Source organism: Hymenobacter elongatus, assembly GCF_004745955.1.
In the GTDB taxonomy this organism is placed as follows: Bacteria; Bacteroidota; Bacteroidia; order Cytophagales; family Hymenobacteraceae; genus Hymenobacter; species Hymenobacter elongatus.
The window spans coordinates 57,672-168,718 of the sequence record NZ_SRLD01000005.1; the positions used below are offsets into that span (position 1 = coordinate 57,672).

The 111,047-nt window shown below is 57.5% G+C and carries 89 protein-coding genes and 1 tRNA gene; 48 read left to right on the plus strand and 42 right to left on the minus strand.

Annotated elements, in window-relative coordinates; genetic code table 11:
• The first annotated feature begins 102 nt into the window (after positions 1-102).
• The gene (locus E5J99_RS04015; RefSeq protein WP_135496429.1) at positions 103-528 is read left to right on the plus strand and encodes a hypothetical protein; all 426 of its coding nucleotides are present in this window, start codon (positions 103-105) and stop codon (positions 526-528) included.
• Positions 529-779: 251 nt separating this feature from the next.
• Here the strand turns inward: E5J99_RS04015 and E5J99_RS04020 are convergent, their stop codons facing one another.
• From E5J99_RS04020 to E5J99_RS04055, 7 genes are all read right to left on the minus strand, one after another.
• Positions 780-2,249 carry a serine hydrolase gene (locus E5J99_RS04020; RefSeq protein WP_135496430.1) on the minus strand — a complete coding sequence of 490 codons (1,470 nt, stop codon included), beginning with the start codon at positions 2,247-2,249 and terminating at the stop codon, positions 780-782.
• Between the two features lie 177 nt (positions 2,250-2,426).
• A complete protein-coding gene (locus E5J99_RS04030) occupies positions 2,427-2,846 on the minus strand; it encodes an FEKKY domain-containing protein (RefSeq protein WP_135496432.1) in 420 nt (139 codons plus the stop codon).
• 463 nt (positions 2,847-3,309) lie between these two features.
• Complete coding sequence (locus tag E5J99_RS04035) at positions 3,310-3,924, minus strand: hypothetical protein (RefSeq protein WP_135496433.1); 615 nt, start codon at positions 3,922-3,924, stop codon at positions 3,310-3,312.
• A 129-nt stretch (positions 3,925-4,053) separates the two neighbouring features.
• Positions 4,054-4,713 (minus strand): hypothetical protein, encoded by a 660-nt coding sequence (locus E5J99_RS21145; RefSeq protein WP_167851971.1) that lies wholly within the window; start codon positions 4,711-4,713, stop codon positions 4,054-4,056.
• Positions 4,714-4,907: 194 nt separating this feature from the next.
• On the minus strand, positions 4,908-5,801 hold the full coding sequence (locus E5J99_RS04045) for a restriction endonuclease (protein ID WP_245318700.1): 894 nt from the start codon (positions 5,799-5,801) through the stop codon (positions 4,908-4,910).
• Between the two features lie 198 nt (positions 5,802-5,999).
• Complete coding sequence (locus tag E5J99_RS04050; RefSeq protein ID WP_135496435.1) at positions 6,000-7,085, minus strand: tyrosine-type recombinase/integrase; 1,086 nt, start codon at positions 7,083-7,085, stop codon at positions 6,000-6,002.
• 43 nt (positions 7,086-7,128) lie between these two features.
• Positions 7,129-7,476: a single-stranded DNA-binding protein gene (locus E5J99_RS04055; RefSeq protein WP_135496436.1), complete on the minus strand. Its 348-nt coding sequence runs from the start codon at positions 7,474-7,476 to the stop codon at positions 7,129-7,131.
• 219 nt (positions 7,477-7,695) lie between these two features.
• On the opposite strand from E5J99_RS04055, the gene E5J99_RS04060 reads away from it, so the two are divergent.
• From E5J99_RS04060 to E5J99_RS04075, 4 genes are all read left to right on the plus strand, one after another.
• A complete protein-coding gene (locus E5J99_RS04060) occupies positions 7,696-8,247 on the plus strand; it encodes an RNA polymerase sigma factor (RefSeq protein WP_135496437.1) in 552 nt (183 codons plus the stop codon).
• A 30-nt stretch (positions 8,248-8,277) separates the two neighbouring features.
• Positions 8,278-8,733, plus strand: a complete 456-nt coding sequence (locus tag E5J99_RS04065) for a hypothetical protein (RefSeq protein WP_135496438.1) — start codon at positions 8,278-8,280, stop codon at positions 8,731-8,733.
• A gap of 35 nt (positions 8,734-8,768) precedes the next feature.
• Entirely contained in the window at positions 8,769-9,248 is a 480-nt protein-coding gene (locus E5J99_RS04070) for a periplasmic heavy metal sensor (RefSeq protein WP_135496439.1), read from the plus strand.
• 410 nt (positions 9,249-9,658) lie between these two features.
• Positions 9,659-10,852 (plus strand): aspartate aminotransferase family protein, encoded by a 1,194-nt coding sequence (locus E5J99_RS04075; protein ID WP_135496440.1) that lies wholly within the window; start codon positions 9,659-9,661, stop codon positions 10,850-10,852.
• A 73-nt stretch (positions 10,853-10,925) separates the two neighbouring features.
• Here the strand turns inward: E5J99_RS04075 and E5J99_RS04080 are convergent, their stop codons facing one another.
• Positions 10,926-11,384: a tellurite resistance TerB family protein gene (locus E5J99_RS04080; protein ID WP_135496441.1), complete on the minus strand. Its 459-nt coding sequence runs from the start codon at positions 11,382-11,384 to the stop codon at positions 10,926-10,928.
• Between the two features lie 239 nt (positions 11,385-11,623).
• Here E5J99_RS04080 and pfkA point away from each other — a divergent pair, with 239 nt between their 5' ends.
• The gene (gene pfkA / locus E5J99_RS04085) at positions 11,624-12,595 is read left to right on the plus strand and encodes a 6-phosphofructokinase (protein ID WP_135496442.1); all 972 of its coding nucleotides are present in this window, start codon (positions 11,624-11,626) and stop codon (positions 12,593-12,595) included.
• 289 nt (positions 12,596-12,884) lie between these two features.
• Here the strand turns inward: pfkA and miaA are convergent, their stop codons facing one another.
• Both miaA and E5J99_RS04095 read right to left on the minus strand, forming a co-directional pair.
• Positions 12,885-13,790: a tRNA (adenosine(37)-N6)-dimethylallyltransferase MiaA gene (miaA, locus tag E5J99_RS04090; RefSeq protein ID WP_135496443.1), complete on the minus strand. Its 906-nt coding sequence runs from the start codon at positions 13,788-13,790 to the stop codon at positions 12,885-12,887.
• Positions 13,787-14,932 carry a glycosyltransferase gene (locus E5J99_RS04095; protein ID WP_135496444.1) on the minus strand — a complete coding sequence of 382 codons (1,146 nt, stop codon included), beginning with the start codon at positions 14,930-14,932 and terminating at the stop codon, positions 13,787-13,789. Before E5J99_RS04095 ends, miaA begins: the two co-directional genes overlap by 4 nt.
• 126 nt (positions 14,933-15,058) lie before the next feature.
• Between E5J99_RS04095 and E5J99_RS04100 the strand changes: the two genes are divergently transcribed.
• From E5J99_RS04100 to E5J99_RS04110, 3 genes are all read left to right on the plus strand, one after another.
• Positions 15,059-19,180 carry a PAS domain S-box protein gene (locus E5J99_RS04100; RefSeq protein WP_135496445.1) on the plus strand — a complete coding sequence of 1,374 codons (4,122 nt, stop codon included), beginning with the start codon at positions 15,059-15,061 and terminating at the stop codon, positions 19,178-19,180.
• A gap of 60 nt (positions 19,181-19,240) precedes the next feature.
• Positions 19,241-19,618 (plus strand): response regulator, encoded by a 378-nt coding sequence (locus tag E5J99_RS04105; protein ID WP_135496446.1) that lies wholly within the window; start codon positions 19,241-19,243, stop codon positions 19,616-19,618.
• Positions 19,619-19,721: 103 nt separating this feature from the next.
• Positions 19,722-20,489 carry an MBL fold metallo-hydrolase gene (locus E5J99_RS04110; protein WP_135496447.1) on the plus strand — a complete coding sequence of 256 codons (768 nt, stop codon included), beginning with the start codon at positions 19,722-19,724 and terminating at the stop codon, positions 20,487-20,489.
• 48 nt (positions 20,490-20,537) lie between these two features.
• Here E5J99_RS04110 and E5J99_RS04115 read toward each other — a convergent pair whose 3' ends face one another.
• Positions 20,538-21,038, minus strand: a complete 501-nt coding sequence (locus tag E5J99_RS04115) for a hypothetical protein (RefSeq protein ID WP_135496448.1) — start codon at positions 21,036-21,038, stop codon at positions 20,538-20,540.
• Positions 21,039-21,208: 170 nt separating this feature from the next.
• Here E5J99_RS04115 and E5J99_RS04120 point away from each other — a divergent pair, with 170 nt between their 5' ends.
• Positions 21,209-22,759 (plus strand): NFACT RNA binding domain-containing protein, encoded by a 1,551-nt coding sequence (locus tag E5J99_RS04120; protein WP_167851972.1) that lies wholly within the window; start codon positions 21,209-21,211, stop codon positions 22,757-22,759.
• 245 nt (positions 22,760-23,004) lie between these two features.
• On the opposite strand, the gene E5J99_RS04125 is transcribed toward E5J99_RS04120, so the two are convergent.
• Together E5J99_RS04125 and E5J99_RS04130 are read right to left on the minus strand one after the other, a co-directional pair.
• A tRNA-Leu gene (locus E5J99_RS04125) sits at positions 23,005-23,086 on the minus strand.
• Positions 23,087-23,597: 511 nt separating this feature from the next.
• Positions 23,598-24,254, minus strand: a complete 657-nt coding sequence (locus E5J99_RS04130) for a Dps family protein (RefSeq protein ID WP_135496450.1) — start codon at positions 24,252-24,254, stop codon at positions 23,598-23,600.
• A gap of 175 nt (positions 24,255-24,429) precedes the next feature.
• On the opposite strand from E5J99_RS04130, the gene E5J99_RS04135 reads away from it, so the two are divergent.
• A complete protein-coding gene (locus E5J99_RS04135) occupies positions 24,430-25,134 on the plus strand; it encodes a VIT1/CCC1 transporter family protein (RefSeq protein ID WP_135496451.1) in 705 nt (234 codons plus the stop codon).
• A gap of 123 nt (positions 25,135-25,257) precedes the next feature.
• A complete protein-coding gene (locus E5J99_RS04140) occupies positions 25,258-25,782 on the plus strand; it encodes an MOSC domain-containing protein (protein WP_135496452.1) in 525 nt (174 codons plus the stop codon).
• 371 nt (positions 25,783-26,153) lie between these two features.
• On the opposite strand, the gene E5J99_RS04145 is transcribed toward E5J99_RS04140, so the two are convergent.
• From E5J99_RS04145 to E5J99_RS04155, 3 genes are all read right to left on the minus strand, one after another.
• Positions 26,154-27,017, minus strand: coding sequence for a sulfurtransferase (locus tag E5J99_RS04145; RefSeq protein WP_135496453.1), 864 nt, complete (start codon positions 27,015-27,017; stop codon positions 26,154-26,156).
• A 544-nt stretch (positions 27,018-27,561) separates the two neighbouring features.
• Positions 27,562-28,350: a DUF2490 domain-containing protein gene (locus E5J99_RS04150; RefSeq protein WP_135496454.1), complete on the minus strand. Its 789-nt coding sequence runs from the start codon at positions 28,348-28,350 to the stop codon at positions 27,562-27,564.
• Between the two features lie 279 nt (positions 28,351-28,629).
• Positions 28,630-29,700 carry an NHL repeat-containing protein gene (locus E5J99_RS04155; protein ID WP_135496455.1) on the minus strand — a complete coding sequence of 357 codons (1,071 nt, stop codon included), beginning with the start codon at positions 29,698-29,700 and terminating at the stop codon, positions 28,630-28,632.
• A 502-nt stretch (positions 29,701-30,202) separates the two neighbouring features.
• On the opposite strand from E5J99_RS04155, the gene E5J99_RS04160 reads away from it, so the two are divergent.
• The 12 genes from E5J99_RS04160 to E5J99_RS04210 all read left to right on the plus strand — a co-directional run bounded on the left by E5J99_RS04160 (position 30,203) and on the right by E5J99_RS04210 (position 42,863).
• Positions 30,203-33,724, plus strand: a complete 3,522-nt coding sequence (locus E5J99_RS04160; RefSeq protein ID WP_135496456.1) for a class I SAM-dependent DNA methyltransferase — start codon at positions 30,203-30,205, stop codon at positions 33,722-33,724.
• A 403-nt stretch (positions 33,725-34,127) separates the two neighbouring features.
• Positions 34,128-34,580 carry a hypothetical protein gene (locus E5J99_RS04165; protein WP_135496457.1) on the plus strand — a complete coding sequence of 151 codons (453 nt, stop codon included), beginning with the start codon at positions 34,128-34,130 and terminating at the stop codon, positions 34,578-34,580.
• 67 nt (positions 34,581-34,647) lie between these two features.
• Complete coding sequence (locus tag E5J99_RS04170) at positions 34,648-35,052, plus strand: hypothetical protein (RefSeq protein ID WP_135496458.1); 405 nt, start codon at positions 34,648-34,650, stop codon at positions 35,050-35,052.
• A 222-nt stretch (positions 35,053-35,274) separates the two neighbouring features.
• A complete protein-coding gene (locus E5J99_RS21150) occupies positions 35,275-35,445 on the plus strand; it encodes a hypothetical protein (protein WP_167851973.1) in 171 nt (56 codons plus the stop codon).
• Between the two features lie 168 nt (positions 35,446-35,613).
• Entirely contained in the window at positions 35,614-37,308 is a 1,695-nt protein-coding gene (locus E5J99_RS04175; protein WP_135496459.1) for a T9SS type A sorting domain-containing protein, read from the plus strand.
• Between the two features lie 390 nt (positions 37,309-37,698).
• Positions 37,699-38,004, plus strand: coding sequence for a hypothetical protein (locus tag E5J99_RS04180; protein WP_135496460.1), 306 nt, complete (start codon positions 37,699-37,701; stop codon positions 38,002-38,004).
• A complete protein-coding gene (locus E5J99_RS04185; protein ID WP_135496461.1) occupies positions 37,991-38,575 on the plus strand; it encodes a hypothetical protein in 585 nt (194 codons plus the stop codon). The genes E5J99_RS04180 and E5J99_RS04185 overlap by 14 nt, the downstream gene beginning before the upstream one ends.
• A gap of 3 nt (positions 38,576-38,578) precedes the next feature.
• On the plus strand, positions 38,579-39,052 hold the full coding sequence (locus E5J99_RS04190) for a hypothetical protein (RefSeq protein WP_135496462.1): 474 nt from the start codon (positions 38,579-38,581) through the stop codon (positions 39,050-39,052).
• A gap of 564 nt (positions 39,053-39,616) precedes the next feature.
• On the plus strand, positions 39,617-40,075 hold the full coding sequence (locus E5J99_RS04195; protein ID WP_135496463.1) for a hypothetical protein: 459 nt from the start codon (positions 39,617-39,619) through the stop codon (positions 40,073-40,075).
• Between the two features lie 445 nt (positions 40,076-40,520).
• Complete coding sequence (locus E5J99_RS04200) at positions 40,521-41,153, plus strand: helix-turn-helix transcriptional regulator (RefSeq protein WP_135496464.1); 633 nt, start codon at positions 40,521-40,523, stop codon at positions 41,151-41,153.
• 383 nt (positions 41,154-41,536) lie between these two features.
• Positions 41,537-41,950, plus strand: coding sequence for a hypothetical protein (locus E5J99_RS04205; protein ID WP_135496465.1), 414 nt, complete (start codon positions 41,537-41,539; stop codon positions 41,948-41,950).
• Positions 41,951-42,449: 499 nt separating this feature from the next.
• The gene (locus tag E5J99_RS04210; RefSeq protein ID WP_135496466.1) at positions 42,450-42,863 is read left to right on the plus strand and encodes an STAS/SEC14 domain-containing protein; all 414 of its coding nucleotides are present in this window, start codon (positions 42,450-42,452) and stop codon (positions 42,861-42,863) included.
• A gap of 331 nt (positions 42,864-43,194) precedes the next feature.
• Here the strand turns inward: E5J99_RS04210 and E5J99_RS04215 are convergent, their stop codons facing one another.
• The gene (locus E5J99_RS04215) at positions 43,195-43,674 is read right to left on the minus strand and encodes an META domain-containing protein (protein WP_210114403.1); all 480 of its coding nucleotides are present in this window, start codon (positions 43,672-43,674) and stop codon (positions 43,195-43,197) included.
• A 986-nt stretch (positions 43,675-44,660) separates the two neighbouring features.
• Here E5J99_RS04215 and E5J99_RS04220 point away from each other — a divergent pair.
• A complete protein-coding gene (locus tag E5J99_RS04220) occupies positions 44,661-49,175 on the plus strand; it encodes a DUF4394 domain-containing protein (protein WP_135496467.1) in 4,515 nt (1,504 codons plus the stop codon).
• 88 nt (positions 49,176-49,263) lie between these two features.
• Complete coding sequence (locus tag E5J99_RS04225) at positions 49,264-49,479, plus strand: PID-CTERM protein-sorting domain-containing protein (RefSeq protein WP_135496468.1); 216 nt, start codon at positions 49,264-49,266, stop codon at positions 49,477-49,479.
• A gap of 495 nt (positions 49,480-49,974) precedes the next feature.
• Here the strand turns inward: E5J99_RS04225 and E5J99_RS04230 are convergent, their stop codons facing one another.
• Positions 49,975-50,625 carry a zinc ribbon domain-containing protein gene (locus tag E5J99_RS04230; protein WP_135496469.1) on the minus strand — a complete coding sequence of 217 codons (651 nt, stop codon included), beginning with the start codon at positions 50,623-50,625 and terminating at the stop codon, positions 49,975-49,977.
• A 367-nt stretch (positions 50,626-50,992) separates the two neighbouring features.
• On the opposite strand from E5J99_RS04230, the gene E5J99_RS04235 reads away from it, so the two are divergent.
• The 3 genes from E5J99_RS04235 to E5J99_RS04245 all read left to right on the plus strand — a co-directional run bounded on the left by E5J99_RS04235 (position 50,993) and on the right by E5J99_RS04245 (position 53,747).
• Complete coding sequence (locus E5J99_RS04235; RefSeq protein ID WP_135496470.1) at positions 50,993-51,556, plus strand: Crp/Fnr family transcriptional regulator; 564 nt, start codon at positions 50,993-50,995, stop codon at positions 51,554-51,556.
• A gap of 111 nt (positions 51,557-51,667) precedes the next feature.
• A complete protein-coding gene (locus tag E5J99_RS04240) occupies positions 51,668-53,173 on the plus strand; it encodes a hypothetical protein (protein ID WP_135496471.1) in 1,506 nt (501 codons plus the stop codon).
• A gap of 43 nt (positions 53,174-53,216) precedes the next feature.
• The gene (locus E5J99_RS04245; protein ID WP_135496472.1) at positions 53,217-53,747 is read left to right on the plus strand and encodes a hypothetical protein; all 531 of its coding nucleotides are present in this window, start codon (positions 53,217-53,219) and stop codon (positions 53,745-53,747) included.
• A gap of 127 nt (positions 53,748-53,874) precedes the next feature.
• Here the strand turns inward: E5J99_RS04245 and E5J99_RS04250 are convergent, their stop codons facing one another.
• On the minus strand, positions 53,875-54,144 hold the full coding sequence (locus E5J99_RS04250) for an RtcB family protein (RefSeq protein ID WP_210114404.1): 270 nt from the start codon (positions 54,142-54,144) through the stop codon (positions 53,875-53,877).
• Between the two features lie 208 nt (positions 54,145-54,352).
• Here E5J99_RS04250 and E5J99_RS04255 point away from each other — a divergent pair, with 208 nt between their 5' ends.
• Entirely contained in the window at positions 54,353-55,255 is a 903-nt protein-coding gene (locus E5J99_RS04255; protein ID WP_135496474.1) for a histone deacetylase family protein, read from the plus strand.
• 39 nt (positions 55,256-55,294) lie between these two features.
• Positions 55,295-56,278, plus strand: a complete 984-nt coding sequence (locus tag E5J99_RS04260) for a J domain-containing protein (RefSeq protein ID WP_135496475.1) — start codon at positions 55,295-55,297, stop codon at positions 56,276-56,278.
• A gap of 250 nt (positions 56,279-56,528) precedes the next feature.
• On the opposite strand, the gene E5J99_RS04265 is transcribed toward E5J99_RS04260, so the two are convergent.
• A complete protein-coding gene (locus E5J99_RS04265; RefSeq protein ID WP_135496476.1) occupies positions 56,529-56,828 on the minus strand; it encodes a putative quinol monooxygenase in 300 nt (99 codons plus the stop codon).
• A gap of 127 nt (positions 56,829-56,955) precedes the next feature.
• On the minus strand, positions 56,956-57,834 hold the full coding sequence (locus E5J99_RS04270; protein ID WP_167851974.1) for an alpha/beta hydrolase: 879 nt from the start codon (positions 57,832-57,834) through the stop codon (positions 56,956-56,958).
• 496 nt (positions 57,835-58,330) lie between these two features.
• On the opposite strand from E5J99_RS04270, the gene E5J99_RS04275 reads away from it, so the two are divergent.
• Positions 58,331-58,984, plus strand: a complete 654-nt coding sequence (locus E5J99_RS04275) for a beta/alpha barrel domain-containing protein (RefSeq protein ID WP_135496478.1) — start codon at positions 58,331-58,333, stop codon at positions 58,982-58,984.
• A 245-nt stretch (positions 58,985-59,229) separates the two neighbouring features.
• On the opposite strand, the gene E5J99_RS04280 is transcribed toward E5J99_RS04275, so the two are convergent.
• Entirely contained in the window at positions 59,230-60,057 is an 828-nt protein-coding gene (locus E5J99_RS04280; protein WP_135496479.1) for a GNAT family N-acetyltransferase, read from the minus strand.
• Between the two features lie 304 nt (positions 60,058-60,361).
• Here E5J99_RS04280 and E5J99_RS04285 point away from each other — a divergent pair, with 304 nt between their 5' ends.
• On the plus strand, positions 60,362-60,862 hold the full coding sequence (locus E5J99_RS04285) for a hypothetical protein (RefSeq protein WP_135496480.1): 501 nt from the start codon (positions 60,362-60,364) through the stop codon (positions 60,860-60,862).
• Here E5J99_RS04285 and E5J99_RS21155 read toward each other — a convergent pair.
• Positions 60,859-61,005, minus strand: coding sequence for a hypothetical protein (locus E5J99_RS21155; RefSeq protein ID WP_167851975.1), 147 nt, complete (start codon positions 61,003-61,005; stop codon positions 60,859-60,861). The genes E5J99_RS04285 and E5J99_RS21155 overlap by 4 nt on opposite strands.
• 324 nt (positions 61,006-61,329) lie before the next feature.
• A complete protein-coding gene (locus E5J99_RS04290; protein WP_135496481.1) occupies positions 61,330-62,934 on the minus strand; it encodes a protein adenylyltransferase SelO in 1,605 nt (534 codons plus the stop codon).
• 248 nt (positions 62,935-63,182) lie between these two features.
• Between E5J99_RS04290 and E5J99_RS04295 the strand changes: the two genes are divergently transcribed.
• Positions 63,183-64,169 carry a helix-turn-helix transcriptional regulator gene (locus E5J99_RS04295; protein ID WP_167851976.1) on the plus strand — a complete coding sequence of 329 codons (987 nt, stop codon included), beginning with the start codon at positions 63,183-63,185 and terminating at the stop codon, positions 64,167-64,169.
• A 101-nt stretch (positions 64,170-64,270) separates the two neighbouring features.
• Complete coding sequence (locus tag E5J99_RS04300) at positions 64,271-64,792, plus strand: DinB family protein (protein ID WP_135496483.1); 522 nt, start codon at positions 64,271-64,273, stop codon at positions 64,790-64,792.
• Between the two features lie 153 nt (positions 64,793-64,945).
• Here E5J99_RS04300 and E5J99_RS04305 read toward each other — a convergent pair whose 3' ends face one another.
• The 4 genes from E5J99_RS04305 to E5J99_RS04325 all read right to left on the minus strand — a co-directional run bounded on the left by E5J99_RS04305 (position 64,946) and on the right by E5J99_RS04325 (position 67,290).
• Positions 64,946-65,344, minus strand: coding sequence for a cupin domain-containing protein (locus E5J99_RS04305; protein ID WP_135496484.1), 399 nt, complete (start codon positions 65,342-65,344; stop codon positions 64,946-64,948).
• 259 nt (positions 65,345-65,603) lie between these two features.
• Positions 65,604-66,020: an STAS/SEC14 domain-containing protein gene (locus E5J99_RS04310; RefSeq protein WP_135496485.1), complete on the minus strand. Its 417-nt coding sequence runs from the start codon at positions 66,018-66,020 to the stop codon at positions 65,604-65,606.
• Between the two features lie 124 nt (positions 66,021-66,144).
• Positions 66,145-66,732 (minus strand): hypothetical protein, encoded by a 588-nt coding sequence (locus E5J99_RS21160; protein WP_167851977.1) that lies wholly within the window; start codon positions 66,730-66,732, stop codon positions 66,145-66,147.
• Between the two features lie 297 nt (positions 66,733-67,029).
• Positions 67,030-67,290 (minus strand): hypothetical protein, encoded by a 261-nt coding sequence (locus E5J99_RS04325; RefSeq protein ID WP_135496488.1) that lies wholly within the window; start codon positions 67,288-67,290, stop codon positions 67,030-67,032.
• A 262-nt stretch (positions 67,291-67,552) separates the two neighbouring features.
• On the opposite strand from E5J99_RS04325, the gene E5J99_RS04330 reads away from it, so the two are divergent.
• Both E5J99_RS04330 and E5J99_RS04335 read left to right on the plus strand, forming a co-directional pair.
• On the plus strand, positions 67,553-70,783 hold the full coding sequence (locus E5J99_RS04330) for an AsmA-like C-terminal region-containing protein (RefSeq protein WP_135496489.1): 3,231 nt from the start codon (positions 67,553-67,555) through the stop codon (positions 70,781-70,783).
• A gap of 485 nt (positions 70,784-71,268) precedes the next feature.
• Positions 71,269-72,288 (plus strand): zinc dependent phospholipase C family protein, encoded by a 1,020-nt coding sequence (locus tag E5J99_RS04335; protein ID WP_135496490.1) that lies wholly within the window; start codon positions 71,269-71,271, stop codon positions 72,286-72,288.
• Positions 72,289-72,668: 380 nt separating this feature from the next.
• On the opposite strand, the gene asnA is transcribed toward E5J99_RS04335, so the two are convergent.
• The 3 genes from asnA to E5J99_RS04350 form a co-directional block, all read right to left on the minus strand.
• Positions 72,669-73,703, minus strand: a complete 1,035-nt coding sequence (asnA, locus tag E5J99_RS04340; protein WP_135496491.1) for an aspartate--ammonia ligase — start codon at positions 73,701-73,703, stop codon at positions 72,669-72,671.
• A 474-nt stretch (positions 73,704-74,177) separates the two neighbouring features.
• Positions 74,178-74,882 (minus strand): PD-(D/E)XK nuclease-like domain-containing protein, encoded by a 705-nt coding sequence (locus tag E5J99_RS04345; protein ID WP_135496492.1) that lies wholly within the window; start codon positions 74,880-74,882, stop codon positions 74,178-74,180.
• Between the two features lie 143 nt (positions 74,883-75,025).
• Complete coding sequence (locus E5J99_RS04350) at positions 75,026-77,626, minus strand: M1 family metallopeptidase (RefSeq protein WP_135496493.1); 2,601 nt, start codon at positions 77,624-77,626, stop codon at positions 75,026-75,028.
• A 51-nt stretch (positions 77,627-77,677) separates the two neighbouring features.
• On the opposite strand from E5J99_RS04350, the gene pxpB reads away from it, so the two are divergent.
• The 4 genes from pxpB to E5J99_RS04370 are packed head-to-tail and all read left to right on the plus strand — an operon-like array spanning position 77,678 to position 81,338.
• Positions 77,678-78,394: a 5-oxoprolinase subunit PxpB gene (gene pxpB, locus E5J99_RS04355; RefSeq protein ID WP_135496494.1), complete on the plus strand. Its 717-nt coding sequence runs from the start codon at positions 77,678-77,680 to the stop codon at positions 78,392-78,394.
• Entirely contained in the window at positions 78,384-79,376 is a 993-nt protein-coding gene (locus tag E5J99_RS04360) for a 5-oxoprolinase subunit C family protein (protein WP_135496495.1), read from the plus strand. Before pxpB ends, E5J99_RS04360 begins: the two co-directional genes overlap by 11 nt.
• Complete coding sequence (locus E5J99_RS04365) at positions 79,376-80,140, plus strand: LamB/YcsF family protein (protein ID WP_135496496.1); 765 nt, start codon at positions 79,376-79,378, stop codon at positions 80,138-80,140. The genes E5J99_RS04360 and E5J99_RS04365 overlap by 1 nt, the downstream gene beginning before the upstream one ends.
• A gap of 13 nt (positions 80,141-80,153) precedes the next feature.
• A complete protein-coding gene (locus E5J99_RS04370) occupies positions 80,154-81,338 on the plus strand; it encodes an NRAMP family divalent metal transporter (protein ID WP_135496497.1) in 1,185 nt (394 codons plus the stop codon).
• 90 nt (positions 81,339-81,428) lie between these two features.
• On the opposite strand, the gene E5J99_RS04375 is transcribed toward E5J99_RS04370, so the two are convergent.
• Entirely contained in the window at positions 81,429-84,662 is a 3,234-nt protein-coding gene (locus E5J99_RS04375) for a WD40/YVTN/BNR-like repeat-containing protein (protein ID WP_135496498.1), read from the minus strand.
• A 495-nt stretch (positions 84,663-85,157) separates the two neighbouring features.
• On the opposite strand from E5J99_RS04375, the gene E5J99_RS04380 reads away from it, so the two are divergent.
• The 4 genes from E5J99_RS04380 to E5J99_RS04395 all read left to right on the plus strand — a co-directional run bounded on the left by E5J99_RS04380 (position 85,158) and on the right by E5J99_RS04395 (position 88,545).
• Positions 85,158-87,203: a HelD family protein gene (locus E5J99_RS04380; protein WP_135496499.1), complete on the plus strand. Its 2,046-nt coding sequence runs from the start codon at positions 85,158-85,160 to the stop codon at positions 87,201-87,203.
• Positions 87,204-87,662: 459 nt separating this feature from the next.
• A complete protein-coding gene (locus E5J99_RS04385) occupies positions 87,663-87,980 on the plus strand; it encodes an efflux RND transporter permease subunit (RefSeq protein ID WP_135496500.1) in 318 nt (105 codons plus the stop codon).
• Positions 87,981-87,994: 14 nt separating this feature from the next.
• Entirely contained in the window at positions 87,995-88,300 is a 306-nt protein-coding gene (locus E5J99_RS04390; RefSeq protein WP_135496501.1) for an efflux RND transporter permease subunit, read from the plus strand.
• Positions 88,297-88,545, plus strand: coding sequence for a hypothetical protein (locus tag E5J99_RS04395; RefSeq protein ID WP_135496502.1), 249 nt, complete (start codon positions 88,297-88,299; stop codon positions 88,543-88,545). Before E5J99_RS04390 ends, E5J99_RS04395 begins: the two co-directional genes overlap by 4 nt.
• Before the next feature lie 418 nt (positions 88,546-88,963).
• Here E5J99_RS04395 and E5J99_RS04400 read toward each other — a convergent pair whose 3' ends face one another.
• Positions 88,964-89,353, minus strand: coding sequence for a hypothetical protein (locus tag E5J99_RS04400; RefSeq protein WP_135496503.1), 390 nt, complete (start codon positions 89,351-89,353; stop codon positions 88,964-88,966).
• 464 nt (positions 89,354-89,817) lie between these two features.
• Here E5J99_RS04400 and E5J99_RS04405 point away from each other — a divergent pair, with 464 nt between their 5' ends.
• Complete coding sequence (locus tag E5J99_RS04405) at positions 89,818-91,056, plus strand: site-specific integrase (protein WP_135496504.1); 1,239 nt, start codon at positions 89,818-89,820, stop codon at positions 91,054-91,056.
• Positions 91,057-91,381: 325 nt separating this feature from the next.
• The gene (locus E5J99_RS04410) at positions 91,382-91,975 is read left to right on the plus strand and encodes a tyrosine-type recombinase/integrase (RefSeq protein ID WP_245318709.1); all 594 of its coding nucleotides are present in this window, start codon (positions 91,382-91,384) and stop codon (positions 91,973-91,975) included.
• Between the two features lie 123 nt (positions 91,976-92,098).
• Here E5J99_RS04410 and E5J99_RS04415 read toward each other — a convergent pair whose 3' ends face one another.
• Positions 92,099-93,265, minus strand: a complete 1,167-nt coding sequence (locus tag E5J99_RS04415) for a hypothetical protein (protein ID WP_135496506.1) — start codon at positions 93,263-93,265, stop codon at positions 92,099-92,101.
• Positions 93,266-93,319: 54 nt separating this feature from the next.
• On the minus strand, positions 93,320-93,892 hold the full coding sequence (locus tag E5J99_RS04420; protein ID WP_245318705.1) for a recombinase family protein: 573 nt from the start codon (positions 93,890-93,892) through the stop codon (positions 93,320-93,322).
• Positions 93,893-94,061: 169 nt separating this feature from the next.
• Between E5J99_RS04420 and E5J99_RS04425 the strand changes: the two genes are divergently transcribed.
• Positions 94,062-95,570 carry an IS1182 family transposase gene (locus E5J99_RS04425; RefSeq protein ID WP_135496507.1) on the plus strand — a complete coding sequence of 503 codons (1,509 nt, stop codon included), beginning with the start codon at positions 94,062-94,064 and terminating at the stop codon, positions 95,568-95,570.
• A gap of 150 nt (positions 95,571-95,720) precedes the next feature.
• Here E5J99_RS04425 and E5J99_RS04430 read toward each other — a convergent pair whose 3' ends face one another.
• The 7 genes from E5J99_RS04430 to E5J99_RS04460 all read right to left on the minus strand — a co-directional run bounded on the left by E5J99_RS04430 (position 95,721) and on the right by E5J99_RS04460 (position 110,810).
• Positions 95,721-96,338, minus strand: a complete 618-nt coding sequence (locus tag E5J99_RS04430; protein WP_135496508.1) for a hypothetical protein — start codon at positions 96,336-96,338, stop codon at positions 95,721-95,723.
• A 413-nt stretch (positions 96,339-96,751) separates the two neighbouring features.
• Complete coding sequence (locus E5J99_RS04435; RefSeq protein ID WP_167851978.1) at positions 96,752-97,903, minus strand: YCF48-related protein; 1,152 nt, start codon at positions 97,901-97,903, stop codon at positions 96,752-96,754.
• A 121-nt stretch (positions 97,904-98,024) separates the two neighbouring features.
• Entirely contained in the window at positions 98,025-98,420 is a 396-nt protein-coding gene (locus tag E5J99_RS04440; protein ID WP_135496510.1) for a hypothetical protein, read from the minus strand.
• On the minus strand, positions 98,417-103,447 hold the full coding sequence (locus E5J99_RS04445; RefSeq protein ID WP_167851980.1) for an RHS repeat protein: 5,031 nt from the start codon (positions 103,445-103,447) through the stop codon (positions 98,417-98,419). The genes E5J99_RS04440 and E5J99_RS04445 overlap by 4 nt, the downstream gene beginning before the upstream one ends.
• A 533-nt stretch (positions 103,448-103,980) precedes the next feature.
• Complete coding sequence (locus E5J99_RS04450; RefSeq protein WP_167851981.1) at positions 103,981-109,707, minus strand: hypothetical protein; 5,727 nt, start codon at positions 109,705-109,707, stop codon at positions 103,981-103,983.
• A 33-nt stretch (positions 109,708-109,740) separates the two neighbouring features.
• The gene (locus E5J99_RS04455) at positions 109,741-110,340 is read right to left on the minus strand and encodes a hypothetical protein (protein ID WP_135496513.1); all 600 of its coding nucleotides are present in this window, start codon (positions 110,338-110,340) and stop codon (positions 109,741-109,743) included.
• Complete coding sequence (locus E5J99_RS04460; RefSeq protein WP_167851982.1) at positions 110,340-110,810, minus strand: OmpH family outer membrane protein; 471 nt, start codon at positions 110,808-110,810, stop codon at positions 110,340-110,342. Before E5J99_RS04460 ends, E5J99_RS04455 begins: the two co-directional genes overlap by 1 nt.
• Positions 110,811-111,047: the final 237 nt, after the last annotated feature.

Consider the following 111,047-nt stretch of genomic DNA (forward strand, 5'->3'; position numbering starts at 1 on the left):
AACCGGCTCCAGGCGAATAGGCAGCAATATCCTCGCCTGGACCTTCGTTCAGGAGGCAGCCGGCGGGTGCCGGCGCAGTGTTACTTCCTTTCCTTATTTTCTATGACCATTCCCACCTTTGATTTTTCGGCCCTGACTACCCGCGCCGCCTGCGACAAGGCCCTGGTGCCCACCCGCCGCCTCCAGAATCGCCTCGCAAAAGACGAGGTGGTCCTCGGCTTCAACGAGGAGGAAGGCGAGATTCGCGCCGGCATCGCCCAGCAGCAGTTTTCCCGCGCCGACCGCAACCTGCAAAACGTGAACGATGCGCTGAGCGGGCTGCCGGCCGGCCCCTCCACCGAGCGCGAAAAGCTCGAAGCGGAACAGGCCACACTCGTGGCCCGCAAAAAGAATCTGGCCCTGCAAGGGGCCTCCGGCGACCAAAGCTCGCTCCAGGACCTGGCCGAAGCCCGCAACGCCGCCGACCTGGAATTGGTGACCGGCTACCTCACCCAGCTCGAAGCCTACCGCCTCACCCTGCCCGCGTAGCCGGGGCTGGCGCGTATCCTCGTCGCGCAGTGGTGTGCGACGAGGATAACCAGTGCTTTTAACAGAAAACGCCCCGTAACGGATTCGTTGCGGGGCGTTTTCTGTTAAAAGTGACGACGACGATTGCGGCTTTGTGCAGGTATGGACTTTGAAATACAAAAGTTCAACTACCTACAACAACCGATTAAAGATAAAATGTTCAGGATTTATTCATCAGCCATACTTGCACAAACCGTTTGTTGTGCGAAGTTTTATCTTTTGTTCCAAAGTTCATTTCCGAGATACAAATTTTCTGTTAATAATTTTTCAAGTATTTTACCAGCATTATCTCCATTTAAAAAGATTAGATAGCCATTTTTACTTTTGGGAAATATTATTGCTAATGTATTTACACCAGGGTCTTTTCCTGTGTGCATTAAAGCATATTCATCATTACTAAATCCTGTTAGCTTTTCCCACCCAAGTCCAAAATAATCATTGTCTTTGAGTTGAACCTGATTTTTTTGCATTTCGTTAAATACTGATTCTGATAAATCTGCTCCATTTAAAATATAGGTGAGAAAATTTCCATAATCTTCTACAGTAGTCAAGAGATTTGCAGCAGCATTTGCTTCGAAGTATTTCACGGTTTCAAATGCTTTGCCGTTTTTATCATAATTTTTGACATATCTTTTTTCGTCCATTGATTTATCCCACCAAAAATGCGTGTCCTTCATTTTTGCAGGTTTAAAAACCAATGAATTGGCAAGGTCTTCCAAACTTTTATCAAACTTCATTTCCAAAGCTTTTCTCAAGTATTCAAATCCTTCGCCCGAATATTGAAATTTAGTTCCAGGTTCAAATTCAAAGGTCAATTTTTTACTTTGGGTTAAATAACGCCAATTAGGAAAACCAGATTGATGAGAAAGTATAATTCTTGGGGTAAGTTTTTGGGTTCGCTTGTCATTTTTTACATCAGGGTCTATCCAATATTTGCCCAGAGATTCATCCAATCCTAATTTCCCAGCACTAATTAATTTTAATGCAACCAACGTTGTGATAGGCTTTGTAAGGGACGCTACTTTGAAAATGGAATTATATGCAGCAGAAACATCTGTATCTATATTGCCAAAAACCTGAATTTGTTTCAACCTGCCGTTTTCAATAATACCTAAACCCAATGCAGGAACTTTTTCTCGTATCAGCAGTTGTTCTAATTTTTTTTCAAAGGCATTTTGCACCATGGTTTTTGCAGGGTCGTTATGGCCAAAACTCAGGACTTCTTTCAGCAACCAACTTCCGTTTTCCAATAGCCAAACATGTGTAAATTTCGCCCTGCTTGTATGTGTATCCTCCTTATTTGCCTCTCGAATATAAAAGTCGTGAATACCACTTTGAATAGCCCCGTATAATTTGCCATTATTGTAGAGTGGAAAAACTTCCAAACTTTTTTCATCTACCTTTCTGATTGGCTTTTGATTGGGGGTTGAGCAAATATATTTTTTCGTGTTTTCAAAGAATGATTTTCTGTCTTGGAAACCGCTTTGGTCGTGGTATAATTTAAAGTCATCGACTATGTGACTTCCCAAATAATCTAAATCGCATTGATTAAACCCACGTTCAAAGAAAATACTATCTTGATTTTTCAATGTCAAAAACAGTTCAGAATTTTTAGCTGCTTGTCCATTTACCAAACTCACTGAGTTTAGTATTATCAAAAGTGACAGAAATCGTTTTGTCATTTATGGTTTGTTTGGGTTAAAATTGCCTACAACGTTTTGCGGCTTGGCGAAGGTGGCGTTTTTCACCACAAATGTTGATGCGGAGAACCAATGTTTGATTAACCACAAATGTATCTGCGGAGCACAGAACCGCCACTTTTGCCAAACCGCTGTTATAGCGCGTTTTTATTGTTTTTTTCATTTCCATTGTCTTAAACCAATTGCATCTTTTCTAATTTCTCTTCTCCATTTTTTACCATACGTTTCTGATAAATAATTGAATATAACATAGTTGTATTCTTTCATTAATTCGTTGTTTGGACCGACACAACCTTGTTCATAGTAATAAACTTTAAATTTGCTTTCAAAAATACTATCGGTCGCATAAACAACTGGAGCAATCCCACTTTGAAGCAAAATAAATGGAGTTCCTTTCTCTATGTCATTCTTTGCTAATTCAATTGCTTCTGTCTTGGTTGTTACGAATGTTAATTTAATAGCCCCGCTTTTATTGTAGTCATCATCCGTTAGAACTTTTGCCTGTCCGAATACAAAAAGCGTTTGAATGATAAATAGTCCTATGAGTAATGCTCTTTTCATTTTCTTAATTTGTTCCAATTTGTCCGTGCAAAAATTGTCCGATTATAAGTAAAACAGTCAAGCCTAAAAACCAAAAAACATTGTTTCGTTGTCCCTTAATAATTATCCATATAGCAAGCAAAAGTGTCGTAAGGAAAAGTAGTCCCCAAACGAGACTTACTGTCGAATAAAGTTCGGCTGTCTTATAGTAATATGTTGTCGGACCTTCTCCGCCAAAGGGATAACCTTCTGTTTTGTTGAGTATGGTAATTAAGTAAAACTCACTCAAGTTCATAAGTGTTAATAGTCCGCCTAGAATTATTGTCAATATGGATATTGTCAAAAATGTCGGTCTGTTTATTTTCGTTTCTGTCGTCATTCTAAAATGCGCTATAACGTTAAAGTGTTTATGAAGTTGTGGCAATTGAAAAACGTCAGTTTCAATTAACTACAAGAGCAAAATAGCGATTTAAAGTTGAATGCTTAACTTCCAGCCACAATTTTATAAACACACTTGCTGTACGCTGCCCTCAATCAAATCTATAATTTTTTGTGATTTTCTTCGCAGTGAACCAAAGTCAAGAGGACGCCATTTAGCATCAAAAACATTTACATAGTAACCTTTCTCATCGAATAGGATTGAAACATAGTTGGATGATTTGAATAAGCTTCCGGAATCATGAAATCGGTAATAATTGGAAGATTTTCTATCTAAACTCCATTTAAAATCTCTACTTATTTGGGTTATTATTCTTTCTTTTTCACTATAGGGAAGGTGGGATTCCAAATAAGTAAATTTAAATTTCTGCCTTGTCAAATAAATTAAATAGCTGCCGAATAATATTAAAGCTATTGAAAAAGTCAGACCTAAAGAAGTATCCTTTTGGTTTTGATTGTTGCTAAAACATATGGAGTATAAAAGGAATAGTCCAGGTATTAAACTAAGAAGGGGTTTAAGGAAGAAAAAGATTTTGTCCAAAAGAAGAAGTGGAACTTTATTTTCAAGAATGTACTTTTTGTAATCTACCATAAGGGGTTGCGTACAACGGACAGGTATTGCTGCAGGTGTGGAATTCATTGTTCGTCCAGCCCGGAACTGCTGCCCAATTGAAAACATAAAGTTGAAGTTAATGACAAAAAGCCAAATTGAAACTCGTCTGCCGGAACAAAAGTACAGCGATGCAGACAGCCGAAGTTTCAACGTCCAGCCACACATGCAGCAATACCAATGTTGTGTGCTGTTCTTCTAAGTGTTCTGAATAAAATAGCAAGCTACTTTTGATGTCGGTTCAAAAAATACTTTCAAATCGCCATCGCACCAAAAGTTCAATTCTGTAAATAACTTTTCGTAGTAGTCGTCGTCACTTTTAAAGTTTTTTTCCTTTGCAGTTATGGGGCTATTACTCATAAGTTGACAAACAAATTTCATTTTCTTGTTTGATTTTGGCGAAGTCGGTACTTCGGAAGATTGTGTCCAATGAGGCTTGCCTGCAATTGCAATAACATCAAATTCATTATCGTCATTTACTCCTTCAAATGGGTATAAAGAAAAATTCGCCTTGTTATAGATTACGTATGAATTTTTTGTCAGTTCGTCATAAGCTGATGTGATTTCCGCTGTGTTTGTTGGATAAATCAGTTTGGGTTCATTTGGATTTTCGTAATCCAAAAAAACATAGTCAAAGTCAGTAAATATGGGGCAAATTAATTGCAAAGGAAATTGCAACCATTCAAAGTATTTGTCTTCATTATTGATAAACCCCAAATACTGAAATCCACCTAAGAATTCGTTTTCTGGAATTTTAAAGTCAGACGGAATGTCTCCGCCAAATTGATGTAGTCCTTTGTCATCCTGTACAAATTGCATTGGTGGGGTCGAATTAAAAAGGTTCTTTAGAAAGTTCATAAGTTTAGATAATGTTAGTTGTCTCACCGAATAGCACACAACGTTTTGGGGCTTGGCGAAGGTGGCGATTTTTACCACAAATGTTGATGCGGAGAATTAATGTTTGGTTAACCACAAATGTGTCTGCGGAGCACTAAACCGCCACTTTTGCCAAACCGCTGTTATGCGTTCGGCTTTCTTTTCTATCGTGTGTTTTACTCTTTTCCAAAATAGTCGCTGTCGATTTTTTTAAGTTCGTAAGTTTGGTGTGTCGTGCAACCAAGATTATAGTCTATCATTAGTTGAACCAGTTGTTCACCGTCAATGCGAACAATTTTAGTTTCGTTTTTCGGTGTATAGTCCAACGCTTCTTTTGTAAAATTTGATGTCGTAATGAAGATGCCTTTTTTAGCTCCTTGTCCAGCTAAAGCACCAACAAACTTGTGAAGTTCAGGTCGTCCAACTACATTCCCTGGTCTCCAACGCTTAGCTTGAATATAAATAATATCAAGTCCGAGTTTGTCTTCTTTTATCGTTCCATCAATTCCTTCGTCCCCGCTTTTTCCAATTGCTTTTCCTGCGTCTTTTATTGAACCACCATAACCCATTTTTACTAAAAGCTCAACTACAAGTCTTTCAAAAAATGTCGGTGAAAGGTCAACTACATTCTGAAGCAGTTCAGATGCTAATGATTTTCTAATTCGTTGATATGCTTTGTCAAGGTTTTCTTCAGGTGTCTGCTCACTAACTGCAATAACAGTTGTTTCTTCTTCTGTTTCGTTGTCGTTACGTGAAGCATTTTGAAACTCTAAAAAAGCAGGAAACTGTCTCAAATACTTTGCATCAACTCGGCCAGGATTTTTCTTTAAAGTGTCAAGTCCAATTTGAGTAATAACAAATGTCGCCCGTTTTGGAGAGTCGAGAAGTCCAGCCTTTTTTAAATACGTCTTTGCCCAACCAACTCTGTTGTCAAAAATTGCTTGATTGCCACTTGCCAAAAGTTCTTTGCGTTCTTCGTCTGTTATCTGAAATTCGGTCGCCAATTTTTCAATTAGGTCTCGGTATTTGTGTTCCTGCCTGTCCGAAACAAGTCGAAGAAGTGGGAGCATTAATGATTGGTAATCTGGTATCATATTTTATTTTTTTGTCAAGTTCGTTTTGGTGTTGCTGTGTCGTCTCTTAAGCTGACGCATAACATCTGTATTGCCGCAACTCGACGGCCCCGCAAGTTGCGGCAATACATCTTTAGTGCGCAAGTAAGTTGCGGGAAGCACGCCAAATGAGTATGCTTCCCGCAACTCGCCTGCTTATAGCCCGAGACTGTCGAGGGGAGAGGCCGGGCGGGTGCGGTGGGCAACATGGGTGTAAATTTCGGTGGTTTTGATACTGCTGTGGCCCAGCAAATCCTGAATAACGCGTAGGTCGGTGCCGGCTTCCAGCAGGTGAGTAGCATAGGAATGCCGCAACATGTGCAACGTGATGGGCCGCAGAATACCGGCCCTGCTGGCAGCTTGTTTAACAACCATTTGGAGGCTACGGTCGCTGTAAGGCTCGCCGGGGTGCTGGCCTTCGAAAAGGAAGGTGACGGGCCGAAACTGCCGGAACTGCTCGCGTAGCAACAGCAGCAAGGATTCGGGCAGCGGCAGGTCCCGGTCTTTTTTACCTTTGCCGCCGCGCACATACAACACCATACGGCGCGAGTCGATGTCGGCGGGCGTAAGGGCCAGTACCTCCCCCAGGCGCAAGCCCAAGCCGTAGGCCAGCATCAGCATGGCGCGGTGCTTGCGGTTATCGGTGCCTTGCAGCAGGGCTTTCACCTCACTTTGGGCCAGCAGCTTGGGGTTTTGGTGGGCGCGTTTGGGGCGTGGCACCTCATAATATTGCCGGGGCTGGCCCTCTACTTGCTCGTAGTAAAACTTGATGGCATTGATCAATAGGTTCTGGTAGGTTTCGGAAACGCCTGCTGCCACCCGCCCGGCCAGGTAGTCGAGTACGTCTTGCTTGGTTAGCTCCAGGGGCAGACGCGGGGCATGATGGGCGAGAAAGAGCTGAAAGACGCCCCGGTAGTTTTTTAGGGTAGCGGGGCTGTAGCGTTTCAGAGCAATGAACTGACAATAGCGGGCCAGCAGCGCCTGGTGCAGCGTAGGCGGTGGCAGCTCGGTGGCCAGGGCCGGTACTGCCGGTACCACTGCCTTCAGCCCGAGCTGGGCGCAGGCGGTTTGGAGTAGGGCTACGGCTTCGGGGGTGGCAGGCAGCAGGTAGCCCCGCGCGGCAGCATTGTAGTAGAGGCCCGCGGCCAGCAGGGCGGCACGCACGGCCGCGTCGGAATACGGAAAAAACGCCTGAAACTCGGTGCGCGAAGGGCGCAGGCGCAACGATACCGTGGCTTTCATACGGGCAGAGGATAGTGCGGACAGCCGCAAGGTAGGGCCGGCATCAGGAACTTTCGCCGGGCCTTTTATCCAGCAGCAACAGGTGCTCGCCCACTATTTCCGTCACGTAGTGCCGCGCCCCCGCCGCATCATCGTAGTGGCGGGTTTTGAGCTTGCCTTCCAGGTACACCAGACTGCCTTTGCGTAAGTATGCCTGGGCCAGCTCGGCCAGGCCACGCCACAGCACCACGGTGTGCCAGTCGGTGCTGGTGTGGGGCTGGCCACTTTTGTCGCGGTAGGTTTCGGAGGTAGCCACCGAGAATTTAGCCACCGGCACGTTGCCTTCCAGCACCTGCACCTCCGGGTCTTTGCCCAGGTTGCCAATCAGCGTTACTTTATTGAGACCCCGCATAGGCGCTATAGCTACCCGGCCCCGTAGGCAGCGCCGGTCGCCCAAGATATACCATTTCCCGACTGGCCCGCGCAGCAGGCAGCGGGTAGAAAGGCCGGCTCTGTCCCAGCCAAGCCAGCCGGGACTCCGTTTCCGACTTTTTTCCTCTTCGACTAAACCCTGGCGTATTTTCGCCCTCTAACCCGCCACAACCCCGCCGCTCCTAACCCGCTCCCCTGCTTGGAAGACCAGGAAATTCTCGCCAAGTTCGCTGACCCCGCTGCTCGCAATGTGGCCTTCAACCAGCTGGTACGCAAGTACCAGCAGAAGATCTATTGGCATGTGCGCAAGATGGTTATCGACCACGATGACGCCGACGACCTGACCCAGGACGTGTTCGTGAAAGTGTGGAATCACCTGGACAATTTTCGGAAGGATGCCTCGCTCTACACCTGGATTTACCGCATTGCCACCAACGAGTGCCTGAACTTCCTGTCGTCGAAGCGGCGCAAGTTTTTTCTACCCCTCAACGACGTGGGGGCCGAGCTGGCTCAAAAGGTGGAAGCCGACCCCGGCCTGGCCGGCGACGAAATAGAGCTGCGCCTGCAAAAAGCCATTCTGCGCCTGCCCGACAAGCAGCGCCTGGTATTCAATATGAAGTACTACGACGAAATCACCTACGAGCAGATGTCCGAAATAACGGGCACCAGCGTAGGGGCGCTCAAGGCTTCCTATCACCACGCCGTGAAGAAGGTGGAGCAGTACGTCAGCCAAGAAACTCACCACGATTAAACCTCACGGCCTGCGCCGTATCTAAGCCATATGCCTACTCCTTTCCGTCTGGATGACCACAAGCGCCGGCCTCAGCCCCTGGCCCCGCCCCCAGCCGACTACTTCGAGCGCCTGCCCCGCCAGATTATGGCGCGGGTGCAGCCGTCCGGCCGCGAAGCACAGGCTTTTGGCTGGCTGGCGGCGCTGTCGCTGCCGCTGCGCACAGCCCTGGCTTCGGTGGTAGTGCTGGGCGGGTTTGCCACCAGCTTCTTTCTGAGTCAGCCCGCCACTGGCCCCGCTGCCACGGCCTCCGTAGCGGCGCTCGAAGCGGTGCCCCAAACCGAGATGGTGCAGTACCTACTGGCCAGCGACTCCCGCGTGACGCTCAACGACCTGGCCGACCTGCCCGCCACCGACCGAACCCTGACCGACAGCTTCCTGCTCGCCTCCCCCGATGAGCTGCAGGACGCCCTCGATGCCCAACCTACCGAAGAAACCTATCTGTAACCCTATTTTTGCCCCTGCTTTTGCTCTCCTCTCCCATGAAATATCTTCTTCGTAACGTCTTGGTCGTGCTGCTGCTCGTGGCAGTGCACAGTGTGGGCCATGCCCAGGGTGGCCGCCGTCAGGGTCGCCTCAGCCAATTGGAAAACGCGAAAATCGCCTACCTCACCGATAAAATCGTCCTTACCCAGGACCAGGCCCAGCGCTTCTGGCCGGTCTACAACGAGTTTTCGGACAAGCGCCGCGACCTGGCCCGCCGCATGCGGCAGCTGCGCACCGAAAGTCCCGACGCGCTATCCGACCAGCAAATCAAGGAGAACCTCACCCAGGCCCTGACGCTGCGACAAAATGAGGTACATCTGGAGAAAGAGTACTTCGATAAATTTCAGAAAGTGCTGACCATCCGCCAGGTGGGCAAGCTCTTTATTGCCGAGCGGGAGTTCACGAAAGAGGTTCTGAAGCGTGTAGCCGACCGGCGCGGCGGCGCGGGCCAGCTGGCCGGCCCCCCGGAAGAATAACTTAGAGCGGTTACGGGGGCCATGGCTAGTAGCGCAAACTGTGTAGTTCGCGTCGCCGCCCCGTTCGCAGTCGTTCTATCGGCGCGGGGACGCGAACTACAAACTTCGCGCTACTGCTACCTCGTATACTGAATCCGAAACCACTCTAGCGCTACCGTTGACTACTAAAAAGGCTGCCTCGGCAGCCTTTTTTGCTGTGGGCCGGTTATAGCCTGAGCGTATGTGGACAGTATCCCGCTTCGGCCGGCGTCCGTCTGTCGAAGCAGGCTCCTGTTCAAGTTTCAACTACGCGCTGCCCCTGAACACGGCCAGACTACCAGCAGCCCGACCCGCCGAGCTCATCGTGCGCAGCGGCTTCGCGCTGCGGCCGGCCTGCGTACCTTTGCGCCCCCAATCTGATTTGCTTTTCTATGCTTACCCCGCGCCAGCTGTTTCTTCGTTATCAGGCCCAAACCTCCGACTTTCCGCTGCTGCTTGAAATAGAGCGGGCCGAAGGCGTGTACATGTATGCCCCCGACGGCCGCCGCTACCTCGACCTGATTGCCGGTATCGGGGTGAGCAACGTGGGGCACCGCCACCCGCGGGTGGTGCAGGCCATCAAAGACCAGGTCGATAAATACCTGCACCTGATGGTGTATGGCGAACTGGTGCAGGCCCCACCGGCCGAGCTGGCCCAAGCCCTGCACCACACCCTGCCGGCCCACCTCGACAGTGTGTACTTCACCAATTCCGGCACCGAAGCCATTGAGGGAGCCCTGAAGCTGGCCAAGCGCCACACGGGCCGCACCGAGCTGATTTCCTGCCACAACGCCTACCACGGCTCCACGCACGGGGCGCTGTCCATCACGGGTTCCGAGGGCTTCAAGCAAAGCTACCGCCCCCTGCTGCCCGACGTACGCCATATCCATTTCAACGAGCTGGCCGATCTGGCACTGATTACGGAGCGTACGGCCGCCGTCATCGTCGAGACGGTGCAGGGCGAGGCGGGCGTGCGGGTGCCCGCGCCGGGCTACCTGCCCGCGTTGCGGCAGCGCTGCCACCAGGTGGGCGCACTGCTGATTCTGGATGAGATTCAGTGCGGATTCGGGCGCACGGGCTCCTTTTGGGCCTTCGAGCAGTTTGGCCTCGTCCCCGATATTCTGGTGTGTGCCAAAGGAATGGGCGGCGGCATGCCCATTGGGGCTTTTATTTCTTCCCAGGAAATGATGGCGGGCTTCAAAACCAACCCGGTGCTGGGGCACTGCACTACGTTTGGCGGCCACCCCGTGTCGTGCGCGGCCTCGCTGGCCACCTTGCGCGTGATTCAGGAGGAAAACCTACTGGCTGGCGTACCCGAAAAAGCCGCCCTGTTTCGGCGGCTTCTGCGGCACTCGGCTATTCGCGGGGTGCGGGGTCAGGGCCTGCTGCTGGCCGTGGAGTTTGATTCGTACGCGGTGCTCAAACCCATCATTGACCACGCCCTGGAGCACGAAGGCGTTCTGACGGACTGGTTTCTGTTCTGCGACAACTCTCTGCGGATTGCGCCGCCACTCACCATCACCACCACCGAAATCGAGCAAGGCTGCGCGGCCTTGCTGCGAGCCATTGACGCAACAGTTTTCTAGTACCCGGCTGTTGCTTCGTCTTCAGGAACGGTGCTGCCAGCGGCTCCAAATTCGCGCAGAACCAGACGCTGTACTACAATCCGCTGCCGTTGGGGTGGGTGCCGTTGTAGTTAAGAAAGGATTCTGACTCGGTTTTGATTTGCTCCCGGGGCAGGCCGTCTTTCACGCCCACCGATATCTTGCGCACCAGCACGCCTACGATGGCCTTGCGGAAGCCCAGTTTTTCGGCCATGCCAATACAGAAGTCCATTTCGTGGTCGTCTACGATGCCGTCAGCCAGCATCATATCCACGAGGTCGAAAATCTGGTCGAACCGTTCGGAGTCGTTGTCGGGCAGCACCAGGTTAATGGTGCCCGAGTTGGCCACGATAGAACGCACGTCATCGGCCCGCATGCCGTTTTTCTTCCCCACTGCCACGATGAAGTTCATTTCCCGCTCATCAATGTGGCCGTCAGCTTTGGCCAGCGCCGCCAGGTTCATGAGGTGACTCTTCACTTTCTTGGTTTGCTCATTTTCAAAAAAGCCAAACATATACGGCGGTGCTTAAGTAACGGTGAAGGAAAGAACTGGGCCCGTAACTGACCAAAAGGCGACGGCGGGGCTGTTAAGATACTCCTCGGTAGGCGTTCTTGCAATACGGCATTCTAAAAAAAATAGCCGGCTAGCCGACGCGGTTTTTTGCCTTTCCTACTGGTGGAGGCTTAGTTTTCGATTTGGATTTATCACCTTTGCGCCGCCCGCGTTGGGCTGTTCTGACTACCTGAATTATGATGAAACGTATTGCAGTTTTCACCAGCGGCGGCGACTCGCCGGGTATGAACGCCTGCATCCGGGCCGTGGTGCGCACGGCCGTGTATCACGGCATTGAAGTATATGGCATCATGCGCGGCTACAGCGGCATGATTAAAGGCGAGTTCGTACGCCTCGATTCGGCTTCCGTAGCCAACACCATCCAGAAGGGCGGCACGATTCTCAAGTCGGCGCGCAGCCAGAAATTCATGACTAAAGAAGGTCGGCAGCAAGCCTTCGACCAGCTGGTAAATAATGGTATCGATGGCCTGGTAGCCATCGGCGGCAATGGGACGTTCACCGGCGCTACTCTTTTCGAGCAGGAGTTCGGCATCCCGACCGTGGGCGCGCCGGGCACCATCGACAACGACCTCTACGGTACCGATTATACCATCGGCTACGATACGGCCGTGAACACGGCCCTGGAGGCCATCGACAAGATTCGCGACACGGCCGACTCGCACGACCGCTGCTTTTTTATCGAAGTGATGGGCCGCGACTCGGGCTACATTGCCATTCCCTGCGCCATTGGCGGCGGGGCCGAAATCGTGATGATTCCGGAAACGCAGATGTCGACGGAAGCCGTGATTGAAACGCTGCAAAGCGGTTGGAAACGGTCCAAAACCTCGTTTATCGTCATCGTGGCCGAGGGCGACGAGGAGGGGAACGCCCAGGCCGTGGCCCAGCGCGTAAAGGAAGCTATTCCCGAGCTCGATACCCGCGTTACCATCATCGGGCACGTGCAGCGCGGCGGCTCCCCCACCGCCGCCGACCGTCTGCTGGGCTCCCAAATCGGCATTGCCGCCGTGGAAGGGCTGCTCAACGGCATGCGCAACGTGATGGCCGGCATCGTAGACCGCAAGCTGGTATACACGCCATTCAGCGACACGATTCACAAAAAGAAGCTTATCAACCAGACGTTTATGCGCATGGTGGAAATTCTGAACGTGTAGCGGCTAGCTTGGGAGATGGTGCGCTTGAAGTTGAAGCTGTTGAGGAAGTATAGCTGAACCTATCAGACCGTCCTGCTGCGCATTACGGTCCGGTTCTGTTGACTTCCTCAACAGCTTCGTTCATTTTTTTGTATCATCCCCCTCTGTCGGCCGCAAAAGAAAGACTTTTCTGACCGAAGATACTTCAACACGCAAAAGCCCTCTACCGTAGCCGGTAGGGGGCTTTTTGCGTGTTGGGAGAAGCTGTCGGGCTCTTTGCAAGGCGGAAGATGCAGGATGCAACGGAACGTCAGAGCGGAAAGCCCACTTCGTCCGGGTGCAGCCATTGATAGGCGGGGTCGCGGCGGAGCCACGTGAGCTGGCGCTTGGCGTAGTGACGCGTGTTGCGCTTGAGCAGGCGCACGGCTTCGGGCCAGTCGTAGAGGCCGTCGAGGTAGCCGAATAGTTCCTGGTAGCCCACGGTTTGCAGGGCGTTGTGGTGGCGGTAGGGCAGCAAGCTGGTTGCCTCATCCAGCAAGCCGGCTTCCAGCATCTGCTCCACCCGCTCATCAATGCGCTGGTAGAGCTCCTCCCGCTCGCGGGTGAGGGCAACTTTGATGACCTGGAAAGGACGTTCCTTAGCCGCTTTCGGCGTGTGGAAGCTTGAAAATGGCTGGCCAGTACTCCGGCTTACCTCCAGGGCGCGCACTACGCGCTGGTGGTTTTGCCGGTCAATACGGGCATGGGTTACCGGATCGAGGCGGGCCAGCTCGGCCACGAGCGGCTCCAGACCGCCCGCAGCCAGCTCCTGCTGCAAAGCGGCCCGCACGGCCAGGTCGGCCAGCGGCATGGCATCCAGCCCCTCGGTCACGGCCTGCAAATAGAGGCCCGAACCACCGGTTAGAATAACGAGCGGGTGGCGCTGAAAAAGCTGCTCCAGCAGGGCCAGGCAATCGACTTCGAAGCGGCCGGCGTTGTAGTCTTCGGTAATGCCGTGCGAATCGATGAAGTGGTGCGCCACACCCTGCATTTCGGCGGGTGTAGGCTTGGCCGTACCGATGGACAGCTCACGGAAAAACTGGCGCGAGTCGGCGGAAATAATATCGGTGGCGTAGTGCTGGGCCAGTCGCACGCACAGGGCCGTTTTGCCCACGGCCGTTGGCCCCGAGATGACGAGTAAGGTAGGCTGCGACGGAGCGCGGGGGAGCAGGTTCATGCAGGAATGGATTGGGGGGGCCACAAGGCGTCATAAAGCGCCACGAGGTGTTGCTCTTCGTGCTGCCAGCTCAACGTCTGCCGGGCGCGGCGGCAATTGGCGGCCAGCTCGTGGTAGCGGGCCGGGTTGTCGCGCAGCAGGCCGTTGAGAGCCGCCGCAATAGAGTCCGGGGTCAGCGTGACGACTTCCGCCACCTCGTATTGCTCATTGAGGCAACGGTATTCCGGAAAATCGACGATGAGCTGCGGAATACCGGCGTGGAGGTAGTCGAAAAACTTATTGGCCAGGGAATAATAGTAGCTCAGCCCCTGATTTTCGAGCAGCATGATACCAACGGCAGCCTCGTTGGTTATCGTGCGCAGGTCGTCGGGCAGCACGAATCCCCGAAATTCGACCTGCCCACTGGCCAGCAGCCCCAAGCGAGAAGCCTGCGCCCGCAACGCCGCCGACAAGTCGCCTTCCCCACAAATCACGAGTCGGCCGGCCACCTGCGGCATAGCATCCAGCAAAGCCTCCAGCCCCCGGCCCGCGTTTAGCGCGCCTTGGTACAGAATATAGCCGCCAGCCGGGGCCGCCATCGGGGCCGGCGGCAGCTCCGGCGGCAGCAGCAGGCTGATATTGCGCACTACGCCAAACGACTTGCCGTAGCGCTGTTGGAAGACCTGCGCCAGTGCCGGCCCTACGGTGTAGGCCAGGGCGGCCCGCGGCACAATAAACCGCTCTATAGCCAGCCACAGCCGCCGCACGGCCGGGCGGGCTACCACTTCGGGCACCTCCGTAAACAGCTCGTGGGCATCGTAGAGAAAGGGTTGCCCGGCCAGCCGGGCCCGCAGCCAGACGGGCAGAGCGGTATCCAGATCGATGGCGCACCAGGCGGAAGCCCGCTGCCCAAGCAGGTACATTAGCAAGCGCAGATTGAATTCCAGATAGAACAGCTTACCCGTATTCTGCCAGCAGCGCAGCCGGTGCTGGCGGTAGGGCTGGGCCATCAGGGGGCGGGAGGTGGGCCAGTGGCGGCCCACCAGCAGCACCTCGTACCCGTGCGCGGCCAGGCTGCGGCAAATCCGCTGCATGCGCTGGTCGTAGTTTAAGTCGGTGGTTACGGTGAAGATAAGGGTGCGCATACGAAAATTAGCGGCCATTTTCTGGGAGGAATCACCCGCAGAATCACGCTATCTGGGATATTTTTGACAAATTTAAGGAGTTAAACTCGTGTACTGGTCAGGAGTGGTGGGCGCAGCTCCACCGCGGGCCGCCTATCCTACCCGATGTCGATTCGTCCTGTATCACCAACTGCCCCCTCAGTACCGGGCGCTTCGCCGGCCCCGCCACCTGATTTTTACCGCGCCCTCTTCGAGGAGGCCTACGACGCTATGCTGCTCTTTGATGAGCAAGGCGTGCTGGTCGACTGTAATCAGACGGCCCTGCGGCTGCTGGGCACCACGCAGCCCGAGCTGCTGGCAGCGGGCCTGATGACCTTCGCGGTGCCCCCGACTGACGAGCGGGAGGACCACTGGCTTTCGGAGCAGATGCTGCAGGAAGCCGTGCTACACACGGCCCAAACCGGCGTGAAGTTCTCTAAGTGGTGGTATGGCCGCCGCACCGATGCGGCCCCGCTCGATGCCTGGGTTACGCTGCACCGGGTGGAAGTGCCGGACGGCGGGCGGCGGGTGCAGCTCACGATGCGCGACGTGACCCAGGGCCAGCGACGCCACGAGAACGTGACCCAGCAGCAGGTGCTGGAGCGCACCCAGCAGCAGCTGCGCGACCTGCTGAGCCGCACCAACCTCAGCTATGTGCTCGCCGACCGGGACGGCTCTATCTTGGACGTCAATGATTTTTTCCTGCTTTATACTGAATACGAGCGGGCCGAGGTGCTGGGCCAGCCTTACCACGAGTTATTCACCCTGCCCATCGAGCGGCACACTTCCCGGACAGCCTTCCTGAAGTGTATTGCTACTGAACAGCTGCAGGATTTCTACGAGCGCACTATCCTTACCAAGTCGGGACAGGAGCGCATGGTGTACTGGCACGCCGAATTTGCCCGCGACTTCGATGGCAATATTACGGGCATGTTTGTGGTGGGCCGCGACTACACCGACCGCCACGTGGCGGCCCGCGCCCTCACCGACAACCGCCACCGCCTCCAGGACTTTCTCGACAATGCCCACGACCTGATTCAGAACCTGAGCATCGATAACCGCTTTCTGTTCGTGAACAAGGCCTGGAAGGAAAAACTGGGCTTCAGCGACGAGGACCTGAGCCAGATGACGCTGGGCGATGTGGTACACCCTTACTACAAGGCCAAGCTGCTCTACCAGCTGCGCAACCTCTACAAGGGCGAAAAGGTCAACAAGCTCGAAACCGTTTTCCTGACCAAAACCGGCAAGCCGATCCACCTTATCGGCTCTATTTCCTGCTCCTGGCAAGACGATGAGCCCGTGAGCACCCGCGCCATTCTGCACGATATAACGGACCGCATCAAGGCGGAGCGGCTGCAGAAAGTGTACTACAGCATTGCCAACCTGGCCATCAGCTCCAAAGACTTGCAGTCGTTGTACGGCGCTATTCATCGGGAGCTGAGCAAGATTATCGAAACCAATAATTTCTACATTGCGCTCTGCGACGACGCGCGCACCCAGCTGCAGTTCTCGTACTTCGTCGATCAGAATATTCAGGGGGAGCAGGGGTTGGTATCGCGGCCGTTCTCGTCGGGGGTATCGGAGTACATTATTCGCACCGGACGGCCCCTGTTTTTGCTGCGGCCCGAGCTGCAGGGGCTCATTGCCAATGGCACCATCACGGCGTTCGGGCTCATGCCCGAAGTGATGCTCTGCTCGCCCCTGAGCATTGGGGAGCGAATCATCGGCGTCATTGCCGTGCAGGACTACCACAAAGCCGACGCCTACGCGGCAGCCGACATTGAGATTCTGCACTTTATTTCCAACCAAGTGGCCCTGGCCATTGAGCGCAAGCGCAATGAAGTGCAGATCAACAAGCAAAATGCCCGCCTGAACGCCATTTTTGAGAGCGGCTCCCACCTGATGTGGTCCGTGGACATGCACTCGCGCCTGACCTCGTTCAACCGCAACTACTCGGCCTATTTCCTGCGGCGCAACGGCGTGTATCCGTCCCTGAACGTGAACCTCTGGCAGGCCGATCTGGGCATGATGGAGGAGGATGCCCGCGAGCTGTTTATCGAAAATTACCGCCGCGCCTTCCAGGGCCAGCCCCAGCGCTTCGAAATGCGGCTGCGCGACTCGCGCGGCATGGATACCTGGCGCGAAATCTACCTCAACCCCATTTACCTCGACGACGGCACGTTCGAGGAGATTTCGGGCATGGCCCACGACATTACCGACAAAAAACGCTCGCAGCTGGAGCTGGCCGCGCAGGAAGAGAAGTTCCGGGCCATTTTCGAGTCGTTTCAGGACGTGTACTACCGCACCGATGGCAAAGGGGTGCTGACGCTGGTCAGCCCTTCGGTGCAGGATATGCTGGGCTACGCGCCGACCGAGGTCATCGGCCAGCCCATCATCGACTACTACCTGAACCCTGAGCAGCGCGACGATCTGCTGAACAATGTTCGACAGCACGGCGAGGCCCGCAACATCGAAATTGCCATGCGCCACAAGGAGGGCCACGCCGTGAGCGTGCTGGTGAACGCGCGGACAGTAAACGACGGCCCGGCCGGCACCGAAGGCATCGGGCGCGACATCACCGAGTTCAAGCAGATGCAGGACGACCTGCGCCGCGCCAAGGAGGAAGCCGAAACCGCGCTGGAGGCCAAAACCCAGTTTCTGGCCAACATGAGCCACGAGCTGCGCACGCCCATGAATGGCATCATCGGTATGATTGACCTGCTGCACCAAACCGTGGCCTCGGAGGAGCAGGAAGACTACGTGGACACGCTGCGCAAGTCGTCGGATGCGCTGCTGGCTATTCTGAACGATATTCTGGATCTGTCGAAGATTCAGGCCGGGAAACTCCAGCTCAACGAGTCGGGCATTGATCTGTACTACACGCTCGACAAGATTCACTCGCTGTTTGCCAACCGTGCCAATCAGAAGAACCTCAAATTCACCTACCACATCACCCCGCACACCCCACGCTTCATCGTCACCGACGAAACCCGCGTGCTGCAGATTCTGTCCAACCTCACATCCAATGCCATTAAGTTTACGGCATCGGGCACGGTCAGCATCATCGTTTCCTCGGTTTCGACCGACGGCATTGAGCACACCCTGCGCTTTGCGGTCCAGGATTCCGGTATCGGTATTTCGCCTTCCAACGCCAAGCTCCTCTTCACCAATTTCACCCAGCTCGATACCACGCCAACCAAGGCCTTCGGCGGCACGGGCCTGGGCCTGGCTATCAGCAAGCAGCTGGCCGAGCTGCTGAGTGGCGAAATCGGCATGATTTCCAACACCGGCGACGGCTCTACCTTCTGGTTTACGATGCGCTGCCGGGTGGCCTACAACGAAGAGGAAATCGTGCAGGAGCGCGTGGCCTCCCGCGACCGGAGCCACGAAATCATGCGCCTCGAAACGGCCCCGCGGGTACTGCTCGTCGATGACAACCCCATCAACCAGAAAGTAGCCGTGCGTTTGCTCGACAAGCTGGGCTGCCAGATCGACGTGGCCGGCGACGGGTTTGAGGCCATCAGCAAGGCAACTGCTCCTGGTGGCCTGTACGAGATGATTTTCATGGACATTCAGATGCCGGAAATGGACGGCATCACGGCCATGCACGAAATCCGGACGCGCCTGGGGCGGCAGTGCCCCCCCATCGTGGCCATGACGGCCTACTCGATGAGGGAAGACGCCGAACGGTTCGTGCAGCAGGGCATGGACGACTACATTTCCAAGCCCGTGAAGTCGCAGGACCTCTACACGGTGCTGCTGCGCTGGACCGGTGCCGCCGAGCGGCTGGCGGCCCTGCGCCTGGCGGCCGCCCCCGAAACGCCCCCGGTAGCCGCCCCCACCGCGCCAGACAGTGCAGAGAAACCCGCGCCGCCGGCCGCCGATGCGGCCGGCGCACTGGCCACTACCTTCATCGACCCGGAGGTAGTGGAGCAGCTGCGCCAGCTGGGCGGGGCCGAATTTGCCAGCCAGCTATACACTGATTTTGAGCATGAAGCCAGCGAATTGCTCACCGAAGCGCAACAATTGGTGACTCAGAAGCAGTACGAGCAGATTTTGCCACATTTGCACCAGCTGAAGGGTACCGGCTTCACGCTGGGCATAAATCAATTGGCAGAATGTGCTAAAAGCTTGGAATATGACCTAAAAAAGGGCCATCTTGACCACATAGAACAAGATTTTGATACCTTGATGCGCCACTTCACTGCCTTCATCCATACGTATCAGGCGGTTACCCAGAGCGAGTAGCTACCGTATTCCTTTTCACCCGGCCCTTCCCTATCCTTCCGACCCTAAACTTTCTTTCCCATGGCTGACACTAAAACAATCCTGATAGCAGAGGATAGCTCTGTGATTCTGAACCTGACCAAAAAGATTCTGGAGCTCCAGAAATACCGCATCGTGTCGGCTAAAAACGGCGGGGAAGTGCTCAAGCAAGTCGAATCGCAGCCCATCGACTGCGTGCTGATGGACATTAACATTCCGGTGAAAGACGGCATGGAATGCACCCGCGAAATCCGCCGCAATGCCGATCCGCGCATCGCCCAGATTCCGATTATCGCCATTACCGGCAACGCCAACAACTACTCCATGGAGCAGTTTCGCGAGGCTGGCGTGACGGACTACCTGCCCAAACCACTCGATTTTGACGCGCTGGTGCGCGTGGTGAAACAATACATAGGCTAGCTGGTAGGGTCTTGAAAGCGGAAACGTCGGAAGCCGGCCGGAGCGTACCTACTCTCCGGATCAAGCATCCGGGTGGCAAGCCTTCAAGACCCTAATACCTTACATGAAAGTTACTTTTCTCGGTACTGGTACATCGCAGGGAGTCCCCATGATTGGGTGCCATTGCCCGGTATGCAGCTCCGTGGACTACCGCGACAAGCGTCTGCGGGTATCGGTGCACGTCCAGACCCAGGGCAAAAGCCTCATCATCGATTCCGGACCCGATTTTCGCCAGCAAGTGCTGCGGGCCCGCATCGACCACCTGGACGCCCTGATTTTCACCCACGAGCACAAGGACCACACGGCCGGCATGGATGATATCCGGGCCTATAATTTCAAGCAGCAGCAAGACATGCCCGTGTACGCCGAAGCGCGCGTGCTGGAGCAGCTGCGCCGCGAGTACGCCTATATTTTTGCTGAGCACAAATACCCCGGCGTGCCCAAGGTGCAGACCATGCCGATTCTGAGCGATACGGACAGCTTTCTGGTGGAAGGCGTGGAAGTGCACCCTATTCGGGCCATGCACTATAAGCTGCCCGTACTGGGTTTCCGCATCGGCAACTTCACCTATATCACCGATGCCAACTACCTCTCCGATGAGTCGTTGGCGCGGGTGCGGGGCTCCGAAATCATCGTGCTCAATGCCTTGCGGCACGAACAGCACATTTCCCACTTCTCGCTGCAGGAAGCCGTCGATATTCTGGCCGATCTGGCTCCCCGCCAAGGGTACATCACGCACATTGGTCACCAGCTCGGCCGCCACCGCGACGTGGAAGCCACGCTCCCCGAGTTTGTGCGGCTGGCCTACGACGGACTACAGGTGGTGCTGTAACACAACGGCCAGTTCCGCTGGAACTGGCCGTTGCCGCCGGGGTCAACCTCATTTCGTGGTGGGCTTGCTCACTCGCAGCACCACCGAAAAATCGTACTTGGCGGGGTCACACCGGAGCATCTTCCATTTCACGTAGTAGAGTACGTAGCGCTGCCCGTTGGCCCGGATACTGGTAGTATCGCGCCAGGCGGGCGAGCCGGCGGCGGGACTATTGGCTGGCAGCCGCACCTGCTGCACTTGCCCCGTGGCATCGGTCACGGTCAGGTTGGGGGACACATCGGTGCCGACCACGCAACGCAGGCTGGGGTTGCTGGAGCAGCCGTCGGCGGGGCAGTAGGTGTATTGCAGATCGGCTAATTCTACGGTCAGCTCGGGCGTGGCAGTCGTTGGCAGCCGGGCCACTTGCTGGTAGTTGAGGTCATAGTCTTGGTTGAAAGTAGCCGTGATGGGCGCCGGAACCACGTAGTTTTTAACTTTTTCGTCGGCTTTTTCGCAGGCTACAAGCCCCAGCCCTAGCGCGGAGACGGAAAGAAGTAGATGCTTTTTCATTTAAATAAAGGTTGAGTAACTGGTATGAGCGGGGGTACTACCGGAAGGAGCAGCCAGCTGGGAAGATGGTTGCAAGCCGCAGCTATAATTCTGCCGGTCGTGCGGCTGTTTTACCTATACATTTCCAGCTTCTTCAGATACCATACCATCAGGCCGATTTCATCCTTTTCATGCATAATAACCACTATTTTCTGCGCTTGCTGGCACCCGCTCTTTCCCAGCTGCTGGCCGGTTTTCAGGTAGCTACCTGTTTCTCGCAGGAAAAGGATGAGCTGGTTATCGGACTCACCAACGGCGGGGCCGAGCTGTGGCTGAAGGCGCAGCTTGCGGCCGCTTTCCCAGTGCTGGCCCTGCCCGAAACTTTTCACCGCGCCCGTGCCAACTCGGTGGATCTGCTGCCCGGCCTGCTCGGCAAAATAGTAGCGGACGCCAGCGTATTTCCCCACGACCGGGTGCTACGGCTGCACTTCACCGACGGGGCTACACTGCTGTTTAAGCTCTACGGCCCCCGGCCCAACGCGGTATTCCGTCCGGCACCGGATGCGCCGGCCGAGCTGTTTCACCAGCGCTACACCGCCGACGCGGACCTGGCCCCGGCCGCAGAGCCTCTCCCCGACCCCACGAACCCGCTGCGGGCCTACCCGGCCCTGGGCGACGTGCCGCCGCGCTACCTGCGGGCCCACGGCTACGAAGCCGCTACCGAGGCTACCCGCTTACGCATGGTAGCAGAAACGGTGCAACTGCTCGAAAACCCGCCGCAGCTTTACCTGACAGCCGTGGAAGGAAAAACCCGCCTGACTCTGCTGCCCGTAGGGGAAACTGAGCAAACGCTGCCGCCCGACGCCGTGGCGGCGCTACGGCTGTTTGTGCCCCTCACGCTGGGCCGGCGCGCCTACGAAACCGAGCTGCGCCAAGTGCGGCAGGCCCTGGAAAAGCGGACCGAGGAAGCTACCATCAGCGCCAGCCACGCCCGCACGCGCCTTTATGCCCTGGAGCACATGGCTGGCTACCGCCAAACTGCCGACCTGATTATGGCCAACTTAAGCCAGATTCCGGCCGGGGCGGCGCAGGTCGAAGTCGTGGATTTCTACCAGGACAACCAGCCGCGCACCATCAAGCTCAAGGCCACCGAAACGCCGCAGCGCACGGCCCAGAACTTATATCGTAAAGCCAAAAACCAGAAGATAGAGACGGAGCAGCTGCAGGAGCGCATCGAGCGCCGGGAAACCGAGGCCTTCTGGTGCCTGGAGCGGCTGGAAGAGCTAGCCGCTATTGCGGAGCTGCGCCAGCTCCGCGCGTGGCGCAAGACGCACGACCTCCAGCCCGAAACCAAGGCCAAAGAAGCCGCTGAACTACCCTTCAAAGTATTTACGGACAGTGGCTACACCATTCTGGTGGGCCGCAATGCGCAGAACAACGACCTGCTCACCCAACGCTATGCCCATAAGGATGACCTCTGGCTGCACGCCAAGGACGTGACGGGCTCTCACGTGGTGGTGAAGCACAAGGCTGGCCAGCCGGTACCAGAGCCCGTGGTAGAGCGGGCCGCGCAGCTGGCGGCCTGGTACTCGCGGCGCAAAAACGACTCGCTGTGCCCCGTGACGGTAACGCCCAAAAAGTTTGTGCGCAAGCGCAAAGGAGCTGTGGCCGGGCAGGTAGTAGTGGAGCGGGAACGGGTGGTGCTGGTGGTGCCCGCCAATCCATTTGAGCGGGCCAGCTAGGCTGATGGGAATTAAAATTTCCACCCGCCTGCTCTGGGGTCCGCGCGGCCGAAGCAGTATTACCGCACCAGTATCTGATTACTACTGCGGTAGCGATGCTTCGACAGGCAGAAGCCAGAGCACACAGGACATAGAATCGGCTTTTTTGTAGCCCCCAAGCAGGCACCAATCATTCGCCTTGCAGCGGCCAACCTGAAAAACAGAAAACCCGCTTCAGCTAAGCTGAAGCGGGTTTTCTGTTGGAGTGCGCGCGGGGAGATTCGAACTCCCACACCCGAAGGCACCACCCCCTCAAGATGGCGTGTCTACCAGTTTCACCACGTGCGCGGATAAAGTAAGTGGTACTCACTACGGCAGCAAGGAAAGCTACCGGCTTCGCTGAGGCGGCGAAGTGGGGACAAAAGTAGCCGGTTGGAGTAAGCGTTGCAAGTAGAACAGCGTTTTTTCCGTGAAAAAGACTGTTAACCGGTATAACTGGCGACTTGAGGCGCTAAGAATCAGCAACAAAGCCAGCGAAGAAATTTTCAGCTTAGCGGTGCGAAACATGTCGTTCCAAGGTTAACGGTGGGCTGTGCCCGCCCAGGCTGCTGGTGTATGGCTACCCATGGGCAGCAGGCGGCGGAGAAGCGTCGAGGTTCAGCGGAATCTGAACAACCTCCCGGTAGAAGAACGACGAGGCGCAGCTATGCGTCTCTACAGGGTTTCAGTGGCTTAGTCTGTGTTTAGGGATGACACGTTCTTTCATCAGTCTTGCAATACGCTTCCACCACCTCCTGAACGTGCAAAAGCCCTGACTCAAGGGTGAGCCAGGGCTTTTGCACAGCTGGTTGGGCAAAGGCTACGAACGGACCAATGGAGTGTCCACAACGTGCTCCGACACGAACCACACCTGCATTTCGTTGGCGCGCAGCACTTCACTGATGAACAAGTCGTTGCTGCCGTCGTCGCCGCTTTCGTCGGCTTGTTCAGCAAAGTCGTGGCAGTTTTTGAGGATAATCTGGTGGGCTTCCAGCAGGCGCGAAACCTGGATGGGAGCCTCCTCCCGGTCGCGGGGCGGGCGCGGAATGCTGGCCAGCTCGGCTACGTCGTGAGCCATAGCCACGGCCACGCCGCCCAGGATCTGGATGCGCTCAGCAATGGTATCGACCAGCACGCTTTGCTCTTCGTAGTGCTTATCGTAGAGCAGGTGCAACTGGTAGAACGTAGGACCTACTACCTGCCAATGGTGCTTTTTGTAAAGGTCGCGCAGGGTGATGGTGTCGGCCAGCATCTGGTTGAGGTTGTTCACGCTCTGCTGACGGGTTTTCTCATTGAGGCCGATGGGTAGGCGCTGCGACACGGTTCCGTACTTCTGGAGCGGAGCCGGGGCGTTGAACTGCTGGTTGAGCACGGGCTGCACGCTGGGCGCCTGGCCGTTGGTGGTGGTGCTGGCCGTGGGAGAAGCTTTGGGGGCAGCCTTGGCAGCAGGTTTCTTGGTGGTGTCTTTGGTAGCCATTGGTAGAGAAGCGGAATTATGGAATGCGGCCCGGGCGGCCACTACAGGGCTTTACGAGTGCTGCGGCGCTAGGTTCGGCCAAGTGCGGAGGCCGGGCCAGGGTAGTGGCGCTAATTGCCCACGGCCAGGCGCTACCTTGGTAACCGAAATACCCTTGTTAGAGTTGGTAATACCTATGTCGGCCCACCACCCGCACCCCGAAGACCACCTGACCAGCTCGGCGATGCTGCAGGATATCGTTATTGGCCTTTCCGATGGCCTCACGGTGCCTTTTGCCTTGGCGGCCGGCCTGAGTGGGGCCGTGCAGTCGTCGGCATTGGTAATTACGGCGGGGCTGGCCGAAATCGTGGCCGGCTCCATTGCTATGGGCTTGGGCGGGTATCTGGCAGGCCGCACCGAAGTGGAGCACTACGAGGCCGAGTTGGCCCGCGAGCAGCGCGAAGTACGGGAAGTGCCCGAAGTAGAGCGGGCCGAAGTGCGCGACCTGCTGGCCGAAATCGGCTTGTCGGAAACCACCCGGGAGCTGGCCGTCCGGGAGCTTACCGCCGACCCCGAGCAGTGGGTGAAGTTTATGATGAAGTATGAGCTGGGCCTCGAAAAGCCCGACCCCAGGCAAGCGCCCAAAAGTGCGGCCACCATCAGCCTGGCCTACGCTGTGGGCGGCCTGATTCCGCTGAGCGCCTACTTCGTGACGGACACGCCCACGCAGGGCCTGCTGTGGTCGGCGGTGATTACGCTGGTGTGCCTGTTGCTGTTTGGCTACCTTAAAAGCCGGCTGACGGGACAGCCACCCATTGCGGGAGCCCTCAAAATGGCAAGCGTCGGGGCCTTGGCAGCCGGCGCTGCTTTCTTTGTGGCCCGGCAGATTAGCGGGGAATAAAGAACCGGGGCAACCCGCGGGCTACCGTACAGTAACTTATTACCCCGAGGTGGCAACGATGCCCGGGATGCGGACAGCAGCACGACAACGGCTTTTCTTTCGCAAACGACCACACATTCTTTTATGGCCTTCCCTTTTTTTGGCGACGACAAATCGAAAATCGCGCAGATGCTGGCTACGCTGCCCCAGCAGGGCCGCGTGGAGTGGATTGGTATCCGGCCGGTGCGGCGCGAGCCGCTGGTAGCGCTGGCCGAAGTAGAGGTGCTGACCGATGCCTGCCTGCGCGGCGACCACGCCCGCGTGAAAGCCGGGGGCAAGCGGCAGGTAACGCTGCTCCAGCACGAGCATTTGACGGCCGTAGCCGGCTTTCTGGGCCAGGCGGCCCCCATTAGCCCCGACCGCCTGCGCCGCAACCTCGTCGTGAGTGGCGTGAACCTGCTGGCGCTAAAGAACCGGCACATCAGGCTGGGCGAGGAAGTGGTACTGGAAATTACGGGCGAGTGCCACCCCTGCTCACGCATGGAGGAAGAGCTGGGGGCCGGGGGCTACAACGCCATGCGCGGCCACGGCGGCCTCACGGCTCGCATTGTGCAGGGCGGCCTGCTGCGCGTAGGCGACGTGGTGCGGATTTTGGAAAAAGCTGACTAAATCGTTGTTTGCGTTAGCAGTTAAAGCGCTCCGAACGATGTAGAGACGCCTGCTTGCGTCTTAATCGTTGCTGACGTTGCAACGGGTATCGTTCAACGATGAGACGCAAATAGGCATCTCTACATCGTTCGGACGACTCGGGAAACTACCTCAAACCGCTACTAGCGCGGTTTCGGGTCCCGTGTACGGAGCAGCAGTAGCGCGAACTTTGTAGTTCGCGTCGCCGCGCCGATAGAACGACTGCGAACGGCACGGGGACGCGAACTACACAGTTCGCGCTACTAGCCATTGACCTCGAAACCGCTCTAACGTAGCAGTAGTAATTCAACAACCGCAGCGAGCTGCTGCGTTGCTGACAGGACGTTTTCTCTCTATGTATGGTCCACACGCCCTGGTGCGTCGCCGGTAGCCAGCGGGAAAGCATTGCGCGACCATTCACTCCAGGAGCCCACGTACAGCTTGGGCACCGCCAGCCCGGCCCGCGCAAATGCCAGCAGCGTGTGGCAGGCCGTGACGCCGGAGCCGCAATGCACGATAGCCTGTTCTGGGGGCTGACCGGTTAGCAGCGCCTGGTATTTTTCGCGCAGAGCAGCGGGCGGCAGGAAGCGGCCTTCCGCGTCGAGGTTGGTGCTGAAGGGCACGTTTATGGCCCCCGGAATGTGCCCCGCCACCAGATCAATCGGCTCCGACTCTCCCCGGTAGCGGAAAGCTTCGCGCACGTCGATAATTAAGCTTTCCCCGCTTTCGGAGGCGTGGCGCACTTCTTCGGTAGAAGCCAAGGGCCGCTGCCAGCCGCTGCCCGGATATGGCGGCACGGCGGCCGGCTGCTCTACGGCGCTGCTTGTGGGCTCGCCTGCAGCCAGCGCCGCCGCCAGACCGCCATCCAGCACCCGCACGGCGGCGTGGCCGGCGCTGGCGAGCAGCCACCAGAAGCGCGCCGCCGCGTTGGCTCCATTCTTATCGTCGTACACGACCACCGATGTGCTGGGGCCAATGCCGAGCTGCCCGAGCAGCCGGGCGAAGTCGGCGAAGGGCGGCAGCGGGTGGCGGCCCCCGTGGGCGGCGTTGTCGGTGGGGCGGGCCAGGTCGGTTTCCAGATCTACGAACAGCGCCCCCGGCAGGTGCCCGGCCTGGTAGCGCGCACGAGCCTCGGGGCCGGCGCGGGCATCAATCAGGACTACAGGTTCGGCGGGCGGGAGTTGCCGCAATTCTTCGGCGGTTATAAGGGACTGCATAAGTGGGGCGGCTGCATGAGTGAAAGGCCAGGTCGCGGGAGTAAACGCGCTGCTCAAGATAAGCGAGTTTGGGCAGCCAGTGGACTGGGAAAGTGGGTTGGGGAAGTTAGCCAGCTGGCTTTGGCAGCTGCCTGCTGCCGCAATTCATCTGCTACTGCTGCTGCGGCAGGCATCATGGTGCATCTGGCGTCCACCTAAAAGAACCACCTTTACCACCAAACCAGAGCGGTTCTCGGGGGTCTATGGCTAGTAGCGCGAACTGTGTAGTTCGCGCTACTGCTGCTCCGTACACGGAATCCGAAACCGCTCTAAGTCTGGTTACCACTGCGGGGAGAGATGCTTCGACTGTGCGGACGCCAGATCAGGCAGGATACGTTCTTTTCCAACAACCTCAGCACGCGAGATGCCTCGGCTTCGCCCGGCATGACGTTCTTAAGTGGCGGGACGTTCTTTTTACATCAACAACGGCAGCAAGCGGGTCGCTTCGACCTGGCCGACTGCCAGCTCTACCCAAATCTGAACGGCTACGCCACCCGCCTGCTGGCTAGTCCTGCTGCGACGGCAGATGCTCGGAGGCGGGGGTGCCGGTGCGGTTGGGAAGACGGAATACCACGGCCAGCACCACGTTGTTTTTGGCGGCCGTGCGCTGCGGCACCAGCTGGCCTTTGGTGAGGGCGGCGGGCGAGTAATTGGCCTGATGGAGCCACCCCGCCTGCACCGTCAGGCGGCGGCTGAACTGGTAGCCGACGCCGGCGTACACGCGGTTGCGCTCCAGAACCGGGCCTTTCGGGTTGATGAATATCTCATCGTAGACGGACAGAAACACCGTGTTATCGGTAATAGTCTGCTTGTTCAGCGGCAGGAAGGCGTTGAGGCGGTAGCGCAGGCGGTTGCGGGTTTCGCTGCTGTCGGCGCGGTAGGCAAACCAGCGCTGCTCCACCCGGTAGCGGTGCTCCACTTTCAGGCGGCTCATATATTGGCTCAGCACCATTTGCAGCCACACGCGCTTTTCCACGCTCAGGGGGCCGGCGCGCAGGTCGCGGTAGTCGGATGTGGCATAGCGCCCGCCGGCCAGCATCAGGGTGAAGTTCTTGTCGAGGTCGTAGCTCAGGCCCGCTTTCAGCTCGTTGTAAAAATACTGGCGCGCGACCCCATTGTTGCGGGCCTGCACCTCGGCGTAGCCGCCCCATTTGCGCTCGGCGGTGCTCGGCAGCAGCACCGTCCCGATCAGCCAGCTGCCCCAGGAGCCGGGCGTCTGGGCCCGGGCGGCGGGGCTGCTGCCGGCAATGACCAGGGCGGTAGCCAGCGCCGAAAGGAGTACTTGTTTATGCATTGTAGAGCGGATGGGGCAGTGCGGCACGGCGGGAAAACGCCTTACGGCCTCGTAGGCGGCTTGGGTAGGCAAAGGCTGAAACTGCCACATGGGCATACTTCGCGAAGCTGAGTATGCCCATGTGGCTAGTGTAGGAAAAAAAGCGTCCCCGAACCGCGCCGACCCACACTATCCTGGGGTCGTTAGCCGCCGCTTAGGGCGGTTTCGAGGTCAATGTACAGGATGTGGAGACGCGACCCTTCGCGTCTCTACACCCTGTACATTGACCTCGAAACCGCCCTAGTTCTTCCTAATAACGCGGATATGACTTCCCACCCGCTGCGTGACGTAGAGCGTGCCCTCCGCAGTGCTGATGATACCACGGGGCCGAATAAAGTGCGCCGTGTTGGCCGGGCCGTCGGCGAAGCCATACTGACCGGTGCCGGCAAACCTGCTGACCACGCCCGTCGGGCTGATCTGGCGGATGTGGTTGTTCGCCTCATCAGCCACGTAGAGCGTGCCCTGGGCATCGACGGCTACCCCAGTCGGCTGGTCGAACTGGGCCGTGGCGGCCGGGCCCAGGGCAGAGCCAGGCTGGCCGCTACCCGCTACGGTAGTCACCACACCGGCCGGGCTGATTTTGCGGATCCGATGATTTTGCGGATCCGCGACAAATACGTTGTTCTGGGCATCAAGGCACAGACCGCTGATGAACAGAAACCGGGCGGAAGTGCCGGGGCCATCGGCGAAACCCGGGTGGTCGGCTGAGCCCGCCAGGATGCTGACTGCGCCCGTCGGGCTGATTTTATACACGCAGTAGTTGCCGGCATCGCCTACATACAGCGTGCCTTGCGCATCGACGACCAGGCTGGTCGGCAACTCAAACTGCGTGTTGGGGGCTACGGTCGTGACAATACCGGCCGGACTGATTTTGCGCACCCGGTAGTTGCCAAAATCGGCCACGTACACAGCGCCTTGGGCATCGACGGCCACCCCGGACGGCTGGCGAAACATGGCCTGGGCAACGGGACCATCGACGTAGCCGCCCTGGTCGCGACCCACCGGGCCGCTGCCGGCTAGGGTCGTCACGACGCCGGCCGGGCTGATTTTGCGAATGCGCTGGTTGTTGGTATCGGCCACGTACACATTGCCCTGGGCATCGACGGCTAGCCCGGCGGGAACATCAAAGGCGGCCGCTGCGCCTGTGCCATCGGCATACCCAAAGCCGGTAGTGCCCGCCAGGATAGTCACGTTATGAGTTGCGGCCAGCGGCATGGGCGCCGGTACCGGAAGCGGAGTGTTGTCTTTACAGCCGGCAACAACCAGCAGGGATAAAGCAATCAGCAAACGAGGAGCGGGAACAGATAGCATAGAGAGTAGTAAAAATGATGGGGACGAAGGTAAGCACGCGGTGGTAAGAACGGGCGTCTAATTTGCCGGGAGGTCAGTGTAGTAGCGCGGTACCTCCTGATGTGCCTCACCCCGGCCGCATCTGCCTCACCCCCGGCCCCTCCCCCGGGGAGAGGGGAGCCTGACGCCATTTTTGTGTGTAGCAGCGTCGGCTTGTGCCAACGCATCTGCTACCCAATTATTATATCTTACCAGGGCCTTGGAGTAGCCGCTGCGCGGGACTCAACCCAGAAGTTGCGCCCGGCACCGTTCGCGCCGCCTTTTCCGCTTATCTTCCCGCCCTGGACCACATCCGAAGTTCGTGTACAGGATGTAGAGACGTGCCCCTTCGCGTCTCCATGTTGAACGACAGGTTAGCGCAACAATGTCAGCAACGATTGAGACGCGAAGGGTCGCGTCTCTACACCCTGTACATTGACCTCGAAACCGCCCTAATTCTTACTTACCAATTCCTACTTATCCCGTGACCTATCCCGACTTCGCCGCCCGCTGGCGCAACTCCGGCGGTGCCGAGCGCGCCAACTACGGCCTCTTCCTGCAGGACCTCTGCGACTTACTTCAAGTCCCCAAACCCGACCCGACCACCGACACCGCCTCCCAGGACCAGTACGTGCTGGAGCGCGCCGTACAGTTCCAGGACGGCCCCAAAAAGAGCACCGGCCGCATCGACCTCTATAAGCGCGGCTGCTTTATCCTGGAAACCAAGCAGGGCACCGACTCGCCCGACGCCCAGCAAAAGGCCGAGAAGTCGGACCGCGCAGAGTTGGGCCTGACCGCCGAAAAGCGCCGCAAGGGCCACGCCCTGCGCGGCTCCGTGAAGTGGGAGCAGATGATGCAGGCCGCCCGCCAGCAGGCCCTGGGCTACGTGCGCGCCCTGCCGCCCGACGAGCCCCGGCCCCTGTTCGTGCTGGTGGTGGACGTGGGCTACTGCATTGATGTGTACTCGAACTTTGCCCAGGTCGGCGACGCTTTCGTGCCCTTCCCCGACCAGGGCAGCTTCCGCCTGCCGCTGGCCGCCCTGGCCGACGAGGCCACCCGCACGCTGCTGCGCCAGGTGTGGCAGGCGCCCCGCGAGCTGGACCCCAGCCGCCGCGCCGCCCGCGTCACGCGGGAGCTGGCCGGCTACCTGGCCGGCGTGTCGGCCCAGCTGGAACGGGCCGGGCACCCGGCCGAGGTGGTGGCCCAGTTCCTGATGCGCTGCCTGTTCACGATGTTCTCCGAGGACGTGGGCCTGATTCCCAAAGCCAGCTTCACGGGCATGCTGCGCACCTACGCCGCGCCCGAGCTGCGCGAGTTTCTGCCCGATGCCCTGCGCGGCCTCTGGGCCACCATGGACACCGGCGGCTTCTCCCCCGACCTGAAGGCCCGCCTGCGCCGCTTCAACGGCAAGCTCTTTCACGACGCCACCGCCCTGCCCCTCACCGCCGACCAGACGGCCCTGCTGCTCAAAGCCGCCGAGGCCGACTGGACCGCCGTGGAGCCCGCCATCTTCGGCACCCTGCTGGAACGGGCGCTGGACCCCAAGGAGCGCCACAGCCTGGGCGCCCACTACACCCCGCGCCGCTACGTGGAGCGCCTGGTGCTGCCCACCGTGCTGGAGCCCCTGCGCCGCGAGTGGACCGCCGCCCAGGCCGCCAGCGCCCGCCGCCTCGACGAAAACCAGCCCAAGGAGGCCCGCCAGGAGCTGGTGCGCTTCCTCACCCGCCTCACCTCGCTGCGCATCCTGGACCCCGCCTGCGGCTCCGGCAACTTCCTCTACGTGACCCTGGAGCACCTCAAGCGCCTCGAAGGCGAGGTGCTGGCCGCCATCAACAGCTTCGGGCAGACGGGCCTGCTCGATTTGGGCGGGGGCACCACCGTGAGCCCGCGGCAGCTGCTGGGCCTGGAGCTGAACCCGCGCGCGGCCGCCATTGCCGACGTGGTGCTGCGCATCGGCTACCTGCAATGGCACCTGCGCACCCACGGCATCACCCAGCTCGCGGAGCCCCTGCTGGATGAGTACCAGAACATCCGCCAGCAGGATGCCGCCCTGCGCCACGACGCGCCCACGCCCCGCCTCGATGCCCACGGCCAGCCCGTGACCCGCTGGGACGGCACCACCCGCCCGCACCCCGCGACAGGACAGCCCGTGCCCGACGAAACCGCCCGCACGCCCGTGCTCGACTACCCCAACCCCCGCCCCGCCGAGTGGCCCGAAGCCGATTTCATCGTGGGCAACCCGCCGTTTATTGGTGATAAAGCAATGCGTACAGCTTTGGGCGACGGATATGTAGAAGCACTCCGCAAAGCATACAAAGGGCAAGTCCCTGAGTCTGCTGATTTCGTTATGTATTGGTGGTATAATGCCGCTCGTGCTGTTCAAAGTGGCAAATCTGAGAGACTTGGTTTCATTACCACCAATTCAATCACGCAGAACTTTAACCGCCGCGTGATGCAGCAATTCTTAGATGCCACAGAATCTAAGTCTCAGCTTTCTCTGGCTATGGCTATTCCAGACCATCCTTGGGTTGAAAGCGGCAGTGGAGCAGCCGTGCGCATTGCAATGACTGTGGCAGAACCGGGAGATTCGACTGGCCAGTTGCTTGAAGTGGCAACCGAAACACCTGATGGCGAAGGCAGTGCTGTAGAATTCACTATTCACGAAGGACGCATCAATGCTGACCTAAGCGTAGGAGCTAATCTTGATGAAGCCCGTCCAATTGAAAGCAATGCGGGTCTTGCAAACGTTGGGGTAGGTCTTTATGGTGGAGGTTTTCTTGTAACGCATGAAGAAGCAACGGCACTTGGATTAGGTCGTTACGAAGGATTGGACAAACACATTCGCCCATATATAAGCGGCCGTGACCTTTCGCAAAAATCCCGCGACCTTTTTGTAATAGACCTGTTTGGTTTATCGCCTGATGAAGTTCTTAACAGATTCCCAGAAGTTTATCAACGTATTGTCGAGCGTGTTAAACCAGAGCGCGACCAAAACAACCGTGCGTCCTATCGCACCAAATGGTGGATTTTCGGAGAGCCTAGAGCCAACTTTCGGCCTGCTTTGGAAGGATTAAAAACATACATAGGAACCACATACACTTCTCGGCACCGCATCTTTTCAATCTTAGATGGAAATACAATTGCGGACAATACTATCGTCGCCTTTGCCTTAGATGACGCTTATTATTTAGGCGTAATGTCAAGCAGATTTCACACCGTTTGGGCTTTTGCGACAGGCAGTTGGCTAGGCGTTGGGAATGACTCTCGTTACAATGCAACTCGTTGTTTCCAACCGTTCCCCTTCCCCGCCGCCACGCCCGCGCAGCAGGCCCGCATCCGGGAGTTGGCCGAACAGCTCGACGCCCACCGCAAGCGCCAGCAGGCCCAGCACCCCGGCCTCACCCTCACCGACCTCTACAACGTGGTGGAGAAGCTGCGCGCCAGCCAGCCCCTCACCCCCAAAGACCTGACCGTGAACCAGCAGGGCCTGGCCTCCGTGGTCCTCAGCCTGCACCAGCAGCTCGACGCCGCCGTGGCCGAAGCCTACGCCTGGCCCCCCGCCCTGCCCGACGCCGAGATTCTGACGCGCCTCGTGCGCCTCAACCACGAGCGGGCCCGCGAAGAGCAGGCCGGGCAAGTGCGCTACCTGCGCCCCGCCTACCAGGCCCCCGAAACCGTGCAGACGACCATAGCCCTGCCCGACGCCGAAAGCCCAAAGGACGGCGGCAAGCGCCCCTCCTTCCTTCAAGGAGGGGTGGCCGAAGGCCGGGGTAGTCAATCGTTGAACAAGTCGTTGAACGAAGCCCCCCAGGCCTGGCCCACCGAGCTGGCTCCCCAAATGCAGGCCCTCCGCGACGCCGTGGCCCAGGCCGGCCAGCCCGTGACCGCTGCCCAGGTAGCCGCCCGCTTCAAGCGCCTCAAAGCCGACAAAGTGGAGCCGTTGCTGGCTACGCTGGCCGCCCTGAGCTTGCTGCGGCAGACGCTGGAAGGGACATACGTGGCGTAGCTTCCTTCATCGTTTTCTGATACCCTTTTCTACTCTCGTCTTTTTACGCCACGCTGCCCAAGCCCCACCGCTTGGGCAGCGTGGCTCTAGAGCGGCCCGAAACGGAGGCAGGAAAAATTGCATTTTAAATACTAACAAAGTAGACTTGTTCCTGAATAAAGCGAAACACAAAAAGGCCGTCATGCTGAGCTTGTCGAAGCATCTCTACCGCAGTGGTACTTAGCATTGCGGTAGAGATGCTTCGACAAGCGGACGCCAGATGAGCATGACAGCCGAATGTTAGCATCGGTTCCTAATTCAGGAACAAGTCTATTATATATATTCAATAAGAATTTGAGCGCCGTCAAGGTGGGAGCTGGTAAGTCCCACGGGGTCCGCGCCGCTACCCTAGCCGTTTCGTACCATGCGCCAGTTCCTGCTTTGCTTCCTGCTCGCCATGCCGACGCTAGCGGCTTTTGCCCAGCCCGGACCGCTTTCCCAAGGCGATATTCCCCCGAACAACTATCTCATCAAAAGCCACCGCCAAAAAGTGGCCGCCAACGCGCTGCTTATCGGCGGGAGCGTTGTCGTCCTTACGTCAGCTTACAAGATGATAAGCATCTTCAATGGAGAGCACAGCATCGTCACCGTCGCCTTAGACCCCAATGCTGATCGGCGGTTTACAGCCTGGAGCTATGTGTTTACGGCGGGTGGCGGGATGATGGTGGGAAGTGTGCCCCTGTATTTCGCGGCGAGACGCAATGCCCGTGCAGGTGCCCCCCACCTCAGTTTGCAGCTCCTTGCTCAGCCACTGCCACCCTTGGCCAACGGCCCACCTGCGGCTTACCCGGCCGTTGGGCTGAATCTGCGCCTCTAGCCCTTTTCTAAAGTCTTGCGCGAAGACTTGCTTTAACTTTCTTCTGATGCCGAGAGGCTGACGCTCCTTGTGCGCCTCCACGCACGAACGCGCCTGCGAGGAGCAGCAGGGCCACATCCGCTACCTGCGCCCCGCCTACCAGGCCCCCGAAACCGTGCAGGCCACTATGGTTCTACCAGAAGCAGCCAAAGGAACGAAGCTCCCCTCCTTCCTTCAAGGAGGGGTGGCCGAAGGCCGGGGTGGTCAATCGTTGAGCAAGTCGTTGAACGAAGCAACCCAGCCCTTCCCCACCGAGCTGGCCCAGCAGATGCACACCCTGCGCGACACCCTCCAGCAAGCCGCCCAGCCCCTCACCGCCGCCCAGGTAGCCGCCCGCTTCAAGCGCCTCGAGCCCGAGAAAGTGGAGCCCCTGCTGGCCACCTTAGCGGCCCTAAGTCTCATTCGCCACCCCGAGGAAGGCTACACGGTGTAGCGACGCGTATTCGCGTCTCGTCGTTGAACGATACCGCCGGCCCGCACCGTGCGGCCGATGTCGTTCAACGATTGAGACGCGTATTCGCGTCGCTACATCGGGCCAACCCACCGCCGAAGCCCGCGCGGCCTTTGCGCAAGATGGCAATAGCAGGGCCGTTAAGCGTACCTCTACTCCCGTCTGCCCTCCCTTTCCACCCGTAGCGCCTCATTTTACTCCCGCTTGCCCCGGCGCACCGGCGCGCTGTTACTGGCGCTGCTGCCCATCGCGGCCCAGGCCCAGAACACCGACACCCTCATAACGGCCCGCACCACTGTTTCCGGCCTCAAAGTCAGCCGCCTGACTGTATTTAAGGGCGGCGGGGGTATCGGACTGCTGCTGCGCCGCCGCTAGCGGCTGGGCCTGCTACGGCCTGGCTTGCGCTCGGGCTGCCCCTGCGCTACCCCGGGTAGCCGTACCGCCCGGCTCCGGGGCCGAAAGAAGGGTTTGGCAGGCAGCGGTTTATTTCACTTCTCTACCGCTTCAGCTTGTGTTGCTGCCCGCCTTTGGCAACCTTTAAGTATGCATATCCTGCTACTGTCCCTACTGTCCGCTACGTGGCGCGGGGCGGCCCTGGCCACCACTGCCGCCCTGCTGCTCTGCCCACCCACCCACGCCCAGACCGTCCTGCCCTGGACGCACGCCACGGCCATCGGGGGCAACCAGCTGCGCGAGAGTATCGCCGTGGATGCGGCCGGCAACTGCTACGTGACCGGCAGCTTCCTGGACACGGCCCAGGTGGGCGATACCACCCTGACCAGCGTGGGCGGCATCGATGCCTACGTAGCCCGGTATGGCCCCACCGGCCAGCGCCACTGGGTGCGCCACCTGGGCTCGCCCGGCACCGACAGCGGCTATGCCGTGGCCCTCGATGCGGCCGGCAACTGCTACGTGACCGGCTACTTTCAGGGTACCATTGAGCTGGGTAATGGCTTGCGGCTCACGAGCACGAGCTTCGCGGCCAAGGCCTACGTGGTGCGCTACTCGCCGGCCGGCACTGCGCAATGGGCGCAGCACAGCGACGACACCAGCGGCAGCAGCAGCGTAACGGGCACCAGCCTGGCTCTCGATGCGGCCGGCTCCGTGGTGGTGGCCGGGGCCGTCAACGGGGTGGCCCGCTTCGGCACCCTCCAGGCCAATGCCCCCGTGGACTCCGACAACGGAGCCGCCGTATACCTGGCGCGTTTCGCGGCGGCTACCGGGGCCATACAGTCGGTGGCGCGGGCGTTCTACTACGCCGCGCCCCACGGGCCCATCGTGTATCAGTACAATGCGCCGCAGCTGGCGGTAGCCTCTACCGGGCAGGTATATATCGGCACCTACACCAATGGGCAGCCCGTGTTCGATGGCCCGTCGCCCATCCGCCCCGTGGGCCGGGGCAGCACCGATGGCCTGCTGGCCTGCTACTCGGCCGCCGGGACCCTGCAGTGGGTGCAGCAGCTGGGCGGCCCCCAGCTTGACCGCCTCTCCCAGGTGCAGACCGACGCGGCCGGCAACGCCTACGTAACCGGCGACTTCAGCGGGGCGGCCACTTTCGGTGCCACTACCCTCGTGAGTGTGGGCAGCAACACGGCGTATCTGGCCAAATACTCGCCCTTGGGCACCCTGGAGTGGGTACGGCCCGGCAGCGGCACCACCAGCGCCTGGAGCGGCCCGCGCTTCGACGCGGCCGGCAATGTCTACACAGTGGGCTCCTTTTCGGGTACCGCCAGCTACGGAGCCTTCCCGCTCAGCAGCGCCGGGGCCACCGATGTGGTGGTAGCCAGCTACACGCCCCAGGGCCAGGTGCGCTGGGCGCAGTCGGCCGGCGGCTCCGGAGTAGAATCCGGCTACGGCCTGGGTCTCGATGCGCAGGGCAGCGTGTACGTATACGGCCGCATCAGGGGCACGGCCGCCTTTGGGGCCCTCCGCCTGAGCGCCGCTGCTAGCGGCGAAAATTTCCTGGCGCGCCTGGGCACGGCTCCTCTGGCGGCACACGCGCTCCATCTGCGGGCCCTGAACTTTTACCCCAACCCGGCCACGGAGCGGGTAACCCTGCCGGCCCTGGCCGTGGGTACCCGCGTGCGGCTACTCGACGCGCTGGGCCGCGTGGTGCGTGAAGCGGCGGTATCATCGGGGGCTGAAGTGTCAGTGCGGGGACTAGTGCCCGGCCTCTACACCTTGCGGGCTACCGATGCGCAGGGCCGGCAGGTGGCCGGTCGCGTAGTAGTCGAGTAGCCCCGCCGCCCAGGCAGCCACCCGCTTCCAGCGCCTGAAGGCCGAGAAAGTAAAGCCCCTGCTGGCTACCTTAGCGGCCCTGAGCCTGATCCGGTACACCGGGGAAGGCTACACGGTGTAGTAGGTAGCAGCACTGCCCGTGGAGCCACCCGCTTTACGAAAACTCAGGCTACCAGGCTTGGCCAACCACTCCGACAGACTACCTGAAATCAGACTGCAACTTTTTTGTTGCACTTTTGCAAACCACTTCCCGTATTGGCTACCAGACTCCCTCCCCCGTCCCTGGCCGAAGTAGAAGATTTTCTTCGGCGGCTGCATACCTGCATGGGACAGGCTTCCCCGTTTATCTTACTTCTCGACCGACCTGAAAACAAGCAAGGGATACTTGATTTGAAAATTAAAAACTACCTGGACTGCATCCCTTATATCACGCAGCTGACGTCGGCCCAGGCCAGCCACGTACTCGAATCGGATGACGCGCGGGAGCAAGCCGAGGGCCGGCACCTGTGGGTATTCGGGGTATTGGTAGGTAAAGCCAATAAAAAGCAGCGCCCGGCTTACGTGAAGGTGCAGCTGGGCCGCACCCCTGCCGATGCGGTCTGTATCTCCTTTCACCCGCCGGAATATCCGCTTACGTTCCTGTTTCCCTCTATCTACAGCTCCACCTTTGAAACCATCTACAATGCGCAGTCCTAAAACCGGCAACCCCATGCATGAGGTAGAGGGCGAAGCAGCCGCCTATACCTTCCGTGGCCAGCAGTTTCAGCTCAGCAGCCCCGCCTGGCAGTGCCCCGACACTGGCGAGCGGTACAACACGCCCGAGCAGGGCAACGTGTTTCTGGCCCGGCTGCACCGCGCTTGGCGCGAACAAAACGGCCTGAGCAAGGACGCCCTGCACCGCCGGGTAGAAGCGCTGGGTCTATCCGGTGCCCAGGTATCAGACCTGCTTGGGTTTGGCATCAATCAGTACCGCACCTACGTCAATACGGATAAGCTACCCTCCAAGTCGAATGCGCTGCTGCTGAAGCTGCTGCTCACCGACCAGGGGCTCTCGGCCCTGTTGGCGGCAGCCCCCGAAACGTTGAAGCCCGCTATTGGCCGCAAGGTGCGGACTCACCTGGCCCTGGTAGCCCAGCCGACTGCCGAAGTAGTAGCGCCTTACAACAAGGAGCTGGCCCGGGTGCAACCAGCGCCCAGAACCTCTTTTAGCGTGACTGTACCCCAGGAAGCCGGGGAGCGGGTCAGTACCTACTCTTTTGCTGCCTAAGCTATGCCTGCTCCTGCTCCTGTTCTTAGCCAGATTCATCTGGTTAGCGGCGTTTTTATTGAGTGCGCCATTCTCAACGAGGCCCCCGACACCTACGTCAAGCTTGGTACCCAGCGGTTCCAGATCTACCACAACGTTTCTCCTTCCTTTAGTATCGAGGAAGAGTATATCCTTATCGACCTGACCGTGCATTGCCAACCAATGGAAGAAGATGACCAACCCTCGCCCGTTAAAGGGCGTTTTCGGCTGCATCTTACCTTTCTGGTAGAAAACCTGCGGGACTATCTGGAAGCTGCGCCCGAAGCCCCCCAGCAACCGCCACTTCCTAGCCAGCAGCTCATTCTGACGCTCACTGGGGTGGCCTACTCCACGGCCCGGGGAATGATTGCGGCCAAAACGTCGGATACTATCCTGCAACCCTTCGTGCTGCCGCTCCTGGATGTGCGCGACCTGGTACGCCCGAAGACGACGGTGTAATTCTCAGAGCAATCCGAACCCGCCGGAGGAATCCACCAACAACTATTAGACTTGTTCCTGAAGTAGGAACCGATGCTAAAATTTGGCTGTCATGCTGAGCGCAGTCGAAGCCTCTCTACCGCTTCGTCCAAGTCGTGCAACGAAGCGGTGGAGATGCTTCGACTGCGCTCAGCATGACGTTCTTTTTTCGTTTCGCTTTATTCAGGAACAAGTCTATTACCTAAACTGATATGCTCCTGAAAAAACAACGCAATGCTTTGTTTGGCATTTTACAAGCCTACGGAATAACACCTACTGATCTTAGAAGCTGTTTGAGTTATTAAAAACGGTCATGCTGAGCGCAGTCGAAGCATCTCTACCGCAAGGCTAAATTCGGTTACCACTGCGGTAGAGATGCTTCGACTGCGCTCAGCATGACCGGTCCGGATTTTTTTTCACTAACTCAAACAGCTTCTTAAGGAAACTCGTGAAGAAACCGAGTACGAACTGTCTGTTTCTACTGATGAGGGTGACGAGTATTTCTTTCATATCGAAACAGGTCGAGGCCCTTTGTATGAGATACTCATGCGGCCTGGATTTCAAGGCGTAAATAGTGCTGTTGAGGCCGAGTCATGGGAAGTTGTTATCGACTATTTTGCAGGCTGGGCAGAGCGCTTAGTAGAAGAACTCGATACCCCTGACCTCTGGGCCGAAGCGGCCAAAACCGCCCAGCTCTTCGCCGGCACCACTGAGCCCACCGACGACAAATTCACCCGCCAGGAATTAGCCGAAGTACAAGGTCAGTTGCGGCTATTACAACAAAGCTTCGCCACCGCTGCCCTGCCCGAAGCCGCCCGTCAGAAATTAAGCAACTTGACGGCCGACGCGGCCATCAAAGCCGAAACCCTCACCAAGAAAGACTGGCAAAACTGGATTCTCGGCGGCTTCATCAGTGCTATTACCTCCCTGGCCCTCAACCCCACCCAGGCCGGGGAAGTGCTGAAGCTGGTAAAGGCAGCGTTTGGCGGGCTGTTTCTGCACTGAAGCTGTTTAGGAAGTCGCTAAAATTAATCGGAGCGTCATGCTAGAGCGGTTCTTGGGTTGCTGTAGGGGTGTAGCGACGCGACCCTTCGCGTCTGCTGTTCGCGCCGTTTGGTGTTCCCGCATCGTTCAACGCCGAGACGCGAAGGGTCGCGTCGCTACATGCCGTACACCGACCTGAAATTTGCTCTAGACTATCTAAAGCAGCAGTTCAACCTTATAGAGGAGCCCGCTACCATAGTGGAACAGCAAATCCATGTGATTCTCAATAGCATTCGCCTCACAGCGAAACAAGAAACCGCCTAAGTTCCCACTGGCGCACGTTCAGGCGACTTGCACGGCCTACAGCACGTACCATTTTGGAGGGTGTTCAAAAAAATAGTTCGATAACCCTCCGGTTATGGAAGGTATTTGTGATTTATTTACAAACACCCTCCACTCTCTCACCATGTCGCGTCCCGTTGCGTCCAATAGTCTGGCTGCCGCCATTCGTACCCACTTTGGGCTTACCCAAGCCGAGCTGGGGCGCTACCTGGGCGTGAGTGAGCAGCAGGTGGGCAACATAGAAGCGGGCCGGCGCAGGGCCACGCCCCTGGTCACGCTGCGCCTGGCGCGGCTGGCGCGGCTGCTGCCCCCACCCGAGGGCTTCGGCGCGGCGGCCCCGGCGGCGGCCTACGCCCCACCGGCCGTGCCGGTCGTGCTGTTTGGCCCCGAGCAGACCCTGCCCGGCCCGCTGGCGGCGGCGGCCCTGCTGAAGCGGCAGCGGCAGTGCAGCCGCCGCAGCGTGCTGCTGCGCCGCGACCTGCACGTGCTGGGCCAGCGGGCCACTGCCCAGGAGCGTCGCCGCTGGGCACTGGCCGTGCTGCAAACCGCCCTGGCATCCCACCCCACCGACCCGGCCCCGTCGCCCGCCGAGCAGGAGCACCTGGGGCACTGGCTGGCTGAGCTGGCAGCGGCCCTGCCCCCGGCTCCGGCCCTGCGGCCCGATACGGCTACGGCTCTGGCCCTGCTCCTGCTGCGGCTGGCGGCCGTAGAGGCCGAGGCGGCCACGTTGGCCCGGCTGTTGGCAAAGGCCGTGTAGCGGGGGGTGGCGGCGCACCCCCTCGCGTCTCAATCGTTGCTGGTCCTGGGTACTGCTCGCGGCTGTTCAATGCGAGACGCAAGGATGCGTCTCTACATCGTGCTGGGAGCTGTTTGCGCTAGGGCTGCAACGGTGTAGAGACGCATAGTTGCGTCTCGTCAGCCGCGCCGGCACAACGATTGTCGTTCAACGACGAGACGCAAGTATGCGTCTCTACATCAGTTTGACGGCTCTTTCGCTACGCAAGACAGCTTCTCAGGCAGGGCCTGGTACCCGGCTGGTTTATACCAAATAAAAAATATACCATTATTTATATAATAAGGCGATGCCGTAGCGTTGAGGGGAGGTAGTTTTTTTACTTCACCTTTTAACCCTTACCCACAATGGCTTATCCCTTTACATTATTGACCACCGTGGCCGAGTGCGACACCGTGCTGGAAGCGGCCCAGCTGGAGCTGCGCGACCTGAAAGTGCGCGAAACCGTGCTAACCGCCCAGGGGGAGCGCACCAGCGAAAGCGCCACCGACATCACCGCCGACCTGGCCGCCCAGACGGCCATCATTGGGGCCCTCACGCCGGTGGTACCCACGCTGCCCACGGGGAGCAGGGCCCGCATCAACACCGAGGCCGACCTGCGCCGCGCCTCCCAGCGCCACGAAAACCTGACGGCCAGCCAGCAGCTGCGCGGCCCCGTGGCGGCCCTCAACCGGGCCCTCGACCTGCGCCAGGTACAGGTGCAGATTGCCGAAATCAACACGTTTGTGACGGAAGCCACGGCCCGCAAAACAGCGCTGTAGCCCGCCCCGCCCTAGCTCTATCACCTAGTGTAGCAAGCCTCTTCCCGGACCGGGAGGAGGCTTTATTTTTTCCGGGGCCGCACCCGAGGAGAGCATCAAAAAGAGTGGGGCAATTCTGTTCCAGGGTAAGTTGCCACTGGCTGTGCCTGCTTCCAGACAGACCAAAAATTTGTACTGCCCCACACTTTTTGATGCTCTCCTCGGGTGCGGGCATCGTAGGTCACGTCTCGTCGTTGCACAACATCCGACCTGGAGGCGCGACCGACGAGACCCCAGGATGCGACTATCCATCACAATGACAGCTTTGGACACGCAACCAGCTTCCCCCTCTCGTCTGTCATCCTGAAGCCAGGAAAGAGTCTTCCTCCTTGGTGGCGGCAACGTTCCGGCAGCAGTTCGATATAGCCGTAGCTTTGTGCTAGCGCGTCGTGGCCTTGCTCCCCGCGCTCAGTTGCCCGGAGCTCCCCTTCGAGCGGTACCAGAAAGCTACCCTGCCTATATGTATTCATCCCCTAGCCTCAACATTCAGTACCGCCCCGACCTGGACATGCTTGCGGTGCGCTGGCTGGATGCCCTCCAGCCCGGCCAGTTTGAGCAGGACTACCGTACCATTATCACCGAGGGCCTTACCCACGGCACACCGCGCTGGCTCGTGGATGTGCGGCGTCGTCCCCACCCCACGCCTTCTATGGCCGAGTGGGCCGCCAACGTCTGGCTGCCCGAGGTAGTAGCGGCCCTGGCCCCGCGCCGGCCCCGCCTGGCCTACCTCATTTCGCCCAGCCGCGAAGAAGCCCTGCAAGCCAGCCCCACCCTGCAAGCCAGCATGCAGGCCGCTTCCGACCCGCATCGGGGCTATGACGTGGCCATCTTCAACAATGAGGGCGAGGCCACCCAGTGGCTCCTGGCGCACTAGCCACCTCGCCGGTGCCGGGGGCGGCGGGGGCAGGGACGTAGCGCGGCACCATAGGGCGGCAGAGGAAGCTAGCTGCCCCACCCGCGCCAGGCGGTGTAGTCAGCAAACGAGTCGGCGCGCACTACGCTTGGATGGACGTTCCTTTTGGGTGCTGCGTGCTGCTCATACCCCAGCCACTGACCCAAGCCGCCTGCTCCGGCTCTGGTTCAGCAGTGGCGCGGAAGTAGTCGGGTTGAGTTCAGAACGTCAGGCGGCGCTTGTCGCAGCATCTCTGCCGCCTCGTCTGGCCCCTTTTTAACAAAGCACTCCTACGGTACTCCTGGCTGCCCGGCTACTCGGCGGCTACGGCCTGGAGCCGGGCCAGGGGCGGGCCCAGGGTGTCGGCGGCGTACAGACTCAGCATGTTGCCGCTGATGCGGTAGCGCTGGGCACGGTTCAGGGCCTGCAGGAAAGCCCCCTCGGCGGCCAGCTCGGGGCAGCTGCTGCGGGTAGTCACCAGCGGCCCCAGCCGCAGCCGGCCCAGGGCCAGCAGCGTGTAGGGACCCGAAAACCGGTTGCAGTTGGCCCGGCCCTCGGCGCGGGAACGGGTGTCGCGGAGCACCAGAAAGGGCTGTTGTACGGCCGCCGCAGCCGGTTGACCGGCCAGCTCGCGCAGCTCCCAGCGCACATTGCGCAGCGCGGACGCCACCACGGTAGCCTTGCCGGTGTCAGCGGCGTTGGGCCGCTCACTCAAATCGAAGCTGCACGCGGTGGTAGCGAGCAGCACCAGCGCAGCGGCCGGACGAAAGCAGTCGGATAACAGCATGGCCATAGAGCAGGGATGAATGATGGTAGTTCGGAAGTAGCAACGCGACTCTTTGCCACTCAAATCGTTGCGCGACCCTCGCATGGCGCGGACGCCGGGCCGGGCAGGGTCGCTACAGTACTCAGAGTGCGCGGAATCATTCTGAGATACTAAAATCCTATCCAAATAGGCTAGGTAAGAACGGTCATGCTCATCTGGCGTGTGGACAGGAATCGAAAAAGCAGTCCTGAATGCTTGTTGAACGCCCTGTCGAGCATTCTGCGCATCAAGCAGCGAACGAGACCTCTCGCGTGCGGTCGTAACATGATTTACCACTGCACGCGAGATGTCTCGCGCTGCTCGACAGGACGTTCTTTTCTCTTACTGTCCACACAGCCTGGTTGGATAGGATCCAGGAAGCTGTTTGAGTTAGCATAAGAGCAGTCAAACCAGTGTAGAGACGCATCCTTGCGTCTTGTCGTTGGACGACAATCGTTGTGCCGCCGCGGCCGACGAGACGCAAGTATGCGTCTCTACACCCTTCCAGCGCTACCTCAAACAGCTTCTAAGGAGCGCCTGGTCTATGCTTACGTAGCCCGGCTGGTTTGGTGGCGCAGCGCAGCGGCGGTAGCGCGGGCATCTTCAGCCTGGCATCAGGCTGTGTGAACAGCAAGAAGAAGGAACGTGCTGTCGAGCATTCTGCGCATCGAGCAGAGGACGAGAGCTGACGTCCAAAGGAGGCGCAATGTCCCACAAGCGCTCCTGAACACCCAGCCAGTAAACGAGCACCCGGCTTTAAGTCAGCTACTGAGACAGTCGCACCACTATTGGCAAGGCGAATATGCCGAATACCCTATACCAGTGAGCATCAGTTACTTTTAATCTTATTTTAACCCTATTTACGAATCCAAGCACATCACTACTTCCGTAGCTGTTTCTGCCCCAGCCCGCTGGCAATTCTCTCGCTGGCAGTGCTTTGGGCTGCTGTTCTTTTCACCTCAATCTATTCGCTAATGCCAATAACCTTACCCCCGCCGTTGATGCGTGCCGCCGGCCTGAGTGCCTGGCTGCGCCGTGCCGCGCTCGGTGCCGCCCTGCTCGTGGCTGGCACGCCCGCCGCCACCGCCCAAACCGTGTTCGGCTTATCCGGCACCGACCTTACGTCGCTGGAGCTGACCAGCCCCACTACGCGCACCCGCAAGCCCATTGCCGGACTTACCTCGGGCCTGTTGCTGGTAGGCCTCGATTTCCGGCCCGCTACCGGCCAGCTATATGCCCTGGGCTACAACGCCGCTACCCAGCAAGGCCAGCTCTATATTCTCGACATTACTGCCGCCGGTGCCACCGTCCCGGCCACGGCCGTAGGCGCTCCGTCGTCGCTGCTGCTGGGCGGGCCCACCGAGCGCATCGGCTTCGACTTCAACCCCACCGTGGACCGCATCCGGGTGGTGAGTACCAACAACGGCAACTACCGTCTCAATCCCAACGACGGCGTAGCCACCACCGACGGCATGCTGGCCTTCACTACCACGGCCATGCCCGCCGACCCCAACGCGGGCCAGGACCCGTTTGTGGGCATTGCGGCCTACACCAACAGCTTCATCGGTGCCACGGGCACCACGCTCTACAACGTGGATGAGCAGCGCTCCATCCTCACGATTCAGAACCCGCCCAACGTGGGCACGCTCAACACCGTAGCCACGCTGAACACGCCGTTTCCGCTGAACACGCCTGGCAACACCTCCGACCTGGACATCTTTACTAACCCCATTACCCGGGCCGAGAAAGCATACCTGAGCCTCAACGTGCCGGACCCTGACCCCTCCCGCATCGGGCAGTTTATCACCGCGCTGTACGCCGTAAACCTGGCCACCGGCGCGGTAGCGCTGGAAGGCGGCGTGGGCGGCGGCAGCCCCTTCGACCCACCGACCAACGCCAACCCGGCCCCGGGCATCACCGATATTGCGGTGCAGATCCGGCGGACGGCCCCGGCCGTGAGCGGGCAGCTGCTCTACGCCGTGAGTGCCACCAGCAACCTGCTGTCGTTCTACTCCGGCGACCCCAGCAATATTATTTCCGCCGTTTCCATCACCAACATTGCCGACGGCCAGACGCTGGTAGGCACCGACTTCCGGCCCAACACCGGGGAGCTATTTGGCCTGGGCTACAACCCGACCACTGGGGAGTCGCGCCTCTATACCATCAACCTGACGACGGCCGGGGCAACGCCCGTGGGCGCGGCGCCCATCACGCTGAGCCTGGGCACTACCGCCGCCGCCGTCAATTCGGTTGGCTTCGACTTCAACCCCACCGTGGACCGCATCCGGGTGACGGGCAGCAACCGCACCAACTACCGCCTCAACCCCAACAACGGCGCATTGGCCTTCATCGATGGCACGCTGACGTACGCCCCCGGCGATGAGAGTGCCGGCCTCACGCCCCAGGTAGGGTCGGTGGCCTACACTAACTCCTTTGCAGGCTCTACGGCAACCATTCTGTACGATATTGATGAGGCCCGCAACCGCATTGTGCGCCAGGACCCACCCAACGCCGGCACGCTCAACACCGTCGGACAGCTGCTCGGCCTCACGATTGACCCGGCCAACGCCATCGTTGACTTTGATATGTACTTCGATGTGGCTGGCCAGGTAAACCGGCCCTTCATTGCTGTTAACAACGGAGGCAGCACTAGTTCCAGCCTCTATACGCTGGTGCCGAATGCGCTGACGACCAACGGCGACAAAACGGCCACCCTGGCTGGCTCCATTGGCCTGGGCATACTGGTCCGGGACATTTCGGCGCTGCCCGATCCGGCTACTGTTCCCAACAGCACCGCGGCCGTTGGTGGCCGGCTGCTCTACGGCATAGCTGGTGGCAACCTGGTATCGTTCGACTCCAACAACCCTGGGGTGCTGCGCTCGGCCGTGAACATCACCGGCCTGCCCACCGATGGCACGCAGGTGCTGGTCGGCGCTGATTTCCGGCCCGCTACCGGCCAGCTTTTCGCCCTGGGCTACAATGCCGCTGCCCAGCAGGGCCAGCTCTACACCCTCAACATTTCCAGCGGTGCGCTGAGCCCCGTGGGCAGCCTGCAGGCCATGCTGCTGGGCACTACGGCGCAGCGTATTGGGTTCGACTTCAACCCCGTGCCCGACCGTATCCGCATTGTTTCGGGCGAAACCCGGGTCAACCTGCGCATGAACCCTACCGACGGCACATTCCTGACGGATACGCCGGTGACCAATCCGGCCGGAGCGCCCACGCTGTCGGGAGTGGCCTACACCAACAACGACACCAACGCCGCCACCGGCACCACGCTCTACGGCTACGACCAGGCCCGCAACGTGCTGCTGCGCTCGATGGATGCCAACGCCGGCACTTACGTGGACCAGGCCGGTGCCTCAGGGCTCACGGCTAACCTGGCTACCGGAGTTGATTTCGACATCTTCGCCGACCTCACCGCGCCCGCTACGCCCGTTAGTACGGCCTTTCTGGTAGCTTCCCCGGGTGGTGCCACCACTGACAACCTCTACACCATCAACCTGACGACGGGTATTGCTTCGGCAGGTGCCCGCATCGGGGTAGGCAGCAACCTCACCGGTTTGGCCGCCTTCCTCACGCCGGTGGTAGTAGCCGACCTGACCTGGACGGGTTTCGTGGATACCCAGTGGGCGTTGGCCGGCAACTGGGAACCGATGCGGATACCGACCGCCGCCGACGACGTAAACATTCCTGATACCGCCAACGACCCGGTAGTGCGTGGTTCGCAGGTGGCCAGAAACGCTACCCTGGGCAGCGGCGCGCTGCTGACAATAGCGGCTAATAGCGTCTTGTCGCTCGATGGCAACTTCACCAACAACGGTGGCACTACCGCCGCCGGCGACCGGGGCGAGGTCCGCTTCACCGGTTCGGCGGCCCGGAGCATCAGCGGTACGGTTTCTTTCTTCAACACCCTGACGGGCGGCTCCGGCGGCCTGGCCCTCAACGCTCCGGTGCGCGTGCAGCGGGTGCTGGTGGTGAGCGGCACGGTAACGTCTAACGGCAACCTGACGCTGCTTTCCAACACTACCGGCACTGGCCAGGTGCTCCAGACGGGCGCCAACAGCGTGACCGGCAACGTGACGGTGCAGCGCTTCATTACGCCCTCCAACAGCGGACTGGGCTACCGCCACTACTCCGCGCCCGTAACGGGCAGCACCGTGGCCGACCTGGCTACGCCCGGTTTCACGCCCGTAGTTAACTCCGACTACAACACGGCGGCGGACCCGAGCCTGGTGTCGCCCTTCCCCACGGTGTTCAGCTACGAGCAGAGCCGGGTGACGAGCAGCGGCGACTACGCAAAGGATTTCGATAAAGGATTCCAGTCGCCGGCCGCGCTGAGCAGCCCGCTGGAAGTAGGCCGCGGCTACACCGTGAACATCGCCGGTACGCAAACCGTGGACTTCGTGGGCACGGTCAATAGCGGGAACATCAACCAGAGCGGCCTGTCGCGCAGCGCTGCTCCCGCCTCGCAGGATGCCACGGGCTGGCAGCTGCTGGGCAACCCCTACCCGTCGCCTATCGACTGGGATGTGGTGGGCCGCTCGAACGTGGACGGCGCGGTGTACGTGTTCCGCTCCACGGATGTGTATGACGGCACCTACTCGAGCTACGTGGCCGGCAACGGCGGCGTAGGCGTGAATGGCGGCTCCGACCAGATTGCCATGGGCCAGGGCTTCTTCGTGCGTGTCACGACGCCGGGCACTTCCAATGGACAGGTGAGCTTCACCAACGCGGCCCGCATTACGGATGGTAGCAACCCTATCTTCCAGCGTACCGCCGCCACCGACCCGATGGTACGCCTGGAGTTGCGCGGCACCAGCGGCCCCGCCGATGAAACCCTGGTGTACTTCGATGCCAGCGCCACTGTCGGCTTCGACTCAGCCCTGGATGCCTACAAGCTCACGGCTGGCACGGCCCCCGTGCTGGCCACCGAAGCGGCCGGTGCCGTGCGGCTGTCCATCAACGCCCTCCCGGCGCTGACGACTGCCGACGTAACGGTGCCCCTGCGCTTGCAGGTGTACCAGAACGGCACCTTCACGCTCCGCGCCGCGGGCCTGACGAATGTGCCGACCGGCACCTACGTCTACCTGCGCGACGCGCAGACCGGCGCTACCATCGACCTGGCCCAGCAGGCTAGCTACTCGTTTGCGGCTGTTGCCGGCACGCAGGCCCCGCGCTTCTCGCTGTTGCTCACGCAAAGCAAAGTGCTGGCTACGGCTCCCGTGGCCCTGGCTCAGCAGGTCAGCCTCTATCCTAACCCGGCGCGCCAGGCAGTGGCTATCAGCCTGCCGGCCGACCTGCGCCAGCAGGCCGTAGCCGTGACGCTGGTTAACACGCTGGGCCAGGTGGTACTTCGCCAGACCCTGGCCGCCGGCCGCACCGCCGTCGACCAGCAGCTGCCGCTGACGGGCGTTAGCAAAGGCGTGTACACGCTGCGTCTGACTACTGCGCAGGGCGTTGTCAATAAGCGCCTCGTGGTTGAGTAAATGGGCTTGTTAAGGCTTCTCCCGGACGGCTCGGTGCCGTCCGGGAGTTGGCTGGCCTTTCCTTTCACTTTGTCTTTGCCTCCCTGCCATGAACTATATTGTCTCCACGCTACGCTTTTCGGTAGCTGCTGCTGGCCTGAGCTTGCTCAGCAGTCAGTGGCAGCCCGCCCAAGCTCAGGGTCCCGGTACCGGCGGCCCCCGCCCCGGTGTTACCACTGCTCCTATTGATGGCGGCGTTTCGCTGCTACTGGCTGCTGGGGCCGCCTACGGCCTCAAGCGCCTCCGGCAGAACCGACGCCGCTAACCTAATACCTGATCCTACGAAAGGGGGAGCCGCTGACAGTCAGCGGCTCCCCCTTTCGTGTGTAGCGCCGGTCTGGCAGATGCCGCTTATAGCGGTTTCACGAACGGTGTACTGGCCTGGGAAGTAGCGCGACTTTGTAGTTCGCGTCCCCGCGCCAAAGGACCGTTCCAGGACGCGGACTACAAAGTTCGCGCTACTATCCGCTCGTACACCGTTCGTAAAACCGCTGTAGAGGCTGTTTGAGTTCTTAGAAACGGTCATGCTTTATCTGGCGTCCGCCTGTCGAAGCATAACCGGACTCTTTTTGCCTGTTCGGACAGGCTCTTACCCCACTGAAGTTCCTACCAACGCAGAAAGCCCTTTACCACCTGCGCGGTAAAGGGCTTTCTGCGTTGAATACCTGTTATCCCTCCGGCCAGGAAGGTCCGTCGCTCTGCTGCGCGCCGCTCAGGATGACAGACGGCTTTACCGGTCTAGGAACACTACATTCCTGCGCTACTGCTGCTTGCCGCACTCGGCGCAGAAGCGCTGGTTGGGCTTCATCGTGGCCCCACAATCAGAGCAGAACCTTTCCTTGGGCTGAGCCGCACCGTTGGGAGTGCCGCACTCGGGGCAGAATTTCTTGTTGGCGTCGAGTGTGGTCTGGCAGTTTTTGCACTGCACGATGCTGCCCCGGTTCACGAAGTCCAGCTCCTTGGTGTAGTCCTGGGCGCGGGTTTTGGTCTGTATCTGCTCCCGGGCGGCCTGGGCTTGTTGCGAGGCCAGCTCCTCGTGCTCGTCGGGGGCACAGTCTTCGCAGAGGCCGGCCTTGCCGTTCCAGCACACGTCGGGGCACACCCAATGGCCGCAGCGGGTACATTGCTTGAAGTGCTTTTTGCCTTCGAGCACGGCGGTTTCCAGGGCTTCGTCGTGGGCCTTACCGCCCACGGCGCGCTGCATCTGGTAGGCCGCGTTGCCGGCATCGTGAAACATGCCGCCAAACAAGCTACCCGCCGCGTTGAGCAGGCTGGTGGCCATGCCCATGGTGTTGGTCTGGAACCGCGACATATGGCCGTTGCGGCACTTATCGCAGTAAAATTTGAACTGAAAGCCTTTGTCCGTGGACAGGTCGTCGTGGTTGGCAACAAACTGAATAAGGTTGCTCATAGCTGGAAAGGTCGAATGATTGGCGGCTTAAAAGTAGCATATCTACATAGTGAAGTTATGGTACTCATAAAAAACACCCGCCGGGAAGTCCAACGGGTGTTTTTCATTGCTACAGGCGCCCGCCATGCTACGCGGTGCCCGGTGCCTGACGGCCCTGCTGATTTTAGATTGGCCTTGGTTAAAAGTTTGGCCCAAAAGTTACGTGGCTAAATCGCACACTTGATTAGGAGAATGGTACCTATCGGCACGTAAAATTACCGATAAGCGTTCGAAACACCCTTTTCTTTCTCCCTGGCAACGAGTAGGACGGTGCGGAGTTGTTACCTTCCCAGCACTACCCTTTCCCTCTCAGGTTCCGCCTTCGCCTATGCACACGCTCCTCCAGCACATTGCGCAGTTTACCACCCTTTCTCCGCAACTGGCCGAGGAGCTGCGCCAGCGCGCGCAACACCACTGCTTCGGCAAGAACGAACTGCTCCACACAGCCGACACCGTGTGCCGGCGCACGTACTGGATTCAGCAGGGACTCGTGCGCATCTACTTCAACAAGGACGGCAAAATCGTGACCGATGGCTTTGCGGCCGAAAACCAGTGGATGACCTCGGCCTACAGCTTTATGCGGGGCGTGCCAGACCCCTACGCCATTGCCGCCGTTGAGCCCACGCAGGCGTATTCCTTGTCGCTGGAGGACTTGCTGCACCTGTTTAACCAGTTTCACGAAATGGAACGCTTCGGGCGGGTCATCATGAGCGCACAGTTTCTTGAGCAGTCGGAACGCCTGAATTCGTTGCGCTTCACCTCGCCGGCCGAAAAGTACCAGCACTTCTGCACCCATTACCGGCCGATTCTGGCCCGCCTGCCGCTGGGCATGGTCGCCTCGTACCTGGGCATCACCCCGGAAACACTCAGCCGGGTCCGCGCCAAGGGGTAAAGGGCCGCGGCCAAGAGCTGAGGGACCGGATGATCGAAAAACAGCGGTCCGCCCGGTATTTTTTGATTGTAATCAAGTAGCGCCGGGAGGCGGGAGCCGCACCTTTGCCAGATGCTTCCTCTCCGTTTCGCCGGGGGCCGCTGGTCGGCCTGGCCCCTTGTTCTTGTGCCGCTTGGCGCCCTCGAATACCTGCTGGGCGAGTACCCGGGCTGGGTGCTCATTGCCTGGGTGACGCCTATGCTCTGGCTGGTATTCTTCCAGCACCCCCGGCCTTGGGTGGCCTACGTGGTGGGAGTTCTGGGCCTCACGCTCGTGTACAGCACGCAGCACATAGTCAATATTTTAACGGGGCCGGCCTTTCACCTGACCAACCTCGTGTTTGCCGCTACCTACCTGCTTCCCTTTCTGCTGAGTCGGGCCCTGGCCTCCCGCGTGCCCCCGGCGGGCCGCTGGCTGCTGTTGCCCCTGGCGGCGGTCAGCGTCGAGTACGGCCTTGCCCTCGGCCCCAACGGCACGTGGGGCTCAGTGGGCTACTCGCAGGACAGCGTGTACCTCTTGCAACTGACGGCCTGGACGGGCATTTATGGGGTCACCTTTCTGGTGTACGCCACGGCGGGCCTCCTGTTCGCGGCCCTTCGGCAACGGCGGGCGGGCCAGCGCGGCGTCCGGCCGGTTGGGCTGGCGCTAGGGCTGCTCGTCGTCTGCTTCGGTTTGGGGTGGCTGCGGGTGCAACAGCAAGTCCCGGCGCGGGCGGGGGTGCAGGTGCTGGGCCTCACGTTTCAGGACGCGCGCTCGTGGCCCTGGTTCCGGGAAGTGGTGTGGGACCAACACCTAACGTTGGGCCGCGACAGCGCGCTACTCCGGCAAAAAGCCGGGGCCGCGCACCGCTACTACCTGGCGCAGACGCAGCAGTACGCGCAGCGGTACCGGCCCCAGTGGGTCATTTGGCAGGAAGCGGCCCTGGTCGTCTACCGGCCCGACTATGCGGCCTTTGCCGCCCGCAATGCCCACTTTGCGGTAGCGAACGGGCTGTACCTGGGCGTGACGTATTTCCTGGTGGACCGGGGCTTCCCGGCCCGGCCCGGCACGAACCACCTGACCATCTTCTCTCCCCAAGGGGAGGTGGTCTACGACTACGTGAAGAACAAGCCGGTCAGCGGGATGGAACCGGCCGTGGCCGCGCAGCAACCGCCCACCGTCTTTCGGGTCGGACCCGTGGCCTACGCCGGGGCCATCTGCGCGGATTTCGATTACCCCGGCCTTATCCGGCAGGTCGGGGCGGCCGACATCGTGTTTGCCCCGGCGGCGGACTGGCCCGGCATTCGGGACCTGCACGCCCGCATGGCGGCGACACGGGCCGTCGAAAACGGCTTTGCGCTGTTTCGCATCACGGGCCAGGGCAAAAGCAGCCTGACGACGGCCTACGGGGAAGTGGTGCGCAGCCAGTACCACCTCGCCCCCGACGTAAAGGCCTTTGTGGCGACCGTGCCGGTGCAAAAGGTGTGGACCCCCTACCGGGCGTGGGGCGACGTGTTTGCCTGGCTTTGCCTGGGAAGCTTGCTCGGGTTAATCGTGGGAGGCGCTGGCTTCGCGCAAACCGCTTTTTGGCGGCCATAATTTCGTCTCAACGCGCTGATACCAGGTTTTTTCCTGTGCTCCCATGAATGAGTCACCTTTGCTGAAAACCGTCGTTACGTACGGCCTGGTGCTGGGATGCTCCCTCTGTCTGTATACGACCTTGATGTGGCTGACCCGGTTGGATACGGTTTATCTGGCCACCGGTCAGTACCTGGACGTGGCGGTGGTCGCACTTCCTGTGGGGGTGCTGGCCGCCGCGATAAATCAGCAGCGTCGGCGGGCGTACCTGCCGGGGTGGCAGCGCGTGGGCCTGGCCCTGGGCGTGGCCATCGTGGCGGAATTAGTGTACCGGCCCTACTTGGCGCTTCATCACAACTGGCTGAACCCGGAGTGGTTTTCCTTTGTGCTGGCCCTTGAGCAGGCGGAGTTGCTGGCGGCTGGGCGGAGCGCGGCCGCCATTGCCGCCGAACTGGCCCGGCTCCAGGCGGCCCACGCCCGGCAGACGGGGGTGTTTTCGGGGTTCTGGATTTCGGCGGTGGTACTGCCCGCCCTCGTGGCCCTGCTAACGCTGCCTTTTCTGCGAAACCGACCGAAAGGAGTCGTGGAGCAATAAGGCAGCCAACGGGCTAGTGACTCCGCCTGCCTTCCCCCTACTGCCGCCGCAGGATAGTATGTGGCGTAATTCGTCGGACCACTATGAAGGATGCATGTAACATTGGGACCAAACTTTTAACCAAGGCTTAGATTCTACGCGCCATCCATGCGCACGATTTTGGCGTGAACGAGCCAAGCCCAGCCACCAGCTCCTGCTGGCTGGGCATCACGGCGTGGATATTCTTGTAGGCCATCGGCGCTTCATGCACGCCCCCACCCTGGAACACTACGCCATGATCCAGCAGGTATTGGCGCACCGCCGATTCGCTCAGCTCCTGCTTGGCCCGGGTCCGCGACATAAGCCGGCCGGCCCCGTGCGCCGTCGCGCTTAGAAGCTGTTGTTTGAGGTAGCGCAAAAATGGTCAGAGTAGAGACGCGACTCTTCGCGTCTCCGCACCCGCGCCGCAAGGCCGATTTCGTTCAATATAGAGACGCTAAGGGTCACGTCTCTACATCGTTCCAATGGTATTTTTGCTACCTCAAACAGCTTCTTAGTGAATCGGCCACGCCCCGGCCACGCACGATAAAACCGGGAACCGCATTGCGTCGTTTCTTTGCCTTTCTATGCCCTGCCTCGCCACCTCCGCCCGCTACACGCTCGACTTGCCCGCCGGCCACCGCTTTCCCATCGCCAAGTACGAGCTGATTCGGGAGCAGCTGCTGTGGCAGGGCATCGCGCCGCCCCACGATTTCTACGCCCCCGGCCTGTGTGCCGAGGAAGACGTGCTGCGCGTGCATACGCCGGAATATTGGTACAAAGTGCGCGACCTGCGCCTGTCGGCCGCCGAGGTGCGCCGCCTGGGCCTGCCGCAGAGCGAGCGGCTGGTGCTCCGGTCGTTGAGCAGCTCGGCAGGCACGGTGCAGTCGGCGCGGCGAGCGTTGCACGATGGCGTGGCGCTGAACCTGGCCGGGGGCACCCACCATGCCTTTGCCGACCGGGGCGAAGGGTTTTGCGTGCTCAACGACATTGCCATTGCCGCCGCCCACCTGCTCCACCACGGCCTGGCCCGGCAGGTGCTGGTCGTCGACCTCGACGTGCACCAGGGCGACGGCACGGCCAGCATCTTTCGGCACGAACCCCGGGTGTTCACCTTCAGTATGCACGCCGGGGCGAATTATCCGCTGCGCAAGGAGCAGTCGGACCGGGATATTGCGCTGCCGCTGGGCACCGAAGATGCCGCGTATCTGGGCCAGCTCACGGCTGTGCTACCCGCGCTGCTGGCACAGGTACAGCCCGACTTCGTGTTTTTCCAGGCCGGCGTCGATGTGCTGGCGACCGATAAGCTGGGCAAGCTGGCGCTGACGCAGGCCGGCTGCCGCGCGCGCGACGAATTTGTGCTCGGCCTATGCCGGCAGCACAGTTTGCCGGTGGCCGTGAGCATGGGCGGCGGCTACTCCGAGCGCATCGGCGACATCGTGGACGCACACTGCAACACGTTCCGGGTGGCGTATGAGCTGTTTGGGTGAGCCTATTCCCTAAAAAGTTCTGGCGGTACCTTTGCGTGCATGAACCTGCACAACCCCGCCACCGACCTGCCCGCCGCCAATTCGTTGCCCACGCCCGCGCCCACCCAGGCCGCCGGCACGCCGGCGCAGAAAGCATTTCGGCAGGCCATTCTCGATGTGGAGAACCTGCGGGAGCGGCTGGGGGAGCTGGAAGCCGGGCAGGCCGAAGCCCGACGGCGCTACTGGCAGCAGGTGGGGCCGCTGGCCCAAACGGTGGTGGCCGCCCGCCGCGCGCTGTTTGAGCCCCTGGAAGAAGCCCTGCTCCTGCCCTATTTCAGCCGCATCGAGCACCGCCAGATCGGGGAGCTCATCGTGGCCAATGCCCGGTCATTGCGCGACCGGTTTGGGGAAGACGTGGCCGATATTTTTCAGCGTCACGCGCCTGCTTCGCCACCGACCAGCGCGTTTTCGGCCCAAGATGAAGCGCCGCCGCAAGCGGATGGCGAACAGGGTGCGGAACCAGGAAAGCGCAAACCCAAAGGCCAAAAGGCGAAAGCGGCGCAGGCCCAGCGGGAGGAGGAGGAAAAGCTGCTCGGCAACACCAAAAACCTGTACCGCCAGCTGGCCCGCGCCAACCACCCCGACCTGGAGCGTGACCCGGCTCTGGCCCTGGAAAAAACAGCCCGCATGCAGCAAATCACGCGGGCATACGAAACCAACGACCTCTACACGCTGCTGCAGCTACTGGCCGAGCACGCGCCCGGCAGCGCCGACCACGAGTCGGAGGACTTGCTGGCTCGCTACACCCAGGCCCTGCGCAAGCAGCAGGACGAGCTGAAGCAGCGCATGAATGAGCTGAAGTATGGCACCACCAGCGCCTTTGCCGCCACCGGCAAAAAGCAGGAAGCCGAGCTACGCCAGGTAAAGCGCCAGCTACGGGCCGAGGTAGAGTACCTCCAGCAAGTGGGCCAGCTGCTGCAAGAGCCCGATGGGATACGTGAGGTACTACGCCAGCTAGCCGACGCGGGCCACGAGGCCATCTGAGCCGCCCGAAATACGGAAAACGGCCGTTGGCCTGAAGCCGTGTCTGGGTTTCAACGCAGAAGTCGATTCTCTCCTGCCGGGCTGATCAACTCATCTTAGTAGCCTGCTTTGCTGCTTGATGTGAATTCCTACACATCCTCCAAAGGCAGCTGAACGGCCAAAGACACAGAAACAGGCCGGCGCACAAAAAAACACCCCAACGGGCCTTGTGGCCGGCTGGGGTGCGTAGTCGGGCGAGTCGCAGCGTGCGTTATGCGCCTTTGGAGGCCAGAATATCAACCATTTCGATAACCGGATCGGCTGACAACAGCTCGGCGGCATTGGCCATGAGGGCGGCGGCTACCTGTCCCCCGAGGTGGGCTTTGCGGCCGGCATCATCGGGGAAAGTGTCGAAAATGCCGAACGTGGATGGCCCCAGCTGGATACCGTACCAGGTGATGGTGGCGGGCTCATCCTGGACGATGGGCAACCCGCTGCGCAGGAAATCGGCAACGGCCTGTTCTTTTCCGGGTTTGGCTTCCAGCCGCACCAGCAATCCTACTTTTACCATGACACACGGGTTTGAGAGTGAGTATCTAATACTATTGTAGCTACGTAAGCCCAGCCGCAACCGGATTGTTTTTCGGGGCCGGCGAGTGGCAGCGGGCCCCCGGAGCTGCGTTGCAGTGCCCCGTGTGCTACTCCAGAAACGCCGCTATTTGCCGCAGCACGGCCGGGTCGCGCATGATGCGGTTGTGGCCCAGGCCATTGGTAGGCCGAAAATCGAGGCCGGGCCAGCTGCGGGCAACATCCTGGGCCTCACTGAAGGGAATCGTTTCGTCGGCGCGGTCGTGCAGCAGCAGCACGCGGCCGGCCCAGTCTTTCGGCCCGGCCTGCGTCAGGCTAAAGCTCTCTACCTGCCGGCCGCCCTGGGTTTCTACGTGCCGCAGCATACGCGTGGTCACCTTCGGGGGTAGCCGCAACAGCCCGGCGAAGCGCTGAAACACGGCCGGCGTGCTGCCCGGCACGCTCAGCAGCACCAGGCGCGGCAGCGTCGGCTGCCCCGCCTGGTGCTGCTGAGCGTGCTCCGTATTGAACCGTACGGGCAGACCCGCCGTGGCCGCCGCCCCAAACGAATGCGCCACCACGCCCCACACCGGCCCCACGGTATCGGCCACGAGCTGAATAGCAGTTCCAAACTCGGGCAGCGTTGTGCGCCGGCCCGCCGAAGCGCCATGCGCGGGCCCATCGAAAGCCACCACCCGGTACCCGGCCTTCCGTAAGGACTGCGCCAAAGCCCCCCAGAAGCTGGCGCGGTGTTCCCAGCCATGCACCAGCAAAATGGTCGGCGGCGCGGCGCTCTGGCTGGGCGCAGTCCATTCATAGGCCACCAAAGCGCCCGAGCCAAAGGGCAGCTCAAACCGCCGCGCCCCAGCCACTGCAGCTGCTTCCCACTGTTTCACCGGCAACCGCCGGGGCGTGGTAAATAGCCGCCAGGCAGCCCGAAAGGCCAATGTGGTTGATACGAGAGCCAGCAGACGCAGCTGCAAGCGAATTAGTTGCAAGGATGTGGGCACTGGTAGAAGCTGAAGTGAGGAAGCAACAAAATGGCAGCAGCAACACCGCGGCCAGATTGTGTACTGCTATAGACGGACATATTGGGCGTTACCCTGTTTCATCCGGCCGCTGCTGGCCGAAGCATTTTACGGGCAATGATAGTAAGCCCTGGCCCAACCGGCCCGCCGTGACAATGCTCATACGGAAACAAGCAAGCCGAGTGGTGGCCCCAACTGCCAGGCTGCTATAGCGATTTTGCGAACCACAGAGCCGGAATGTAGAGACGCCTAGTTGCGTCTTGTCGCCCGCGCCGCTGTTGCGGTATCGTTCAACGACGAGACGCAATTATGCGTCTATACCTCCGGCTGGGCACACCATTCGTGAAACCGCTATAGCAGACGAGCTACGGATTGGCCGCACCCATTCACTCTTTCGTAGTAGGGCAAGCTGCCTTCGAGCGGCTGCTCGTAAGCCGCGCCGCGCTCTATTTTTTTCACCTTCACTTGCATTGCCCCCATGGCCCGATTCACTAGCGCCGCTGCCCTTGCGCAAGCGCAGCATACTCCTCTGATTCCCGTTTTTTACCACGCCGAGGCCCCCTATGCCAAGCGCATGCTGCAGGCCTGCTATGCGGGCGGAGTGCGCATGTTTGAGTTCACGAACCGTGGTCCGCATGCGTTTGAGGTGTTTTCCGAGCTGCAAGCCTTCGTGGAGGCCGAGTATCCGGATTTGCTGCTGGGAGCCGGCACTATTTACACTGCCGCCGAGGCTGAGCGTTTCATTGCCGCCGGTGCCGACTTCATTGTGCAGCCCGTTATCAGCGCCGAGGTAGCGGCCGTGTGCCAGCGCCACGACCTGGCCTGGCTGCCGGGCGCCATGACGCTAAACGAAATTTACCAAGCCACCCAGCTGGGCGCTACGCTGGTCAAAATATTTCCGGCCAGCTTCGTAGGACCGGCCTATATCACCACCCTGCGCGGCCCGCTGCCGCAGGTGCCATTCATGGTAACCGGCGGCATCGAGCCCGACCCGGCCACGCTGGCGGAGTGGTTTCGCGCCGGCGCTACCTGCGTGGGCATTGGCTCCCAGCTTTTCAAATCCGATGATCCGGCGGCTTTGTCGGCTACCATTGCGGAGCTCCTGCGGGGTATTAATGCGCTACGCTCTTAACGGTTGTGGGGCGTCTGCTTTTCGGGTACTGCGCCACCTGAAGCCCCGCAACCGGACCCGGCGGTACCGGACTCTTCAGCCGCAGCAGACTTACGTCGTCCTGCTGTTACGCAGTGCCTTCGTTCAAGCGCTGCCAGAGAGTAGCGCGAACTTTGTAGTTCGCGTCCCCGCGCCAGGAAAGCGGCCCGAACGGCGCGGGGACGCGAACTACAAAGTTCGCGCTACATCCTGCTGCGTAACAGCAGTTACGTCGTCCTGCTTTCCAGCTGCCACTTAATGCGAGTATAGGCAATACGAAAGCCGTTTTTCTCGGCATTGCGCTGCGACTGGCTGCCCGGCAGCGCGCCCATCATGGCGAGGGTGCAGCCTTGCCGGGCGGCGTAGCGCAGCCGGGCCGCCAGCAGGGCCGACTGTGCACCCTGCCGACGGCCCGCCGGCACGGTGCTGGCTCCCATGAGCAAGGCCACGTCGTCGTGCATGAACAAGCCACCAGCCGCCACCGCCTGTCCGTGTAGCTCGGCCAGAAAAGGGGCGGCTCCGGTGCTGCTGGCACTTATGGTTCCGTAAGCCCGCATGAAGTCGTCGAGGCCGGCTCCCTCGGTGCTCCACCCGGCGGCAGCGGTGCGGGCCCAGTCTGAAACTTCATCGGCACCGATACGGCGCGTGCGCAGCTCCGGATTGTGAGGTGGTGCCGCCAGGGAGTCGTTGGGGCTCAAGGGGCGGTAGAGTACGGTGGTGTATTCCAGCGGCCGGTAGCCGCGCGCCGGTAGCAGGGCCAGCAAAGCCGCGTCGGCCAGCGGACTTACTTCGTGGTACACGGGCGCGTGCCGCTCGGCGAAAAAGGTTTCTATCTGGGTCAGCTCTGCCGCGCCTACGGGCTCAAACAATCCCAACCCGAAGGTCTGCGTCAATGGTGACTCCACACCGTCGAACAGAGCGTAGGCGCCGGCTACGGGTATCCACGTAGCATTGCTTTCGGGTGACAGTCGGCAGCGGGCCTCCACGAAGTTGGCATTGGCCTGGGCTTCGGTGCGCTCCAGGCGCCGGGCTAGATTCTGGTCAGCAAATAGCATAGTAGTCTGCGGGGGGACAATACGGGCCACAAGGTAGGCGCTGGCACCAGTTCTTTGCTGTGGATTCCAGTAGGTTATTGGCGGCGGCCGGTCATTCTGGTGTTTTGCAAAGCTACCGGGTTTCATCACGCATCATTATCCACGGGCCTGCGGGCCATGCAGCCGCCGAAGCAGGCCAACCCCGCTGCCGCCACCACCCACTACACTCCCCGGCCGGCCTATTGGAAAAAGCCCAAAGTGCCGCCGCCCAATGCAGTACATTTGCCTTTTGTTGCTTGTGCTTTTTTGCTCAAATTCTCAGTTGATGTCCTTTTTACTACGTGGTTTTTTAACTACCGCATTAGTTGGCAGTCTTGCTTTCGGCAGCCAGGCCCAAACTACCCCACCCGCTGCTCCGGCCACTACGGCCACTCCAGCGCTGCTGCTGCGGCCCAACCAGATGGTGGGCGAGAAGTACAAGGAGTACCTGAACAAGCGCTACGCCGCCGATAAGGAAGCCCGCGCCGTAATTCACCTCTTCAACCGCAAACACACCGGCGGCGTGGTATGGCTGCTCACCGGCGCCGGAGCCATCGGATTCGTAGCCTCCCAGGCCGGCACCAAAACCACCAGTTCGGGCACCCACACCGTCGAGGTCACTCCGCTGGGCTGGGGCCTGCTGCTGGGCGTGTTTGGCGGGGTTGGCATTGGCAAGCTGGCCCGCTTCAACAACGAGAAGCTCTACGCCACCCTGGCCGACTACGACCTGAGCCATGCTTTCCCCGGCACCGTGATGGGCAAGGTACAGGACAAGGACTACCGCTAAGCACCGGCCCGCCAGCCCGCCCAAAAACGAAACGGCACCGAAAAGCTGCTCTTGCTCACCACCGGGTCGCGCACGTCCTCGAAATAGTTCTGCTCGGCGCGCGCGCAGGCATTCACCCGGCTGTTCACGCCCGAGCCCAGCACGCGCCGGAAGTAGTTGTTGACTACGTAAGCCGTACCGCCACGGTAGCTCGGGCGGCGAATGCAGGCATAGCACCGCGCATTCGCCCTCTGTGCAGCAGGTTTTCACTGGCTTCCGGATCAAGGTTGATTCTGTCCGCTACAAAGCCAAGTATAGTGAAATCTTTATGTATACAGTCGTTGTCGGGAATGCTGTCTGTCAGGATGTTGGCCTGGCCAGCCCCACTTGCTCCAACGCAAAGCGCCGGCCAGAGAGCTTCTCAGGCCGACGCTTGCGGATGTTATCCAATCGTATGTGCTGCGTTTTCCAACGCCTTTGCGCGGTGGCTACGAGCTGCACGACAGGGTAGCGCTGCCGGGCTTCTCGCGGGCCCATTCTGGCCGTTTGGCGGCCAGGCTCTCGTGCTCGGGGTGCTCGGCAAACGGAGTTTTGAGCACCTCCATCAGCTCATTCAGCAGCGACAAGTCGCCGGTTTCAGCGGCTTCGATGGCCTGCTGGGCGAGGTAGTTGCGCAACACATATTTAGGATTCGCCCGTAGCATACCTTCCCGAGTAGCCTCCGGACTGGCTGGTTCCCGGCGCAGGCGCAGCGTATAGTCCAGCAACCATTGGTATAGAGCCGTTGGCGCGGGGGCGGCCTCCGTTTCGTACGACACCGCGCCCAAGAGTTCCCGCGCGGTGGCGGCACCAGTGTCCGGGCTGCTTACCAGAGCGGGAACCGCGTGCGAAAGGTGGCGGAAAAACAAGGTCATATCCACCTGCGCGTCGGCCAGGGCTTCGTGCAAGGCACCGAGTAGCACGTGGTCTTCTTCGGGGGCCAAAGCAGTGAGGCCCAGCTTGCGCAGCAGCAGCTCGTGGCGGGTGGTTTCCAGCGTTGTCGTGTAGTGGTCCAGCGCCGGCCGCAGCGCTTCCGGGTCATCTACCAGATGCGCCAGGGCGCGGGCCAGCTGCCAGAGGTTCCAGAGCGCCACGTTGGGCTGCTGCCCGAAAGCGTAGCGGCGGGAGCCAAAATCGGTCGTATTGGGCGTCCAGTCGGGGTCGTAGGGCTCCAGCCAGCCGTAGGGGCCGTAGTCGATGGTCAGCCCCAGAATCGACATGTTATCCGTGTTCATCACTCCGTGCACAAATCCCACCGCCATCCAGTGCGCTACCATCACGGCTGTGCGGCGGCAGATTTCGGCAAACCACTGCACATACACCGCACTGGAAGGCTCGCCCAGCTCGGGGTAGTAGCCCCGAATCACGTAGTGGGCCAGGGCCCGCAGATTGTCCAGTTCGCCGGCAGCGGCCAGCAGCTGAAAGTTACCAAACCGCACAAACGTCGGGGCCACCCGCGCCACGATGGCTCCGGGCTCGGGCCGCGCATTACCGTTATAAAACATGTCGCGCACCACCTCGTCGTTGGTACGCACCAGGCTAAGGGCGCGCGTGGTGGGCACACCCAGGTAATGCATGGCCTCGCTGCACAGGAATTCGCGTAGCGATGAGCGCAACACCGCCCGTCCATCGGCCCGGCGCGAATAGGGCGTGGGGCCGGCCCCTTTAAGCTGAATTTCCCAGGCGGAGTCATCTACGGCCCGTATTTCGCCCAGGCAAATGGCGCGGCCGTCGCCGAGCTGCCCGGCCCAGTTGCCGAACTGGTGCCCGCCGTAGCGCGCTGCAAAGGGCTTCATGCTGGGCGTTACCAGGTTACCAGCCAGAGCATCCACGGCCGGCCCGCGCTCGGCCGGTTTGGTCAGGCCCAGAAAATCAGCCAGCTCCTCTGACCAGGCCAGCAGCTGCGGATCGGCCACGGGCGTGGGCTCTACGCGGGAATATTGGTAACCAGGCACTTGGCGGGGGCTTCTATCGAAGGAAGCTTCACCGCGTAGCGACTCGACAAAAGAGTTATGAAAAGGGACTTGATCCAAAGATTGAGCAGTAGTAGGCATAGGAGCGGGGAAGAAGCACGAGTACAACAACTGCGACGCACGTTGGCACTCGTGTAGAGAGAAAGTACAAGTAGTGGTGAGTCGGTAAACGCGCCAACCACTGCCGCAAGTTCGCTAACTGCATATTGACAGCCATGTTTGCCCCTGCTTCTGCTCGCTGCGGCAACCTAGCGCGGTGCTCTGGTCGGTGTAGACAGCGAGCTACTAAATTGCGCTGCGCGGCAGATAATGGCTATTTTACCGCTGCTATGAACCGCTTCGACCGTATCACTTCTATTCTCATTCAGCTACAGACGCGGCGCGTGGTGAAAGGGCCTGACCTGGCCGGCCGCTACGGCGTGAGCCTGCGCACCATCTACCGCGACCTGCGCACGCTGGAAGAAGCCGGGGTGCCGCTGTGCGGCGAGGCGGGCGTAGGCTACTCTCTGGCCGACGGCTACCGCCTGCCGCCGGTCATGTTTTCCCGGCAGGAGGCCACGGCGCTGCTGACGGCCGAGAAGCTCGTCGGCCAGCTTACCGATGCCCACACGGCCCAGCTCAGCGGCGCAGCCATGGACAAGCTGCGGGCCGTGCTGCGCCGCGCCGACCGTGACTACCTCGAGGAGTTGAGCCCGCGCATCACCATCCTGCCGCCGGGCCGGGCCCACGCTACCCCACTGCCGCCCGCGTCGAACCTGCATCAGCTGCTGCTTAGCGGCATTGCCGAAAAACGCGTGGTGCACATGCACTACCGGGCCGGCTACCAAGCCATTCCCAGCCAGCGCGAGATTGAGCCCATCGGCATTTACCTCGGCTACTACTGGCATGTGGTAGGCTTCTGCCGCCTGCGCCAGGAGTTCCGCGACTTTCGTCTCGACCGTATCGGGGATGTGCACCTGCGCGATGAGCACTTCGCGCCCCGCCCCGATACGCTGCACTCGTACTGGGCGCAGCAGGCAGGGCAGCGGCCCACGGAGCCGGCCGTGGTGCGTTTCGCGGCTGCCGCGCTGCCGCATGTGCAGGAAAACAAACACCACTTCGGTCCTACGGGCGAGCACACGACGCCCACGGGCGAAGTAGAAATAACCTTTGTGCCCACGCATCCCGACTCGTTAGCTCGCTGGCTGCTGCTGTTTGCCGGGCAGGTTACCGTCGTGTCGCCGCCGATGCTGCGGCTACGGCTGCGCGAGCTGGCCGAGGAAGCCTACCACTGTTTCGCGGGGCAAGCGGAGGGAGTGGTCAAACGCCCGGAATGAAAAAACGCAGTAGTCGAAAAATACTGCTTCCCTACTGACATAGGGCTGTCACTGGGGGCCGCTAGGTTTGGAGCATCATTCACCCCAACCCATTCCCGCATATGCACACGGCCATACGTTGCCCCGTTGCCCAAGCCCTGCTACCCGAAATTGACTACGAGCTAGGCCTGACCCGCCGCCTGCTGGAGCGCCTGCCCGAAGACCGGCTTGGCTGGCAGCCGCACCCCAAATCGATGACGCTGGCCCACTTGGCGGGGCACACTGCCAACTTGCTGGGCGGCATCGACAGCACGCTTCGCACCACGGAGCTGGACCTGGCAACGTACGGCAGCCTGCAGCCGGGGCCGGCCACTTCCCGGGCCGAGGTGTTGGAACGGCTGGCCACCAATGGGGCCGCCGCCCGCACGGCCCTGACCAGCGCCGCTCCCGAAAGCCTGACGGAAACCTGGACGCTGCGGCACGGCGAACAGGTGATTCTGCGCCACTCCCGGGCCGAAATCGTGCGGCACCTCATCAGCCACCTCATTCATCACCGGGGCCAGCTCAGCGTATATCTGCGGTTGCTGGAGGTACCGGTGCCGTACCTGTACGGTCCGTCGGCCGACGAAGCTACCCCGAGCTAGGCTGTTCGGGCAGCAAAATAGAGGAAACGCGCCGTCGGGCATTCTGCGCCGCAAGCAGAGCGCGAGACATCTCGCCTGCACTAGTACACATCTGCTTACCTGGGCACGCGAGATGCTGCGCGGGGCTCCGCATGACGGTCTTGCGGTTGCTGCTCACGAGCTTTTGCCCGTGCCGTGGGTAGTAGGCAGTTGCAGGCGCTGCACGGTTTCGCTCTCAAAATCGAACTCAATCAGCACGGCGGGCTCCGCGCCTACTACCCAGCCGTCGTGGCCGGGCTCGATGGCCACGGCTTGCGGGGCGACAAACTCCTGCGTGGCCCCATCGGCATACTGAATGGTAATCTGGCCGTGGGCCAGAAAGCCCACGTGCGCGTGCATGCACAGCGGCGTCCCGACGAGGCTCTTCAGATTCTGGGACCAGCGGAAGCCAACCGGATACACGATGCGCTTCACTCGTGCGGCCCCTGTGCGCACTACGTCCACTTGCACGCCGCCTATTTCGCGGTGCTCTGCCCCTGGCATCGGCCCTAGTAATGAGTTCAGCTGGTTCATAGGTCAGATTTTGTAACTCGATGAATAGACGAAAACGACGTGCATACTTTACTTGCCGGCTTACCGGCGGCTGGTTCCAGGCCATGCCCGATGCGCCGCCAAGCCGTAGCTCAATATAGAGCTTTAGCGCCGACTAACCAGTGCGCTTGTTCAAGTCCTGTTTTCCTATCCAGAAAAGACAATTTGCCGGCACAAAAAAGGCTCCGACACGTGTCGGAGCCTTTTTTTGTGGCGGGTGGGCAGCTACACACTTGCCGAATCAGGCCGTCTGCCGGGCTTGCCGCAGCCACTCCTGGGCGTGCGCTACGTCGCCGAACGTGTGCATGTGAAAATAGCTGCCAATGCTGGTGTGCATCGCCTGAGCCGACATAGCCGCCAACGACTCGGAGCTCACGACGTGGGCAAAATGGGTAAGCCCGGCGGCAATGGCCCGGGGCGTCCAGTCCGTAGCAATCCACTCGACGGCATGATCCCAGGGGCCAACTACCAAGCTGTTATCATTGAGCAGCAGCGCGCAGCTGTTTTCTTGCAGAATTTCCAGGCACGCGTTGGCACCCGCCACGATACCGGCGTGGGTCTGGTAGCCAACCCAGTTATTGTACACTACCTGCTTCTCCGCGTCGTATTCGATGGTCAGATATACTTTGCCGAAAGCATTACTTATCTCTTTTCTCATTGGGCGCAAGATAGCTAGGTCGGGTGTTGTAACGCTATGTCAACCTTAATAAAAACGCCGCATTCGGCACAAGCTCAACCGTAAGCCCACAGCTGCCGAAGGCTATTCAAAAGCGGTAAGTGGCTTACTTTTTGGCCGCTACGACTTCCACCACGGTGTTGGCCGGCAAGGGGATTTCGCGGGAGGTCTGAAACTCCGGAATTTTGTCGGCATTCTCTTCTACGCGGCGCTGCACGACGCGCAGCAGGCGGCCGCCCACGTTCATCACGGCCAGGTCGTAGCTGGTGCCGGAGCCGGGGTCGTAGCTGCGAAAACCCATCAGCATGTCGCTGGGGAAGCCAGCCAGCTTGGCCTTTTCCTTGTCCACCACGTCGGGCTTGCCGCTGAACTGGCCTAAGTCGATATCCTGCGGCTTCGCACCTTTCAGCACCAGATGGGCGGCGGTTTTGCGGTCTTCGGAGGCAGCTCCTGGCTTGAAGCGGAAGCTGACAGCCACGGTTTCGGTGGTGGCGGCAGCGGCCAGCGCGGGGGCAGGTGTGGCAGCAGCGGCGGCGGTTGTATCGGCAGCAGCGGCGGCCGGTGCTTCGATGGTCGGGGCCGTGGTGGCAGCCGGCGCAGTGCCGGGCTGCTCGGCAGCAGGAGGCGTTTGGTTGCAGCCAGCCAGTAGCACCACCGCCGTAGCCAAGGTCGTCAGGGAGGAAAATTTCATCATCGTGCGGAAATAAGCGAAAAACAGGGAGTTAATTTGGGCCCATAAGGATACGCATTATTGCCCTGGCAAGCACTTCTGAGCGGGAAAACCGTTTCCGTATTTCGTTCTGGTGGGGTTCCGCAAAGCAAAGCTTTTCATCTCAGCCACTAGTTGCGGCCCCTGTACATTTCCTCAAAGCGGCTGCGTCCATTCGCTGTCCACGGCAAAGCAAAAAGCCTCCCCACCGGAAGGCTTTTGCATGCAAACCGAGTCAGTTCACCTTAGTACAAACCGGGCCTGACGCCCCACCCTACCGTGTTACAGTGGATGCGCATCGGCATTGTTACTAGCGCCAGGGTCCGTAAGCTCTTCAGGGGCTCCTTCGTAGTCGACAGAGTTCGACTCGTCGGCTGAGGCCTCCGGCTCCACCAGAGCAGGCATTTTCTCTGGCTCCGACCGCGCCGCCTCCGGATCTGAAATAGCGCCGGTTTCGTCGGGAGTCGCCGGGTTGCCGGGCTTGTCTTTGGGGCCTGGGGAAGCGGTTGGTAGCCCAAATGCTGTAGAGGATGCGGATTTCATAAGCTGCACGGAAATTGATGGGGTCAGGTACTGCTTTCATCAACGGAAAGCCCGCGCCTTGGTTGAGGTGTGGCAAGCCTCGCCAGGCTGAGCTTGCCGGACTATGCGGGGTGCCATGCGCTGGAACCATGATACTACTTGGCCGCAAAAGGCATGTTCCAACAAAGCAGCTACCGGCTCTGGTTTCCCGTATCAGCAGTAACTCTGGCCAGCCAGGCAACGGCGAGCCTACCCCGTGCCACCGGAATTAGCGGCTTATTTTATGAAATTGTTGCTTTTCCGGCGTATTCTGCTGTCTGGACTTGTGCTGGTGCTAGTGGTGCTGGGAGTAGCCGGCTGGCTGCTGGGCACCCACTTTGGCCGGCAGCATCTGGAGCGCTGGGTACGGCAGCAGCTCACGCGCAACTCCGAGCTGGTGCTGGCTCCATTTGAGGTTTCGCTCTCGCCCTGGCGGGATTTTCCGCATCTCACGGCTTCCATTCAGCATTTTAGTCTAACCGATACCTCCTTCCGACAGCAGCACCCGGTGCTGCGCATCGGCCGCGCCGATTTGCGGCTGCAGCTCAGCAGCCTGCTGCGGGGTCAGATCCGAATTACCCGCTTAACCGTGCGGGATGTAGATTTTCAGGAACGGGTCGATTCGTTGGGCCACAGCTGGGGGCTGCACGGCAAGCGGCGGCACACCAGCACCGGTGCCGACCCACCGCTCGACCTGGAGTTGGACTCACTACTGGTGCACAACTTCCGCATCCGGACCCGCAACGACTACGCACACAGCGCTTTTGGGGCGCAAGTGCGGCACGCGCGCCTCACGGCTGCGAGCAGCCGAGGCGTGTTGCGGGCGCGCGGCACGCTTGTCGGGGAGCTAAGCTATTTGCGCAGCAGCCGGGGCACCCTCTTCGAGCACGAGCCCGTGTGGGCGGCCGTTAAGTATGAGTTGACATTTAAAAAACGGCAGGGCCGGCTGTACAACACCCGGGCTACGCTCAACGGCGACACCATCCGCATCAGGGGCACGCACACGACGGTGGCCAACAAGCCCGGCACCCAGCTGCAGTTTCAGTTCGACGGCCAGCAGCCCCTGATGGAAATTCTGCGCACCGCGCTACCGCCCAACCTCACGTCTTTCCTGGCCGGCGCTACCAGTTCCAGCAAGGCCCGTATCCGCTACACGATTTCGGGCCTGACGGGCCCCACTTCCCGCCCTCGCAATACCTTGATTTTTAGCCTGCTGCGCGCCCATCTCCGTTGGCCCGGCTCCACCCGCCGCATCGACCACTGGGATCTGAGCGCCACCTACGACAACGGGCCGGCCCACAACCCAACGACGACAGAACTCTCGGTGCGGCGCTGCCGGATTTATTCCTCCGCCGGCCAGCTGAACGTAGCCCTGACCCTGCGCGATTTTACCCGTCCCTTCGTAACGGGCCGCCTGCGTGGGCGCACCGAGCTGCCCCAGCTGGCCGCTGTGCTGCTGCCGGGACAGTGGCAGGCGCGCCACGGCACGGCCGAAATGGATATTCGGCTGCACGGCCTGCTTCCACCCTTGGATGATGGCAGTAAACCACTGCCGGCCCAGAAAAGCATGTCGGTGCGGGGCAGCGTTACCTTGCGCGATGCGGCTTTCGTGGTTCTCAGCCGCCAAGCCAACTTCTCGGAGCTGAACGTGCGGGTAGGCCTGCGGGATAGTGTCTGGACGCTTTCGGAAGCTTCCGGCGTGCTGGACCGGATGCGGTTTCAGGCTTCAGCCACCACTACTCACCTGTTCGATTACATCACGGGCCAGCAGCTGACGATGCGGGCCACCGGCAATTTCGCTGTTGACGAGCTACGGGTGCAGCGGCTGCGGGAGCTGCTGCAGCCACCCGTCGCCATGGCGCGTCGCCGCGCCGCTACCGCTGCCATCAAGCTGGCCACGCTGGGCGGCAGCCTGATTCCGCCGGGTGTGCGCCTGAACGTGGGCCTGCGCTGCAACCGCCTTATTCTGGCCGCCGACACCATGGAGCAGCTGGCCGTGACGGTGCGGCACGACGGCCAGCGCGTAGAGCTGCAGAATCTGGCCGGGCGGGTATGGGGAGCCGATGTGCGCGGTCGGGTTTCGTGGCCCACCGATACGCTGCAACAGGTGGCTCCCATTCAGTTTGCGCTGGGCGTACATTTCGATACGATCAACTACCGGCAGCTGGTGGCCCGCTTGTCGCGCCCACCCCGGCGCTCGGCCAAAGCCCCGGCTAGTCCGGCCCTGCGCGAGCTACTGCTGGCAGCCAACGGGCAGCTGACCTGCGACATTACGACCGTGGTGCTGCCCGCCGGCGAAAACCTGCGGCAGCTGCGGCTGAAGCTTTTCAAAACCGGCTCGGAGCTGCGCCTGCCCACGCTGGACTTTTCAACTACCCGGGGCGGCTCGGGCCATGCCTCGGCCGTGGTGCGGGTGGCCGGCACCCAGCTAACGGCCGCCGACGTGGACCTGAATCTGCATTATAGCCGACTGGATGTGCAGGGGCTGCTGCTGCTATTGGCCAGCCTCAATCCGGAGGACAAATCGGTGCCGTTGCCCCTCAACCGCGTGGTGAAGCGGGCCGAGCGACGCGCCCGGCGACAGCAGCAGGCAGAAGGCTCGATTCTGACCAATGGAATTCTGCGGGCCGTGGTGCACGTGCAGGCCGACCGGGTGAACTACGGAGCCGTGCGGGGCCGCCGCTTCGAGCTGGTGTCGCACCTGCGCAACGGCGTGGCCCGCGTCGACAACTGCTCCCTACAGGCGTTTCAGGGCCAGATTGAGCTGAGCGGGCAGATGCTGCTCAACGTTGACCGACAGCACCATCCATTGCACGTGCAGATGCGGCTGCGCGACATTCAGCTGCCCGATCTTTTTGCTGCCGGCACCGCTATTGGCCTCACCGTGCCCGACCGGACCAACATTCGGGGCAGTATGCGCTGCGTGGCCGATGTGCGCACCGACCTCGACTCGACCTTCCTGCCGCGCCTCGACCAGACGATGGGCTACCTGAAAACGGACCTTCGCAACCTGGAGCTGCTCAACATCGAAGCCCTGGCGCAGGCGCTGAAATTTATGCGCGAAGAGCGCACCAACCACCTGTTCTTCGAGCCCTTCAGCAGTGAGTTCGTCCTCAACCGCGGGGAGGTGCTGATTCCCAACCTGGACCTGAACAGCAACCTGAGCAACCTGCAAATCAGTGGCAACTACTTTCTCGATGGCCGCGCCGACCTCTATATCGGCCTGAACCCGATGCAGGCGCTGTTTGGCGACAACGACAAGCGCATTGAGCGTATCCAGCAAAACGAGCCGCTGCGCCGTCCCAACCACAAGCTCACCTATCTGAACCTGCAACGCCCAACAGCTGGCAGCCGCTACGCGGTGCGGCTATTCAAGGGCCCCGAGCAACGCCAGCAGCAGTCGGTGCTGCGTCAGCAGCTGCGCCAAATCATGATCATGCAGCGCCTGGATACTACGTTGCAGCTGCTGCGCTGAACGGAGCTTCTGCAACGCTGGCTTATGACAGATGGACAATATAGCGGTTTCGCGAACCGTAGACACCCGATGTAGAGACGCGTAGTCGCGTCTCATCGTTGAACGAAACCGTGCAGGCGGCGCGGCCGACAAGACGCGAATACGCGTCTCTACATCAGCCGGGTTGCACCGTTCACGAAACCTCTATAAGCAAGGCAATCGTCCTGTTGAGCGCAGCCGAAGCTTGCCATTTCCCGAACACGCTCTACACTATGGCGTGATAGGACGGAGGCAAACTTACCCGAAACAGAACAGAGTATTTAGAGCGGTTTCGGGGTCAATGGCTAGTAGCGCGAACTGTGTAGTTCGCGCTACTGCTGCTCCGTACACGGATTCCGAAACCGCTCTAAGGACCGTATCCACGCGGCTTTTCCTGAAAAGATGCTTTTTTTATGCTGGCAAAGCCCGCACATTTGCTCTATTTTCATCTCTCTACTTCCCCGCTAATGCCCCATTTTCACCGCCGCTCTGCCCGCCGCTGGCTGGCCACCACGGCTCTGTTTCTGCTCGCGCCTACCCTACTTTTTGCCTGGGGCACCTGGGGACATGAGCGCATCAACCGCGCCGCCGTCTTGGCCTTGCCCCCGGCGCTGCGCACGTTTTTTTACAACCATATCGACTTCATGGTGCAGGAGTCAGTAGTGCCGGATCTGCGCAAGTACACGCTCAGCGACAAAGCCGAAGGTCCGCGCCATTTTATCGATCTGGAGGACTACGGCAACCAGCCCATCAGCCAGCTGCCCCAAACCTCGATCGAAGCATACGCCAAATACGAGCCTGCCTTTCTGGACAAAAGCGGCCGGCTGCCCTGGTTTATTCAGGATATGCTGGGCAAGCTCACGCAAGCCATGAAAAACGGCCGCAAGGAAGAAATCCTCTTCGTTGCCGCCGACCTGGGCCACTACCTCGGCGACGCCACCCAGCCCCTGCACACGTCCTCCAACCACGACGGGCAGCTCACGGGCCAGAAGGGCATTCATGCCTTCTACGAGTCGCAGATGGTGGAAAAATTCGGTAGTACTTACAACTTCAAGCTGCGGGAACCCCGCCTGATTCAGGACCCCGTGGCCGAAACCTGGCGGCTGATTGCCCAAAGCCACGCTTCGGCCGATACGCTGCTGGCCATTGAGAAAAAGCTGCAGGCCGAAACGCCCGCCGCCGCGATGTTCGAAACGGACGCGCAAGGCCAGGTGAAGAAGAACGTCTTCAACAGCAACGTGCGGTCGGCGGCCTACACGGAGAGCTTCCATAAAGCGCTGCGGCACATGGAGGAGCGGCAGCTGCGCACGGCCGCGCAGGCGGCAGCCAACTACTGGTATACGGCCTGGATAAATGCCGGCCAGCCCGACCTCAGCAAGCTCGATACTGACTACACCACCCGCAGTAGCCAATCCAATCTGAAAGAAGAGCTGCGCCTGCTCAAGACCGGTAAGCTGGTTGATTTCTCCTCCTTCAAAGAGTTTTAAGCTGCTCTCCTACTGCTCCAGCAGAATACTAGGAGCGTGTTTGGAATTTTGATGTTTGGGTCATGCTGAGCAAAGTCGAAGCATCTCTACCGCTTCGCAGAATGGCTCTGACAAAGCGGTAGAGATGCTTCGACTTTGCTCAGCATGACGTTGTGAATTGATTGCACCGGCTTCCTGAATGCTGCCAAATCTGTTTGAATATTGGGAAATAAGTAACACTGGCTACGCAGCACTATAACGAATATACTATCAGCTAAAAAACAGCAAAACCCTTCCACCAAAGCTTCCTAAACATAACTCTTCACTCTTATGGCAAGCAGCAAACAGCAATAGCCGTGTAAAATAATTTACACGGCTATTTTTATACGACGGCGCAGCGGTTACAGCAGCGCTATTCCGGTCGCTAGTAATTCCTGCCGAACGGCCTCCGGCCAGATGCTCACCTGCACTTCGCCGATGTGCGCCTTGCGCAGCATAAACATGCATACCCGCGACTGCCCGATGCCGCCGCCGATACTCTGTGGCAGCTCATCGGCCAGCAGCAGGCTATGAAAATGCAGGTCTTTGCGCTCGGCGCAGCCCCGCATTTCCAGCTGCCGTGTCAGGGCCGCTTTGTCCACCCGAATCCCCATCGACGACACCTCGAATGCCGTTTCCAGTACCGGGCTCCAGAGCACAATATCACCGTTCAGGCCAAAGTACCCGGCCTCGTTTGGCGTGCTCCAATCGTCGTAGTCGGGGGCGCGGCCGTCGTGGGCTTCCCCGTGGCTCAGCTCGCCACCAATGCCGATCAGGAAAATGGCACCGTATTCCTTGGCCGCTTCGTGCTCGCGCTGCTTGGGCGTGAGGTCCGGATAGCGCATGAGCAACTCTTCGGCGTAGATAAAGGTGATGGTTTCGGGCAGCACTGGCTCTATATCCGGGTATTGCTCAGCCACTTGATATTCAGTGGTTTTTAGCGCCGCGTATATTTTCTCCACCGTTGCCTGCAGGAAATCAATGCTGCGCTGGGCCGGAGTAATGTGCTTTTCCCAGTCCCACTGATCCACATAAATTGAGTGAATCGGGCTGTAGTCTTCGTCGGGGCGCAGGGCGCGCATGTCGGTGAGCAGGCCTTTGCCGGGTTCGATGCCCAGCTCCAGCAGGCGCAGGCGCTTCCATTTGGCCAGCGAATGCACCACCACGGCGCGCTTTTCAGCCAAGGCTTTCACCGGAAAATGAACCGGCCGCTCGATGCCGTTCAGGTCGTCGTTGATGCCGGTGCCATCGAGCACGGCAATCGGGGCCGATACTTTTACGAGGTGGAGCTGGCGGCTCAGCTCGCGGGCAAACGAGTCTTTGACGAAGCTAATGGCTTCTTCGGTTTTCAGCAGCTCGGCTGGAGCTGCGGGGCGGGTGGTGATAAGTGTTTCCATGCGTAAGAAAAGGGTATATGAGGTGAATAAATACGTGGTGATACCGGGCGGCAAAGGCACTACAAGGCCCCTCGCCCAAAAGGCGTTTTTTTATTTCCGAGAAGCGCTCCGTGGGAGTAAAGGCAAAAAAAAAGCCTTCCGAATCACGGAAGGCTTTCAATTACATTGATGTTCTTTTTTCCTTTATATGAACAACAGCCTTCCAATCCCGGAATAAATTATTATTCGAGTTATTGTTGAAAAGGACGTTGTTGAAAAGGTACATGGCTTGCGCTATTTGTCTTTGCGATGACAATAAGGAAACAATATTTTAAATATGCAACTGTTAATATGAGCGAAGCCTGTATTTTTTTTCAAAAACAACTCGCTGAAATATTCGGCTAACAGCAACGGGGCTAGGGTGTGTGGACAATAAGAATAAAGAACGTCATGTCGAGCATTCAGGGCTGCTTTTTCGATTATGATCCACACGCTCTAGTTCACCAGGCCGTCCCGCACTTCGCGCACGGCATCGCTCATATAGGTGGGCACGTCGGCTTCGGGCAGTAGCAGCCGGAGCAGGCGCAGGTATTTGGCCCGGCCCTCCTCCAGCATGGCCGGCAGCACCTCCACCGTGTAGAGGCTAAAAGGCTCCACTTTTTGCACGCCCACCAGCAGGAAACGGTCGGCGCGCAGGGCATCGGTATAGAAGGCGGCCTGCCGGTCATAATCGTAGCCGCTGCACTGGGCCAGGAAGTGACTGTAGTCGCGGGCCATGGTGGTTTTGAAGTCTACTATAGTGTAGCCGCGGTCGGTGGCGGGCACTACCAGATCGGCCCGCAGCTTGCAGAGCGTGTTGGTAGTGGGCTCGGAAAAAATGCAGCTGGGCTCGGGCGTGCCCGTTTCCAGGAGCGCCTGCAGCTCCGCATTGAGCCGCACCCCTTCTACCATCCACCACACCAGCGAGTCGTTGATGCCGGGCTGGCCGGGCTCGTAGAAAGACGGCTCCAGCAGGGCCGTGTGAAAGGCCGTGCCCAGGCCCAAAGCCCCACTCAGGGAGGCCGAGGACTTCTGATACCGGCCATTCAGCGCATCGCGCAGGCGCGACAAATCGGAGTTGGCAACAGCGGGCAGGGCGCGGTAATCGTCGTAGGGCAGCCGGAGCAGGTCGGGCCGGCGGAAAGAGTCAGTTGTAGGCATAGCTAAAGTAGCAACAAGAAAAGCCGGTGCCTTGTGCCTGTACGCTACGATATTTCGGGCGCAGCGCGGTCCGATTGGCTGGTTTCAGGGCGGCACTGCTGCTCCCCGGATGCAGCACCAGCCCCACCACGAGTGGAATAGGATTACAGGAGCAGTTTCTCCGCCCGAAACAAATCGTCGGTGGCCTGCAGGATTTTCGCGCGCAGCCGGGGATTGTACCGGGGATGCTCCTGCAAAAAACCGCGCACCGTGGCGGCCGCCGTGGGCGTGTGGTAGGCTCCAAAGGTAGCCTGCAGCCAGGAAGCCGGAAAGAAAATATCCCCCGTTTGTTGAATCTCCTCCAGTAAATCCAGGCTTTCGCGCAGGTATTTTTCGGAAGCCTCGGCGCGCAGCGGATGGTGCAGGTAGCCCAGCGCGGCAGTTACCCAGGCTTCTTTTTCCCGGTTTTTGGACTCCTTAAGCGACGCAAAAAAAGCATCTCGGGTCTTTACATCATCCGCCAGCGCGGGCAGCATAAATTCCAGACGTTTTTTCCGGTCTGCATTCCTGATACGGCCTAGCTGCTGGGCCAGAATGCGCGGGTCGGCGGCGTAGTTTCGTACGGCCAGGGCCAGGGCCAAAGCGGTGTAGTCATCTTCGGTCAGCTTCACGCCGGCGGGCGCTTGTTCTTTCGCCCACACCTGGTAGAGCCGTTCCTGGGCCTGCAGTGTGAGGGCAATATTCTGGTAGGTTTTGAAAAGCAGCTTTTTGCTATTCGAGGCTGTGTGCTGCTGCATTGCCTGCCACACTTCCTTCTCCAGCGCCGCCGCCAGCGCGGGGCGCGCCGCCGGTTTGGTAAAGCGCCAAAAAACATCCGTCAGCTGGCCCGTCAGCAGCTTGAGGTTGAGTTCCTCCGGCTCACGGGTAAGTCCCTGGCGGGCTACCTCCAGCAGCTGGCCCGGCGTGACACCGCCGCTGGTGAGCATATTTTCGTACAGATTGATGTAGGCCGAAGCCCGCGCCACTGGGTTTTGCAGCACAAACACCTGGGTTTGCACGAGCGTGTCGGCAGGAAATACGCCGTAGCCCAGCCCCGTAGAGTTAAACAAAATATACTCGGGAGCCGGCTCGCCCTCGGCGCTGCGCAGCAGCACTTGCGCCTGGTTCATATTTACCGTTAGCTCCTTGCTGGTGGCGGGGTACACCAGTGTTATTTCGAACAGTTGGGGCCACAGCCGAGCCGAGGTATCTTCCGCTTTTTGGGTGATAACGAGCTGCGTTATTTTCCCGGCTTTGGTGGTCAGCTGGTGGGTGAAAACGGGCCGGCCGGGCTGGTTTACCCACACCTGATTCCAGGCCTGCAAATCGGCGGGCGTGTGCGCGTCCAGCAGCCGAATCAGGTCGGGCCAGGTGGCATTGCCGTGGGCATAAGTGCGCAGGTATTCCTGCAAGCCCCGCTGAAAGGATTCCGGCCCCATCAGCCGCTCCAGCTGCCGCATCATGATGGGCGCTTTGTGGTAAATAATATTGCCGTACAGGGAGCCCGCATCCTGCAGATTTTCCAGCGGCTGCCGAATCGGATTGGCCCCGGCAGTACGGTCGACACCGTAGGCGGCCGGAAAATGGTCGATGACAAATTTCAGGTTATAGTTGGAAGTCGGAACGGCAATCTGCGTGATTTTATCGGCCATGAAATTGGCAAATACCTCCTTCATCCACACGTCGTTGAACCACTGCATCGTCACCAAATCGCCGAACCACATGTGAGCCGTTTCGTGGGCAATCAGGCTGGAGCGGGCCAGCTTCTGATCCTGGGTCGCGCCTTCGTCCAGAAACAGCGTGGAGGCTTTGTAGTCAATGGACCCGACGTGTTCCATGCCGCCGTACTGAAAGTCGGGAATGGCTACGAAATCGAACTTCTGGAAGGGATATTTCAGGCCCGTGTACTCCTGCATAAACGCCAGCGCGTCGGCATGAATCTGGAAGATGGGCGTGACGCTCTGCTGCAGTTTTGCGGGGTCGGTTTCGCGGTGCAGAAACTGCATGGTGCGCCCGCTTAGCTGGCGGGTGAGGCGCGTAAACTTGCCGGCCGCAAACGAGAACAAGTACGTGCTAATGGTGTCGGAATTGGCGAAGCGAAACGTGGTGCGACCGGCCGTCGTCACCGAGTCGCGCAGGGGCCCGTTGGCCGATGCCTGCCAGCCCCGCGGCACGGTCAGCGTCAGGGCAAAAGTGGCCTTCAGATCCGGCTGATCGAACACGGGAAAAACCGTGCGGGCGCGGTCGGGTACCAGCAGCGTGTAGAGGTAGTCATCGTTGCGGTTCAGGGACAAGTCGCCGGCCGTAAACTGGCACTCCAGCCGGTTGGCTCCCACCTTCAGCAGAGCCGCCGGAATGATGATATGCTCGGCGCGAAAATCAAGCGGAGCGGCCTGGCCATTCACTACAAGGCGTTGCAGATGGTCGGCCTTTTCCTTGAAATCCAGCTGCAGCGGCTGGCTGTTTTCGCGCAGCCTGAACGTCACCATTTCGGTGGCTTGCACGGGTTCCTGCCTGGCAGCCGGCACCTGCAGCGCCAGCGTGTAGGCCAGATTCGTGACTACCTTTTTGCGAAGCTCCGCCAGCTGCTGGCTGACGCCTTTCTCCACCGGCACTACTGGCACCGCTGCCGCTTGCGTAGCCGCTATGCGGTGCTGGCAAGCGCCGGCCAGCACCCCGCAGAGCAGCAGCGTAATCGTTCTGGGAGAAGTCAATTTGTATTTCATAGCAGCTTGCGCGTAACTAGCACCGATGACAGACCTGGGCCGGGCACAAAAATGAGCAATCCAATTCAGCTTTACCCGCTGGGCGACGCGGCTATCGTGCTAAAATTTGGCGACACCATTGCCCTGCCTACCCACCACGCCATCCGGGCCGTGTGCGCCCACCTCGACGAGCATCCGGTGCCGGGGCTGGTAGAATACGTGCCGGCCTTTACGACGCTCACCCTGTACTACGACCCCTGGCATTTCAGTGCCCACGGCCGCCTCGACCCCTATGCCGGCGTAACAGCCGCCGTGCGTCAGCTCCTGGCTCACATTCAGAATGCGGCCCCCCGGCACGCGCCCAGGCTGCTGAAAATACCCGTGTGCTACGCCCCCGAATTCGGCCCCGATCTGGAAGTTGTGGCCTCCCACAGCCACTTGCTGGCCGAGGAAGTAATTGCGCGGCACAGTGGGGCCGAGTACGTGGTGTATATGATTGGCTTCGCGCCCGGCTTCCCGTATCTGGGCGGCATGGATGCCCGTATTGCCGCCCCGCGCAAGGACCAGCCCCGCACCCTCGTCCCGGCGGGCGCGGTGGGCATTGCCGGCACCCAAACCGGCATTTACTCCATCCCCACGCCCGGCGGCTGGCAGCTCATCGGCCGCACGCCCCTGCGGCTCTTCGACCCGCACCGCGCCCAGCCCAGCCTGTTGCAGGCCGGCGACCAGCTGCGTTTTGTTCCCATCACCGAACGGGAGTTTGGCCAGCACCAGCGGCATGAGTCTTAGCATTCTGCGGGCCGGTTTGCTCACCACCATTCAGGACCTGGGCCGCGTAGGCTACCAGCGCGAAGGCATCGTGGTGGGCGGCGCAATGGACGCGGTGGCCCTGCGGCTGGCCAATGCCCTGGTCGGTAATCCGGACTCGGCAGCCGGCCTCGAAATCACGCTGCTGGGACCTGAAATCCGATTCGATGCCGACCATATTATTGCCGTAACCGGCGCCGATCTGTCGCCCACCATTCGGGGCGAGCGGGTGCGCAGCTACCGGCCGTTCCTCGTGCGGCAAGGCACCGTGCTGAAGTTTGGGGCGGCCCGCGCCGGTTGCCGGGCGTATCTGGCCGTGGCGGGCAGCTTCACCCTTCCGCGCATCATGGGCAGCCACGCTACCTACGTGCGGGCCCAGTTGGGCGGGCTGCACGGGGCGGCCCTGCAAGCGGGCGATGGTATTCCCTGCCTGGGTCCGCCACCGGGTAAGCTGCTGACGGAGCTGACGGCCCGCTTGCTGAATAAGAGCTGGGTAGAGGCGAGCTGGAGCATTGCTCCGCCGCCGGTGGCCGGAAACCCGGTTATTCGCGTGACTCAGGGGCCGGAGTACGAACTATTCCCGGCTGCCAGCCAGGCCGCGCTGTGGTCGTCGGCCTTCACCGTTTCGGCTGCCTCCGACCGCATGGGCTACCGCTTGCTGGGCCCGCCGCTGCCGCTGGTCCAGGCTCAGGAACTGCTTTCCAGCGCCGTCACTTTCGGCACGGTGCAGGTGCCGCCCGATGGCAACCCGATTGTGCTGATGGCCGACCGCCAGACCACCGGGGGCTACCCGCGTATCGCGCAGGTTATTTCCGCCGATTTTTCCCGCCTGGCCCAGGTTGCTTTAGGAAAAAGCATCACTTTTCAGGAAGTCTCCCTACCCGAAGCGCACGCCCTGTATCTGGGGCAGCAGCACACGCTTCAGCAGCTTCTCCATACTCTTCGCCTCAAAACTTGCTCCTGATGCCTCGCTACTCCGTCGATTTAAACTGTGATATGGGCGAAAGTTTCGGCACCTACACGCTTGGCCACGACGCCGCTATTCTGCCCTTCGTAACGTCGGCCAACATTGCCTGCGGCTTTCACGCCGGCGACCCCGCAGTGATGAAGAAAACGGTGCGGCTGGCGCTGGCACAGGGCGTTGCCATTGGGGCCCACCCCGGCCTGCCCGACCTAGTAGGCTTTGGGCGACGGGAAATGGCTGTGTTGCCCGAGGAAGCCTTCGATATGGTCGTGTACCAGATAGGGGCGCTGGCGGCCTTCGTGACGGCCGAGGGCGGGGCCATGCACCACGTGAAGCCCCACGGAGCGCTGTACAATCTGGCCGCCGTGAATGACGGGTTGGCGGAAGCCATTGCCGAGGCGGTGTACCAAGTGAATCCGGCGCTGGTGCTCTACGGGTTAGCGGGCAGTGCCCTCGTGCGGGCCGGGCAGCAGCGGGGCTTGCGCACGGCGCAGGAAGTATTCGCCGACCGCACCTACCAGCCCGACGGCACGCTCACCTCCCGCCGCCTGCCCCACGCCCTGATTACGGATCAGCAGCAGGCCATCGACCAGGTGGTGCGCATGGTACAACACGGCACGGTGCGCGCCCACACGGGTGAGGAGGTGGCTATTCAGGCGGATACGGTGTGTATTCACGGCGACGGGGACCACGCGCTGGAGTTTGCGCGCCGCATTCGGGAGGTGCTTCAGAGCGCGGGCGTGCAGCTTCGGGCCGGCGTTTAAAACGAGAGTTGATATGAAGCAAAAGCGAAATTGGAGCGTGCTGCTGGGCGCGGGTTTTCTGATGGCTACCTCCGCCGTGGGGCCCGGCTTTCTGACCCAAACCACCGTGTTTACCGAGTCGCTGGGGGCCAGCTTCGGCTTCGTCATCCTGATGTCTATCGTCATCGACATCGGCGTGCAGCTCACTATCTGGCGCGTTATTGCCGTGTCCGAAAAACGGGCGCAGGACATTGCCAACCTGGTGTTGCCGGGCCTGGGCACCTTCATTGCGCTGCTCATCTTGGGCGGGGGGCTGGCCTTCAACATCGGTAACGTGGCCGGCGCGGGCCTGGGCCTGGAGGCGCTGTTTGGCCTACCCGTGCAAACCGGCGCGGTGCTGGCGGCAGCGCTGTCCATTGGCATTTTCCTGGTAAAGGAGGCCGGCAAAGCCATGGACCGCTTCGCCCAGCTCATGGGCCTGCTCATGATTCTGATTATTATTTACGTAGCCTTCACCTCGGCTCCACCCGTGGGCGAGGCCATCGTGCGCACCTTCGCGCCCACCCGCGTCGATTTTCTGGCCATCGTCACGCTGGTGGGCGGCACGGTGGGCGGCTACATCACCTTTGCCGGCGGGCACCGCCTGCTCGATGCCGGCGTGAAAGGCGAGGCCGCGCTGCCGCAGGTTACCTCCAGCGCCTTGGCGGGAGTTTCCGTGGCCTCTATTATCCGGGTATTTCTTTTCCTGGCCGCGCTGGGCATTGTCAGTCAGGGGCTCAGGATTGATGCGGCCAACCCGCCGGCTTCGGTGTTTCAGCTGGCCGCCGGCAACCTGGGCTACAAGCTGTTTGGCGTGGTCATGTTTGCCGCCGCCGTCACCTCGGTTATCGGGTCAGCCTACACGTCTATTTCCTTCATCAAGTCGTTCAGCCCGTACGTGGCCCGGTTTGAAAACCGGTTTATCATCGGCTTCATTACTATTTCTACTGGTGTCTTCGTCACCATCGGCAAGCCCGTCACGCTGCTGATTCTGGCGGGGGCGCTCAATGGCTTCATTCTGCCCATTACACTGGGCATCATCATCATTGCGGCTCACCGCCGCAACATCGTGGGCGACTACCGGCACCCGCGCTGGCTTACCGCTTTCGGCATTCTGATTGTGCTGACGATGGCCGCCATCAGCCTGTATCTGGGCGCTCAGGCGCTGGCCCGGCTATAGGCGCAGGGCTGTGGCTCGCTGATGCTAGCCCAACAAAAAGCCCGGACCTTGGCCAAGGTCCGGGCTTTTCGTTGGGCTAGCACGCCTCGCCTACGGAATGGCGAGCGGCGGCACCGTAGCCGCCGATTTTGGCAGCACAATGGCATCCACGTTCTTATCCCGAATGAGCTTGTTCAGGGCGGGTATGTCCTGCTCTTTCACCTGCCGGAGCAGGCCCAGCTGCTCGTCGATCTGCCCAACGACGTCCTTCTTGAAGGCGGTAGCTTGCTCCGTGGGGCGGAAGTCGCCGGTACTGGCTTGGCTTACCAGGTTGGCCAGCTTATTATTCAGCCGAATAGGGAAATTCAGCGGGTCCTGGTCACTTTTGTTCTTGGTCTGGTACAGGGTTTCCTCAATTCGGGTCATTTTCTTCTCAATGGCGCTGGCCGAGTCGAGCACGTCTTTGAGGGCGGCCTGGTCTTTCAGCGGGGCCGTGAGGGTTTTGAGCTGGCCGCGCACGGTGCGGATGTCCCGGATGGCGTCGTGGGTTTCGGTGAGCTTCTGCTGCACCTCGCGCAGGTAGTCGAACTGCGCCTGCAAATCCTGGGGAGTGGCTTTGCTGCGGGGGTCGGGCAGCACGGCGAAGGTAGTTTCCTGGGTTTCATTATTGAGCGTCAGGCGAGCTTTGTAGGTGCCCGGCACGGCCCTGGGGCCCTGGGTGCCGCCGCCCCACAGAATGAGGCCCTCAAACCGGCTGGCGTCGGCGTAGCTCAGGTTCCACACGAAGCGGTTGAGGCCTTTTTTGGTGGGCAGCAGTTCCCGCTTCAGCTTGGCTTTCTCTTCTTTGGTCAGGTTTTTATCCCGGCTGTCCCGGTCGGTGTTGGCAAACGTGCGAATGAGCTTCCCGCTCGAATCCAGAATTTCCAGCTTCACGGCACTCGTCGAGTCTAGCTTCTGGGCCAGGTAATAATGCAGCATCACGCCGCCCGGGTGGTTCTGGCCGGCGGTTTTGGGAATCTCAGCCGTGCCGCTGCCTTCCATCTTGTAGCCCGGCGTGGGCGTGTAGAGGTGAAACGTGCTGGCCGCCACCGGCGCGCTCAGCTGGTGCAGGGGCGTAATGTCGTCGAGCAGCCAAAAGCCCCGGCCCTGGGTGGAGGCAATGAGATTATCGTTTTTAATAGTCAGGTCGGTGATGGATACCGGTGGCAGGTTGAGCTGGAATGGCTGCCACAGCGCCCCGTCATTGAAGGAAACGTACATGCCGTACTCGGTGCCGGCATACAGCAGGCCGGCCCGCTTAGGGTCGGCCCGCACCACGCGGGTGAAGTGCGTAGCGGGGATGCCAGTGGTGATTTTAGTCCACGATTTCCCGTAGTCCGTCGTCTTGTAGAGGTAGGGCTGGAAGTCGCCGGACTTGTACATCGTGGCAGCCACGTAGGCTGTGCCTTTGCTGGTGGGATGCGCATCGATGCTGTTGATCTGGATGCGCTCGGGCATATCCTTGGGCATCACCTTCGCCCAGGTTTTGCCATTGTCGCGGGTCACGTGGAGCAGGCCGTCGTCGGAACCGGTCCAGATGACATCCTTTTCGGCCGCCGACTCGGCAATGGCGAAGATGGTGCCGTAGTACTCCACGGCCGTATTGTCCTTGGTAATCGGCCCACCCGATGGCCCCAGGGTTTTCGGGTCGTTGCGGGTCAGGTCGGGGCTGAGCAGCTCCCACGACTGGCCCTCGTTGGTGGTCACGTGCAGGTGGTTGGAGCCGGCGTAGAGCTTTTTGGGGTCGTTGGGCGAAAACAGCAGCGGAAAATTCCACTGAAACCGGTATTTCATGCCCTCGGCCCCGTGGCCCATCGGGTTGTCGGGCCACACGTTGATCAGGCGTTCCTGCTCCGCCCCGTGGTCAACGCGCGACAGAAATCCGTCGTAGCTGCCGCCGTACACAATTTCGGAGTTCAGCGGGTCCACGGCCAGATGGGCACTTTCGCCGCCGGCTGTTTCCTGCCAGTCCCGCTCCCCGATGGTGCGCCCGCCCGAGCGATGCGCGATGCGCACCGTGGAGTTGTCCTGCTGCGCCCCATAAATGCGGTACGGGAAATGATTGTCGGTCACGACGCGGTAAAACTGGCCCGTGGGCTGGTTTTCGTACGTCGTCCAGTTCATGCCGCCGTCGGTGCTGACCTGGGCCCCGCCATCGTCGGCGACAATCATGCGGCTGGGGTTTTCGGGCGCAATCCAGAAGTCGTGGTGGTCGCCGTGCGGGGCGTTGCTGGCCTGAAACGTGCGGCCGCCATCCTTGCTTTTGTGGTACGACACGTTCAGCACGTACACGATATCCGCATCCTTGGGGTCGGCGTAGAGGCGGGTGTAGTACCAGGCGCGCTGGCGCAGGTTACGGTCGTCGGAGAGCTTTTGCCAGTGCAGGCCGCCATCATCGGAGCGAAACAGGCCGCCTTTTTCGGCCTCCACCAGCGCCCACACCCGGCTCGAATTGGCCGGCGAAACCGCTACGCCGATAATGCCCAGGGTGCCCGTAGGCAGGCCTTCGGCACTCGATATATCTTTCCAGGTGTCGCCGCCGTCGGTGCTTTTCCAGAGGCCCGAGCCCGGCCCGCCCGAGGAGAAGCTGTAGGGCGTGCGCCGCACATTCCAGGTGCTGGCGTAGAGGATGCGGGGGTTGGCCGGGTCCAGAATCAGGTCCACGGCGCCGGCGTCTTTATTCGCAAACAGCACCCGTTCCCAGTTTTTGCCGCCATCCTTGCTGCGGTATACGCCGCGCATCTCGCTGGGCGCATACAGGTTGCCCATAGCCGCCACGTACACCAGGTCGGGGTTGCGGGGATGAATGCGGATACGGCCGATGTGGCGCGAGTCTTTCAGACCCACGTTGGTCCACGTCTGCCCCGCGTCCTGCGACTTCCACACCCCGAAGCCCGAGGATACGTTGCCGCGTACCGTTTGCTCGCCCTCGCCGGCGTACAACACATTCGGGTCCGACTCGCTAACGGCCACGGCTCCGATGGAGCCTCCAAAGTAGCGGTCGGAGATATTGCCCCACGTGCCGCCACCATCCGTTGTGCGCCACACGCCCCCGCCGGCCGTGCCCATGTAGTACAGATTCGGGTTGTTGGCCACACCCGTAACCGTGCCCGCGCGCCCACCGCGGTAGGGGCCGATGGAGCGCCACCGCAGCCCGTTGTACAGCGTGGAGTCATACACGGCCGCGACGCCTTTTGTGGCTTTGCGCCGCGACTGTGATGGCGCGCGCTGGGCCACGGCTGCGGTGGCAAACAGCGCCAGCAGCAAGGCAAAACCGCAGTTTTTCAGGAGTAGAGTATGGTTCATCGGAGACAGTTAGGAAAACTCATACCGTAAACATAAGCAAGACGCAGGGTATCTTTCTGTTCTGGTGGCTACTTATCGTTGGCGCACTTCGCCAAACCAGCGGAGCCCGCATTTCGGCGAAACAAGCCCGCCCCGCTACCCCTGCCCATGACCTTGAAATCCGTCCTGCTGGAGGCGTCCGAGCAAGGCTGTTCGTGGGGCATTCGGCTAGGAAGCGCGAAGCAGTTTCACCACGCAGCAACGGTGATTCGCAGAGAGGTAATCGTTGCTACATCACGCCTGCGACTATACAGTGGAAGGAAGCAGTGCAGCCTGGGGTGCGGGCGGCTCCTCTTGGTAGCGCACGGATTAGGGGTCAGAACACAGCAAATCAGGGACTATTCTACCATGTACCAGGTTGCCGTGGGCCGAAGCGGCGGATAAAAGAAGCACAGCTCTTCAATAGACCGGAATTTGATGGCACCTTTGAGGTCCATTTTCCAAGAGCAGCAAGGGATGAACGCAACGGAGCAAGAAGAAAGAGAATATCTGGAGGAAATTAAGGAGAAACTGGGCTTCGCGGTTAAGCGGGTCGATGACGCCGTCAAGCAATTTTCCAACGAGCTTCGGGAGAAAAAGGAATACATTCATGAGCACCAGTCGGGCATGGACGACGCCGACATGGTGGCCGCCGGCCAGTCGATCAACCGCATGGCTTTTACGGGCGAAGCGGCCGTGGCCCGGAAGCACAAACTCCTCAAGCTGGGGCAGTCCCCCTACTTTGGCCGCATCGATTTCGTCTCGCGGGACCAAGCCCGGTTGCCGGTCTACATCGGCATGTACTCCTTCATCGATGAGCAGCGGCGCCAGGGCCTGATCTACGATTGGCGGGCCCCCATTTCCTCCATGTTCTACGACTTTGAGCTGGGAAAAGCCTCCTACGCCACCCCTTCCGGCAAGATCCACGGTACCATCGAGCTAAAGCGGCAGTACAAGATCCGGGACGGCCGCCTGGAGTTTATGCTCGACAGCGACGTCAACATTCACGACGACGTGCTGCAGCGCGAGCTGGCCAAGTCCTCGGACGACAAGCTCAAGAATATCGTCGCCACCATCCAGCGGGACCAGAATGCGGTGATCCGCAACGAGACGACCCCGGTGATGGTCATCCAGGGCGTGGCCGGCTCGGGGAAAACCTCCATTGCCTTGCACCGCATTGCGTTCCTGCTCTACCGCTACCGGGAGACCATCGCGGCCAAAGACATTCTCATTATTTCGCCCAACAAGGTCTTCGCCGACTACATCTCCAACGTGCTGCCCGAGCTGGGGGAAGAGCACATTCCTGAGCTGGGCATGGAGGAGCTGGCAGCCGACCTGCTCGACAACCGGTACCCGTTCCAGACGTTCTTCGAACAGGTATCCGCGCTGCTGGAGCAGCACGACCCGGCCTTCATTGAACGCATCCGGTTTAAGTCCTCGTTTGAATTCCTCGGCCAGCTCAATCAGTACCTCCTGCATATTGAGAATACCTACTTCACCGTGACCGAGCTGCGGGTCGGCAGAACCGTCGTGCAGGTGGCCTTCATTCAGCAGAAGTTCAAGTCCTACCACCGCGTTCCGCTTCTCAAGCGCTTCGCGCTGGTTGCCAATGACGTACGTGCGTATGTGCGCGACGCTGCCGGCCGCAAGCTGAGCGGGCAGGAGAAAGCTACCATCGGAGAGGCTATTCCCCGCATGTTCAGGCTGCACAATATGCTGGACCTGTACCGGGATTTCTACCGCTGGATCGGCCGGCCCGAGCTGCTGAAGATCGACCACCGCCTGCGCTTGGAATATGCGGATGTCTTTGCCCTGATCTACCTGCGCCTGCGGCTGGAAGGCCTCACCACCTACGATCAGGTCAAGCACCTGCTGGTAGACGAAATGCAGGACTATACCCCGGTGCAGTATGCCGTCTTGTCCCGGTTGTTCCTCTGCCGCAAGACCATTCTGGGCGATGTGAGCCAGACGGTGAACCCGTACAGCGCCTCCTCCTCCGAAATGATCGCACGGGTCTTTCCGCAAGCCGAGGTAGTCAGGCTGTACCGCAGCTACCGCTCCACTATCGAGATTACAGCCTTCGCGCAACGCCTCATGCCGAATCCCGATATCATCCCGCTGGAACGGCACGGGCAGCAGCCAGCAGTAGTGCGCTGCACCAGCCACGCTGAGGAGTTGGAGACGATCAAAGAGGTGATTATCTCCTTCCAAAGCTCCGGCAATCATTCCCTGGGCATCATCTGCAAAACCCTCCGGCAGGCCGAGAAGGCGTATCAAGCCCTTCAGGCTCCAGACGTTCATTTGCTCACGGCGGAGTCCACCTCCTTCAAAGAAGGAGTCATCATTACCACGGCCCACTTGGCCAAGGGACTGGAATTTGATGCGGTCATTGTGCCCTTTGTTTCCGCCCGGATTTATAAAACGGAGGTCGATAAGAGTATGCTCTACGTCGCCTGCACCCGGGCCATGCACCAGCTCACGCTGACGTATGCAGGGGAGCTCACCGCCTTCTTATCCATCTAGAGGACGTTGGCTCCAGCTTACGTGCAGCACTGTTGCTAAGAGCGTGTTTGGGAATTGGTAGAAACCCTGTTTACGTCATGCTCATCTGGCGTCCGCGCAGCGTAGCGGAGTCGAAGCATCTCTCCCGCTGCAGCGAAAAGCCGCTAACGGCGCGGTAGAGATGCTTCGGCAAGCGGACGCCAGATGAAGCATGACAATTCCCAAACACGCTCAAAGGGAGGAGAAAATATACCCCCTTGCGCTACGTACCACTACCGCTGCCGGACTGAAACGGCTCACTACGAGTTCCGAACTGACATTGACCTCCGGCCATGGTCTTATCGGCGGGGGCGTAAACAAGTAGGCTTTGGTCCGGATTTAAAAGTCACGCTCATACTTGGAGCTGATTCGACCTAAATCATACGCTCGCCGTATGGTCTTGGACCGCTTAAGTTAACGCTTGCCGCCGCCGAAGGGGATATGTGGATAGTCCGGATTGCGCTTTCGCGCCCCTATACATTTATCGTGATGGCCCTACTCATACTGGCAGCAGGCGTGGCCACCATCCTGCGGATGGCCGTCGACATCTTCCCCGAGGTCAATATTCCGGTGGTGGGCGTGGTGTGGCGCTACGAGGGGATGAGCGCCGAGGAGATGAACAAGCGCGGGCTCAACATCAACCAGCGCATCTATATCACCACGGTCAATAACATCGAGCACCTGGAGTCGCGCTCCATCAAGGGCGTGGGGCTTATCAAGGTGTTTTTCCAGCCGGGTACCACCCAGAGGCCGGCGTAGCCCAGCTGACGGCCGTGACGGCTACCATCCTGCGCGGCCTGCCCCAAAGCATCGGCGCGCCGCTCATTATTCGCTACTTGGCCTCCAACGTGCCCATTGCCCAGGCCAGCCTCAACTCCGAGTCGCTGGGCGAGTCGGACCTCTACGACGCGAGCAGCTCGTTTATTCGGCCCGGGCTGGCGGTGGTGAAGGGCGCTTCGCTGCTGGTACCCAACGGCGGCCGGCGCAAGCAGATCATGGTGGACCTGAACCTGGAGATGCTGGCCGGCAAGGGCCTTTCGGGCAACGACGTGGGAATACCCTGGTCAACCAGAACGTGATTCTGCCCACCGGCGTGGCCAAAATCGGCGACCGGGAATACGACGTGCGCCTCAACAGCAGCCCCGAGATGATTGGCACGCTCAACGACCTACCCATCAAGACCGTGAACGGGGTGCCGGTGTACATCCGCGACGTGGCTTTCGTGCACGAGGGCTCGGCAGTGCAATCCAACATTGTCCGGCAGGACGGCTCCCACTCAAACCAAGCAATATGGGGACCTGGATGCATTGACATATTATTATGATAACGATGCTGTTAAGACGAATGATGGGGAAAGCAACCGCTTACTGGCAGTCGATGATACAAAGCCTACAGCGGCTACGCATGATTTCGAAAACCTCTCCAGCACCTACACGCCTGGCACTAGCCCTGCTGAATATGTCTACGATGCAATGGGCAATCTGAAGTCAGACCGTAACAAGGGAATTAAGAGCATTACCTACACGTATCTGAACCTACCACAGACGATTGACCTGTCTGTTGCTAAGAATCCCAGGACTATTTCGTATGTATATACGGCTACGGGAGCGAAAGTGAGCAAAATAGCTACCTCCTCCCGCGGCGGAATAGTCTCCTCAAGTACCACATACTATGCGGGCTCTTTTGTGTATGAAGCGAAAGAAGGGGCTTCCTTGCCTCAACCCGTAACTGAGTTGATCTAACTAAGCCGGATACACTTGGGACGTTGTTTGAAGGTGGATTTCGAAGTGGTTGGGGGACTTATAGCCGAGGGCTGAGTGGCAGCGTTCGGCGTTATGATAGGCCACGTAATGGCTGCTTTCGAGTCTAGCCTCATCGGCCAAGGCTGCGTGGCGCACGGCCCATGGATCATGGGCTACAAAAGCAGCGTAGAACGGACGTTGCTGGTACTGTTCTTGGGCGGCCTCGGAGAGAATCCCCAAGACGCCCGGTTTGTTGGAAGGCCCTACCACGCTTTCCAGCGGCTCGCGCCACTGCGCCAGCGTGCGGGTGACGAGTTCGGGAATACTTGTATCCCAGTTCAGCGCCCGTTGGGTACGGGTGGCATCGTCAACAGGAGGATTCTTACGCATGGAGAGGTGGGAGGATGCCTGCGGAGATACGGCTCCACAACAAGGCGGGCCAACGCGCTTCCCTTGTTTAGCAGCCAGAAAACCCGGTACAGGTTGTGTTTACACCAAGCAACTAAACCTAACAACGGATTCAACTGCTTTTGCCAGGGGTTGACGAAAACCGACTTTCACCCGTAAGGCGAAGTAAAGGCGCGGCCGGTTTGCATACCCACTAAATAAAAAAAGCCCTCACTACATTACGCAGTGAGGGCTTTTGGTGATCCCGCTGGAATCACACCACATTACTTTGCTTTATCAATAAAATGTCCTTACACATGCTCTAATGGGATATATTCAGAATCAGTTTATCAGGATTTACTTAATTATTTTAAAGTTTACGGCCCCACTTGCGGCCCCACTAAAATCTTTACTTACCTTTGATTGGCCCAGCGAAAGGCACAATCACCCTTCTCTTTATCCTATCTATGGCTTCTACCAAACTGGTTATCCGCAGTGACCGGAAGAACTTCGACAAGACCACCATTTACGTCCAGTACACGCACAAGAGCGCCAAGAAGAAATTCAGCACGGGCTTTAGTACTGAGCCGGACCGGTGGAATAGCGAAGCGGGCAAACCGATTGGTAACACCAAGGAAATACAAGACTTCTACACTAGACTACTGGTTGTCAAAGGGCGTATTGACCAAATTGTCCAAGCGGCCATTCTCGCTGGGGAAGACCCTTCTTTTGCCCTTGTGGAGGAGCGACTGAAAAAGCTCCCTACTTCCGGTGCTCAGGCAACCGACGCGACAACGTCGAAACAGCCCAGCAAGAAAGACTTCCTTCATCTGTTCGCGGAATACATTGACGCTACCAGTGCGTCCAAAGCGCACGGTACAGTTAAGCATTACAAGAGCACGCTAAATCACCTCAAAACATACGCAACGGCGCGAAGCCTCAAACTTACTTTACCCCAAATGGATACCAGCTTTTACCACGACTGGGTAAAGTTTCTGACTCAGGAACTTGCACTGACCAATGGTACTGCTAACAATCAGATCAAGCGAGTTAAGGTAGTCATGAGCTATGCGCTGGACAAAGGCCTGACAGATAATATGGCTTTCCAGAAGTTCAAGCTCCTAAAGCATACAGAAGCAGATATTATATATCTAAATCAACATGAGCTGCAAACGCTCTTCGAGGCCGACTTGTCCATTGAGCCACGACTGGCTAAAGTGCGTGACCTGTTTGTCTTAGGATGCACCACTGGCCTGCGCCACTCAGACTTCAGCAACATTCAACCGGAGAGTATTGAGAATGATCAATTGGTGCTACGCACTGTAAAAACAGGTGACTGGCTGCGAGTCGATTTAAACCAATACTCCCGCGCCATCTTAGCGCGCTACCCGGATGGTCTGCCCAAACTGTCCCAGCAGAAACTCAATGAATATATCAAGCAGCTAGGACAGCATTGTGGTCTTGACAAATCAACCCTTGTGGTACACTACCAGGGCAGCAAACGCATTGAGAAGCGAGTACCAAAATACACCCTCTTATCGTCCCATACTGGACGCCGCACGTTTGTTACCCAAAGTTTGGAGCGGGGCATGGCCTTGGAAGTAGTCCAGAAGTTTACTACGCACAAGGACATCAAAACCTTGATGCGCTATGCCAAGATTGCTGACGAGCAGAAGAGGCAGCAAATGGATAAGGCGTGGGGCTAAAGCGATGAGAGCCTTCAAACGGTGACCAACAAATAACACAATCTCAACTTTAAACTCGGGGGGCTGTGTATTTATACTTGCTCGCTTAGTGCGACAGGTGATGACAGTTATAGCACTAGTATATTCCTAGAGCAGTTTCGGGGTCGTTGTACAGGAGTCTAGTAGCACGAACTGTGTAGTTCGCGCTACTAGACTCCTGTACAACGACCCCGAAACTGCTCTAAAGCTGGCCAAAACGGATGGAACGCGCTTTGAAACCGCCTATTATGACTTCGAAAACAAGTCAGAATAAGGCAAGTGGAAGCCACTGAAGACAGCGGAGTTGATGAAGCTGAAGGTGTACTACACCCAACTGCCCATTGGATCAGCTCATCGACGCGTGCTGCAACGGTTCCTCTTCAGCTGCTGCAGTTCACTTCGGCTAGGTGACCTAAAAAACTTGCACGCCGCAAAGCTGAATGGCCAAGAACTGACCTTTCAGATTCAGAAAACCTACGAGAAGAAGCTGGAGGAAATGATGCTGCCCCTCACCAAGGAAGCCATCAGCTACCTGAAAGATGCCCACCGTGAGGAAGGCTTGGTCGTCTTTTACAACTACACCGACCAATTTTCTAACCGGGCGCTAAAGGCCATCGGCTGGACGCTGGAAATCGAAACCGACATGCACCACCATATCGGTCGCGAAACCTTTGCCACTGAGTTCGTCCGGCGTGGTGGAAGCATAGCCGTGTTCCAGAGGCTAATTGACCACACCAAGATTGAAACGACCATGAAGTACGTCCATGTGGACAACGACATGAAGCGCCCGGCTATTCAAATGCTGGATGAGCAGAACGAAGCGCCGATGACCGTGGTGGCTTGCTTCCTGTTACCTAGAACGAAAGTCCTGCTACCAATTGTAGCAAGGCTTTCGTTTTAAGGCTGATTTATAAAATCTATAAAAAAGTAGCATGAAGCGGCCTTTTATACTGCTCAAATGACAGTGCTTAAATGGACTCTTGAAACCATTATGCAAAAACACTTTATTTTACTGGTACTGTTTCTAGTTATTGTTACTCAAGAGTGCCATAAACTCCTTTATCAAAAGTAAATTTGCACTATTCATAACCATGCAGTCACTGAGCAAAAACCTGCCATTATCTCCACCTTTTAAATTTGCACCTATAACTATTTTACCTCTTAAAACCATTTGCAATGACACTTTTTTACTAGACACAAGTAATGTATTCCGATAAATGTCTAATGATGAATTCTGCTTAAAGTGAAAACAAAAAACAAATCTACCTAAGCTTATATCCACACATGAAACATGATTACTTTTGCCGTTGAACAAAGAAATTATTAGAGTTTTCTTATTTTGATATATATAAACTGCACTCTCATTAGTTGAAATCTTGCCAATACTCATAATATACCCTTTCTTAATGTCAACATCTTGGAAATCAATATTGAAAAATATCACCAAATCACTTGTAATTTCAGTAATAATAGGGGTTTGCATCATACTCTCATTAAACAAAACCTTACGTTTTTCCTCGATATACTGTGGACGATATTTGCCAATTGAGTAAGCATCAGCAACCTCTTTAAAAGATTCATGTATTGGCTTCATACCGTTTAAAAGAATATTTGATATATTTTTCAAGATACCCATACATAATTCTGGATTATTCACGATTACTTTTTCATAAATAACCCTATGAATATCTTTTTCAGGATTAATATGTATAACACCTGAATATGCCAGCGATAAAACAAGTTCAGCTATAGTAAAATCACGTTCATCGATTCTTCCAATTTTAAATTCAGTAAAATCCTTCACGCTTATGGTTTCTACGTTGCCCGACAATTCAACAAATTCCACCATATATCCGCTATCAATATTCAACAAGCGTTTAGAAATAGGAATTTCAAAAAACACATGCAATTCATATTTATTTAAAAAACTCAGCATGGATGGACTATCCATTAGTAATATTCTAAATATTGGCGGCAGATCAATTGCGATATGATGAACATCTTCTTTCTTCATTCTTCCTAGTTTCTCTAACTGACTAGATAGCAAGCTTATTTTATCCAATATGTTATGCTTAGCAATTTTTCTTTCCTGTGCAGGAAGACTAAACATTCTACGAACATATTTTTTTTCGTTATATGTGTCTAATACCACACCAGCAAGTGAACTAACACCAAAAATTAAATTATTCATTACGACACTACGGAAAAAATTATTTAAGAATCATACACAAAACAACGACTTACGTTAGATGGTTATTAGCCTTTTGCAACGTTTTATCGTACTCTCGCTGACGCCCGTGACCTCTGCAATCTGGTGCATAGAGAGGCCAGCGGCCAACGAGGTCTTCACCTTTTTCAGCTTTTCATCATCTACGCCCGGCTTGCGGCCCATATGCTTCCCCTGAGCCTTGGCATGCTCAATGCCCGCCTGGGGCCGCTCGCCGTTACTTTCCCGCTCGAACGCAGCTAAAGCCGCGAAGACCGTGAGCACCATGCGCCCGGCCGGCGTGTTGGTATCGATGCCCAAATCCAGGGCCACGAAGCGCATATCCTGCTGGCTGAAGTCGGCAATGAGCCGGATGATGTAGGCCGTGTTGCGGCCGAGGCGCGAAAACCGGCTTACGGTCACGGTGTCACCGGGCCGCAGCATGGCCAACATCTTGTCCAGTTCGGGGCGGGTGGTGCTGGCCCTAGGAATCTTCTCCTGAAAAATGCGGCCCACCCCGGCGGCCTTGAGTTCTTCGAATTGGGTATCGAGGTTCTGATCTTTTGCCGAAACGCGGGCGTAGCCGAAATTCAATTCAAAGAGTAGGGTCAAAAAGGTTGGTTCATAAAGGTACGCTGCCCGTTTTGCGTGGCCCTACTTTTTGGCCTCATCATTCCTAAACAAAACGCCCCCACCGAATCGACTTCAGTGGGGACCGGATACGTACAGTGGCTGTTGCAGAACGCGTGTCCCTACTCCTTACCTAGTTCGTAGAGAGTAGATGCAAGGCAAGAAGCTGTTTCTCGACAAAGAAGTGACTCGCTTTCGGCTCTCCGAGCGGGTGCCACGGCATAATCTGTACCGCCGACTGGCCGAGCTCGTGGATTGGTCGTTCCTCTACGACGAGACCCAGGCCCTCTACAGCCGCACCGGGCAGCCTTCGTTGGACCCGGTCGTGTTCTTCAAGTTGGTGTTAGTGGGTCGGCTGGAAAACCTAGTCAGTGACCGCCGCCTAGTCGAGCACTGTGCCTTGCGGCTCGATATCCTGTACTTTCTGGGCTACGAAGTGGACGAGGAGTTGCCTTGGCACTCGACCGTGAGCCGCACCCGCCAGCTCTTCCCCGCTTCGGTCTTCGAGCGCCTGTTCGACCACGTCTTTGCCCAGTGCGTGGCCGCCGGCCTGGTCACGGGCCACACCCAAGCGGTGGACTCGGCGTTCGTTAAAGCGAATGCCTCCTTGGAGGGCCTGTGCGAAAAGCTGCCCGCTGAAGCGTCCTCGCCTACCTTGCATGTGGCTGGTGAGCCGATGCCTGATGTGGCGGCCACTCAGCCCGCAGCCATTATTTCCAGCCCCGCGCATCAGCTGCAGCGCGTCGCCACCACACATGCCCGCTACCTGCGCAAGGATAGCGGCCCTTTGGGGCGCAGTCGTCCCCAGGCGCGGCTGTTGAGCAACAAAACCCACTACAGCCCTGCCGACCCCGAGGCCCGCATCTCGGTCAAACCGGGCAAGGCCCGCGCCCTGAACTACTTGTGCAGTATGGCCGTGGACGAAGGCACCGGCGTTATCAGTCACATTCAAGCCGACTTCGCCGACCAACGCGACAGTGTGCTGCTGGAAAGCATCGTCGAGCCGTTGCACCAGCGCTTACTCACCCATGACTTGCCGGTCCAAGAAGTAGTCGCGGACACCAATTACTCCAATGGCATCAACTACGCCCTACTCGAAGGCCGGGGCATCACGCCCTGGATTCCGGTTTTTGGGAAATACAAACCTGAAATCGCCGGCTTTACCTACGATGTGGAAGCGGACTGCTTTACTTGCTTAGCTGGCAAGGCGCTGTCATTCAAGGTTTTTGACAAGAGCCAGGACGGTGGATTATCCAAGATATACCGCGCTGCTAGCCGGGACTGCCGCTTGTGCCCGCACAAGCCGACCTGTGCCCCAAGGGTCAAGAAGCGACAACTTATTCGCACTGCCTATGCGGCCCACTACCGCCGCGCCCTTAGTCGGCAGCAGAGTCGGCAGGGCCAGCACATGCGCCGGCTGCGGCAGCGCACGATAGAACCCGTGTTTGGCAGCTTACTCCAGCACTATGGCCTGCGACGCGTAAACACGCGGGGCCGCGGCAGTGCCCACAAAACGATGCTGCTGACTGCCATCGCCTTTAACCTCAAGAAGCTGCTCAAGCACCAGCCCCAGCGGCAGGCAAGCTTGGCCATGGCCCAATCTAAACCACCAGTTCAGCAGCAGATTTTGCTCTTTTGGCGGAAGCGCCGCCGCCGGTAGTATCTACTGGAGGCAGGAAGCAGAGGCAGGCCCGGAGTTCTGCAACAGCCACTACACCTTTCCGACCCCCACCGAAAAGCAGCTAGGTAGGGCCCATTGGGCCTCAATTTTCATCTGGGGTTCTCACGCGAACAGAGTTGACTGCATCCATTATGCAGACTCTTTTTTGATCCATTCCCCTTTTTGGTTTCTTGACCAAATTTGGTCCAAGGTCAAGGTTCCGCTTGTTGCCCTATCAGTAATAGAGTTAGTAACACCTCTAAGAGTCAAAACCTGTACGATTTGCTCCTTTAAATACCCCTGCTTTATAATTAGAGGCTGTGCCGTATTATTGAATTTATATCCAACACTAATCTTCTCCAGCTTATCCCAGAAGTCGATACCTTCATCGTCTTGGTTAACACCTTCTTTTAGGAAATTGGGATTGTAGGTTTCAACAAACCAGAAACGATGAATCACGTTATTCCGAACAGTATTTATTGCTCTTAAGTCTGAGATAAGCAAAAGGTAAAGAACCTTTTCATTATCTCCCATCTGCCCGTTCTCCGCTCTGTGGTTGATAATCTTATACAGAGCATCAAGTGTTTGACTTACTGTAAGGTCTTGCATTAATAAGCGCACCTCTGGCCGCTTATCTCCATAGTCAAGCAATCTTTCCTTTATAGTATGAGCCAAAAGCTCAAATACAACATTAAACTTTCCCAAGGCTGCATACCAAGCCGTAACGTAGGGGGAATCCTCAAATGAATATGGAGATTTTTCAGGCATGGCAAGGTGATTCAGTGGGATTACCACTAGTGTAAAACGAACCGATGTACTCAAAAATGGGCATAAAGCCGTTTGCAAATAACCCATTAAAAAAACAGCCCCGAAAAACCGTTTTTTCGGGGCTGTTAAAGCGGATCAGAAAGCCCCCCAATATTCAGGTGTTTACTGGAGGGGAAGAAGTTCACGAAACTCACGCCCGTACACTTCTTCTGATCATTAATTCCGTGAACCATTTTTTGAACTTACCAGCTGGCCTCTGGATGCATTATAGAGGCATAAGGAGTGATTATAGATAGCAGTTCAGTAAAAGGAGTTATCAGATTTATTCCCACCCAAGAAAGTCGGCTGTCGGGTAAGAAAAAAGGGGCGCTCACAGTGTTGCGACCCTTTTTTATAGTTGATAGGGGAAGGAATTACGGCATGCGTACTAAGCGCTTCGTTTCGACGAGCTGACCCATCTTCAACCGTAGCCAGTAGATTCCCACTGAGCTAGCACTGACCGGCAGCGGCAGCGTAGCATGGCTGGTTGTTGCAGAGCCTTGCTGATGTGCCACGGTACGGCCTAGGTTATCGAGTAGCGACAGTTCCCAGTCTTGGCCCTGGCGCTGTGGTAGCTGCACCGTGAGGCTGGAGGTGAAGGGATTGGGGTAAACTTGCCATACAGAATTGGCGGTAGCGCTGCCAGCAGCCAGCACCACGGGGCCGCGCTTAAGTACTGTGCCAGCGTCACCGGCTACCCAGATACTGTTTCCATCTGCGGTGGCAGCAATAGAGTACAAGGTTTCGAACATGTTGCTGGGCTCCGCCTGCCAACTTGTGCCGCCGTCGGTAGTGAGCAGAATAGTGCCTAACTCACCTACGGCAAAGCCTACCTGGGTTGAGAGGAAATGTACGTCGTTCAGGTTGACGGTGGTGCCCATCGTCATGCGCGTCCAGGTAGCGCCGGCGTTGAGGGTGCGCAGGCCCATACCCGCATCTCCTACGACGTAACCCCGTTGCGCATCCGGAAATGACACGGCGTTCAGGCGAGTGGAGGTGGTGCTGTTTTGGGCCTGCCACGTGTAGGCATCCGGGCTGGAGCGGCGGATAGTGCCACCGTCGCCCACCACGAAACACCCATCCGGGGAGGGGCAGTCGCCGTCCCGCAGGTTGTTTGAGGTGCCGCTGGACACCGCAATCCACAGATAGCCTTCGAAAGTGGTGAATTTCAGCGTACCGGCATCGCCTAGAAGCAAGCCCTTGTTGCCTTTGCGAAACGACAAGTTATTGAAGGTGCCGTACTGCTGGAAAGCAAAGTTGTTGCCCGCATCCGAGCTTAGGTAGAGCGACGTGGGCTGCGGGCCGTTCGGTGTTTCAAACACAAGTAGCACGGTACCTAAAACCGGCTGAGCCACGGACCGGATACGGTTGCGCAGGCCCTGCGTCTGGAAGTTAGGTATCAACTGCCACGTTGTGCCGCCATCCCGCGTCCGGTAGAGAGTGCCCCCCGACCCGGCAGTGTACCCTAAGGTAGCATCAAAGAAGTGAATACTGGACAGCGACTGACCGCCGGGGCCTTTGTTCACCCATTGGCCTATTGCACAGTGATTAGCTAAAAGAAAAAAGAAAAAAACAGAGAGGGTGTTTTTGAAAAACATTTTTTGAAAAAAATATTGAATCTGAGGCATTCTTATATACATAAAAAATTTATTTCGCCAGTTTTTTTTGGGCATATATTTCAACTGGAGCATAATTTGATCCATCACATGATTTGATAAATCTAATATTGCTCTTTGCCTTCTTTATCTCGAAGAAATTCTCTCCAATATTTTTCACCAATGTATCTCCAAGTTGTAAACTCCTTCTTACTTCTATGTAAAATCCTCCATTGTCTCTGTATGCTATTGTTTTCATTGTTCTTGGATCTATTCCGGAAACGAAAAATTCTCTACCAATAGACTTGTTATTTAACACGATTATATTTACTTCTTTCCTCTCAAATTGCCTGACATCCTCTGTGCAAGAGACAACTTCAGGGCATGATGTTAAGGTTACGCATACGATTGACATGATAATAGAAACAAGTATTCTGTTGTTTGTCATTTCGCTAAAGGGTTATTGAACCGCAGTAAGGGCACTGTATTTGTTTGTCCAGTAGAATAGCCTAAGCCACTAGAGACTCCAACTGAATAGGTAGTGTATCCATCGGGAGCTACAGTATTATTAGATTCTGTTTTTATTCCCAGAGAACGGCCAAATGAAAGTGGGCCTAATGCTGCGCTTTGATAGAAAGAGCGACCTAATACCGGTTCTAAAGTATTAGAAGGAGCAGCAGGTGTCGTTTTATCTGCTGCAAAAAAGGAAAAACTTGGAGACACATTAAAAGAAGGTCGAAAGGTGTCAGATCCGCTCAAGCCAGAGTCAAGCGCTCCATAAAGCATAAGTTCAGTATTATTTATCGCTAACCCAAGTTTCATGCTAAAACCCATTCCGTAAGCGTTTGGACTCCAGGCAAGCTCTCCACCGAGGATTTGTGGGTTCCATGGTGAGTATGCATTAATTCCCACATCCCCACCAGACAAGCCATAAGATATTACTTGGTCTGCTGCTGTTTGTACAAATGATGTTCCTTCTTGGTAACCATTATGAATGATGTCATATTCACTTCCTCCTCGATTGTTAACATAGGTTTTCTGACCTGTTTTAACATCATATGTGTATTCATGGTCTTCCCCTCCATCTTTATCACTACGGGAAACAGGATTATTACCCATGCCGATATATGGACTAAAGTGTTGCCTTTTCGGGTCTACGCTCATCCACCGGCCAATCCTCGCATCATATAAGCGTAAATCGAAGCTGTTGTAACCCGTTTCAGAATCAAATTTACTGAATTGTCCTTGATAACCATGCTGGTAGCTGTCTAGGTAGCGGCGTGTCCAACTGAGGCCGGCGTTGCGCTGGCCATAGGCGTAGAAGTGGTTCTCCTCTACCAGTGGGCCAGTAGTATGCTCAATTTTCAAATCGTCGAAGTAGACTCTGTCCGTAATACCATAGGTATTTACTGACACTTCTACTGTACCCATGGAGTCCACTTCCAGCTCGTAGGTCAGCTTTTCCCAATTTCCTTCGGCTGTCGTTGAAACGGGGATGGTTTGGTTGGACAGGAAGGCGCCGCGCTTACTGCGCACCACGTACTGCAAAGCCGCATTGGGTACCTGCTGCTCCACAGGAGGGGCTAATGCCCGGTTTTTGCCGGAGCCAAGCGGTATGAGTAAGCCAAAGGAAAGCGTGTTCAGAGCCTTACGCCACGTTGGGGGCTGCACACGCGCATGCTCTGGAGTAGGCACTGTGGTGCTGGTGCCCGCCACTACCGCACCCGCCAGTACGAAAGGCGTTGCAGCGCGGAAGATGCCGCCATCCTGGTTGGGATAGGCCGCATATACTTCAATCTTGATTTTATCGCCCCGGTCTACCTGAAGGGTTTTGCTGGGCCCCTGGGTATTGTCTTCGCCCAATTGAACGGAGTAGCTGGAGCCGCCGTGAGCGAAGGCCGTAGTGCGGACCGTGGAGGTAGGAAAGTTGAAGTCCTGCTTTTCGGGGCAGAGCTGGCATTCCTCCATCGTCGCCAGATACGTCTGGGTGGTAGGGCGCCGGAACACAATGCGGGTGTTGCCCAGCTGGTCGTTCAGCTCATAGAGTTGCTGGCCAGGCTGATCGTTCAATGGCTGCCGAATGAGGCCTACGCGCGTAGCTCCGTAGAGAGGCTGCTCGTAAAGCTTCACCTGGCGGGTCGTCGCATCCGTGACGTAGGAAGCCAGCTCGTTGCCAGCAGCATCTTGCACGTAGTACGTTTCGGTGGGGCCGCCGTGAATCAGGTGCAGGTAGTCCTGCTTGATAACCCGTCGGCCAAACTCGTCATAGATGTATTTGGCGACGGCAGATGTTTTAGCCGCATCCTGATACACTGCCGTTACCTTGCCCGACACGTCATAGTCCAGGTATTTGTTTTTGGCGGCATCCTGCACTTCCTGCTGGGCGGTCATTTGGCCCAGCTGATCGTAGGTGTATTTAATCACCTCCTGGTTGGATGCGTGCTGCTTCACGGCCGTCAGCTTGTTGGTGTTGGCATTTATACCCAGGTAGCTGTAATCGATGTTCATGCCCGGCCCGGACAGGCCTTCGTTGCGGGTGAGGCGCGTCAGGTTGCCGTTGGGGTCATAGGCGAGGTTGCCTTCCGAGTACACACCCGTTAAGTCGGCCGTGAAGCTGTACTGCCGGTTGCCAGTGCTTGCCACAAGACCATAGTTCGACTGTTTCAGCTCACCCCGGTCGGTATACTGATAGCCATAGGCGCTGATGGGCCTGGTTGGGGTTTGCCAGATGTTGGCCTGAATCGTGCCATTGAACCGCTCGGGGTAAGCAATGGGTAAGGTCGTTTGACTAGTGGGGACAGCTGCTGATTTATAATCCGAATTGTAGTAAGAGAGCGACATGCCAAACAGATCAGGCAGAATTACGTCCGGTTTGCCGTCCGGATTCACGACGCCGTCTTTGCCAGGGTCGTGCTGCAGGTCCGCATCGTTAACTGACTTAAGCCAACCTTGCGCAGTATAGGTGTAATCGAGGCCCTGCAGGTCCTTGTTATACACCACACGCTTGAGCGGACTATGCATATAATATTGGTAACGGACTTGTTCGGTATGCGGCCCGATGGGCGCTGCCGGATCGTCATTCCCGGTTTCTACCTTCACCAGTTGCTGGTCCTTGTTGTAGGTATAATAGTGGGTAAGTCGTTCCAGAGGCGTGTCTTTTTGGTAGCAGACGCTGCCAACACTTCCATTGAAAGTGTAGGTATAGTCAATCGTACGAGTGGGATGGTCTTTGATGCGTTTGATGAGCCATTTGGCCCGGCCTTGCTCATCGTAGCTATACCACGTCTGTGAGGTAGTCAAGGAATGAGAACCCAGTAAGACATCGTAATACTTTATGGTTGTGGAAACACGACCGTCCAGAAATTCCTGGGTGTAGTTGGAACGTCCGTAGGTTTCGTAAGAGACATCGTAGACGGTGGTCGTAACATCGACGCGGTGGCGCACATCGGTAAACTCACCGGTATCAATAGCGCCTTGGTCGTTACGCAAGGAAGCGAAGTAATTAGGCTGACTGGCAGTGGGACGAGCTTCACCGGCCTCGACAATTCTGCCAACTGCATCGTAGGTTACATAAGAAAAATACCCTGTAGTACGCTGCAAGGCGTTTTGCGAGAAACGGAGCTTTCCGTCTGTCCGGTATAGATATTCGGTGCGCCCGGCATCAGTTTCTGTGACTGCCAGCAGGCGGCCCTGGGTGTCATACTCGTAGCTGGTAAAGAAGGGCAAAGACGCCCGCGTTGGATACGTGCTTTCCAGGGTACCCGCCTTCTGCGCGTCGGCCAGCAGCTTGACGCCATTCGGGGCTAGTGTGCCGATCAGCTGACCTTTTTGATTGTAAAAGCTGTAGCTGATATCCTGGTACACGTTGGTGTAGGTCAGCTTCAGAGTACCACGCTTACTTCTGATCTGATAAAATCCGGCTGGCAGGGCAGTTATATCGGTAACTACGCCGCCCGTAACTGAATTGACCAACTCATATTGAGCTGCACCGGATAGCAGCTCAATGCTGATTGCGCCCGCGCTGAAAGTGCAAAAGTTGTAGAAAGAATATGCTTCCCGGCTCTGGGCTACATAGTCCTCATGCTTGAGAACAGGAATGGGTCCAGTGGTATCGATATAAGGCGTAGCAATGGTAAAAGGGTCAGTCGAATAGAAATAATACTGACCGGTGTAACCTGAGGTAGGAATGGAATAGCCAGTAGCGGGCCCAGTATACACCAAAACCTCATTCCCGTCATACACCATAATGTCTGCCGTCGCCGCTATGATAGGTGATAGGGCTAACTCACTAGCAGCTATCTGAAGGCGGTAAGGCCAACCAATCTCCACCGAACTTTGCACGATGGTGAGTTCGGTATTCTCGCCCGGTCGGGCTTGCATAAGTGAGTGGCCTTCTTTGTCCTGAATGGAAACAGATAGCTGCCCATGTGCATCGCGGCTTACTTGTTGGGTAGCGGCCATGCTTAAGGTTGTAACACTGGCTCCCATTTCGGAAGCCGGAAAGTAACGGTTCTTCAAGGCCAGATACGCATCCAACTCTGCCCGGACAGCAAAACTGCCCGATACAGTTTCCTTGTTTTGCCCTAAGCGAAACGCATCACCCGGCATAGAAGCTCGCACCACACCGGTGCTGCCATCAGGCGCGCTCTGGGTCCGAGAATAGGGATAGGCTGTAACGGCTGTATAAGGCTCTAGGGTGTTATTGGTGCTATAATACCAACCTAGTGTCCCAGGCATAGCGACGGCCGCAGGTTGTGGAGCGGTTACCGTCGTCCAATTATCAAAGTGCTTGTAGGAGTAAGGAACTGTCGGCTCACTTTGAGAAGTAAAAAACAGAGGATCGTACTCAAATTCTGGTGACTTTGTAGGAGCCGACAGAGTACTGCCCACCGATTGATCATAGCTATCGTAAAGGGGTTGGGAAGCTAATATTTTACCAGCCGTGATGTTTTTACGTTGGGTTTGGAGCGCCTTACCCACTGCATCAAAGTAAGCTCTAGTCGCCCCCGTCACCTCCCCAGCTTCATCATAGCTAAGCTCTTCCGTCCAATTGATTTCCCGGATGCGTATCGTACACGGCTCAGAGTAGAGAACTCCCGAGCATGTTTGAACTTTAGCCCGATATAGAGTTGTCTGAATCAGGCTCGAATAAGAAAGTTCATCCTCCGTTTCGTTGATGGAAGACCAGGTGATGCCATTATCCTCGGAAGATTGCCAACCAGCAATAGCCCCCGTGTAATCAGCTACCATCACTGTGCCCTCATTATTGCCAGCGCCTACTTCCCGGTTTCCATAAGTCTTACCGGCAGTTTCTTCTACGGTTACCGTAAAGAAAGCTTCAGGTAATGTTTGGCACCCAACCGGCGTAGCTTTGAATTGAGTAGTTATACTAATTCCACTTGGCAGGCTTAGTTCATATAATGCATTAACAGTTGATTGAATTGGTAACCCTTGCGTTACCCAATTGTTGCCCACAAGTTTGGACCATTGTACTTCCTTGACTCCAGCAGAACCAGTGTAAGATAGCGTTAAGGCAGCATTAGCACAGTTTTGTGAAGGTCCGGTAATCGAACCACCCTGAGAGAGGCCAGCTGTGATAACAGTTAGCTCGTCATTTCCACAGGGGGCACTGCCTACTGGTTCGTTACGGTACTGCTCTTGGCTTTGTCCTTCACTTGTTGTTACAAATACATCAATTGTACCTGGCTCATACCATGTTACAGTATATGTTGACCCCGTTGACCCTGAGATTACTATATTCGGAGTTGTAGTAGAAGTTGATCTTGAAATGGTCCATCGGTACTTGTTCGTGCCGGAGCATGTTGTCACTGCTCTGTAGGTGCAAGTTTGTCCAATGCAAGGAGTGATGGCCCCACTTGTAAGTTTTATAGTTACGGGTTGCGGGTTCTGAGCACACACACACTGGGAACTAAAGAAAAGCACCACGAGTAGCCAATGACTCAGAAAACGCTGGTAGAAATAAGAATCCATTAGAATGGTGCTACAGATTATTGGACGGTAATTTTCTTAGCTATTTCCCGGCTATTGCCGAAAGCATCTTGGATTTGCACTTTCAGCCAATGAATACCTGAACCTGTAGCACTATAAGTAAAAGTAGAGCCTGTGACAGGTCTATAGGCTCCACTAGCCGTAGTTTTATAACCAATCTGACTAGTAGCTGCTAGCGCCGCCGGGAGTAGCACTTCTATGGTAATGACATTTCCAGCCTGCACCTTCAACTGTAGCTCCACCTCGTCCAGAGCAGTAGGTGTACCAGCGTAGTGGTAGTTATAGCCGCTTATCTGCCGAACACCATGCGAAAAAGTCTCGCGACTTACTGAAGTTATGCGTCCGACCGCGTCGTATTCGTAATGTGAAAACAAATTGAAATTATCCAGAATATCAGTCACCCGTCCGGTGCGATTATTATATACATAGGCTTGGGTGGAGGCGTCAATTGGTTGGAAGCGAAAGTCATCCATATACACATCACCAGCACTTTCATTTGATGAGTTCACCTGGAAAGAAGAATTGCCCCAACCAATGGCCGGAATCTGCAATTCTAGTAAGTACCACCCATTAGCTTGGCGAGTCGACGTTCCCCTAACCGCGTCCTTCTGCACCCCGTTCAGTAAGTAGGATAGTTTAACTTCTGGGCTTGTAGCCCATACGCTAGCTTTATATACCCGCCGAGTACTAATTACTGCAAGAGGCACATTATAAGAGAAGCCATTATGGGTGGATAGAACCTTTAGACTTTGGGTGCCGGTATGCGTTTTATCAGTCGTACGTGCTGGGTCACTAAAGATTGTAGACCCGCCGCTGGCCAGCGTAGTAGTGATGCCGCCGCTGAAGCTGCCATTGCTAGCCGGCTCGTCCTCAGCACCAGAATAAGCTATTTCTTGATAACGCGTCTGACTGCCGCTGATGAGTACTTTACTGTGTGTGAAGCCTCTCTTTGTGGCTACAAACTGCTGATTCATATCCTTAGCTTCCAAGGCGCCCGAGTAAACGTCGTAGAGGGTTGCTTCTAATGTAGCCCGCCACCAAGGTGAGTTGGCTGAAGAGTAGAAGTCAACGAAGCTTTGGGGAGTTGAGGGATTCAAAAGAGTTACACCATCTGGAGTTGTTCCTTCAGGCATCCACACATAGCTTTTATAAGGTCGCCAGATGCCGGGCTGGCTACCAAATAAGGTAGGATCAGTTGTGTTGGCACCCAAAACTGGCACTTGATCTGACCATGTCTGCACCTGTGCTGACAGTATACCCACAGCCGTATTGGCCGCATCTACTTTGTACACATAGGTGCTGGCCTGCTGCATTAGCATGTTGCGGTTGGCGGCCTGCGTGGTCTTCGGACCCATGGCCGGGTATTTTCGGTACGCGGGCACGGACTGGGTCATGAACCGGTTACCGTATCCATCAACGGACAATACTTTGGTAGGGGCCCCCGAGTAAAAGTCGAAGGCTAGGTTCTGTGAGGACGTCCGGACGCCGGTTTTGTAATTGATGGTAGTCGTGCCCAATTGGATAGTGGGGTATACGTCTCGCTGACTCATTACGATTTTGCGGTCGTAATGCATACCTGGGTTCAGCACTTCCCTTGAATCGCCAAAGCTTTCCTGAATGATTCCCTGCTTGTCGAAAGCCGCTAGCTTTTGGGTATAGGCGGCAGCTTCTTGCTCCGTAGTGCGACTCTGAGCATCATCATGCAAATAATGATTAATAGTCTCCCTAAGCTTATTTCTGCGCTGATCGAAGGCAATGATGCGTTTGAGCTTACCAATGCGGCTGGTGAAATCCTTGATGGCCATGCGCCGAACTCGGACCTCCGACTCTGAAGTAGCTGATAGTTGTGTGAAAGGGGCACCGGTGAGGCCCAACATATATGGCTTGAACACCTCAAACTGGTACATCGAGGAGTTGGGCATTGTCAACTCAGTCGTTTCGCCTTTTCTCTTTAGAACATCCTGAACAGTAACAAATTCATACTGAACTCCCGGACTAGGAAGCTCACGGGACGTAGACAGCAAAGTAGGCAGACTCTTGTAATATGTCTGCATCCATTCTTTATACAGGTTTTTAAATGACTCACTGGTATTCTCGGTATGGTAATAGGCATATTCACTTTTAGGTACGTTGATGATAGAACCAGGCTCATAAGAGGTTACACCCGACGAATTACCCGCGAAATCATAGTTGTAAGTTGTGGTACGCTCTGCCTGAGCCGTAGCAACTTTGACTTTACTAACGCGAATACCTCCGCCGTAGTATTTCTTAGGTTTCTCAAATCGTTTGACAAATCCAAGAAATATTGTTGTAGCATTGAAATTAGAGCCATCCATTGGGTGAAACAATCCATTATTTGGATCTATTTCTTTTACTGCAATCGCATACGTGTTACTAGAGCCAGCTGCTGTATTCTCATCAGGCACATCAACAATGGAAAGAGGAATATCTTGCCGCATTTCTGTTCCCTGCCCAGATTCTTTGGATACTAGCCCAGACACAAGGATTTTTTCTCCTATTTTGAAGAAGGATGAAGTAGCAATATGGGCTTTTATTAATATAAATCCTTGGCCGCGTACAATTTCGTTACTTGATACAGTGCGCAAGGGCCCACTACTCGGTATGTATGCTATAGCATCAGGTTTTTCGATAACTGTTCCTTTGTAATCATCTCCCTCGTAGTCAAACGATACTGTAGATCCCAGCGGAGAGCTAATCGTGCGTAATGACCAAACATCAGTCGCTTTTGATGACACTTCTGTTGTAGCGCGTGTATAAACTTCAATCCCTCCAGTTGTTCTAGGGTCATAGTCACTTTTAAATAGTCCCCACTCATCAACGTGATCCTTCAAATACGGCGGATTCTTTGTCGTACGAGCATCATAGTCTGCAAGAGGCTGAGGAATGTTAATTAAATAACGAACCTCAAACCGATCGTTATTTGGATAGCTTAACGATTCAGATATATATTTAGTAAGAACACAATATATTATTTTTTTATCGCTTTTGAACACAAGTATATCCCCAACTTTAAATTTGGATTTATCGGCTCTGATACCACCAACTTTATTTATTTCAGCGGTATTCCCGTTGTTTAGTACAGTTACTTTTCCTCTTTTAGTAGAAATTTCTGGTAATTCATACCCAAAACGAGTAGGAGGAATTAAACTCACGCACCCTTCACCAAGTGTTTTTAATGACTTTAACGTCAGCTTACCTTGTAAATCAAGGTAAGCTGAGGAGGGCTCGTGATCCTTAGAAGTGTAAAATGCATCAGCCGTACCATAACTATTAACAGTGCCGGGTGAAAGAGAATAGTCGTAGGATAGCTCCACACCTTTTACCACTTTTCCTAGGAATGAAGTGCCTAGTGAAGCAATATCGTTAGTATCTATTATATTTTCTCCTGTGTGCTCTCCTCTTTCAAAAAAAAGTGCTACATCGGCACCAGGATACTCAGGATCTTGACTGCCTATACCTTTTTCGGACGCAGGTATATTATATGTACTAGAAAGTGATTTAATATCAGTAGGAACGTCCTTATTGTTTAGCAGCAGTATTCTTTTGAGCCGTAGTTGAGCCTTCGCATAAGTATAAATTTTGGTGACCACTGCATTCTCACAAATACCTTGATAGCATTCAGCTTCTTTAAAATTAGTATTTCGGCTTATTCCATAGGGCTGCTGAGCGCCTGCACCCCGGTAGTCCTTTCCATCAGCACGCAGCTCTTTCTCAAAGATGGCCGTATGGGAACGGGTACGAATCGAGTTCAAATAGTAGATCTGCTTGAAGCCAAATGAATGAGTTCTGAAGCCACCATCCAAATCGATATGAAAACCCTCCGAAGGGTTACGCCACTGGTATGACTCAATCCATTTGCCATAGTTAAAATCAACCCAATAACCCCAGTCACCTTCATCGACGAGTCCATCAGAGTTTCGGTCCACGTAATCTGGACCGGTTACTGCCGTTAGAAACCAGGTATAAGCATAATCGTTCGGTTTACTAAGCTTATTCCATGCGGTGAGATCATTAATATTTTCAGTTTTTACCTGTTCACTACTGCTGTATGCTGGCAACGCAAAGTGGTAAACGACGCCACTTTCATTCGTAATCATAAAGCCGCCTATCTGATCATCATTGACTGCCTTTCTGGTCAGCCCTGCTGACGTTGTGTTAATAAAGCCAGCGAATTTAGCGGTATTCTCACGAATTTGTTTGTTCGTGAAATATTCAATGTGCTTAGAACCCGTGAGTCTATCTTTTGCTGGATCATAACCTAAGTTATCATTTGGATCGGAGCTGCCTTTAACAGAGTTCTTATCGAATGTATAGCGTAAATCATTCGAATTATCCCCAATCCAAGGGCCTTCAGTATTTTCCTGTAGATAGCGGTTCGAAAAATCATTTTCGAATCGAAATGATAACTGCTTATTATCCGAAGGACGTGGGTTCGACATGATAATAATCCGGCCATCTCTGGAGCGCCGGGTGCGGCTATATAATGCTTCCTGATAACTATAGGGGCGCATACTGCCCGAGAGTCCTTGGGCTACAACATTGTAGTTATCGTAGTCAGGAAAACTTCCTCCTTGCACAAAATCTGGATCCGGATTATCGTAAATATTTTCGTTTTCCGGATCAAGGAGGCGATAGGTATCATAAGCTTGGTTATCAAGTTCTGTCCTTTTGTAGCCATGTCGATACTCGAGCGAGTTGTCATTATAAGATATAGGAATTCTAGCATTGGATTGAAATCCCTTTGGATAATATAAGGCCCCATGAGTTGCGGCTGTCTCTGTTTCATCACTCCATACACGCTGGTAATCATATCCGAGTGATACGCTGATACCAGGATAAACAGGAATATCAATACCGATACTTTGGGATTCTGAACTGATGTTACCTGCCCGGTCATTGGCTATTCCAATACTACCTCCCCCAACTTTAACGGAAGGAGAACCACCAGCTGAACTCATACTAGCGCCTAATAATGTGGTGCCACCAGAACTTATGCTAGCGCCACCATTTGCACTTACAGAACTGAAATTGGTGGATAGGCCAACATTGGCACCTACTGAAACAGCTGTGTTGCTACTTACCCCAATGCCCGCTCCCATGTAGCCCTGGCCGTACCCGTCGGTGCCCATCGACACCGAGGCACCAACTCCTACTGATGATTGAGAACTAGTCAGACCTAGGCCCAATCCGAGATATCCACCTACTCCGAAGCCCTTGTAAGTATCCTGAGAAAAGGCAAGACCAAAGGATACTGAGGCTGGGCACCCTTGTGCCCCAGCTGTTATACCTACCGAATAAGTTGACCTCTCACTGCCTTCCCAATACTCCCGGTTGACCATCGAGACGCCGTTATGGTCGTCAGCATAACCATTTACGTTACGGGAAATAGCCCCTGGGTTCAGACTCCAACCTAAACCCACCCAGGAAGCATCAGTATTGGGTTGTACACCAGCGTGATAGGATAAGGATAAGGGATACCCGCCTTCAGGTCCTGGTACTTCCAGCAATGGAATACCATATGTTAAGTCCCCGCTATTTAGATTGACCATGTCCGTTGTATCAACGGGCTCAAAGTTGGTTGCTTCGGGCACTGTTGGCCCTGAGGTCAGGGCATAGCTAGCCACTGGCCATACCAATTGAGTGCTCATCTGGACCAGAAAAAAGACCGCAATGGTGCGAGCTACCCTATAATTTTGGAAGAACATATACTGGAAGCAAACGTGTTGTGTAGGCGGTTTCTACTGAAAACTGATTTTGGGTATTTTTTGAATATCTGACTGGCGAAAACGGAAAGCTAGATTACCACAACCCAAACCAAACTCTCGAACATTTACTTGCAACCATTCTGCTTTTGGCCTTAGAGGAAAAGCCAAAAGTAACTGTGTGGCGGAACTCATAGCATAAGTCCGATCAAGAGAATACGTGAGGGGACGTAATGTGTCACCGTCTGCAGTCGTTATACTAACATACTGTTGCATTCCAAAAGACAATGTTCTTAGCAACGCGCCATACTTATTTAGCCCTACTGCTGGATCTAAAACCTCATGGCCTTTTACTGAGAAAGTAAGGGTAAAATACTGAACAGCATTGTATGCGCTGGAGGCTTCTTGGAACGCTATGGCCGTAGCAGGATGCTCAGGTGAAAAATCTCGAAAGACTAGTAAATCCACAGGTAAGTATGAGGCCGTAATATGGATATCCTGTACATCCTGAATATGAACAAGTCCGTTATGAGTATCTTGAATATATATCTCTAATTCTTCACCGCTCACCTTCTGCTTACAAGCAGTTGCTACGAGAAAAAGGGATATAATTGCACTGAAAAATCCGAATTTCATTATCTTTTATAAGGTCTATATTCCTCATTTAGCTCAACTATCACCTCATCTGTAATGTCTAATCCTTCTCGGGCGTAGGCAATATTGCCACTCTGATTTGCTACTAAGATTAAATCATAATTTTTTCTTTTACCGTATTGACTCAAGAATGCGTTTACTTGGTTAAGAATCAACTGGGTACTCTGATCATCTTCCCTTCTAGCATTTTCTTGCACTGATTTCTGATAATCTACTAATTGCTTCTGCTTATATTGTATTGTTGATACAGCAATTTTTTTCTCTTTTTCTGTCATGGTACTGACTCCTCTCTCATACTGACTAATGGCTTTTTGTACGATATTTGTTAACGTATCCGTATTACTTTGCCATTTGAGCAATTTTGCTTTATATGCTCCTCGCGCATCAAGCATTGCTTGATAGTTATTCAATAATTTGCCAGAGTCAACATAAGCGATATTTTTATCAGACAAGTTGAATAAAATATAAGCAGACAGGCATATAAGTATTATTATACATGCAGAGTGTATTTTTAATGTCATGCTTTTCAGGCAGGGTGTAATTCAAAACTTCGCTTGGGGCCGATATCTTTGAAGGAGACCATTGCCCCCCTTGTGATGATGACCAAAGCGGACTACCTAGCCCTGGCTGAAACGCGTTTCGAGGCGCTCTGCGCCTTAGAGCGGCACGCCGACTTCTACACGTTTGAG

Excerpts from the sequence above, each read along its gene's own strand:
- E5J99_RS04015 (WP_135496429.1), top strand. The coding sequence starts at position 103 with ATGACCATTCCCACCTTTGATTTTTCGGCCCTGACTACCCGCGCCGCC.
- E5J99_RS04020 (WP_135496430.1), bottom strand. The coding sequence starts at position 2,249 with ATGACAAAACGATTTCTGTCACTTTTGATAATACTAAACTCAGTGAGT.
- E5J99_RS04035 (WP_135496433.1), bottom strand. The coding sequence starts at position 3,924 with ATGTTTTCAATTGGGCAGCAGTTCCGGGCTGGACGAACAATGAATTCC.
- E5J99_RS21145 (WP_167851971.1), bottom strand. The coding sequence starts at position 4,713 with ATGAACTTTCTAAAGAACCTTTTTAATTCGACCCCACCAATGCAATTT.
- E5J99_RS04045 (WP_245318700.1), bottom strand. The coding sequence starts at position 5,801 with ATGCTCCCACTTCTTCGACTTGTTTCGGACAGGCAGGAACACAAATAC.
- E5J99_RS04050 (WP_135496435.1), bottom strand. The coding sequence starts at position 7,085 with ATGAAAGCCACGGTATCGTTGCGCCTGCGCCCTTCGCGCACCGAGTTT.
- E5J99_RS04055 (WP_135496436.1), bottom strand. The coding sequence starts at position 7,476 with ATGCGGGGTCTCAATAAAGTAACGCTGATTGGCAACCTGGGCAAAGAC.
- E5J99_RS04065 (WP_135496438.1), top strand. The coding sequence starts at position 8,278 with ATGCCTACTCCTTTCCGTCTGGATGACCACAAGCGCCGGCCTCAGCCC.
- E5J99_RS04070 (WP_135496439.1), top strand. The coding sequence starts at position 8,769 with ATGAAATATCTTCTTCGTAACGTCTTGGTCGTGCTGCTGCTCGTGGCA.
- E5J99_RS04075 (WP_135496440.1), top strand. The coding sequence starts at position 9,659 with ATGCTTACCCCGCGCCAGCTGTTTCTTCGTTATCAGGCCCAAACCTCC.
- E5J99_RS04080 (WP_135496441.1), bottom strand. The coding sequence starts at position 11,384 with ATGTTTGGCTTTTTTGAAAATGAGCAAACCAAGAAAGTGAAGAGTCAC.
- pfkA (WP_135496442.1), top strand. The coding sequence starts at position 11,624 with ATGAAACGTATTGCAGTTTTCACCAGCGGCGGCGACTCGCCGGGTATG.
- miaA (WP_135496443.1), bottom strand. The coding sequence starts at position 13,790 with ATGAACCTGCTCCCCCGCGCTCCGTCGCAGCCTACCTTACTCGTCATC.
- E5J99_RS04095 (WP_135496444.1), bottom strand. The coding sequence starts at position 14,932 with ATGGCCGCTAATTTTCGTATGCGCACCCTTATCTTCACCGTAACCACC.
- E5J99_RS04100 (WP_135496445.1), top strand. The coding sequence starts at position 15,059 with ATGTCGATTCGTCCTGTATCACCAACTGCCCCCTCAGTACCGGGCGCT.
- E5J99_RS04105 (WP_135496446.1), top strand. The coding sequence starts at position 19,241 with ATGGCTGACACTAAAACAATCCTGATAGCAGAGGATAGCTCTGTGATT.
- E5J99_RS04110 (WP_135496447.1), top strand. The coding sequence starts at position 19,722 with ATGAAAGTTACTTTTCTCGGTACTGGTACATCGCAGGGAGTCCCCATG.
- E5J99_RS04115 (WP_135496448.1), bottom strand. The coding sequence starts at position 21,038 with ATGAAAAAGCATCTACTTCTTTCCGTCTCCGCGCTAGGGCTGGGGCTT.
- E5J99_RS04120 (WP_167851972.1), top strand. The coding sequence starts at position 21,209 with ATGCATAATAACCACTATTTTCTGCGCTTGCTGGCACCCGCTCTTTCC.
- E5J99_RS04130 (WP_135496450.1), bottom strand. The coding sequence starts at position 24,254 with ATGGCTACCAAAGACACCACCAAGAAACCTGCTGCCAAGGCTGCCCCC.
- E5J99_RS04135 (WP_135496451.1), top strand. The coding sequence starts at position 24,430 with ATGTCGGCCCACCACCCGCACCCCGAAGACCACCTGACCAGCTCGGCG.
- E5J99_RS04140 (WP_135496452.1), top strand. The coding sequence starts at position 25,258 with ATGGCCTTCCCTTTTTTTGGCGACGACAAATCGAAAATCGCGCAGATG.
- E5J99_RS04145 (WP_135496453.1), bottom strand. The coding sequence starts at position 27,017 with ATGCAGTCCCTTATAACCGCCGAAGAATTGCGGCAACTCCCGCCCGCC.
- E5J99_RS04150 (WP_135496454.1), bottom strand. The coding sequence starts at position 28,350 with ATGCATAAACAAGTACTCCTTTCGGCGCTGGCTACCGCCCTGGTCATT.
- E5J99_RS04155 (WP_135496455.1), bottom strand. The coding sequence starts at position 29,700 with ATGCTATCTGTTCCCGCTCCTCGTTTGCTGATTGCTTTATCCCTGCTG.
- E5J99_RS04165 (WP_135496457.1), top strand. The coding sequence starts at position 34,128 with ATGCGCCAGTTCCTGCTTTGCTTCCTGCTCGCCATGCCGACGCTAGCG.
- E5J99_RS04175 (WP_135496459.1), top strand. The coding sequence starts at position 35,614 with ATGCATATCCTGCTACTGTCCCTACTGTCCGCTACGTGGCGCGGGGCG.
- E5J99_RS04185 (WP_135496461.1), top strand. The coding sequence starts at position 37,991 with ATGCGCAGTCCTAAAACCGGCAACCCCATGCATGAGGTAGAGGGCGAA.
- E5J99_RS04190 (WP_135496462.1), top strand. The coding sequence starts at position 38,579 with ATGCCTGCTCCTGCTCCTGTTCTTAGCCAGATTCATCTGGTTAGCGGC.
- E5J99_RS04195 (WP_135496463.1), top strand. The coding sequence starts at position 39,617 with ATGCGGCCTGGATTTCAAGGCGTAAATAGTGCTGTTGAGGCCGAGTCA.
- E5J99_RS04200 (WP_135496464.1), top strand. The coding sequence starts at position 40,521 with ATGTCGCGTCCCGTTGCGTCCAATAGTCTGGCTGCCGCCATTCGTACC.
- E5J99_RS04205 (WP_135496465.1), top strand. The coding sequence starts at position 41,537 with ATGGCTTATCCCTTTACATTATTGACCACCGTGGCCGAGTGCGACACC.
- E5J99_RS04210 (WP_135496466.1), top strand. The coding sequence starts at position 42,450 with ATGTATTCATCCCCTAGCCTCAACATTCAGTACCGCCCCGACCTGGAC.
- E5J99_RS04215 (WP_210114403.1), bottom strand. The coding sequence starts at position 43,674 with ATGGCCATGCTGTTATCCGACTGCTTTCGTCCGGCCGCTGCGCTGGTG.
- E5J99_RS04220 (WP_135496467.1), top strand. The coding sequence starts at position 44,661 with ATGCCAATAACCTTACCCCCGCCGTTGATGCGTGCCGCCGGCCTGAGT.
- E5J99_RS04225 (WP_135496468.1), top strand. The coding sequence starts at position 49,264 with ATGAACTATATTGTCTCCACGCTACGCTTTTCGGTAGCTGCTGCTGGC.
- E5J99_RS04230 (WP_135496469.1), bottom strand. The coding sequence starts at position 50,625 with ATGAGCAACCTTATTCAGTTTGTTGCCAACCACGACGACCTGTCCACG.
- E5J99_RS04235 (WP_135496470.1), top strand. The coding sequence starts at position 50,993 with ATGCACACGCTCCTCCAGCACATTGCGCAGTTTACCACCCTTTCTCCG.
- E5J99_RS04240 (WP_135496471.1), top strand. The coding sequence starts at position 51,668 with ATGCTTCCTCTCCGTTTCGCCGGGGGCCGCTGGTCGGCCTGGCCCCTT.
- E5J99_RS04245 (WP_135496472.1), top strand. The coding sequence starts at position 53,217 with ATGAATGAGTCACCTTTGCTGAAAACCGTCGTTACGTACGGCCTGGTG.
- E5J99_RS04255 (WP_135496474.1), top strand. The coding sequence starts at position 54,353 with ATGCCCTGCCTCGCCACCTCCGCCCGCTACACGCTCGACTTGCCCGCC.
- E5J99_RS04260 (WP_135496475.1), top strand. The coding sequence starts at position 55,295 with ATGAACCTGCACAACCCCGCCACCGACCTGCCCGCCGCCAATTCGTTG.
- E5J99_RS04265 (WP_135496476.1), bottom strand. The coding sequence starts at position 56,828 with ATGGTAAAAGTAGGATTGCTGGTGCGGCTGGAAGCCAAACCCGGAAAA.
- E5J99_RS04275 (WP_135496478.1), top strand. The coding sequence starts at position 58,331 with ATGGCCCGATTCACTAGCGCCGCTGCCCTTGCGCAAGCGCAGCATACT.
- E5J99_RS04280 (WP_135496479.1), bottom strand. The coding sequence starts at position 60,057 with ATGCTATTTGCTGACCAGAATCTAGCCCGGCGCCTGGAGCGCACCGAA.
- E5J99_RS04285 (WP_135496480.1), top strand. The coding sequence starts at position 60,362 with ATGTCCTTTTTACTACGTGGTTTTTTAACTACCGCATTAGTTGGCAGT.
- E5J99_RS04290 (WP_135496481.1), bottom strand. The coding sequence starts at position 62,934 with ATGCCTACTACTGCTCAATCTTTGGATCAAGTCCCTTTTCATAACTCT.
- E5J99_RS04295 (WP_167851976.1), top strand. The coding sequence starts at position 63,183 with ATGAACCGCTTCGACCGTATCACTTCTATTCTCATTCAGCTACAGACG.
- E5J99_RS04300 (WP_135496483.1), top strand. The coding sequence starts at position 64,271 with ATGCACACGGCCATACGTTGCCCCGTTGCCCAAGCCCTGCTACCCGAA.
- E5J99_RS04305 (WP_135496484.1), bottom strand. The coding sequence starts at position 65,344 with ATGAACCAGCTGAACTCATTACTAGGGCCGATGCCAGGGGCAGAGCAC.
- E5J99_RS04310 (WP_135496485.1), bottom strand. The coding sequence starts at position 66,020 with ATGAGAAAAGAGATAAGTAATGCTTTCGGCAAAGTATATCTGACCATC.
- E5J99_RS21160 (WP_167851977.1), bottom strand. The coding sequence starts at position 66,732 with ATGATGAAATTTTCCTCCCTGACGACCTTGGCTACGGCGGTGGTGCTA.
- E5J99_RS04325 (WP_135496488.1), bottom strand. The coding sequence starts at position 67,290 with ATGAAATCCGCATCCTCTACAGCATTTGGGCTACCAACCGCTTCCCCA.
- E5J99_RS04330 (WP_135496489.1), top strand. The coding sequence starts at position 67,553 with ATGAAATTGTTGCTTTTCCGGCGTATTCTGCTGTCTGGACTTGTGCTG.
- E5J99_RS04335 (WP_135496490.1), top strand. The coding sequence starts at position 71,269 with ATGCCCCATTTTCACCGCCGCTCTGCCCGCCGCTGGCTGGCCACCACG.
- asnA (WP_135496491.1), bottom strand. The coding sequence starts at position 73,703 with ATGGAAACACTTATCACCACCCGCCCCGCAGCTCCAGCCGAGCTGCTG.
- E5J99_RS04345 (WP_135496492.1), bottom strand. The coding sequence starts at position 74,882 with ATGCCTACAACTGACTCTTTCCGCCGGCCCGACCTGCTCCGGCTGCCC.
- E5J99_RS04350 (WP_135496493.1), bottom strand. The coding sequence starts at position 77,626 with ATGAAATACAAATTGACTTCTCCCAGAACGATTACGCTGCTGCTCTGC.
- pxpB (WP_135496494.1), top strand. The coding sequence starts at position 77,678 with ATGAGCAATCCAATTCAGCTTTACCCGCTGGGCGACGCGGCTATCGTG.
- E5J99_RS04360 (WP_135496495.1), top strand. The coding sequence starts at position 78,384 with ATGAGTCTTAGCATTCTGCGGGCCGGTTTGCTCACCACCATTCAGGAC.
- E5J99_RS04365 (WP_135496496.1), top strand. The coding sequence starts at position 79,376 with ATGCCTCGCTACTCCGTCGATTTAAACTGTGATATGGGCGAAAGTTTC.
- E5J99_RS04370 (WP_135496497.1), top strand. The coding sequence starts at position 80,154 with ATGAAGCAAAAGCGAAATTGGAGCGTGCTGCTGGGCGCGGGTTTTCTG.
- E5J99_RS04375 (WP_135496498.1), bottom strand. The coding sequence starts at position 84,662 with ATGAACCATACTCTACTCCTGAAAAACTGCGGTTTTGCCTTGCTGCTG.
- E5J99_RS04380 (WP_135496499.1), top strand. The coding sequence starts at position 85,158 with ATGAACGCAACGGAGCAAGAAGAAAGAGAATATCTGGAGGAAATTAAG.
- E5J99_RS04385 (WP_135496500.1), top strand. The coding sequence starts at position 87,663 with ATGTGGATAGTCCGGATTGCGCTTTCGCGCCCCTATACATTTATCGTG.
- E5J99_RS04400 (WP_135496503.1), bottom strand. The coding sequence starts at position 89,353 with ATGCGTAAGAATCCTCCTGTTGACGATGCCACCCGTACCCAACGGGCG.
- E5J99_RS04405 (WP_135496504.1), top strand. The coding sequence starts at position 89,818 with ATGGCTTCTACCAAACTGGTTATCCGCAGTGACCGGAAGAACTTCGAC.
- E5J99_RS04410 (WP_245318709.1), top strand. The coding sequence starts at position 91,382 with ATGAAGCTGAAGGTGTACTACACCCAACTGCCCATTGGATCAGCTCAT.
- E5J99_RS04415 (WP_135496506.1), bottom strand. The coding sequence starts at position 93,265 with ATGAATAATTTAATTTTTGGTGTTAGTTCACTTGCTGGTGTGGTATTA.
- E5J99_RS04425 (WP_135496507.1), top strand. The coding sequence starts at position 94,062 with ATGCAAGGCAAGAAGCTGTTTCTCGACAAAGAAGTGACTCGCTTTCGG.
- E5J99_RS04430 (WP_135496508.1), bottom strand. The coding sequence starts at position 96,338 with ATGCCTGAAAAATCTCCATATTCATTTGAGGATTCCCCCTACGTTACG.
- E5J99_RS04440 (WP_135496510.1), bottom strand. The coding sequence starts at position 98,420 with ATGACAAACAACAGAATACTTGTTTCTATTATCATGTCAATCGTATGC.
- E5J99_RS04450 (WP_167851981.1), bottom strand. The coding sequence starts at position 109,707 with ATGTTCTTCCAAAATTATAGGGTAGCTCGCACCATTGCGGTCTTTTTT.
- E5J99_RS04455 (WP_135496513.1), bottom strand. The coding sequence starts at position 110,340 with ATGAAATTCGGATTTTTCAGTGCAATTATATCCCTTTTTCTCGTAGCA.